The sequence below is a fragment of the Pedobacter indicus genome (assembly GCF_003449035.1).
Lineage (GTDB): Bacteria > Bacteroidota > Bacteroidia > Sphingobacteriales > Sphingobacteriaceae > Albibacterium > Albibacterium indicum.
In genome coordinates this window covers 1,325,600-1,440,942 of record NZ_QRGB01000001.1, presented here as the reverse complement: position 1 = coordinate 1,440,942, position 115,343 = coordinate 1,325,600, and the positions used below count along the sequence as shown (strand labels likewise).

Annotated in this window: 107 protein-coding genes and 1 tRNA gene (2 of these 108 running past the window's edge); 57 read left to right on the top strand and 51 right to left on the bottom strand. The window is 40.7% G+C overall.

Annotation, left to right across the window (positions count from 1 at the left end):
• From bcp to D3P12_RS06480, 11 genes are all read left to right on the top strand, one after another.
• On the top strand, positions 1–108 hold the final stretch of the coding sequence (bcp, locus tag D3P12_RS06530) for a thioredoxin-dependent thiol peroxidase (RefSeq protein ID WP_118194225.1). It extends 357 nt beyond the left edge of the window; 108 of the gene's 465 nt are visible here — the last part of the coding sequence; its start codon lies off the left edge, out of view; its stop codon occupies positions 106–108.
• Between the two features lie 62 nt (positions 109–170).
• The gene (locus D3P12_RS06525; RefSeq protein ID WP_118194224.1) at positions 171–1,016 is read left to right on the top strand and encodes a transketolase; all 846 of its coding nucleotides are present in this window, start codon (positions 171–173) and stop codon (positions 1,014–1,016) included.
• A gap of 15 nt (positions 1,017–1,031) precedes the next feature.
• Positions 1,032–1,985, top strand: coding sequence for a transketolase family protein (locus D3P12_RS06520; RefSeq protein WP_118194223.1), 954 nt, complete (start codon positions 1,032–1,034; stop codon positions 1,983–1,985).
• 50 nt (positions 1,986–2,035) lie between these two features.
• Complete coding sequence (locus tag D3P12_RS06515) at positions 2,036–2,581, top strand: RNA polymerase sigma factor (protein ID WP_118194222.1); 546 nt, start codon at positions 2,036–2,038, stop codon at positions 2,579–2,581.
• A gap of 34 nt (positions 2,582–2,615) precedes the next feature.
• Positions 2,616–3,254 carry a hypothetical protein gene (locus D3P12_RS06510; protein WP_118194221.1) on the top strand — a complete coding sequence of 213 codons (639 nt, stop codon included), beginning with the start codon at positions 2,616–2,618 and terminating at the stop codon, positions 3,252–3,254.
• A 9-nt stretch (positions 3,255–3,263) separates the two neighbouring features.
• A complete protein-coding gene (locus D3P12_RS06505; RefSeq protein WP_118194220.1) occupies positions 3,264–3,668 on the top strand; it encodes a hypothetical protein in 405 nt (134 codons plus the stop codon).
• 5 nt (positions 3,669–3,673) lie between these two features.
• The gene (locus D3P12_RS06500; protein ID WP_118194219.1) at positions 3,674–4,861 is read left to right on the top strand and encodes an aspartate aminotransferase family protein; all 1,188 of its coding nucleotides are present in this window, start codon (positions 3,674–3,676) and stop codon (positions 4,859–4,861) included.
• Positions 4,862–4,977: 116 nt separating this feature from the next.
• The gene (locus D3P12_RS06495) at positions 4,978–6,351 is read left to right on the top strand and encodes an APC family permease (RefSeq protein WP_118194218.1); all 1,374 of its coding nucleotides are present in this window, start codon (positions 4,978–4,980) and stop codon (positions 6,349–6,351) included.
• Positions 6,352–6,370: 19 nt separating this feature from the next.
• The gene (locus tag D3P12_RS06490; protein WP_118194217.1) at positions 6,371–6,898 is read left to right on the top strand and encodes an SAM-dependent methyltransferase; all 528 of its coding nucleotides are present in this window, start codon (positions 6,371–6,373) and stop codon (positions 6,896–6,898) included.
• A 154-nt stretch (positions 6,899–7,052) separates the two neighbouring features.
• Positions 7,053–8,057: an LLM class flavin-dependent oxidoreductase gene (locus tag D3P12_RS06485; protein WP_118194216.1), complete on the top strand. Its 1,005-nt coding sequence runs from the start codon at positions 7,053–7,055 to the stop codon at positions 8,055–8,057.
• A 62-nt stretch (positions 8,058–8,119) separates the two neighbouring features.
• The gene (locus D3P12_RS06480) at positions 8,120–8,533 is read left to right on the top strand and encodes a Dabb family protein (protein ID WP_118194215.1); all 414 of its coding nucleotides are present in this window, start codon (positions 8,120–8,122) and stop codon (positions 8,531–8,533) included.
• Here the strand turns inward: D3P12_RS06480 and D3P12_RS06475 are convergent.
• Positions 8,496–9,311, bottom strand: a complete 816-nt coding sequence (locus tag D3P12_RS06475) for an MBL fold metallo-hydrolase (RefSeq protein ID WP_118194214.1) — start codon at positions 9,309–9,311, stop codon at positions 8,496–8,498. The genes D3P12_RS06480 and D3P12_RS06475 overlap by 38 nt on opposite strands.
• Before the next feature lie 177 nt (positions 9,312–9,488).
• On the opposite strand from D3P12_RS06475, the gene D3P12_RS06470 reads away from it, so the two are divergent.
• On the top strand, positions 9,489–10,064 hold the full coding sequence (locus D3P12_RS06470) for a hypothetical protein (RefSeq protein ID WP_118194213.1): 576 nt from the start codon (positions 9,489–9,491) through the stop codon (positions 10,062–10,064).
• A 21-nt stretch (positions 10,065–10,085) separates the two neighbouring features.
• Positions 10,086–10,766 (top strand): DUF2490 domain-containing protein, encoded by a 681-nt coding sequence (locus tag D3P12_RS06465; protein WP_118194212.1) that lies wholly within the window; start codon positions 10,086–10,088, stop codon positions 10,764–10,766.
• On the opposite strand, the gene D3P12_RS06460 is transcribed toward D3P12_RS06465, so the two are convergent.
• Positions 10,763–11,845 (bottom strand): agmatinase family protein, encoded by a 1,083-nt coding sequence (locus D3P12_RS06460; protein ID WP_118194211.1) that lies wholly within the window; start codon positions 11,843–11,845, stop codon positions 10,763–10,765. The two genes, D3P12_RS06465 and D3P12_RS06460, sit on opposite strands and share 4 nt — an antisense overlap.
• A 148-nt stretch (positions 11,846–11,993) precedes the next feature.
• Here D3P12_RS06460 and D3P12_RS06455 point away from each other — a divergent pair, with 148 nt between their 5' ends.
• From D3P12_RS06455 to D3P12_RS06430, 6 genes are all read left to right on the top strand, one after another.
• The gene (locus D3P12_RS06455; RefSeq protein WP_118197004.1) at positions 11,994–13,019 is read left to right on the top strand and encodes a LacI family DNA-binding transcriptional regulator; all 1,026 of its coding nucleotides are present in this window, start codon (positions 11,994–11,996) and stop codon (positions 13,017–13,019) included.
• A 114-nt stretch (positions 13,020–13,133) separates the two neighbouring features.
• Complete coding sequence (locus tag D3P12_RS06450) at positions 13,134–13,955, top strand: SDR family oxidoreductase (RefSeq protein ID WP_118194210.1); 822 nt, start codon at positions 13,134–13,136, stop codon at positions 13,953–13,955.
• Positions 13,956–14,147: 192 nt separating this feature from the next.
• Positions 14,148–17,327 (top strand): SusC/RagA family TonB-linked outer membrane protein, encoded by a 3,180-nt coding sequence (locus D3P12_RS06445; protein WP_245977404.1) that lies wholly within the window; start codon positions 14,148–14,150, stop codon positions 17,325–17,327.
• Between the two features lie 11 nt (positions 17,328–17,338).
• The gene (locus D3P12_RS06440; RefSeq protein WP_118197002.1) at positions 17,339–19,231 is read left to right on the top strand and encodes a RagB/SusD family nutrient uptake outer membrane protein; all 1,893 of its coding nucleotides are present in this window, start codon (positions 17,339–17,341) and stop codon (positions 19,229–19,231) included.
• A gap of 20 nt (positions 19,232–19,251) precedes the next feature.
• Positions 19,252–20,442 (top strand): DUF5000 domain-containing lipoprotein, encoded by a 1,191-nt coding sequence (locus tag D3P12_RS06435; RefSeq protein WP_118194209.1) that lies wholly within the window; start codon positions 19,252–19,254, stop codon positions 20,440–20,442.
• A gap of 22 nt (positions 20,443–20,464) precedes the next feature.
• Positions 20,465–21,598, top strand: coding sequence for a DUF4998 domain-containing protein (locus tag D3P12_RS06430; protein WP_165438722.1), 1,134 nt, complete (start codon positions 20,465–20,467; stop codon positions 21,596–21,598).
• 127 nt (positions 21,599–21,725) lie between these two features.
• On the opposite strand, the gene D3P12_RS06425 is transcribed toward D3P12_RS06430, so the two are convergent.
• The gene (locus D3P12_RS06425) at positions 21,726–22,523 is read right to left on the bottom strand and encodes a response regulator transcription factor (protein ID WP_118194207.1); all 798 of its coding nucleotides are present in this window, start codon (positions 22,521–22,523) and stop codon (positions 21,726–21,728) included.
• Between the two features lie 202 nt (positions 22,524–22,725).
• Between D3P12_RS06425 and uxuA the strand changes: the two genes are divergently transcribed.
• Positions 22,726–23,889, top strand: coding sequence for a mannonate dehydratase (gene uxuA, locus D3P12_RS06420; RefSeq protein ID WP_118194206.1), 1,164 nt, complete (start codon positions 22,726–22,728; stop codon positions 23,887–23,889).
• Positions 23,890–24,086: 197 nt separating this feature from the next.
• On the opposite strand, the gene floA is transcribed toward uxuA, so the two are convergent.
• The 3 genes from floA to D3P12_RS06405 all read right to left on the bottom strand — a co-directional run bounded on the left by floA (position 24,087) and on the right by D3P12_RS06405 (position 27,467).
• A complete protein-coding gene (gene floA / locus D3P12_RS06415; protein ID WP_118194205.1) occupies positions 24,087–25,067 on the bottom strand; it encodes a flotillin-like protein FloA in 981 nt (326 codons plus the stop codon).
• Between the two features lie 110 nt (positions 25,068–25,177).
• Positions 25,178–26,509, bottom strand: coding sequence for a dicarboxylate/amino acid:cation symporter (locus tag D3P12_RS06410; RefSeq protein ID WP_118194204.1), 1,332 nt, complete (start codon positions 26,507–26,509; stop codon positions 25,178–25,180).
• A 55-nt stretch (positions 26,510–26,564) separates the two neighbouring features.
• Positions 26,565–27,467: an SDR family oxidoreductase gene (locus D3P12_RS06405; protein ID WP_157970266.1), complete on the bottom strand. Its 903-nt coding sequence runs from the start codon at positions 27,465–27,467 to the stop codon at positions 26,565–26,567.
• A gap of 210 nt (positions 27,468–27,677) precedes the next feature.
• Between D3P12_RS06405 and atpD the strand changes: the two genes are divergently transcribed.
• From atpD to ilvA, 11 genes are all read left to right on the top strand, one after another.
• Positions 27,678–29,180 carry a F0F1 ATP synthase subunit beta gene (atpD, locus tag D3P12_RS06400; RefSeq protein ID WP_118194202.1) on the top strand — a complete coding sequence of 501 codons (1,503 nt, stop codon included), beginning with the start codon at positions 27,678–27,680 and terminating at the stop codon, positions 29,178–29,180.
• Between the two features lie 11 nt (positions 29,181–29,191).
• Complete coding sequence (gene atpC / locus D3P12_RS06395) at positions 29,192–29,437, top strand: ATP synthase F1 subunit epsilon (protein ID WP_118194201.1); 246 nt, start codon at positions 29,192–29,194, stop codon at positions 29,435–29,437.
• Between the two features lie 333 nt (positions 29,438–29,770).
• Positions 29,771–31,450, top strand: a complete 1,680-nt coding sequence (ilvD, locus tag D3P12_RS06390) for a dihydroxy-acid dehydratase (protein WP_118194200.1) — start codon at positions 29,771–29,773, stop codon at positions 31,448–31,450.
• A gap of 26 nt (positions 31,451–31,476) precedes the next feature.
• On the top strand, positions 31,477–33,225 hold the full coding sequence (gene ilvB / locus D3P12_RS06385) for a biosynthetic-type acetolactate synthase large subunit (RefSeq protein ID WP_118194199.1): 1,749 nt from the start codon (positions 31,477–31,479) through the stop codon (positions 33,223–33,225).
• A gap of 12 nt (positions 33,226–33,237) precedes the next feature.
• Positions 33,238–33,828, top strand: a complete 591-nt coding sequence (gene ilvN, locus D3P12_RS06380) for an acetolactate synthase small subunit (protein WP_118194198.1) — start codon at positions 33,238–33,240, stop codon at positions 33,826–33,828.
• 56 nt (positions 33,829–33,884) lie between these two features.
• Entirely contained in the window at positions 33,885–34,943 is a 1,059-nt protein-coding gene (ilvC, locus tag D3P12_RS06375) for a ketol-acid reductoisomerase (protein ID WP_118194197.1), read from the top strand.
• A 133-nt stretch (positions 34,944–35,076) separates the two neighbouring features.
• Complete coding sequence (gene leuC, locus D3P12_RS06370) at positions 35,077–36,474, top strand: 3-isopropylmalate dehydratase large subunit (RefSeq protein WP_118194196.1); 1,398 nt, start codon at positions 35,077–35,079, stop codon at positions 36,472–36,474.
• Positions 36,475–36,476: 2 nt separating this feature from the next.
• On the top strand, positions 36,477–37,076 hold the full coding sequence (gene leuD / locus D3P12_RS06365) for a 3-isopropylmalate dehydratase small subunit (protein WP_118194195.1): 600 nt from the start codon (positions 36,477–36,479) through the stop codon (positions 37,074–37,076).
• A gap of 21 nt (positions 37,077–37,097) precedes the next feature.
• Positions 37,098–38,192 (top strand): 3-isopropylmalate dehydrogenase, encoded by a 1,095-nt coding sequence (gene leuB, locus D3P12_RS06360; protein WP_118194194.1) that lies wholly within the window; start codon positions 37,098–37,100, stop codon positions 38,190–38,192.
• Positions 38,193–38,221: 29 nt separating this feature from the next.
• Complete coding sequence (locus D3P12_RS06355) at positions 38,222–39,394, top strand: 2-isopropylmalate synthase (protein ID WP_118194193.1); 1,173 nt, start codon at positions 38,222–38,224, stop codon at positions 39,392–39,394.
• A gap of 7 nt (positions 39,395–39,401) precedes the next feature.
• On the top strand, positions 39,402–40,652 hold the full coding sequence (gene ilvA, locus D3P12_RS06350; protein WP_118194192.1) for a threonine ammonia-lyase IlvA: 1,251 nt from the start codon (positions 39,402–39,404) through the stop codon (positions 40,650–40,652).
• A gap of 76 nt (positions 40,653–40,728) precedes the next feature.
• Here ilvA and D3P12_RS06345 read toward each other — a convergent pair whose 3' ends face one another.
• On the bottom strand, positions 40,729–41,265 hold the full coding sequence (locus D3P12_RS06345; RefSeq protein ID WP_118194191.1) for a hypothetical protein: 537 nt from the start codon (positions 41,263–41,265) through the stop codon (positions 40,729–40,731).
• Between the two features lie 88 nt (positions 41,266–41,353).
• A complete protein-coding gene (locus tag D3P12_RS06340; RefSeq protein WP_118194190.1) occupies positions 41,354–42,310 on the bottom strand; it encodes a TIGR01212 family radical SAM protein in 957 nt (318 codons plus the stop codon).
• A 76-nt stretch (positions 42,311–42,386) separates the two neighbouring features.
• Here D3P12_RS06340 and D3P12_RS06335 point away from each other — a divergent pair, with 76 nt between their 5' ends.
• The gene (locus D3P12_RS06335; RefSeq protein ID WP_118194189.1) at positions 42,387–42,605 is read left to right on the top strand and encodes a hypothetical protein; all 219 of its coding nucleotides are present in this window, start codon (positions 42,387–42,389) and stop codon (positions 42,603–42,605) included.
• Here the strand turns inward: D3P12_RS06335 and D3P12_RS06330 are convergent.
• The 4 genes from D3P12_RS06330 to D3P12_RS06315 form a co-directional block, all read right to left on the bottom strand.
• Complete coding sequence (locus tag D3P12_RS06330; protein WP_118194188.1) at positions 42,602–43,549, bottom strand: helix-turn-helix domain-containing protein; 948 nt, start codon at positions 43,547–43,549, stop codon at positions 42,602–42,604. The two genes, D3P12_RS06335 and D3P12_RS06330, sit on opposite strands and share 4 nt — an antisense overlap.
• Before the next feature lie 257 nt (positions 43,550–43,806).
• Positions 43,807–44,799: an acyl-ACP desaturase gene (locus tag D3P12_RS06325; RefSeq protein ID WP_118194187.1), complete on the bottom strand. Its 993-nt coding sequence runs from the start codon at positions 44,797–44,799 to the stop codon at positions 43,807–43,809.
• A gap of 47 nt (positions 44,800–44,846) precedes the next feature.
• On the bottom strand, positions 44,847–46,238 hold the full coding sequence (locus D3P12_RS06320; protein ID WP_118194186.1) for an efflux RND transporter periplasmic adaptor subunit: 1,392 nt from the start codon (positions 46,236–46,238) through the stop codon (positions 44,847–44,849).
• Positions 46,239–46,258: 20 nt separating this feature from the next.
• Positions 46,259–47,620, bottom strand: coding sequence for a TolC family protein (locus D3P12_RS06315; protein ID WP_118194185.1), 1,362 nt, complete (start codon positions 47,618–47,620; stop codon positions 46,259–46,261).
• Positions 47,621–47,685: 65 nt separating this feature from the next.
• Between D3P12_RS06315 and D3P12_RS06310 the strand changes: the two genes are divergently transcribed.
• The gene (locus tag D3P12_RS06310; RefSeq protein WP_118194184.1) at positions 47,686–48,297 is read left to right on the top strand and encodes a polysaccharide deacetylase family protein; all 612 of its coding nucleotides are present in this window, start codon (positions 47,686–47,688) and stop codon (positions 48,295–48,297) included.
• A 44-nt stretch (positions 48,298–48,341) separates the two neighbouring features.
• Here the strand turns inward: D3P12_RS06310 and D3P12_RS06305 are convergent, their stop codons facing one another.
• From D3P12_RS06305 to radC, 10 genes are all read right to left on the bottom strand, one after another.
• Positions 48,342–49,118, bottom strand: a complete 777-nt coding sequence (locus tag D3P12_RS06305; protein ID WP_118194183.1) for a DUF4249 domain-containing protein — start codon at positions 49,116–49,118, stop codon at positions 48,342–48,344.
• Between the two features lie 3 nt (positions 49,119–49,121).
• Positions 49,122–51,434, bottom strand: coding sequence for a TonB-dependent receptor (locus D3P12_RS06300; RefSeq protein WP_118194182.1), 2,313 nt, complete (start codon positions 51,432–51,434; stop codon positions 49,122–49,124).
• A 3-nt stretch (positions 51,435–51,437) separates the two neighbouring features.
• Entirely contained in the window at positions 51,438–51,953 is a 516-nt protein-coding gene (locus tag D3P12_RS06295; RefSeq protein ID WP_118194181.1) for a hypothetical protein, read from the bottom strand.
• Between the two features lie 29 nt (positions 51,954–51,982).
• Positions 51,983–52,984: a glycosyltransferase family protein gene (locus D3P12_RS06290; RefSeq protein ID WP_118194180.1), complete on the bottom strand. Its 1,002-nt coding sequence runs from the start codon at positions 52,982–52,984 to the stop codon at positions 51,983–51,985.
• 28 nt (positions 52,985–53,012) lie between these two features.
• On the bottom strand, positions 53,013–53,531 hold the full coding sequence (locus tag D3P12_RS06285) for an Mpo1 family 2-hydroxy fatty acid dioxygenase (protein WP_118194179.1): 519 nt from the start codon (positions 53,529–53,531) through the stop codon (positions 53,013–53,015).
• A 2-nt stretch (positions 53,532–53,533) separates the two neighbouring features.
• Entirely contained in the window at positions 53,534–55,087 is a 1,554-nt protein-coding gene (gene rny, locus D3P12_RS06280; RefSeq protein WP_118194178.1) for a ribonuclease Y, read from the bottom strand.
• Positions 55,088–55,313: 226 nt separating this feature from the next.
• A complete protein-coding gene (locus D3P12_RS06275) occupies positions 55,314–55,604 on the bottom strand; it encodes a cell division protein ZapA (protein WP_118194177.1) in 291 nt (96 codons plus the stop codon).
• Between the two features lie 33 nt (positions 55,605–55,637).
• On the bottom strand, positions 55,638–55,946 hold the full coding sequence (locus D3P12_RS06270) for a hypothetical protein (protein WP_118194176.1): 309 nt from the start codon (positions 55,944–55,946) through the stop codon (positions 55,638–55,640).
• Positions 55,947–55,957: 11 nt separating this feature from the next.
• Entirely contained in the window at positions 55,958–58,348 is a 2,391-nt protein-coding gene (gene pheT, locus D3P12_RS06265; RefSeq protein WP_118194175.1) for a phenylalanine--tRNA ligase subunit beta, read from the bottom strand.
• A 67-nt stretch (positions 58,349–58,415) separates the two neighbouring features.
• Positions 58,416–59,120 carry a RadC family protein gene (gene radC, locus D3P12_RS06260; RefSeq protein ID WP_118194174.1) on the bottom strand — a complete coding sequence of 235 codons (705 nt, stop codon included), beginning with the start codon at positions 59,118–59,120 and terminating at the stop codon, positions 58,416–58,418.
• 101 nt (positions 59,121–59,221) lie between these two features.
• On the opposite strand from radC, the gene D3P12_RS06255 reads away from it, so the two are divergent.
• Entirely contained in the window at positions 59,222–60,070 is an 849-nt protein-coding gene (locus tag D3P12_RS06255; RefSeq protein ID WP_118194173.1) for a 3-keto-disaccharide hydrolase, read from the top strand.
• A 103-nt stretch (positions 60,071–60,173) separates the two neighbouring features.
• On the opposite strand, the gene rpsT is transcribed toward D3P12_RS06255, so the two are convergent.
• Entirely contained in the window at positions 60,174–60,428 is a 255-nt protein-coding gene (gene rpsT, locus D3P12_RS06250) for a 30S ribosomal protein S20 (RefSeq protein ID WP_118194172.1), read from the bottom strand.
• 139 nt (positions 60,429–60,567) lie between these two features.
• On the opposite strand from rpsT, the gene D3P12_RS06245 reads away from it, so the two are divergent.
• Together D3P12_RS06245 and D3P12_RS06240 are read left to right on the top strand one after the other, a co-directional pair.
• Complete coding sequence (locus D3P12_RS06245) at positions 60,568–61,428, top strand: zinc dependent phospholipase C family protein (RefSeq protein ID WP_118194171.1); 861 nt, start codon at positions 60,568–60,570, stop codon at positions 61,426–61,428.
• A gap of 50 nt (positions 61,429–61,478) precedes the next feature.
• Positions 61,479–63,344: a TonB-dependent receptor plug domain-containing protein gene (locus D3P12_RS06240; RefSeq protein WP_118194170.1), complete on the top strand. Its 1,866-nt coding sequence runs from the start codon at positions 61,479–61,481 to the stop codon at positions 63,342–63,344.
• Here the strand turns inward: D3P12_RS06240 and aroB are convergent.
• Positions 63,339–64,397: a 3-dehydroquinate synthase gene (gene aroB, locus D3P12_RS06235; protein WP_118194169.1), complete on the bottom strand. Its 1,059-nt coding sequence runs from the start codon at positions 64,395–64,397 to the stop codon at positions 63,339–63,341. The genes D3P12_RS06240 and aroB overlap by 6 nt on opposite strands.
• A 25-nt stretch (positions 64,398–64,422) precedes the next feature.
• Positions 64,423–64,629, bottom strand: coding sequence for an RNA-binding S4 domain-containing protein (locus D3P12_RS06230; protein WP_118194168.1), 207 nt, complete (start codon positions 64,627–64,629; stop codon positions 64,423–64,425).
• 70 nt (positions 64,630–64,699) lie between these two features.
• Between D3P12_RS06230 and D3P12_RS06225 the strand changes: the two genes are divergently transcribed.
• On the top strand, positions 64,700–65,908 hold the full coding sequence (locus D3P12_RS06225) for a proline dehydrogenase family protein (protein ID WP_118194167.1): 1,209 nt from the start codon (positions 64,700–64,702) through the stop codon (positions 65,906–65,908).
• 3 nt (positions 65,909–65,911) lie between these two features.
• On the opposite strand, the gene D3P12_RS06220 is transcribed toward D3P12_RS06225, so the two are convergent.
• On the bottom strand, positions 65,912–66,541 hold the full coding sequence (locus D3P12_RS06220; protein ID WP_118197001.1) for an HAD family hydrolase: 630 nt from the start codon (positions 66,539–66,541) through the stop codon (positions 65,912–65,914).
• Positions 66,542–66,605: 64 nt separating this feature from the next.
• Here D3P12_RS06220 and D3P12_RS06215 point away from each other — a divergent pair.
• Positions 66,606–66,679: transfer RNA gene (locus D3P12_RS06215), tRNA-Ile, on the top strand.
• 116 nt (positions 66,680–66,795) lie between these two features.
• Here the strand turns inward: D3P12_RS06215 and D3P12_RS06210 are convergent.
• Positions 66,796–67,317: a DinB family protein gene (locus D3P12_RS06210; RefSeq protein WP_118197000.1), complete on the bottom strand. Its 522-nt coding sequence runs from the start codon at positions 67,315–67,317 to the stop codon at positions 66,796–66,798.
• A 234-nt stretch (positions 67,318–67,551) separates the two neighbouring features.
• Between D3P12_RS06210 and D3P12_RS06205 the strand changes: the two genes are divergently transcribed.
• The 4 genes from D3P12_RS06205 to D3P12_RS06190 all read left to right on the top strand — a co-directional run bounded on the left by D3P12_RS06205 (position 67,552) and on the right by D3P12_RS06190 (position 69,577).
• Complete coding sequence (locus tag D3P12_RS06205) at positions 67,552–67,851, top strand: GNAT family N-acetyltransferase (RefSeq protein ID WP_118194166.1); 300 nt, start codon at positions 67,552–67,554, stop codon at positions 67,849–67,851.
• A gap of 15 nt (positions 67,852–67,866) precedes the next feature.
• Entirely contained in the window at positions 67,867–68,292 is a 426-nt protein-coding gene (locus tag D3P12_RS06200) for an OsmC family protein (protein ID WP_118194165.1), read from the top strand.
• Positions 68,293–68,406: 114 nt separating this feature from the next.
• Positions 68,407–69,141, top strand: a complete 735-nt coding sequence (locus tag D3P12_RS06195) for a DUF3784 domain-containing protein (protein ID WP_118194164.1) — start codon at positions 68,407–68,409, stop codon at positions 69,139–69,141.
• Positions 69,142–69,175: 34 nt separating this feature from the next.
• Entirely contained in the window at positions 69,176–69,577 is a 402-nt protein-coding gene (locus tag D3P12_RS06190; RefSeq protein ID WP_118194163.1) for a lipocalin family protein, read from the top strand.
• Positions 69,578–69,632: 55 nt separating this feature from the next.
• Here the strand turns inward: D3P12_RS06190 and D3P12_RS06185 are convergent, their stop codons facing one another.
• Positions 69,633–70,787 (bottom strand): glycoside hydrolase family 172 protein, encoded by a 1,155-nt coding sequence (locus tag D3P12_RS06185; protein ID WP_118194162.1) that lies wholly within the window; start codon positions 70,785–70,787, stop codon positions 69,633–69,635.
• 212 nt (positions 70,788–70,999) lie between these two features.
• Between D3P12_RS06185 and D3P12_RS06180 the strand changes: the two genes are divergently transcribed.
• Complete coding sequence (locus D3P12_RS06180) at positions 71,000–71,659, top strand: DsbA family oxidoreductase (protein ID WP_118194161.1); 660 nt, start codon at positions 71,000–71,002, stop codon at positions 71,657–71,659.
• Between the two features lie 31 nt (positions 71,660–71,690).
• Here D3P12_RS06180 and D3P12_RS06175 read toward each other — a convergent pair whose 3' ends face one another.
• Complete coding sequence (locus D3P12_RS06175; protein WP_118194160.1) at positions 71,691–72,533, bottom strand: helix-turn-helix domain-containing protein; 843 nt, start codon at positions 72,531–72,533, stop codon at positions 71,691–71,693.
• 122 nt (positions 72,534–72,655) lie between these two features.
• Here D3P12_RS06175 and nhaA point away from each other — a divergent pair, with 122 nt between their 5' ends.
• Positions 72,656–73,816 carry a Na+/H+ antiporter NhaA gene (gene nhaA, locus D3P12_RS06170; RefSeq protein WP_118194159.1) on the top strand — a complete coding sequence of 387 codons (1,161 nt, stop codon included), beginning with the start codon at positions 72,656–72,658 and terminating at the stop codon, positions 73,814–73,816.
• A 304-nt stretch (positions 73,817–74,120) separates the two neighbouring features.
• Here the strand turns inward: nhaA and D3P12_RS06165 are convergent, their stop codons facing one another.
• The gene (locus tag D3P12_RS06165; RefSeq protein ID WP_118194158.1) at positions 74,121–75,536 is read right to left on the bottom strand and encodes a sulfatase-like hydrolase/transferase; all 1,416 of its coding nucleotides are present in this window, start codon (positions 75,534–75,536) and stop codon (positions 74,121–74,123) included.
• A gap of 117 nt (positions 75,537–75,653) precedes the next feature.
• Here D3P12_RS06165 and D3P12_RS06160 point away from each other — a divergent pair, with 117 nt between their 5' ends.
• The 3 genes from D3P12_RS06160 to D3P12_RS06150 all read left to right on the top strand — a co-directional run bounded on the left by D3P12_RS06160 (position 75,654) and on the right by D3P12_RS06150 (position 81,378).
• Positions 75,654–75,953 carry a cupin domain-containing protein gene (locus tag D3P12_RS06160; RefSeq protein ID WP_118194157.1) on the top strand — a complete coding sequence of 100 codons (300 nt, stop codon included), beginning with the start codon at positions 75,654–75,656 and terminating at the stop codon, positions 75,951–75,953.
• Positions 75,954–76,375: 422 nt separating this feature from the next.
• On the top strand, positions 76,376–79,651 hold the full coding sequence (locus tag D3P12_RS06155; RefSeq protein WP_118194156.1) for a SusC/RagA family TonB-linked outer membrane protein: 3,276 nt from the start codon (positions 76,376–76,378) through the stop codon (positions 79,649–79,651).
• 29 nt (positions 79,652–79,680) lie between these two features.
• The gene (locus tag D3P12_RS06150; RefSeq protein ID WP_245977403.1) at positions 79,681–81,378 is read left to right on the top strand and encodes a RagB/SusD family nutrient uptake outer membrane protein; all 1,698 of its coding nucleotides are present in this window, start codon (positions 79,681–79,683) and stop codon (positions 81,376–81,378) included.
• Between the two features lie 127 nt (positions 81,379–81,505).
• On the opposite strand, the gene D3P12_RS06145 is transcribed toward D3P12_RS06150, so the two are convergent.
• Entirely contained in the window at positions 81,506–81,871 is a 366-nt protein-coding gene (locus D3P12_RS06145) for a DUF4180 domain-containing protein (protein ID WP_118194154.1), read from the bottom strand.
• 137 nt (positions 81,872–82,008) lie between these two features.
• On the opposite strand from D3P12_RS06145, the gene D3P12_RS06140 reads away from it, so the two are divergent.
• Positions 82,009–82,695, top strand: coding sequence for a phosphoribosylaminoimidazolesuccinocarboxamide synthase (locus D3P12_RS06140; protein ID WP_118194153.1), 687 nt, complete (start codon positions 82,009–82,011; stop codon positions 82,693–82,695).
• Between the two features lie 10 nt (positions 82,696–82,705).
• Here D3P12_RS06140 and D3P12_RS06135 read toward each other — a convergent pair whose 3' ends face one another.
• Positions 82,706–83,272, bottom strand: coding sequence for a thioredoxin family protein (locus D3P12_RS06135; RefSeq protein ID WP_118194152.1), 567 nt, complete (start codon positions 83,270–83,272; stop codon positions 82,706–82,708).
• Between the two features lie 122 nt (positions 83,273–83,394).
• Here D3P12_RS06135 and D3P12_RS06130 point away from each other — a divergent pair, with 122 nt between their 5' ends.
• A complete protein-coding gene (locus tag D3P12_RS06130; protein WP_118194151.1) occupies positions 83,395–83,886 on the top strand; it encodes a hypothetical protein in 492 nt (163 codons plus the stop codon).
• On the opposite strand, the gene D3P12_RS06125 is transcribed toward D3P12_RS06130, so the two are convergent.
• Entirely contained in the window at positions 83,881–84,789 is a 909-nt protein-coding gene (locus D3P12_RS06125) for an AEC family transporter (RefSeq protein ID WP_118194150.1), read from the bottom strand. The genes D3P12_RS06130 and D3P12_RS06125 overlap by 6 nt on opposite strands.
• A gap of 94 nt (positions 84,790–84,883) precedes the next feature.
• Here D3P12_RS06125 and D3P12_RS15320 point away from each other — a divergent pair, with 94 nt between their 5' ends.
• Complete coding sequence (locus D3P12_RS15320; protein WP_317124664.1) at positions 84,884–85,192, top strand: DUF6528 family protein; 309 nt, start codon at positions 84,884–84,886, stop codon at positions 85,190–85,192.
• A gap of 190 nt (positions 85,193–85,382) precedes the next feature.
• Here the strand turns inward: D3P12_RS15320 and D3P12_RS06120 are convergent, their stop codons facing one another.
• Entirely contained in the window at positions 85,383–86,138 is a 756-nt protein-coding gene (locus D3P12_RS06120; protein ID WP_118194149.1) for an SDR family NAD(P)-dependent oxidoreductase, read from the bottom strand.
• A gap of 238 nt (positions 86,139–86,376) precedes the next feature.
• Here D3P12_RS06120 and D3P12_RS06115 point away from each other — a divergent pair, with 238 nt between their 5' ends.
• Positions 86,377–87,738, top strand: a complete 1,362-nt coding sequence (locus D3P12_RS06115; RefSeq protein WP_118194148.1) for a Gfo/Idh/MocA family protein — start codon at positions 86,377–86,379, stop codon at positions 87,736–87,738.
• Positions 87,739–87,812: 74 nt separating this feature from the next.
• Here the strand turns inward: D3P12_RS06115 and D3P12_RS06110 are convergent, their stop codons facing one another.
• From D3P12_RS06110 to D3P12_RS06100, 3 genes are all read right to left on the bottom strand, one after another.
• Positions 87,813–89,321, bottom strand: coding sequence for an acyl-CoA dehydrogenase family protein (locus D3P12_RS06110; RefSeq protein WP_118194147.1), 1,509 nt, complete (start codon positions 89,319–89,321; stop codon positions 87,813–87,815).
• Positions 89,322–89,453: 132 nt separating this feature from the next.
• The gene (locus D3P12_RS06105) at positions 89,454–91,292 is read right to left on the bottom strand and encodes a glycoside hydrolase family 2 protein (protein ID WP_118194146.1); all 1,839 of its coding nucleotides are present in this window, start codon (positions 91,290–91,292) and stop codon (positions 89,454–89,456) included.
• A 71-nt stretch (positions 91,293–91,363) separates the two neighbouring features.
• Positions 91,364–92,446: an AI-2E family transporter gene (locus D3P12_RS06100; RefSeq protein ID WP_118194145.1), complete on the bottom strand. Its 1,083-nt coding sequence runs from the start codon at positions 92,444–92,446 to the stop codon at positions 91,364–91,366.
• A gap of 111 nt (positions 92,447–92,557) precedes the next feature.
• On the opposite strand from D3P12_RS06100, the gene D3P12_RS06095 reads away from it, so the two are divergent.
• On the top strand, positions 92,558–93,799 hold the full coding sequence (locus tag D3P12_RS06095; protein WP_165438721.1) for an FG-GAP repeat domain-containing protein: 1,242 nt from the start codon (positions 92,558–92,560) through the stop codon (positions 93,797–93,799).
• A gap of 22 nt (positions 93,800–93,821) precedes the next feature.
• On the opposite strand, the gene holA is transcribed toward D3P12_RS06095, so the two are convergent.
• A complete protein-coding gene (holA, locus tag D3P12_RS06090; RefSeq protein ID WP_118194143.1) occupies positions 93,822–94,835 on the bottom strand; it encodes a DNA polymerase III subunit delta in 1,014 nt (337 codons plus the stop codon).
• A gap of 63 nt (positions 94,836–94,898) precedes the next feature.
• Between holA and D3P12_RS06085 the strand changes: the two genes are divergently transcribed.
• Positions 94,899–95,354 (top strand): type I restriction enzyme HsdR N-terminal domain-containing protein, encoded by a 456-nt coding sequence (locus D3P12_RS06085; RefSeq protein ID WP_118194142.1) that lies wholly within the window; start codon positions 94,899–94,901, stop codon positions 95,352–95,354.
• On the opposite strand, the gene D3P12_RS06080 is transcribed toward D3P12_RS06085, so the two are convergent.
• The 6 genes from D3P12_RS06080 to truA all read right to left on the bottom strand — a co-directional run bounded on the left by D3P12_RS06080 (position 95,344) and on the right by truA (position 102,371).
• The gene (locus D3P12_RS06080; RefSeq protein ID WP_118194141.1) at positions 95,344–95,718 is read right to left on the bottom strand and encodes a septal ring lytic transglycosylase RlpA family protein; all 375 of its coding nucleotides are present in this window, start codon (positions 95,716–95,718) and stop codon (positions 95,344–95,346) included. The genes D3P12_RS06085 and D3P12_RS06080 overlap by 11 nt on opposite strands.
• A gap of 1 nt (position 95,719) precedes the next feature.
• On the bottom strand, positions 95,720–98,089 hold the full coding sequence (locus tag D3P12_RS06075) for a GH92 family glycosyl hydrolase (RefSeq protein WP_118196999.1): 2,370 nt from the start codon (positions 98,087–98,089) through the stop codon (positions 95,720–95,722).
• 120 nt (positions 98,090–98,209) lie between these two features.
• Positions 98,210–98,614 (bottom strand): methionine-R-sulfoxide reductase, encoded by a 405-nt coding sequence (locus D3P12_RS06070; protein ID WP_118196998.1) that lies wholly within the window; start codon positions 98,612–98,614, stop codon positions 98,210–98,212.
• Positions 98,615–98,890: 276 nt separating this feature from the next.
• Positions 98,891–99,772 carry a succinate--CoA ligase subunit alpha gene (gene sucD, locus D3P12_RS06065; RefSeq protein ID WP_118194140.1) on the bottom strand — a complete coding sequence of 294 codons (882 nt, stop codon included), beginning with the start codon at positions 99,770–99,772 and terminating at the stop codon, positions 98,891–98,893.
• Between the two features lie 38 nt (positions 99,773–99,810).
• On the bottom strand, positions 99,811–101,571 hold the full coding sequence (locus tag D3P12_RS06060; protein WP_118194139.1) for an ABC transporter ATP-binding protein: 1,761 nt from the start codon (positions 101,569–101,571) through the stop codon (positions 99,811–99,813).
• Positions 101,572–101,576: 5 nt separating this feature from the next.
• Positions 101,577–102,371, bottom strand: coding sequence for a tRNA pseudouridine(38-40) synthase TruA (truA, locus tag D3P12_RS06055; RefSeq protein ID WP_118194138.1), 795 nt, complete (start codon positions 102,369–102,371; stop codon positions 101,577–101,579).
• Positions 102,372–102,465: 94 nt separating this feature from the next.
• Here truA and D3P12_RS06050 point away from each other — a divergent pair, with 94 nt between their 5' ends.
• Positions 102,466–102,942: a DUF4293 domain-containing protein gene (locus tag D3P12_RS06050; RefSeq protein WP_118194137.1), complete on the top strand. Its 477-nt coding sequence runs from the start codon at positions 102,466–102,468 to the stop codon at positions 102,940–102,942.
• Positions 102,943–103,033: 91 nt separating this feature from the next.
• The gene (locus tag D3P12_RS06045) at positions 103,034–104,842 is read left to right on the top strand and encodes a DEAD/DEAH box helicase (protein WP_118194136.1); all 1,809 of its coding nucleotides are present in this window, start codon (positions 103,034–103,036) and stop codon (positions 104,840–104,842) included.
• 81 nt (positions 104,843–104,923) lie between these two features.
• On the opposite strand, the gene ggt is transcribed toward D3P12_RS06045, so the two are convergent.
• From ggt to rpsL, 7 genes are all read right to left on the bottom strand, one after another.
• Positions 104,924–106,702, bottom strand: a complete 1,779-nt coding sequence (gene ggt / locus D3P12_RS06040) for a gamma-glutamyltransferase (protein WP_245977402.1) — start codon at positions 106,700–106,702, stop codon at positions 104,924–104,926.
• Positions 106,703–106,736: 34 nt separating this feature from the next.
• Positions 106,737–107,744 carry an NAD(P)H-dependent glycerol-3-phosphate dehydrogenase gene (locus tag D3P12_RS06035; protein ID WP_118194135.1) on the bottom strand — a complete coding sequence of 336 codons (1,008 nt, stop codon included), beginning with the start codon at positions 107,742–107,744 and terminating at the stop codon, positions 106,737–106,739.
• Positions 107,745–107,846: 102 nt separating this feature from the next.
• Positions 107,847–109,226: a magnesium transporter gene (gene mgtE, locus D3P12_RS06030; protein WP_118194134.1), complete on the bottom strand. Its 1,380-nt coding sequence runs from the start codon at positions 109,224–109,226 to the stop codon at positions 107,847–107,849.
• Between the two features lie 165 nt (positions 109,227–109,391).
• Positions 109,392–109,697, bottom strand: a complete 306-nt coding sequence (gene rpsJ, locus D3P12_RS06025) for a 30S ribosomal protein S10 (protein WP_002993539.1) — start codon at positions 109,695–109,697, stop codon at positions 109,392–109,394.
• Between the two features lie 63 nt (positions 109,698–109,760).
• Positions 109,761–111,869, bottom strand: a complete 2,109-nt coding sequence (fusA, locus tag D3P12_RS06020; protein ID WP_118194133.1) for an elongation factor G — start codon at positions 111,867–111,869, stop codon at positions 109,761–109,763.
• A 104-nt stretch (positions 111,870–111,973) separates the two neighbouring features.
• Entirely contained in the window at positions 111,974–112,441 is a 468-nt protein-coding gene (rpsG, locus tag D3P12_RS06015) for a 30S ribosomal protein S7 (protein WP_118194132.1), read from the bottom strand.
• A gap of 22 nt (positions 112,442–112,463) precedes the next feature.
• Complete coding sequence (rpsL, locus tag D3P12_RS06010) at positions 112,464–112,859, bottom strand: 30S ribosomal protein S12 (protein WP_118194131.1); 396 nt, start codon at positions 112,857–112,859, stop codon at positions 112,464–112,466.
• A 169-nt stretch (positions 112,860–113,028) separates the two neighbouring features.
• Between rpsL and D3P12_RS15315 the strand changes: the two genes are divergently transcribed.
• Together D3P12_RS15315 and D3P12_RS06000 are read left to right on the top strand one after the other, a co-directional pair.
• Positions 113,029–113,190, top strand: coding sequence for a hypothetical protein (locus tag D3P12_RS15315; protein ID WP_157970264.1), 162 nt, complete (start codon positions 113,029–113,031; stop codon positions 113,188–113,190).
• Between the two features lie 445 nt (positions 113,191–113,635).
• On the top strand, positions 113,636–115,343 hold the 5' portion of the coding sequence (locus D3P12_RS06000) for a sodium-translocating pyrophosphatase (RefSeq protein WP_118194129.1). 506 nt of this gene lie beyond the right edge of the window; 1,708 of the gene's 2,214 nt are visible here — the first part of the coding sequence; its start codon is at positions 113,636–113,638; its stop codon lies beyond the right edge, outside the window.

The window sequence follows — 115,343 nt, the reverse complement described above, 5'->3', positions numbered from 1 at the left end:
GCGAGAACAACTTTTATTATTAGCGAAGAAGGGATTATCGAACACATTATTAAAAAAGTAAAAAACAAAGAGGCGAGCCAGCAAGTCCTTGATTTATACGATCAGTAATTGGCTTCGTTAATAACGTCGCAAATCACTAACTTTGACCCTTAATCAGAATAATCAATTCAATGAGCGCAGAAATAGACAAATTAGAGAGCATCGCATCTCAAATCCGAAGAGATGTTGTGCGCATGGTACATGCATGCAACTCGGGTCACCCAGGAGGATCCCTAGGTTGTACCGATTACTTTACAGCCTTGTATTTCCATGTTTTAGATCATGACATGAATTTTAACATGGACGGGAAAAATGAAGACCTATTCTTTCTTTCACAAGGACACATATCACCGGTTTTTTATAGTACACTAGCACGGGCTGGCTATTTTGATATCTCAGAATTGCGTACATTTAGAAAGATCAATTCACGCTTACAAGGCCATCCAACTACACACGAAGACCTGCCAGGCATCCGTGTTGCTTCCGGCTCATTGGGCCAGGGCTTATCGGTTGCTGTTGGTGCTGCCCAAACGAAAAAGCTAAACGGTGACAAACACCATGTTTATGTCTTAATGGGAGATGGAGAACTACAAGAAGGTCAGGTTTGGGAAGCTGCCATGTATGCTGCTCACCATAAAGTTGATAACTTAATTGCTACGATTGACTTTAACGGTCAACAGATAGATGGCCCAACCGAAACAGTTATGTCTTTAGGAGATTTGAAGGCTAAATGGGAGGCTTTCGGTTGGGACGTAATTGAAATGAACGGAAATCAAATGATTGACGTTATTCGTGGATTTGAATTAGCCAAAATAAAAACAAACAAGAGCAAACCTGTTATGATCCTGATGCATACAGACATGGGATATGGTGTGGATTATATGATGGGCACACATAAATGGCATGGAGTAGCTCCCAATGACGAACAATTACAATTAGCATTGGATCAGCTCGAAGAAACATTAGGTGATTATTAACAGCGCATTAGACAAATGAAAAAATATACATTCACAGAAAAAAAAGACACTCGTTCAGGATTTGGCGCCGGACTAGCCGAAGTTGGACGAAAGAACGAAAATGTTGTTGCTCTTTGTGCAGATTTAATCGGCTCGTTGAAAATGGACGCCTTCATTAAGGAATTTCCAGAACGTTTTTACCAAGTTGGAATTGCCGAAGCAAATATGATGGGGCTAGCTGCAGGGATGACAATCGGCGGAAAGATCCCGTATACGGGCACATTCGCAAATTTCTCTACAGGTCGCGTATACGATCAAATTCGCCAGTCAATTGCATATTCAGGAAAGAACGTTAAAATATGTGCTTCCCATGCGGGATTAACACTTGGTGAAGACGGGGCGACTCACCAGATTCTTGAAGATTTGGGACTGATGAAAATGCTTCCCGGAATGACTGTAATCAACCCGTGTGATTATAATCAAACCAAAGCGGCCACTATCGCCATAGCAGAACATGACGGCCCTGTTTATCTTCGTTTTGGACGTCCTGTTGTTCCAGTTTTTACCGATCCCGATCAGAAATTCGAAATCGGAAAGGCATGGATGGTAAATGAAGGTAAAGATGTTAGTATTATCGCTACAGGGCATTTAGTATGGGAAGCAATTCAAGCTGGAGAGCAATTAGCTGAATTAGGCATCGATGCAGAGATCATTAACATACATACAATCAAACCACTCGATGAAGAGGCTATTATCAACTCTATAAAGAAGACAGGCTGCGTTGTCACTGCCGAAGAACACAATCGTCTAGGCGGGTTGGGAGATAGTGTTGCACAAGTTCTTGTTAAAAACCATCCAGTTCCTCAAGAATACGTGGCAGTAGATGATAGCTTCGGTGAAAGTGGCAAGCCAGCAGAGCTAATGGAAAAATACGGATTGTCTTCAAACGACATTGTAAAGGCAGCACAAAAAGTAATAAAGCGTAAGTAGCGAATCACATTTAGAATGGGTATTATTAACAGATACCCATTCTCACTACTATGGACGATAAGTTAATTCTTGATAAATTCGCCGATGAAAAGACTCGTGATGAAGCCTTTAGATTACTTCTGGATAAATATCAACAGAAAATCTACTGGCATATTCGTCGCTTTGTTCTCGATCATGACGATGCGAATGATCTCGTTCAAGATGTATTTATCAAAGTGTGGAAAAATCTGGCAAAATTTCGTGAAGATGCTCAGTTATATACTTGGATTTATCGTATTGCTTCGAACGAAAGCATTACTTTTTTAAACAAGAAAAAGCAAAATCTTAATATATCGATTGACGACGAGAGCTCAGGATTCTTAGCTGAAACTTTAACAGAGTCATCTTATTTCAACGGCGATAAAGCTCAAATCAAACTGCAACAAGCTCTACTCACCTTACCGGACAAGCAAAGGTTAGTTTTCAACATGAAATATTTCGAGGATCTGAAATATGAAGAAATTTCTGAAATCGTCGGCACGAGTGTAGGCGCTTTAAAAGCATCTTATCATTTAGCTGTTAAGAAGATTGAGAATTATTTTTCACAAACCGATTAAACCTTTTAAGAAAAACCTTATCTAAGGAGATACAATGAAAGAGCTAAGAAATAGTGAATATAACAATCAAGATTTTTTGAACGACTTGAAGTTGCAAGAAAACCCTTTTTCTGTACCAAAAAACTATTTCACTAACTTAAGCAAAGATATTCTTCAACGGAAGGACATTATAGACAGTACGCAAAAAACATTACTAACTCCCGAAAACTATCAAGTGGAGTTAACCAACGATATCCTCTTAAAAGTCTCCGAAGAAAAGTTAAAGTCTAAAGTTCCAAGAGATGGATTCACCGTTCCACCTTCATATTTCGATAATTTTCGAGCATCGATACTAGATGAAATCTCTAAAGAGGGACAAATACGCTCACTGCCTAAACCCGAAAAATTGCCTTGGGCAAGATACGCAGCTGCAGCTAGCATCGCTTTGGTAGTTTCTGTTGTTGCATTCTTTCAATTAAGTGAAAAGGAAGTCGAACCGGCTGCTGCCCAAGTAGAAAACATCATTGATGAGATTCCCGCTGATGAAATAATCAGCTACTTGGCCTTTTACTCCGAAACCAGCGATTATATCAAATTAAGCGAAGAGCTAGAGCAGCTTGAAGAAGAATCAGACGATTTTAAAGATTCATTTTCTTCGGAAGAAATAGAGTCGTATCTTGAGAACAGTATTTGATAGGAAGTCATGAAGCGATTATTAATTACATGTTGTTTTATATTATTTTCGTGCCTGCCGATTTTCGCACAGAAAGACTCAAATCGTTTTCAAAAAATAGAAGTTGCCAAAATAGCTTATATAACCAAAAAGCTCGACTTATCGCCACAAGAGGCTGAAAAATTTTTCCCGCTTTATAATCAATATCGAAACGAGATTCGACAAATTATGCATAAAAAAAGGTCTGAAGATGGCCTAAAAAGATCTTATCGTAACGAACTGGATTTTGACGCAGAGGTATTGGCATGTAAAAAGAAATACAGAGAAAAGTTTAAAACTGCTATTCCTGCATCCAAATCATCCAGATTTTTTGAAGTCGAAAGAGAATTTCGGGAGCAGCTTTTCAAGGAGCTACAAAGCAGGAATCGAAGATAATCACGATGCTCACTAACAGAGAAATATTCTTATTAAACACTGCACAAACCTCAAACAGCCCGCGTCTAACCGAAATAGTATCCGCAGAAGGCGTCTATCTATATGGACCCAAGGGTGAAAAATACCTTGACCTTGTTTCGGGATTTGCAGTTAATAATATCGGACACAGACATCCAAAGGTTATCCAAGCGGTGAAAAATCAGGTCGATCAACACATGCATGTCACCGTATATGGCGAATTTGTTCAAACACCTCAAGTAAAACTTGCAGAAAAGCTAGTTTCCATCTTCCCTCAAAACTTAAACTCAGTTTATTTTGTCAATTCCGGAACGGAAGCAACGGAAGGTGCGATGAAGGTAGCAAAAAAATATACGGGACGGACAGAAATCATTGCAGCAAAAAAAGCCTATCATGGGAGCACTCAAGGGGCTCTTAGTTTAATCGGCAATGATGAATACCGTAGTGCATACGGACCTCTTTTGCCAAATATTAACTACATTAGTTTTAATAGCTCTGATGAGCTGTCCTTGATTACCGACAAGACAGCTGCGGTAATATTAGAAACTGTTCAAGGCGAAGCGGGCATGCGTGTTCCAGACAAACGATGGTTGCAAGCTGTTCGTGAACGCTGCAATGAGACTGGAGCTCTTTTGATTCTAGATGAAATACAAACTGGATTCGGACGCACCGGGAAAATGTTTGCTTTTGAACATTTTGATATCGTACCAGATATCCTCTTAGTTGCCAAAGCTCTTGGAGGAGGCATGCCAATCGGTGCTTTTATTGCTGACCGAGAAATCATGCAAGTCATCACCAACAATCCGATGCTTGGACACATTACGACTTTTGGTGGTCATCCCGTATGTTGTGCCGCCGCCCTGGCATCGATCAATGTGATACTAGAAGAAAAGCTTTTCGACTCCGTAGAAAAAAAAGCCCAACTCTTTCGAAGAAAATTACAACACCCGTCAATTAAAGAAGTACGCGGACTGGGCTTTATGATGTGTATACAACTCGATTCATTTCAACAAGTAGAAGCTGTCAGTAAATATTGTGCAGACAATGGAATTATGATTGACTGGTTTCTTCACTGCGAGACCGCTCTTCGAATTGCACCGCCACTAATTATCAAAGAGGACGAAATTAATGACGCTTGTGACATCATCTTAAAGGGTATCGAACTTTTTACATAAAAATCTTATAATCAGGCTTTAGTAAAAACAATTCATCAAACAAAACCACACGTATTCTGTTGAATATTTTAAGCAACGACTGCGACGCTTAAGAATAAAAGACATTATACACTTAGATGGAGAAAATTGCCTCTTCGAATGTCCAAGATGACACGGCACATTCGAAAATAAAAAACAGTTTAAGCTTAAATGATGCAGTTGTCCTTATCGTGGGCCTGGTAATCGGCGCCGGCATATTCAGAACCCCTTCGGTAGTAGCAGCGAACTCAAGTAGTCCAGAATTGTTTTTTCTCGCGTGGATTGGTGGCGGAGCCGTCTCCTTAATTGGCGCACTCTGTTATGCCGAATTAACAACAGCCTTTCCCAATGCCGGTGGCGACTACTATTTCATAAGAAAAGCTTTCGGTAAAAAAGTAAGTTTTCTATTTGTTTGGTCCAGACTTAGTGTAATTCAAACTGGATCAATTGCTATTCTCGCCTATGTTTTCGGAGATTACCTAGCAGTCATATTTAATGTCGGCGCTCTGTCATCCATCCTTTATGCTGCCACAATTGTCATCATTTTGACGGCAATCAACCTCGCAAATATTCGTTTTGGAACGCTGACACAAAAGGTGTTTACAACGGTAGAAGTCGGAGGAATCCTCCTCGTCGTTGTTGCCGGTCTCTTTTTTACACCTGATGATGCGAAACCCTTACAAGAAGCAAGCTCTGGACTAAGCTCCGGGTCTTTTGGACTGGCTATGGTCTTTGTACTATTAACCTTTGGTGGTTGGAATGAAGCGGCTTATATTTCAGCGGAAACCCATTCGGGAAGCAGAACAATGGCCAAAGCGCTAATTGTAAGCATATTAATCATAACATCAGTATACTTATTAATTAATTACACGTTTGTTCAGGTGCTCGGTCTTGAAAACATGGGACAATCAGACGCCATCGCCAGTGACTTAATGTATACAGCCTTTGGCAATACCGGAAGCAAACTTATTGGAGCTTTAGTTGCTGTTTCAGCCGTCACATCAATCAATGCAACAATTTTTACAGGTGCAAGAAGCACCTATGCTTTGGGAAGAGATTATTCTATATTCGCGCCTTTAGGTAAATGGAACAGCCAAACATCTGTCCCTACTACGGCATTTATTGTACAAGCTATCGTGTCACTTCTCCTTATTAGTCTCGGACTATTGACACGGGACGGATTTGAAACGGTCATTGAATACACCGCACCTGTATTTTGGTTCTTTTTCTTGCTTGTAGGCATATCTATTTTTGTACTTCGAAAGAAAGAACCCTCGGCCAAGCGACCCTTTAAAGTTCCCCTCTATCCGGTTACGCCGATTTTATTCTGCTTGACCTGCGCTTATCTCCTTTATTCAAGCATTATGCATACTGGGATTGGTGCGTTAGTCGGGATTGCGGTTTTACTAGTTGGGTTCATCCCACTTTATTTCCAAAATATAAAAAATAAAAAGTCAATCCATATTCATTAACTAATTAAAATAACAAACGATGAAAACACTCAAAAACATGATGGCGATTGCCATTCTATTTATCGCAGTCGCGACAGTCAAGGCTCAAGACAGACCACAACTAGATGTTCCCTATGTTCCAACTAACCAGGCGGTAGTTGACGCTATGCTCGAGTTGGGGCAGGTAAAGGGAGATGACATCCTTTATGATTTAGGATGTGGGGATGGTCGAATCGTAGTTACCGCTGCGAAAAAATATGGCACCAAGGGAACCGGAGTTGATATCGACCCCCAAAGAATCAGTGAAGCTAATGCCAATGCTGAAAAAGCAAATGTTACTGATAAAGTAAAGTTTATCGAGGGGAACCTGTTCGATGTTGACCTTAGCGATGCAACGGTAGTAACACTATATCTACTTCCCGACGTAAATATTAAACTGAAACCCAAATTATTAAAGTTAAAATCGGGAACAAGGATTGTATCACACGCATTCGATATGGGTGACTGGAAACCAGAAAAGACCATCCAGGTAAATGGTTCAACTATCCACTATTGGGTGGTACCCTAGATCATAATAAAACTGCGAAAGTCACTATACTTTTGTATGGTAACTTCCATGGGAAGAGAAAGTCTTCAGGAAGTAAATTTTCCATCTGCTTTCTCTTCCTCATTTTCTATTTGATAACTTTGAGTTACCCATCAATATTATCCAGATAGAAGACATGAAGAAAGAATCCATAAAAGACATTCAACTTTCCGTACTCGACTTAGCACCAGTTTTAGAGGGTTTTACCCCTGCCGACACCTTCAAGAGTAGTTTAAAAGTAGCCCAATATGTTGAAGAGCTTGGCTATCATCGGTACTGGTTTGCCGAACATCACAATATGGAAGGTGTGGCCAGCTCAGCAACTGCGATTTTAATCGCTCATATTGCTCAGGGAACCTCCACAATTAGAGTAGGTTCTGGCGGAATCATGCTGCCAAACCATGCACCTCTTATCGTTGCCGAACAATTCGGCACCTTGGCGACCCTATTCCCTAACCGAATCGACTTAGGATTAGGGCGTGCTCCTGGTACCGATCAGTTGACTGCAATGGCCCTGCGACGAGAGCAGAGAGCTGCAATGGAATTTCCTAAGAATGTCCAAGAACTTCAAACCTATTTATCGGCTGAGAACCGTCATGGAAGAGTACGGGCAATTCCAGGAGAAGGACTGGATATTCCAATCTGGATATTAGGATCTAGTACCGACAGCGCACATTTAGCTGCCGCCCTAGGGCTACCTTACGCATTTGCCAGTCACTTCGCCCCAGCACAATTGCACCATGCCCTATCAATTTATCACCAGAACTTCCGGCCATCCTCACAGCTAAAAGAACCCTATACGATGGCTTGCGTAAACGTAATCGCAGCGGACTCGGATAAAGAGGCTCAAAAACTAGCTACTTCTTTTAAGAACATGTTCTTAGGCGTTATCACCGGCAAAAGAGAAAAGCTACAAGCACCCGTCGACCCCGACGATTTTTTAATAGATCCAATGGAAGAAGCTGCTTTACAACAAATGATTTCCTATACCTTCACCGGGACCCCTGATAAAATAAAAGGGGAAATCGATTCATTCATAGGCAAAACTCAGATCGACGAGCTCATGACGGTCTCTTATATCTATGATCTTCAAGCTAGGCTCCATTCTTTTAAGTTACTCAGCGAATTAAAAGCAGTTTAATCTCCACTATATTACTAGGAATTCTTATCTTTATTTCAAGTTGATTAATTATTAAACAAAGAATGGAGAGAAGAAAATTTATTAAAAACCTAGCTGCTACAGCTGTAACTGGCAGCATACTCACTGGAACAATCACAGAAACCATGGCATCCAAAAAAGAAAAAGAGGTAATTGCACACTATGTGCTTTTCTGGCTCAAAGATGATCTTACAAAACAAGAAGTAAACGACTTTACCGGATTTTTTGAAGAGTTAAAATCCATACCAAATATCAAGTCATTACACTATGGCCCTCCGGCTAACACTCATCAAAGAGATGTTGTAGACAATAGTTTTTCCTATAATCTTCTCGTATATTTCGACACCATGGAGGACGTCGATACTTATGAAAATCACCCAATTCATTTAGCGGCTATTGATAAGTACAGTAAAAATTGGACTAAAGTTGTCGTGCACGACTCGGTGATAAAAATGTAGATTCGACACTTGTAGCCTCTATACAATACACAGATGTTTCTTGACTTCTTGGAGCCAAAATAATTTCAACGTTATCTGCATATTCAGCAAATAAATTTTGAACAGTAAGAGGACAGTTATTATTGGCCGATAGATGTGATAAAAATACATGACTTAAATAAGAAGGACGATGACTTACAAACAAGTCCAGTGCCTTCTTATTTGACAAGTGCCCCTTCCCCCCTCTGATCCTGTGCTTTAGGTAAAAAGGATAGTTACCGCTATCAAGCATTTCGTCATCATAGTTTGTTTCCAGGAAAACAGCATGACAACGTTTAAAGTTTGTAACCAACTGATTGCAAACCTCACCGATATCCGTGAATACGCCGATGTTCACACCTTCACCCGAAACTAGGAAGCTATGCGGATCAATTGCATCATGCGCCTTCGGAAAAGCATAAACTTCTAGGTCACCTATTCTAATTATGTCAAAAGCCTTAAAAGACCTAATCAAATGCTCTTCGAGAGCAAGACGACTATAAATAAGTGTTTTGGGTGTAATGTAAATCAAAATTTGATATTTCTTAGCCAATACACGCAATCCACGAATATGATCAGAGTGCTCGTGACTAATAAAGATTGCTCTTACTTTCGTCATAGAAAGTTCCAATCGCTTCATTCGCTTCTCGATTTCACGGCAAGAAATTCCCACATCTATCAAAATTGCTTCGTTATCGTTTGCTATGTAATAACAATTGCCGTTGCTTCCCGAATTGAGCGATGAAATAAATAAGGGCATATCACAAAGTTAAGAACATATTCAGAAACTGCCTAGGCAGATACAGAAAAACTAATTATATCGTATATATTTGCAGCTAGATTATTAACATACAGTTAACTATTTGATAACAATAGTCTATAAAAGGAAAATGAAACCTATTAATATCTTGCGAGATATTTAAAATGGGTAAATATTATGAAGCATACATGGTTATTGGTTGTTCTATTTTTAATGGTTAATTCGCTTTATTCACAAGATAAATTCGAAAAAGAATCGCGAATCAAAAGTTCAGAGGTATCTATGAAAGCAACAGACTACGTAGAAAGCATCTTCTCGGGGTCTCAAAAAATAAAGTGGTATTTAGAAGAGAATCTGGAAGGCATGGCTGTAGAAGCGAAAATAAAAGAAAACAGAACAATTTATAGTATCAAATTTGACACCTTAGGTAATCTTCAGGATATAGAATTTATACAACGTTTTGATCAACTTCCCATACGAGCACAACAAAAAATAACAGATTATTTTCAAGGAAATTACGATCGTTATAAAATCCGCAAAATTCAAATTCAGTGGATTGGAGATGCAAACTTGTTGCGGTCAGTTCTCTTAAAAGAAACGCAGAGTCAACAGTATGAAGTTAATTACGAAATCGTATTCTCGGGAAGAAAAGATGGCGATAGACAATCCTATGAAGCTATATTTTCAGACACGGGTGAACACATTAAAACAAAAAAAATAATATCAAGAAACCTCAATCATTTAATTTATTAAAAACCTTCGTTAAATACGTCCATGAGACCAATCTTAATTCTTTTCTTTCTGTTTATCTGTGTTTTTCAAGCAAGCTTTGCTCAGAACAGATTTGGAATTATGCCCCAAATCAATGTCGACTTCAAATTAACTGATGGTTGGAAAGTAAACTCTAAATTAGAGAACCGTCAAATTCTTTACCAAAACCCTTACGATGGCACTGGTGGTCGTGTAGAATTTGAAAGAACTGACCTGGACGTCATTATTACTCGAGATAAAGGAGTGTTAAAAGGTTTGGGAGCAGGTTACATGATACGAAGGCAAGATATTGACGGATCTTTTGTTCATCGGTTTATTCAGCAATACAGTTTTAGCCGAGAACTCACTGGTATCAATTTAGCCCATCGGTTTAGAACCGACCAAACTCTAGAGGAAAACGAAGCTACCCAATATCGGCTAAGGTATCGGATTAGTCTGGAAAAGCCATTAAACGGGCTGGAAGTTGATCCGAAAGAATTTTATCTTAAATTCAGCAATGAATACGTCGGAATTTTGAAAGATCAGGTCGGTAATTTAGAGATAAGAGCAGGCTCATCAGTTGGATACAATCTCACCGATAATACACAACTTGAGACAGGATTCGATTACCGTGCAGAAGAGCTTATTGGCTCTAATACTGAACACCTCCTTTGGTTAACTATCGGCTTTTATCACAGTTTCTAAAAAACAAGTGGTTCCCCTACCTTCAGTCCCTGTGACTTAGCAAACGCGCCACAAAGATTAAAAAGCAAACGCGCTCCGACATTCCCGTCCCAACTATCTTCGCCCGGTGACACCTCTACTAAATCGAAGCCAATGATTATCTTTTTACTCTTTGCCAACTCATGAATCAAATAGCTGACCTGTTCAAAAGATAATCCACCTGGTACGGGTGTTCCTGTATTCGGACAATACCATTGGTACAAACTATCGATATCACAGCTAATAGCCACATTTTCGGGAAGCATTTCAATAATCTCCCTGCATTGTTCTTTCCAACTCCAGCCATCAAAAGCATTTTCTTTTAGGTAATTATCTGTAAAGACCTTAACCTTACCCGCAGATGACTTCACAACAGATACTTCCTGTTCGCAAAAGTCGCGTATTCCTACTTGCACAAGTTTTTCAATGGCTGGTAACTGCAAGGCATTGTACATAATTGAGGCATGAGAATATGTAAAACCTTCGTAAGCAATCCGTAGGTCCATATGTGCATCTAGATGCAATATACCAAAGCTTTCATAACTCTCAGCAAGAGCCTGATAGTACCCCAAAGGCGTGCTGTGGTCGCCACCCAATAAGGCTACTTTTTTTCCCTGTTTCTTCCAATATAAAACACGCTCTTTCACATCGCTATTCAAATGCTCACACGCTTTATTAATTTCGAGCAGATTAGCTCTTAAACCTGGATGTGAATCAATACTACCTCCCGCTTCAAGTACTTCAATGACGGACTGAGCCTTTTCTTTTAAAGTCGAATTTTTGAGCATCCAATCGGAAGCAAGACCCTCATCCACAAAGATTCCCAGCTTCCACAACTCTGGATATGCTTGATTATATAAATCCATCTGATAAGAGGCATCCAAAATAGCATTAGGTCCCAAAGAAGCCCCATCGCCATAACTCACTGTAACCTCGCAAGGTACTGCGATAACGATGATCTCACTTTCGTCAGCGTTAAACGGCAGTCCAAATATGGATGCATCTGCTGCGCCGGGTTGGTTCGGATCAAACTCAGCGATTTTTTGTTGTTTATTCGTCATCAGTGGAATTTATTTGAAATAATCGTTCAAAAATAAGACATTTCGTATAATTTATGCCAACGGATTGTTATTCTTCACGTGCAATCGATTGAATTTACAAAAAGCTTTTTTAAATTTAGAGATTATTAACCGATCAAAATACCGAGGAATGAATAAAAAAGAAATCACAATCTATGATATAGCTGAAAAATTAAAGCTTTCACCCTCGACGGTCAGCAGAGGACTTCAGGATCACCCGGCAATTAACAAAAACACGAAGCAGAAAATCAATGACTTGGCCTTCGAACTCGGTTATAGATCTAATAAATTTGCAAGTAACCTCCGAAAGCAACGAACCAATACGATTGGCGTCATTATACCTAAATTAGATAGTCTTTTTATGTCCTCTGTAATCTCGGGGATCGAAAAAGTTGCTAACAATGCTGGTTACAATCTGATTATCAGTCAGTCTTTCGAATCACAGGAAAAAGAACAAACCAATGCGAGCACCATGTATAACAGTCGTGTCGACGGATTAATCATATCTCTTTCTAATGAAACCAAAGATTTCAAACACTTGGATATGTTTGTCGACAAGGGCATTCCTTTAATCTTTTTTGATCGTGTCACGGATAACCCTCTAACAACTAAAGTTGTAATTGACAATTTCAAAGCTGGACATACAGCGACAACTCATTTAATAGAACAAGGTTGTAGAAATATCCTACACATCACGGGCAATTTGACGAGGAACGTATATAATGACAGGCTCTCAGGGTTCAAAAAGGCAATCGAAGACAATGGACTAGCTCTCACCTCCGATTCGGTGATTTCCAACACATTACGCGAAGAAGATATTCGCGATTGTTTAGAAAATGATATTTTAAAAAGAAAACCCCTGCCAGACGGTATCTTCATAGCAAATGACTTCGCGGCTGCATTTACGATCGTGAAACTTAAAGAAGCCGGACTCCGAGTTCCAGAAGACGTCGCTGTCATTGGCTTTAACAATGACCTAATCTCAAAAGTAACGGAACCGCCTATCAGTACGATTAACTATCCGGGTAAAGAAATGGGAGAAAGTGTTGCGAGAATTCTGGTTAATCAATTAGAACAAAAAGAAAATACAAGTATCACGAGTACAATTATATTAGACACAGAACTAATTGTCCGGAAATCCTCACAGAAAAGATAACAGAGTTCTTGAGACAAATTCAATTATCATTGACACAAATTAGCTTTCTTATCTCTTTAATTACTTTTTTATTTGTAATAGGGTAAATTATCATACTAAATCAGACATCCATACATGCAAGGACTACAACAGTTTTCATTGGAGAACAAAGTGATCGTTATTAGCGGGGCGACCGGTGTTTTGGGAGCTTCCTTTTCTTTAGAAGTAGCACGGGCTGGTGCAAAGGTGGTTGTTCTAGGTCGTAACAAGGAGCGTGCGCAAAAACGAGTTTCTGAAATAGAAGCCATCGGCGGGCAAGCTTTCTACATTTTAGCCGATGTGCTCTCTGAAGACGAGATCCGTCGGGCCAAAGAAGATATTATAGACAAATGGGGAACCATTGACGGCCTGGTAAATGCTGCGGGAGGCAACATCGCTGGCGCAACAATACAGCCAGATCAAAATTTATTCAGTGCCAAAATAGAAGACACCAAAAAAGCCGTAGATCTTAACCTTTTTGGCACAGTCATACCTACCCATATTTTCGGTCAGGTTATCGCGGAAAAAGGCAAGGGATCCATCGTTAATATCTCATCTCTAGCAGCGCAGCAGGCGATCACCAGAGGGCTGGGGTATACAATGGCCAAGTCGGCAATCGAAGGTTACACGAGATGGATGGCGTCTGAATTAGCATTACGTTATGGAGATGGCGTCCGCGTTAACGGAATCGCACCAGGTGTATTTTTAACCGAACAAAATAGAGACCTACTGATCGATTCCGCCGGCAATTACACACAAAGAACAAAACAATTTATAGATAATACACCCTATAGGCGATTAGGTAAACCAGAAGAACTAACGGGAACGTTGATTTTTCTCCTGAGCGACGCATCAGGCTTTGTTACGGGAGAAACGATTCTAGTGGATGGCGGTTTCAATGCTTTTAGTGGTGTTTAACATCAATAAGCATTATTTGTAAATATTAAAATAGGAGGCACATCGAAACACTGATACACAGCTATCAATAAAATACCAATTGCTTTAAGTAACCAATTTACATACTATTCAACCAATTAATACTTAGCGCTATAGCTTTAACCTAAACCATTAGGACAAACCAATTCATACGTTAACCTAAATTAAAGTGATATGATGAACAATTCATTACTCTTTGGATGTATTGCTTTTCTGATTCTCATGTCCACCGTTCTTTCCTTTGAAGCCCAAGGAAATGAGATCGATCAGGACAAAGAGCAAATCTTACAGACGAAAGAAGTATATGGCACTGTCAGAGACTCCGTCGGGCCGATCCCCGGTGTTTCCGTCACCATAAAAAATACGACAAAGGGCACGACCACCGATCTGAACGGAAAATATATTCTGGAAGTTCCAGACAATCCCAATACAACCTTGGTATTTAGCATGGTTGGTTTCGATCCACACGAGATAGTCATCGGCAATCAAACCTCAATTGATGTAACACTTCAAGTTTCTTCTACTCAGTTAGGCGAGGCTGTGGTCGTCGCATTTGGCACACAAAAACGTACTGACCTAATTGGTTCTGTTACATCAATCAATCCTAGCGAGCTTAAAGTTCCTTCGAGTAACCTAACCACCGCTCTTGCAGGGCGCCTGGCCGGAGTCATTGCTTATCAACGAAGCGGCGAACCAGGTGCTGACAATGCAGAGTTCTTTATTCGTGGCGTTACCACATTCGGATATAAAAAAGACCCGTTAATCCTAATAGATAACATCGAACTCACTTCTACCGATCTCGCTCGACTAAATCCCGACGATATTGCCAGTTTTTCGATAATGAAAGATGCAACAGCAACGGCATTGTACGGAGCACGAGGTGCTAATGGGGTAATATTAGTAACCACAAAAGAAGGAAAGGAAGGTCAAGCCCGCGTTTCTTTCAGGCTCGAAAATTCAGTTTCGAGCCCAACACAAGACGTCGAACTTGCTGATCCGATAACCTATATGCGATTGAACAATGAGGCGATCCTCACTAGGGACCCCTTAGGGCGTCTGCTCTATTCCGATGAAAAAATAAACAATACAGTCCTAGGATCCAACTCGCTAATTTTCCCTTCTACAGACTGGAGGGAAGAACTATTTAAAGATCATGCTATCAACCAACGGGCAAATTTAAGTGTAAGCGGAGGTGGAAAAGTCGCTCGATACTATGTTGCAGGCTCGTTTAATCAGGATAACGGCGTTTTAAAGGTAGACAATCGCAATAACTTCAATAATAATATCAATCTCAAAACCTCGTCTTTACGTGCCAATGTAAATATCAACCTTACCCCTACAACCGAATTAATTACCCGACTTTCAGGAACCTTCGATGATTATACTGGTCCAATTTACTCTGGTGGAGGTTTTTATACGAGAGTTATGAGAGCAAATCCTGTCCTTTTCCCAGCCTATTATCCGGTCGATGCTGATCATAGTTTTGTGAAACACATCATGTTTGGAAACTTTGAGGATGGAAATTACCTGAATCCATATGCAGATATGGTGCGAGGCTATAAAGATTATGCACGCTCTAACATGAATGCTCAATTTCAATTACAACAAGATTTCGGTTTCATAACCGAAGGCTTGAGTGCCAGAGGACTGGTCAATACCGCCCGCATATCATTTTTCGACGTAATTAGGCAATACGAGCCATTCTACTATCAGTTAGGAGCCTACAACTTACGCGACAATACCTATCAAGTCAACATCATTAACCCCGACGATGGTGAAGATTATTTGAGTTATCAACCGGGTGAAAAAACAATTAGCTCGACAGTCTACCTTGAGACAGCTGTCAATTACAATCGAACATTCGCTGAAAAACATAATGTAAGTGGTATGCTGGTCTATATTCTTCGGGAAGCACTAGACGCAAACTCTGCTACCCTACAAGAATCGTTACCATTTAGGAATGTCGGTCTATCAGGAAGGGCTACCTACTCCTATGATAACCGTTATTATGCGGAATTTAATTTTGGATACAACGGATCTGAACGCTTTTATAAAGCACAACGCTTTGGCTTTTTCCCTTCGGCCGGTTTAGCATGGACGATTTCAAATGAAAAATTCTGGGAGCCACTCAAGGAAACCATCACGAATCTCAGATTACGGGGAACCTACGGCCTTGTTGGCAACGACGCAATTGGCGCAGGCAGATTTCTGTATTTATCGGAAGTGAATCCAAACGACGAAAATCGTCGTGCCGTTTTCGGAACTAACAATGGATACCCTAGAAATGGTGTTTCTATTTCTAGATACTCAGACCTGAATATTACCTGGGAAACTGCAAAAAAGACAAATATCGCATTAGAGCTGGGTATATCGAAACGCTGGAACATTATTGCTGAATATTTCCGGGAACATCGTACCAATATCCTCCAGAGTCGCGCTTCAACACCTGCGTCAATGGGTTTATGGGCTACACCGGCAGCTAACATCGGTGAAGCAAAAGGAGAAGGCATCGATTTCTCATTGGATTATAATCAGTCTTTTCTTAATGGATCCTGGATACAAGCCCGGGCAAACTTTACTTACGCCACCAGTGCATACGAAATCTTCGAAGAATACGACTATACCAATGAATGGTGGAAATCGAGAGTTGGATACCCTATTAATCAACGCTGGGGATACATTGCAGAAAGTCTTTTTGTTGACGAAGCAGAGGTAACGAACTCACCGAGACAAAATTTCGGTGAGTATTTAGCAGGTGACATCAAATATCGGGATATCAATAAAGATGGGCAAATTACCGAACTGGACATGGTGCCTATCGGCTATCCAACAATGCCAGAAATTGTGTACGGCTTCGGTGTTTCTTATGGTTTTAAGAATTTTGACATTTCTACCTTCTTTCAGGGTCTGGCTCGTGAATCATTTTGGATCGACCCTGAAGCTACCGCCCCTTTCGTTCCCTATCACTATAGCGATCAAGAACGTGATTCAGGAATACTCTATCGCAATCAACTACTGCAAGCTTACGCAGACAGCTACTGGTCGGAAGATAACCGAGATTTGTATGCGCTATTTCCTCGTTTAAGCACCTACCCTATTGAAAACAATATTCAATCGAGTACTTGGTTTCTGCGTAATGGCGCATTTCTGCGACTTAAACAGGTTGAATTGGGATATACTGTTCCGACGCATATGACCGAAAAGATCAGAATTAGCAACCTAAGAATATATGCTAACGGCACCAATCTTCTTACTTGGAGCAAGTTTGACCTATGGGACATAGAAATGGCCGGCAACGGTCTCCGATATCCAGTACAAAAAGTCTATAATATTGGAATACAAGCATCTTTTTAAGAATCATGATCATGAAAAAACTATATATATACGTCAGCCTGATCACCGGTCTCACTTTCGGATCCTGTCAAAACTATCTGGATATCGTACCCGATAATGTAGCTACAATTGATAATTCTTTCAATATGAGGGTATCCGCAGAACGCTTTCTGTTCAGTTGTTATAGCTATTTACCTAAACTAAGCAACATAGAAAAGAATCCAGCATTTACTGCAGGAGATGAAATATGGCTACATGACAACTATATTACTCCCGGATGGCAGATTGCTCAAGGCAATCAGAATTTAGTCGATCCCTTTCTTAATTATTGGCAAGGAACCCGTTCTGGAGACGACCTCTATCAAGCCATACGCGACTGCAATATTTTTCTCGAGAATATAGGTGTCGTGCCCGATATGGAGGAAAGCGAACGACTAAGATGGATCGCTGAAGTTAAATTTTTAAAGGCTTACTATCACTTCTATCTCATTAGAATGTATGGCCCGATCCCGTTAAAGAAGGAGAATCTCCCGATTGATGCAAACCCTGAAACAGTAAAAGTTCCTCGCAATACGTTGGATGAGTGCTTCGAATATGTGGTTGAGTTACTCGATGAATCCACCGCCGACCTTCCTCCCAAAATTCTAAATGAATCGACAGAACTAGGTAGAATTACCCAGCCAATCGCATTGGCGGTAAAAGCCTATATACTTACAACGGCTGCCAGTCCTCTCTTTAATGGGAATCCCGACTATGCCAATTTTAAAGACAAGCAGGGGAACCTAATCTTCAGCACCACCTATTCAGCCGAAAAATGGGAACGTGCCAAAGAAGCCTGCCGGTTAGCCATCGAAGCAGCCGAAACAGCAGGCGCCCGACTTTATTATTATAGCCAAAGTGGACAGCAATACAATGTTTCGCCAGATATGGAGATTCAGATGAATATTCGCAATGCAGTCACCGAAAAGTGGAACGATGAAATTATTTGGGGCCACTCCAATAGTATGACTGATAATATGCAAGTTCAGGCCACTCCTCGCGGTCTTGATCCAGCAAATCGTGCTAGTGCTGGAGCCAGAGGCAATGCAGGGGTTCCCATTAAAATAGCATCCATGTTTTATTCAAAAAATGGTGTGCCAATTGAAGAAGACAAAGCGTGGGATTATGCAGGCCGATTTAACTTAAGGCAAGCCTCAGCTGAGGAAGACCATTTAATTAAATTAGGATACACAACCGCGAATCTCAATTTTGACCGTGAACAGCGATTTTACGCAAGCTTAGGTTTCGACGGCGGTATCTGGTTCGGTCAAGGAAAGTTTAACGAAGAAGAGGCATTCTTTGTATCCGCCAAAAAAGGCGATCCCGCATCAAATGTTACTAACAGCACATTTAATGCAACAGGTTATTGGGCAAAAAAACTCGTTAACTACACCAATGTAATTACTGCGACCGGCTATAATCGAGAACAATACCCCTGGCCAACTATTCGTCTGGCAAATATATACTTACTTTATGCTGAAACATTAAATGAATCCAACGGCCCATCATCTGAGGTTTATCAATGGCTTGACCTAGTACGCGAACGAGCCGGTTTAGCAGGGGTTGTTGATTCCTGGAACCAACATTCTGTAAATCCAACAAAACCGCTCAATCAAGATGGTCTGCGTGAAATAATCCATCGTGAGCGACTCATAGAACTTGCTTTGGAAGGTCAACGTTATTGGGATTTACGGAGGTGGAAAAAAGCAACAGAAGAATTAAACAAACCAATTACAGGTTGGGATATCGAACAACGCACACCTGAAGGGTATTACAGAGAAAAGGTGCTTTTTCAACAAAGCTTCACAACGCGTGACTACCTTTGGCCTATTCGTGAAAACGAATTATTAGCAAATAAGAATACGGTTCAAAACCCCGGGTGGTAAAATCATTAAAGTTATAAACCATGAAGAATTTTGCATTACTCTACTTTTTTATAGCATTTGTTTTTATCAATGCCTGTTCAGAAGAAAAATATACTGAACCTATTGATGATGATGCAGCACCCGGACCTATCAGCAATGTGCAAGTAGAAAGCCTCCCGGGCGGAGCGCGAATTACATATGATCTACCAAACGACAAAAGTCTACGCTATGTAAAAGCGGTCTACAATATCCGACCCGATTATACTAGAGAAACGAAGTCATCTTTGTACACCGATGAGGTAATCGTGGATGGGTTCCCGTCTACGGACGAATACGAAGTAACTCTCTACGCGGTAAGTAAAGGGGAAAAACAATCTAGTCCAGTCACCGTCAAGATTCGGCCCTTAGAGTCTCCCTTACAAGAAGCATTTTCTTCGCTGGACTTCGCTGAGACTTTTGGAGGAATAACCATATCCTTTACGAATAGTGGAGAAGCTAGCTTGGCCGTAACACTGTTAGTCGATTCGTCTGGTCGAATGCGCGAAATCGAAACCTATTATACAAAAGCTTTAGAGGGCATCCATTCCGTTCGGGGCTTTGAGGCAAAGCCAACAATCTTCGGCGCGGTCATCCGCGACCGCTGGGGTAACCTATCGGACACGCTTACCGCTACGCGAACACCCGTTTTCGAGCAGCTCATTCCAAAGAATGACTTTAACGGTGTTTTTCTTCAGAACGATACTTATGAACCGCACCCACAGAACAACCATACTGTTGATAAAATGTGGGACGATCGAATTGGTCCTAATGGCGGGGTACCTGTTTTCCATACAAAACCAGGTTCTAACATGCCGCAATCGTTCACATTTGACATGGGACAGACGGCTGTGTTGAGTCGTTTTAAATTGTTTCATCGAGGACCAGGAACACAATGGGCTTATCAGCTAGGTTCTCCTAAAAAATTAGAAGTTTATGGCTCGCTCACCCCACCGGCTCCTGATGGCAGTTGGGATGGCTGGACCAAACTAATGGATTGCGATTCATATAAACCGTCGGGTGATGGCCCAGTCACTTCTGAAGATGCTATGTATGCCACAACAACTGGCGAGGATTTTATCTTCCCAACGGGCACACCACCAGTTAGGTATCTTCGATTTAAGACAGTAGAAACCTGGGGCTATGTGGACTATATCTATATCACAGAACTTACGTTTTGGGGTCAATTACAATAGGATAATTTTAAACGATAAAAATATGAAATTGATCAATAGCTATAGAAACAACTTACTGCTTGCCATCTTAGTAATCATTTCGGCAGCTAGTTGTTCTAAGATGAACGACACCTATAAAGAGTTCCTCGAGGAAGGACAGCTCATCTATACTGGCCGGCCAGATACAATTCACATTCACCCTGGACACAATCGACTTTTGTTAGCATGGAAAACTCCATCGGATCCAAAAGCGATTAAAGCGAGAATATTCTGGAACAATCGTTTGGATTCGATCGATGTGCCGATCGACCGGTCCGGTAGCGAACGAGACAGTGTAAAGGTATATTTTGATGATTTCGAAGAAGGTAATTATCTTTTCGAAATTTTCACATTCGACGACGAAGGCAATCGATCGATCAAAATTGAAGTAATAGCTAAAGTCTATGGGGGAAATTATATCAGCTCTCTATTGACTAGGCCGATCGACAGAACAGAAATGGATGAAGGAGCATTGCATATAGCCTGGGGAGCACTTCCTGATACGACAGCCATTGGCTCGGAAGTTTTCTATAGCGATAGTGAAGGAAAAGAAGAAAAAATCTTTGTCAACGGAATGGAGGCTACTACGATCATTCCCAATTTCACTCCACAAACATTCCGTCACCGTACACTTTATCTGCCGAGCAGACTAGCTATTGATACCTTTTATACAGAATATTCTTCGCTACGAATAAAAGGTTCACCTGTGCCTATCAGTACAGAAGGATGGTCTATCACAGCTTCCAGCGAAGATGTAAAAGGTGGTCGACTAGCCATTAATCTCATTGACGGAAACCTCACAAACCTTTTCGTCAATGAGATTGCCAGTGAAAATACATATCCACATTGGGTAATTATTAATATGGGCAATATGACAGAAAATATTGAAGGTTTCTATTTCTATCAGCGAAGCCTAAATCCAACGCGAACCCTTGATATAGAAATAAGTAACGATGGGAATATATGGACTTCTTTGGGAACGCATGTATTGGAAAGGAACGGAGGCGGTGCGGGCGTTCCAGTCTATCTCCAACTAGAGGAATCATCTGAATTTCAATATTTTAAATTTACCTTTATTGATGATTACGGCAATTCTAAGAATGTAAATATGCATGAAGCAGGAGTTTATACTCGTTAAATAGAAAACTAGAACCAAGCTCAAGTAGCGTAATGGAACCAATGAGAGGAAATCAACTGCATGTCCTGTTTATTTTATGCCTCCAATTTGAGCCCCGAATTGGAGGTATAAAGCAGAAAATACTGGACTATACAACCATCGATAGTTTTTTATTGGCAATATACTCACGCGGATTCATCCCATAATATTTTTGAAAATTTCTACTAAAATGACTATGAGAGCTATATCCCACCCTATCAGACACCTCATAAACCCGATAACCAGCAGAGAGAAGACCCAAAGCTTCGTCCAGTCGCGCCATATTAATTAGGTCATTCGGACTGAAGTTAGTTACACACTTGATTTTCCTATAGAGCGTCGGTCTGCTCACATGAAGTTTTTCTGCTAAAAATTCAACATCAAATCCCGGATCATCCAAATATTGCTGAATGACCGAATCGACTTCATGTATAAAGCTTTCCTCACAATCATCTATTCTCCTCGTAAAAAAGGAATTCGTACTAGTCGTCTCGAAATGCTCTTTAACCCGATTTCTATTTTTTAAAAGAGAATTAACCTGTGCTTCTAAATAAGGAGCGAAAACCGGTGTCTCTACATAAGCATCTGCGCCATATTCGAATCCTCTGATCTTAACAGATAATGAGTCTTTTCCGACCAGTAAGATAATCGGGATATGACAATGGTGACGAGAATATTTAACTTTCTTACATAAATCAAAACCTTTGTTAATCGAATCCGACGCGTTACCGATAATGAGGGTCACAATCTTTCTATCCAGATAATGCATTGCTTCATCCTCGTCGAAAGCGAATAAAACTTCATAACGGGGCATGAAACGATCGATTATAAGTCCTACCCTTTCCTGCTCTACACTTACCATGAGTATGGTTGTTTTCGAAGGCGTAATTCCAAGATTTTTCATCATAATTGGTTTTTTGAAATGATTGATCAGGCTTCCAACAAAGAACTATTGGTTCGACTTTAAAAAATTACAAAAACTAAAGTACATATTTACCCGGACAATTGCAACCGATTGCATTCAAATTAATTTTTTTATGTTATAAAGCTTTTTATGTCTATTTTCGTTACCTTACGTTTATAATCAATAAATATTAAACTTATCATAGATGAAAATGATTCAATCGATGAGGTGGTACGGTCCTAATGACCCAGTAAGCCTCCTTGACATTAAGCAAGCAGGTTGCGAAGAGGTCGTTACAGCCCTGCATCATATCGAACCAGGAGAAATATGGTCCGCAGAAGAAATTGAAAAACACAAAAACCTGATCGAAGCCGAAGGGTTAAAATGGACCGTCGTTGAAAGCCTTCCCGTCCATGAAGACATCAAAAAGAGAAATGGCAACTACCAAGACTATATTGAGAACTATAAAACAAGTCTTGTTAACCTTGCCAAGAACGGAGTTGAGGTCGTGACCTATAACTTCATGCCGATATTGGATTGGCTACGTACCGATCTTATTTTTGAGACTCCAACACGGGCACGTACACTACGATTCGAAAAGCTAGCTTTTATTGCCTTTGACCTCTTCATATTAAAGAGGCCTACCGCAGAAAAAGATTATTCTACCGATGAAATCGATCAGGCAAAGGCCTATTTTGACAAACTGTCAATCGATGAACAGGAAAGTCTTAGCAATGCCTGTTTACAAGGTTTACCGGGAAGCATGGGCGTTTTCGCAGTCTCTGATGTATTAGGCTTGCTAGACCAATACAAAGATATCAACGAAGAGAAGTTAAGGAATAATCTCATTCAATTTATTTCAGACATCATCGGTACCGCTGAAAAAAACAATATAAAAATGGCTATCCACCCCGATGACCCGCCCTTTTCGGTACTCGGTTTACCCCGTATTATGAGTACTGAGAAAGATGCAACGTTCTTGGTAGAATCAGTGCCAAGTGTTTCCAATGGACTATGCTTCTGCAGCGGATCTTATGGAGTGCGTCCAGAGAATGACCTACCCGGTATGATTCAGCGCTTAGGGTCTAGAATCTACTTCTTACATTTACGTAGCGTTCAACGCGAAGGCAACGGAAATTTCCATGAAGCGAATCACTTAGAGGGCAATGCAAACATGGTGAAACTGGTGAAAGAAGCCATCCTCCTAATGCGCAAAGAAAACCGACGGATTCCGATGCGCCCAGACCACGGGCATCAGATGTTAGATGATCTACACAAAAAAGTCTACCATGGCTATACAGCAATCGGCAGGTTAAAGGCACTCGCCGAACTTCGAGGACTTGAAGCAGGCCTTAACGAGCTGATGTAACTCGGAAAAGACTTTTTCTGAACTGGTTAAGACCTTCTTTAGGATCCAAGTGAAATGAATTCCGAAATTAACCGCATTGGGTCCGCATTTTTCGTCAAGAAATGCGGACCTAATACGGCATCAATGCAGTTTGAATCCACTATGATGTAAACCAAGGTTTCTCCATGATATCCGCAAAATATCAGGAAAATTACTCGTTATTTTTTATCGCCTCTTCGCTTATCTCCAGGTTTCGAAATAGAGTCTCGCATATCTGTATCAGCCTGTATGTTTTGAATTTTATAATAATCCATCACACCCAAATTGCCACTCCGGAAAGCTTCTGCCATTGCTAGAGGTAATTCAGCTTCAGCTTCAATCACTTTGGCACGCGCTTCTTGCGCCTTAGCACGCATCTCCTGCTCAGAAGCAACCGCCATGGCACGCCGTTCTTCAGCTCGCGCATTTGCTACTTTCAGGTCAGCTTCTGCTTGATCGGTTTGTAATTTTGCTCCAATATTCTCGCCGATATCGATATCTGCTATATCGATGGAGAGAATTTCAAAAGCTGTTCCGCTATCCAAGCCTTTCTCGAGAACAGTTTTAGAAATACGATCGGGATTTTCCAATACGAGTTTATGAGTCTCGGAAGAACCGATTGTTGTCACAATGCCTTCTCCGACGCGAGCTAGAATAGTTTCTTCTCCGGCACCACCCACAAGCTGGTTAATATTTGCCCGTACCGTTACCCTGGCTTTTGCAATTAGCTGAATACCATCCTTTGCAACCGCAGCAACAGGGGGAGTATTGATGACGCGCGGATTTACGGATATTTGAACTGCATCAAACACATCCCGCCCGGCTAAATCGATCGCAGTAGCCGATTTAAAAGATAGAGGAATGTTGGCTTTGTCAGCAGAGATTAGGGCCTTAATCACCCGATTCACATTCCCGCCGGCCAAATAGTGGGTCTCAATTTCGTTGGATGTGATATTCAAGCCGGCCTTTGTTGAGATAATCATCGAATTTACGACCAATGAAGGTGATACTTTCCGCAACCTCATCAGCAATAAGTTCAACAGATTTACACGCACGCCTGATAATTGGGCAGTAAACCAAAGATTGACCGGTAAAAAATAGAGCAGTATGAATATGGCAACGACAATGCCAATTACCATAAAAATAATTGAAGGATCCATGTGAAAAAGTAAGGTTAATTTTAAAGTTAATTTGTTTTAAATTTCTTAAAGATACTTTCCTGACATGGAATTTCCTAACAATAGGATGTGAAAATTAAAAACAAACGACTTTATGGATTTTCCTCCAGGCCGATGCTTTTAAACTCAGACTTATCTTCGATATTCTGAATATAAGCAGCTGCAGTAACATCGCCAGTCACATTCAATACGGTCCTTGACATATCCAAGATGCGGTCAACACCGTAAATAAGTCCGATTGCCTCGCCCGGAACGCCGATGGACACCAATATTGTCACAATCACCGGAAGAGAACCTCCCGGCACACCAGCCGTGCCGATACCAGCCAAAATACACAGAAAAACAACCGTTACCTGCGACATAAGACTTAGTTCGACATTAAAGCACTGAGCCAAGAACAGCACGGTAATCCCCTCGAATAATGCGGTACCATTCTGGTTGGCGGTACTACCAATGGTAAGAACGAAGTTCGCGATCGGCTTAGGTATTTTCAGCTTATTGATACTGACTGAAATTGCGGTAGGTAACGTTGCATTACTGGAGCTTGTTGAAAAAGCTGTAATGATAATTTCAGATGATTTACGAAAAAATTCAGCAGGATTTCTATTAGCGAAAAACTTAAGGATAATAGAATAGGTAACAAATTGATGGATGGCTAAACCTGCCAGAACAATCAACACGTATTTAAGTAGCACAAGTAGAAACGAGGCTCCTACGCTGACAGTTAAATTAAAAAGCAATGCGGCTACACCATAAGGAGCAAGCTGCATGGCATAACCGATAATCTTGATGACGACTTCATACAATCCCTCAAAAAAGGCCTTCAGTGTTACGGTTTTTTCCTCATCTACCGAAGCCATGGCAATTCCAAAGATTAATGCGAAAAACATCACGGCCAGAAGTCCGCCACCGGTATAGTTCGCATCAAAAGCTCTTACCATGTCTGCTAAGGGGTTTTTAGGCACGATGTTCGTTACAATATCGCCGACAGTCCGTTCCTTGGCAAACTCTGCATTTTGAGAAGCCGCGTCAGATTGATCTTTAAACTCGGTTGTTAAGTAATCACGTGTTTCGGGCGACAAGCTGTGTCCGGGCTCAAACACATTAACGAGGGTTATCCCAATAAACACAGAAACAGAACTCACAATTAAACTGTAGAACAAGAGCCTCACCCCTATTCGTCCCACGCGCTTCAGATCTCCGATTTCAGCAATACCCATAACCAAAGCAGCAAACACCAAAGGTATTACGGTCATGAAGACCATCCTTAAGAATATTTGCCCTACCGGTTCTACCCAAGCAATTATGGTTTGTAATGTTTCTGGATCTAAACCCAGTTGCTTGATTATGACACCTGCTACAATGCCGACAATCATGCCGATCAAAATCTTGGTATGTAAAGCTATTTTCTTAGTCTTCGCCATAAAGGTTTTATTGTGGTTCAGTGTTATTTTCGGTAAAAATAGAAAAAATTATAGCTTAGCGAAAAAAGGCATGGTCTATCTTTTCAAGACCCTCTTTTAAACTGGATGGAGAAAAAGCTAAATCCTCCTTGGCTTTATCGATATTAAACCCAGTATATGAGGGTCTTTCTACCTTGGATGCAAGCTCAGTTGATTTGGCAGGTCTTAGTAACGATTTATCCAGATTCCAGAAATCAGCCACCTCTTGCGCGATTTCATATACACTGAAAAGTTCTTCACTACTGATATGATAAATTCCCGTTACCCTTTTAGCAGCAATAGTTAGGCAGGCTTCAGCAAGGTCATCTACAAGGGTCGGCATGCGAAAATGATCTGTCACTACTTGTATTTCCTGTTTATTCTCTAACGACTTTTTCACCCATAATACGAAGTTGGAACGATTACGATCGCGAGGCGCACCATATACTAAGATCGTTCGTACAATCGACCAAAGACTATTGGATTGCTGTATGATTCGTTCAGCTTCATACTTACTGGCACCATAATGATTAAGGGGACGTGCTTCATCCTCTTCTTTATAAGGTCCGTTCAAACCATCAAATATAAAATCAGTTGAAAGGTAAATTAAGTGAAAACCAAATTGTTCGGCCATTCGGGTCAGATGCTGTACAGGAGTAACATTGATACGGTTACATTCAGCAGGATCCGCTTCACATTGATCCACATTGGCCAAGGCCACCGTATGAATGACCGTATCGGGTTTGTATTCCTCTATGACCGACTTCAAAGCCTCTTCATCACAAACATCGGCAGATTGATAAATGAATTCTTTTTCATGCTGAATCCTATTATCCCCCCGAGACAACGCGATTGGGTTCATGTCTTGTCTAAGTAGTATCTGATTCACCAGCTCTTGGCCAATAAAACCATTACTTCCGGTTACAAGAATTTTCTTCATAACGGTCATGTTTCGTTCATTGCGAAAGTAATATAAATATCTCTTTCCCTATGATTTATCAACCATCTTTTGTCCAATTAGCGTAAAATAAAATTCTTTTGAAGAATCTGTTTGAAATCCGAGTATAAACCTTATTTTTGCAGTCCGAAATTAGGTCTGATGAATAAGACGTAAATCGTTAACTATTTATATTAAAAAAATAGCTTCTTTATGCCCAACATTGGTAAAATAGCACAAATCATTGGTCCGGTAGTGGATGTTAGCTTTGCTAATGGAGCCAACCTTCCGAAAATTTACGACGCTTTAGAAATCGAAAAAGCAGATGGACAACGTATTGTTTTAGAAGTTCAACAACACTTAGGTGAAGAAACTGTACGTACGATCGCCATGGATTCAACCGAGGGTCTGTTCCGTGGAATGGACGTAACGGATACCGAGGGACCGATCAAAATGCCTATCGGCGAAGAAATCAAAGGCCGGGTATTTAACGTTGTAGGTGACCCGATTGATGGATTTTCAAAAATTGAAAAATCATCAGGTCGTTCTATTCACAATACCCCTCCTAAATTCGAGGATCTTTCTACCGAATCTGATGTTTTATTTACGGGTATCAAAGTAATCGATTTGCTAGAACCCTATGCTAAAGGTGGTAAAATTGGTTTATTTGGTGGTGCGGGTGTTGGTAAAACCGTATTAATTCAGGAGCTTATTAATAACATAGCGAAAGCCTATTCGGGTCTTTCTGTATTTGCGGGCGTGGGTGAGCGAACTCGTGAAGGAAACGATCTTATCCGCGAAATGCTTGAATCTGGAATTATCAATTACGGAGATAAATTCATGGAAGGCATGGAGAAAGGCGAATGGAACTTGGAAGACATTGATGCTAATGCACTAAAAGATTCGAAAGTAACCTTCGTTTTTGGTCAGATGAACGAGCCTCCTGGTGCACGTGCGCGTGTGGCCTTATCAGGTCTTACGATCGCCGAGTACTTCCGCGACGGAGACGGAGAAGGTACCGGAAGAGATATTCTTTTCTTTATCGATAACATTTTCCGCTTTACGCAAGCCGGATCAGAAGTATCAGCACTTTTAGGTCGTATGCCTTCTGCTGTAGGTTACCAGCCTACCTTAGCAACTGAGATGGGTATGATGCAAGAGCGAATCACTTCAACGAAGCGTGGATCCATTACATCTGTACAAGCAGTATATGTTCCGGCGGATGACTTAACAGACCCTGCACCGGCGACAACTTTCGCTCACTTAGACGCTACTACCGTATTGTCTCGTAAGATTGCAGAATTAGGTATTTATCCGGCAGTTGACCCTCTTGACTCTACTTCAAGAATTTTGAGCGCTGCTATTCTAGGTGATGAGCACTATAATACAGCACAACGAGTTAAAGAGATTCTACAACGCTATAAAGAACTTCAAGACATCATCGCTATCTTGGGTATGGATGAATTATCTGAGGAAGACAAGTTAGTGGTATTACGTGCACGTCGTGTACAGCGCTTCTTATCGCAACCGTTCCACGTAGCAGAGCAGTTTACCGGATTAAAGGGTGTTCTTGTTGATATCAAAGATACCATTAAAGGTTTCAATATGATTTTAGATGGAGAGGTTGACCAATATCCAGAAGCAGCGTTCAACTTAGTTGGTACCATTGAAGAAGCTATTGAAAAAGGTAAAAAATTATTAGCCGAAGCGGGATAATCCAATCTATTATGACTTTAAATATTCTTACCCCCGACAAACTGGTATTTGAAGGAACGGTCACCTCCGTTACCGTTCCGGGCACAAACGGTTCCTTCCAGATTTTAAAGAACCACGCTCCCATCATTTCAACCCTATCGGACGGTGATGTCATTATCAATGAAAACAATAAAGAACAAATTATTGGTATTAAGGGAGGAGTTGTTGAAGTATTAGATAACAAAATAATCGTCTTAGCTGAAGCGGTAGTTGACTAGTCAATATTTTAAAAAAAAATCTAAAAGCCTACAAAATCAAATTTTGTAGGCTTTTTTTATGGTTTTGCCGTCGCGGGAGTGCTTTTACGCAGAAAAACAGTTAAAATCGCTATGCAAGCATATTATTGAACCAAATACCGATTTCGTCTATGGTATTTTTATTTCTTTTTATCACAATAAAAAAACAAGTACAAAATATATAATATCACAACATTCCTGTTTTACGAAATAAAATTCTAAATAAATTTATTTTGATTTTTCCTTGCCGATTCTAACCGAAGCCATTAACTTGAATTCGCAAACAAAAAACAATTAGAATATCATATCAACAAGATGTCAGAATTAAATAAGTATAGTAAAACATTAACTCAGGACCCAACCCAACCGGCAGCACAGGCCATGCTTTATGGAATTGGATTTAAAACAGAAGACATGAATAAGGCCCAGGTAGGTATTGCAAGCATGGGTTATGACGGTAACCCATGTAATATGCACCTGAATGGATTGGCAGACCTAGTTAAGAAATCGGTATGGGAGGCAGACTTAGTTGGTTTAATATTTAACACGATTGGTGTCAGCGACGGCATGTCAAACGGCACGCCGGGAATGCGTTATTCGTTAACTACCCGTGATATCATTGCCGATTCTATAGAAGCTGTTGTAGGTTGCCAGTATTACGATGGACTAATCACCATACCGGGTTGCGATAAAAATATGCCGGGATCACTTATAGCTATGGCGAGACTAAATAGACCTTCTATTATGCTATACGGTGGCACAATCCATTCCGGACAATACAAAGGAGAGGCCCTTAATATTGTGTCGGCATTTGAAGCGTTAGGACAAAAAATAGCAGGCAACCTGAATGAAGAAGACTTTCAAGGCATTATTAGAAATACCTGTCCGGGCGCTGGAGCCTGCGGAGGGATGTACACTGCGAATACAATGGCTTCCGCTATCGAGGCGCTAGGCATGAGCCTTCCTTATAGTTCTTCTAATCCGGCTTTAAGCAGTGATAAAGAAAAAGAATGTGAAGAAGCGGGCAAAGCTATCCGCACGCTATTGGAAAAAAACATTCTACCTTCTGATATTATGACTGCCGACGCATTTCACAATGCGATTGTAACTTTAATGGTTTTAGGGGGATCTACAAATGCAGTATTACATTTCATTGCTATCGCGAAAGCCATCGGAGTTGAAGTCACACAAGATACTTTTCAAAAAATAAGTGATGTAACGCCTGTAATCGCTGATTTTAAACCGAGTGGTAAATACCTCATGGAGGACCTGCATGAAATAGGCGGTATTCCGGCTGTCATGAAGTATCTTCTGAAAAAAGGCATGTTACATGGTCATTGTATGACTGTAACAGGAAAAACAGTCGCTGAAAATCTGGAAGAGGCTCAAGACTTGGATTTCGAAAATCAAAAGATTATTTATCCGATTGAGGCACCGATCAAGAAAACGGGACATTTGCAAATCTTATATGGCAACATCGCACAAAAAGGCTCGGTGGCAAAGATCAGTGGCAAAGAAGGCGAATATTTTGAAGGACCTGCACGTGTCTTTGAGGGCGAATATGAGTTGATTGAGGGAATTGAATCTGGGAAAGTACATGCTGGCGATGTGATAATTATCCGGCAGGTGGGTCCTAAGGGCGCTCCCGGAATGCCTGAGATGCTAAAGCCAACTTCTGCTATTATTGGTGCCGGTTTAGGAAAATCAGTCGCAATGGTTACAGATGGAAGGTTTTCGGGAGGAACACATGGGTTTGTAGTTGGACACGTGACGCCCGAAGCATGGGAAGGTGGCAACATCGGGCTGATCCAAGAAAACGACCTCATCCGAATTGATGCTGTAAAAAATGAAATCAACGTTTTGATAAGTGATGAGGAATTAGAAAAACGTCGTCTAAACTGGAAGCAACCACCCCCACCAGTCAGCAAGGGTGCTTTGTACAAATATCACAAAAGTGTTAAAGACGCAAGTGAAGGCTGCGTAACAGATGAATAATATGTTTTATTAATAGCTTAAATTATATGAACACGGTAGAAACAAAAAACGAGGATAGCAAGACCGCTACCGAGACTGTTGCCAAGACACAAATTTCAGGATCTCAAGCAGTCCTGGAAGCTTTGTTAGCCGAAGGTATCGAAACTGTTTTCGGCTATCCGGGGGGCGCCATTATGCCTATATATGATGCGTTATATGATTATAACGATAAACTTAAGCATATTCTGGTGAGGCATGAGCAGGGAGGCATTCATGCTGCCCAGGGCTTTGCCAGAACATCCGGCAAAGTCGGCGTTGTTTTTGCCACGAGTGGACCGGGAGCAACTAACCTGATAACAGGATTAGCAGATGCGATGATTGACAGCAACCCAATAGTCTGTATTACGGGTCAGGTTTTTGCTCATTTACTGGGCACGGATGCTTTTCAAGAAACGGATGTGATCAATATTACAACACCGGTCACTAAATGGAACTATCAGGTAACTGAAGCTAGTGAAATCCCTGAAGCGCTCGCCAAGGCATTCTATATTGCTCGTTCGGGAAGGCCGGGACCGGTGTTGATCGACATAACAAAGAATGCGCAGGTTCAACTCTTCGACTACCTTGGCTACAAACCATGTAGTCATATCCGAAGCTACCGACCAAAACCGATTGTTCGGAACAAACACATACAAGAGGCAGCTGACCTTATCAATCAGGCAAAAAAACCACTTGTTCTTTTTGGTCAAGGGGTTATTTTAGGAAAAGCAGAGAAAGAATTCAAAGAGTTTATCGAAAAAAGCGGTATTCCTGCTGCATGGACAGTAATGGGTCTGAGTGCATTAGAAACCGATCATCCACAAAACGTGGGCATGCTGGGTATGCACGGCAACTATGCACCGAATGTTTTAACCAATGAATGCGATGTTTTAATCGCGATCGGAATGAGGTTTGATGATCGTGTTACAGGCCGTCTTGACAAATATGCAAAACAGGCAAAAATTATTCATCTGGATATTGACCCCGCAGAAATAGATAAAAATGTAAAGACCACCGTCGCGGTATGGGGTGACTGTAAAGAAACACTCCCTATTTTAACTAAATTAGTCGACAAGAAATCGCACACTGATTGGCTTGCTCATTTCCGTGAACTGGAAAAGGAAGAGGTTAAAGAAGTGATCCAAGAGGAGTTAAATCCAAGCAGCGATATCATGACAATGGGTGAAGTTGTCAAAGTATTAAACGAGTTAACTGGCGGCGATGCAGTTATTGTAACGGACGTTGGCCAGCATCAGATGGTAGCTTGCCGTTATGCTAAGTTCAACCAGTCGAAGAGTAATGTTACTTCCGGCGGGTTAGGGACTATGGGTTTTGGACTCCCGGCCGCAATCGGAGCTTGGTACGGTGCCCCCGAACGACCGATCGTCGCTATTATTGGCGATGGTGGTTTTCAAATGACTCTTCAAGAACTGGGTACCATCATGCAGTTTGGTGCGAAAGTAAAGATTTTGATTCTCAACAACGAGTTTTTAGGAATGGTGAGACAATGGCAACAACTGTTCAATGACAAGCGCTATTCATTTGTTGATATAACCAGTCCGGATTTTGTAACTGTAGCAAAGGGTTACCATATTGACGGTCAACGAATAAGTGAACGTGAACAATTGAAAGATGCATTGAAAACCATGTTGGATCATCCGGATTCCTATTTACTTGAAGTAATGGTAGGAAAAGAAAACAATGTTTTCCCGATGGTAGCACAAGGAAGCAGCGTTGCAGAAATCAGGTTAAAATAAAAATCGAAGAAGATGACAAAGCAAGAATATACATTAACCATCTATACCGAAAATAAGGTTGGAATTATCGGCAGAATCGTTATCTTATTCTCCCGAAAAAAGATCAATATAGAAAGTATCAGCGGTTCACCGTCGGAAGTCGCTGGAATTTTTCGCTTTACTATTTTAATCAATGAAAGTGAAGAGGTGGTTAGAAAAGTGTGTCGACAACTCGAAAAACAAGTTGATATCTTGAAAGCGTATTTCAACACCAACAGTGAAATTGTCTGGCAAGAGCAAGCTCTTTTTAAAGTTGCTACCGAAAAAGTAACTGAAGGAGCTGATGTTGAACGCCTAGCTAGGATATACGGAGCACGCGCAGTAGTGATTAGAAATGATTACACGGTATTTGAAACTTCAGGACATACTGAAGATATTGACAAGCTGACAGAAGCATTGGCCAACTTCGGTTTAATTGAATTTGTACGAAGTGGACGAATTGCGATCATTAAAAATAGTGAAGGCTTCCATAAGAAACTCAAGGAGTTTGAGCGTGAAGAACCAGCTCCAGAAGTGAAAGAGAATGAGTTTCTGGATAAGCAGGACAAAGTTTTCACGATGTAATTCTATATAAACATTATTATATTTAAATTTATACTAACAAAAAAAAGTAGAAAACAATGGCAAAAATTAATTTTGGTGGAACGATAGAAGAAGTTGTAACCCGGGAAGAATTCCCTTTGAGCAAGGCCCAAGAGACATTGAAAGACGAAACTATTGCAGTTATCGGATACGGTGTACAGGGACCGGGGCAAGCGTTGAATTTAAAAGACAATGGTATCAATGTTATTATTGGTCAACGTAAAGACTCAAAAACATGGGATAAAGCGGTTGCTGACGGCTGGGTACCAGGTGAAACTCTATTTGAAATTGAAGAGGCGGCTGAAAAAGGAACCATCATTCAGTATCTACTATCTGACGCAGGACAAATTACACTTTGGCCAACTATAAAAAAACATTTAACAGCTGGAAAAGCACTCTATTTTTCACATGGTTTTGGTATTACATACAAAGACCAAACAGGTATTGTAGCCCCCGAAGACGTTGATGTAATTTTGGTTGCTCCGAAAGGTTCTGGAACATCTTTACGTCGCTTATTCTTAGAAGGAAAAGGACTAAACTCTTCTTTTGCAATTCATCAAGATGCAACGGGCAAGGCGAGAGACCGCGCCATCGCCTTGGGTATTGGTGTTGGATCGGGTTATTTATTTGAAACTGACTTCCGGAAAGAAGTATTTTCTGATCTAACCGGTGAAAGAGGAACATTAATGGGTGCTATCCAAGGTATCTTTGCTGCTCAATATGAGGTGCTTCGTAATAACGGACACTCCCCTTCTGAGGCATTCAACGAGACTGTTGAGGAACTAACACAATCATTGATGCCTCTTGTGGCAGAAAATGGAATGGACTGGATGTACGCAAATTGCTCGACAACAGCTCAACGCGGTGCTCTAGACTGGTGGAAAAAATTCCGCGATGCTACCCTTCCGGTATTTAACGAGCTTTATGATAGCGTTTCGACTGGAAAAGAATCTCAAAGGTCAATTGACAGTAACAGCAAATCCGATTATCGCGTTAAACTTGATGCTGAACTAAAAGAACTTCAGGATAGCGAAATGTGGCAGGCTGGAAAGGCTGTACGTAGCCTTCGTCCTGAAAATCAGACAGAAGAGATCTAATAAACACACAGCAAACTTACTCGTTAAAAGAGTAAGTTTTTATTACTTCCACTTAGCTTGATTCTTGTGAAAACAGGAAAAGTCAGGCTAAGTGGATAGATTATTTAAAAAACAAAAGACAAGAAAACATACTATGGGGAAAACATTGTTCGATAAGATTTGGGATAATCATGTGGTGAGTAATCGGGAAGGTTTTCCGGATATTTTATATATCGACACTCATTTTATCCATGAGGTAACTAGCCCGCAAGCCTTCAATGGCCTGCGAGAAAGAAATATTCCAGTTTTTAGGCCAAAGCAGACAGTAGCGACGGCTGATCATAATGTTCCAACTATAAACCAACACCTACCTATCCAGGAAGAGCTCTCGAGAGTACAGGTGGATATGTTAACGAAAAATTGTGATGAATTTGGAATCGAGCTCTACGGTTTAGGACATCCTTTTCAAGGGATTGTGCATGTTATCGGACCCGAGTTAGGCATAACCCGTCCGGGTGGAACTTACGTATGCGGAGACAGCCATACTTCAACACACGGTGCTTTCGGATCGATTGCTTTTGGTATCGGTACATCGCAGGTTGAGCAGGTTCTAGCTACTCAATGCCTGCTACAGCAGAAACCAAAAAGAATGAAAATTGAAGTGAATGGAGAACTGCAGAAAGGGGTAGGTGCCAAAGACATTATTTTATATATTATTTCACAAATTTCCGCAGCTGGTGGTACTGGGTATTTTGTTGAATATGCCGGTGACACTATTCGTTCATTAAGCATGGAAGGTCGGATGACGATCTGCAATATGAGTATTGAAATGGGTGCGCGCGGAGGTCTTATTGCCCCAGACCAGACAACATTTGACTATATAAAGGGTAGAAAGTTTGCTCCGCAAGGCGAAGAGTGGGACAAAGCATTGGCGTATTGGGAAACGCTTTATTCTGATGATGATGCCGAGTTTGACAAGATCTTAAATTTTAAAGCCGAAGATATTGAGCCCATGATCACATACGGAACCAATCCAGGAATGGGAATCGGTATCTCTCAAAATATTCCAGATCGGAATGAGTTCGATAAGCAAGAACAACAATCCTATCTAAAATCCTTGGACTACATGGGGTTGAAGGATAATGAAGCGATGCTCGGTCACCATGTTGATTATGTATTTATCGGAAGTTGTACGAATTCACGAATAGAAGATTTAAGGCAGGTCGCTAACTTTGTTAAAGGGAAGCGTAAAGCTGATAATGTAACTGCTTGGATTGTTCCTGGTTCGAAACAGGTTGAACAACAGGCTAAAGAGGAAGGTCTTGATAAGATCTTTGTTGAAGCTGGCTTCGCTTTGCGAGAACCGGGTTGTAGTGCTTGCTTAGGCATGAATGAAGACAAAATTCCAGCGGGGAAATACTGTATTTCTACTTCCAATAGAAATTTTGAAGGAAGACAAGGGCCGAATTCACGAACATTCTTAGCTAGTCCGTTGATGGCGGCGGCTGCAGCGGTTACTGGAAAAGTTACAGATATTAGAGAGATGATATAGAAATGGCAACAAAAATATTTAAAAACATAGAATCCTCGGCAGTACCATTGCCGACAGAAAATATAGACACCGATCAAATTATCCCAGCGCGTTTTCTAAAAGCGACAACGCGCGAAGGTTTTGGAGAAAACCTGTTTCGCGACTGGCGTTACGATTCAGAGAATAATCCAAGAGCCGAATTTGTATTAAATGATGACACTTACTCGGGAAACATTTTGGTTGCTGGTAAAAACTTTGGATGCGGGAGTAGTCGTGAACATGCAGCATGGGCATTAGGCGATTATGGGTTCGATGTGATAATCAGCAGCTTCTTTGCTGATATCTTTAAGGGGAACGCGCTAAATAACGGTATCCTGCCCATCCAAGTATCTGAGGAGTTTTTGCAAAGCATCTTTACAGAAATCTATAAAGACTCCGATGCTTCAATTAAAGTGGATCTGGAAGCACAGGAAATAACTTTGATTCCTACGGGAGAAACTGCTAAATTTGAGATTAATCCCTACAAAAAAGCCTGTCTTTTAAATGGCTACGATGATATTGACTTTATTTTAAGTAACAAAGATAAAATTGAAGAATACGAGCTTAGACGCCAATATGTTTAAGCTTTCGTAATAAGATAATCTATGGAAAAAAACATTCTAGTAATTCCCGGAGATGGCATTGGACAGGAGGTAACAAAATGGGGCAAAGCTTCGCTTGAGAAAATTGCGGATTTATACGGTCACCAATTTTCGTTCGATGAGGCTATCATGGGACATGTAGCAATAGAAGCAACCGGTTCTCCCCTACCTGAAGACACTCTGAACAAAGCTAAAAACAGTGACGCTATTCTTTTCGGTGCAATTGGTCATGCAAAATATGATAACGATCCGTCAGCTAAAATACGCCCAGAGCAGGGCTTATTGAAAATAAGAAAGGAATTAGGATTGTATGCTAATTTACGCCCGATTCTACTCTTTGATGAATTACTGGATGCTTCAAGTCTTAAGCCTGAAATTTTAAGAGGTACGGATATTCTCTTTTTCCGTGAATTGACGGGTGATGTATATTTCGGTGAAAAACATAAAGCCGAAGACGGAAGTTTTGCATCTGACTTGATGAATTACCATCGTTATGAAATAGAACGGATAGCGGTAAAAGCATTTGAAGCGGCGCGTTTGAGAAGTAAACGCCTATGTTCGGTGGATAAAGCGAATGTCTTAGAAACTTCGCGTTTGTGGAGAGATGTAGTTCAAGAAGTAAGCAAGCAGTATCCGGATGTCGAAACTGAACACATGTTTATCGATAATGCAGCGATGCAGCTGGTTAAGAATCCTCGAAAATTTGATGTGGTTCTGACCGCTAATTTATTCGGCGATATCCTGACGGATGAAGCTTCGCAGATTGCCGGTTCTATGGGTATGTTAGCTTCCGCATCCGTTGGTGATGGTACAGGTTTCTTTGAGCCTATACACGGTTCAGCTCATGATATCGCTGGCCGAAACATTGCAAACCCACTCGCTTCCATCCTATCTGCAGCTCTGATGTTAGAGATCAGTTTTGGGTTGAAAGAAGAAGCTAAAGCGATTACAAATGCGGTTTCTGATACGCTAAAGGCAGGCTACCGAACAACCGATATCACCAATATTTCTACATCAAAAGATTATATTTTGGGTACGGCGGATATGGGTGCAAAGGTCCTTGAAGCAATCGAAGCTCAAAAGCAAGTCGTCCAATAGAATTTATTAAACAGTAAAAAGATCTTATTATGTTACATGATCCAAATCACCTCTATATTTTTGACACAACGCTTCGCGATGGCGAACAAGTACCGGGATGTCAATTAAGCACCCCTGAGAAAGTTGAAATTGGAATAGAACTACAGCGATTAGGTGTCGATATTGTAGAAGCAGGTTTTCCTGTATCGAGTCCGGGCGATTATCAAAGCGTCGTTGAACTATCTAAAAACTTAAAAGATGTAATTATTTGTGCGTTGACCCGTGCTAATGAGAACGACATCAAAGTTGCAGCAGAATCACTGCAATATGCAAAAAGAGGCAGGATTCATACAGGTATTGGTTCATCTGACATGCATATCCAGTACAAATTTAACAGTACGCGTGAAAAGATCTTGGAACGCGCCGTAGCTGCAGTCAAATATGCAAAATCATTGGTTGAAGATGTAGAATTCTACGCAGAAGACGCTGGGCGTGCCGATAACGAATATTTGGCAAAGATGATTGAAGCTGTAATTGCTGCGGGCGCAACCGTGGTAAATATCCCAGATACAAATGGTTACTGCTTACCGCATCAATATGCTGCCAAGATCCAATACTTGAAAGAAAATGTAAAAAACATTGATAATGCGATTATTTCCGTTCATTGCCATAATGATTTGGGATTAGCAACTGCCAATTCAATCAGCGGTGTATTGGCAGGCGCCCGACAGGTCGAGTGTACGATCAACGGTATTGGTGAGCGGGCAGGGAATACCTCTTTAGAGGAGGTCGCTATGATCGTCCAGGTTCATCAGAATGCTTTTGATGGTCTAAAAACAAACATCAATAGCAAACAATTTACCGCTATCAGCCGTAAGGTTGCGAGCATGATGCATATGCCTGTTCAACCTAATAAAGCGATTGTGGGACGAAACGCTTTTGCTCATAGTTCTGGAATTCATCAAGACGGGTTCTTGAAGCATCGCGAAAATTATGAGATTATCAAACCAGAGGACGTCGGGTTGGACGAAGCGGACATCATCTTAACTGCACGAAGTGGCCGACATGCGTTAAAACATCATTTGGAGCGCATTGGTTTCCAACTAGAAAAAGGAGAATTGGATATTGTATACCATAAGTTCCTAGACTTAGCGGACGGAAAAAAGAACATCACTGACGATGATTTAACTGACTTGGTAAATAAGACGACTTTAAACGCATAGATATTAAATGAACGAACGTTCAGATTTAAAGATAGATTCAGTGAGTGCGTTGAAACGTATTCAATCTGTCATCAATAGAACCCCTCTGCAAAAAAACGCAAGATTATCGAAGAAATACGAAGCATCAATCTATTTGAAGCGCGAAGACATGCAGGTGGTCCGCTCTTATAAATTAAGGGGTGCTTTTAATAAGATTTCTAGATTAACAAACGACGAACGTAAGAAGGGAGTCGTTTGTGCTAGTGCAGGCAACCATGCCCAAGGATTTGCTTTTTCCTGTAAAAACCAACAAATCAAAGGCGTAATTTTCATGCCTAGTCATACACCTAAGCAAAAGATAGATCAAACAGCCATGTTCGGCGGTGACTTCATCGAGATTATTCTTGTCGGAGATACTTTTGATGATTGCTTACGTGAAGCATTAATTTACACGGATCAGCATGAGATGACTTTTATCCCGCCATTTGATGACTCAGCCGTCATAGAAGGACAAGGGACTGTTGGTGTTGAGATATTAGAAGACTTACCAGATGTTGATATAGTTTTGCTTCCCATTGGCGGTGGCGGACTAGCCTCCGGCGTTGGACACTATTTTCATGAAGCTAAGTCGGATACGGTTTGCTATGGAGTAGAACCGCTTGGTGCAGCATGCATGCAGTCGGCATTCTCCGCTAAAGAACCAATTACTTTAGATCATATTAATACGTTCGTAGACGGTGCCGCGGTAAAAAGAGCGGGCACGCTGACCTTTGCATATTGTCAAAAATATATTTCGCGGATCGAACTTGTACCAGAAGGAAAAGTCTGCTCTACTATTCTAGAATTATATAACCACGAAGCAATCGTCGCGGAACCCGCCGGGGCGCTTACTGTCGCAGCATTAGATGCTTATAAAGATGTCATTAAGGGCAAAAAGGTAGCTTGCATCGTGAGTGGAGGAAATAACGACTTTGATCGGATGGCTGAAATCAAAGAACTATCTCTTCAATATGAAGGGAAAAAACACTATTTCTTGGTTAATTTCCCACAGCGTCCAGGCGCTTTGCGTTTATTTGTTACTGAAGTATTGGGTGAACACGATGATATTACTCGATTTGAGTTTATCAAAAAAACAGAGAGGGAGCGTGGACCGGCCTTAGTAGGAATCGAATTACGGTCACCTGAAGATTACGATTCCTTAGTAGAACGAATGAAAGAAAAGCGATTTGATTTTAAAGAAATCAATCGTGATCAGACTCTCTTCGAATATCTAATTTAGATATCCCCTGTTGAATATTTTATAAGAACGGCCTTAAGAATCTTAATCTCAAGGCCGTTCTTATAAAAATTATTTACTAAAGGTTAATGTTTATATGTATCCTGGAATCACGAGGATATCTTTTCGCATAACGATCGTAATACTGTTCCGGTCGCCTATTCAAAGGTAGGTCAGTGAGTAATTGAATACGAGCTCGTCCTAAATCTATCCCAACCATAAACGATGGAACATTTCTTGAAAATCTCCAACCATTATTCGTGCGGTATACATAACCCTCTCTATACGGATCATAAAATGTATAGTAATCGCGGAAATAAACATGATGTTTGGCGCGATAACCATGAGCAGGTGCCCATGATGGTGGGCCATTACGTTTAACATACCTTACCTTCCTACCGTGTTCTTTTCGATACCTTTCATCATGATGACGACGTTCATTAACCCATTTTCGTTCGTTCTTTTTATACGATTTGTACGCTTTCTCTCTTTTCTTTGCATATTCTTTCCGCGCCTTCTCATACTTCTTATGACGCGGTTGAGCAGAAACATCTGTAATTGCAAAAAGGAATGCTACTATTAAAAGTGCCTGATAGATTTTTTTCAAACTTTTCATAATATCCAGAGTTGATCCTACTTAATAGACCCTTAAATTTCACAAAAGTTTAACGAAGCGAATTGGAAATATAAACAAAAAAGCAATCTTATATTGCAACGAGCTGATACTTTGACCCTTGTACAGCTCCCCGTTTTTCTAATTCTTTATCAATATAAGTTTGGATTGCTGACTTTCCCTTACCCCAATTTGGAGCAATCAATAATTCCTGATCTGCTAATCCGAACAGCCGCTGGATGACGATATCCGGTCTTAAAAGAGGAATAAACTCACACAAGAAATCAGTATACTCTTCGAGACTAAATACTTTGAATGGTTCCCTTTTGTACTGAACGCCCATAATAGACCCCTCAACGATATGTAGATGATGTAATTTCACAAATTTAATCTGCGGGAAGCGGTTTATTTCATCCGCATAGCGGAGCATCATCTCTTTTGTTTCCCAAGGGAACCCGAAGATCGTATGTACGCAAATATCAAGAGGGCTGTTCTTTACTAAGTTAAGGGCAGACTCCAATTCTTCGTGCGAGCAACCGCGATTAATCCGATTAAGAGTATCATTGTAGATCGACTCCATTCCCATTTCCAGATCCACATCATAACGGTCAGTATAACTCTCTAGCAGCGCAATTTTTTCAAAATCAATACAATCAGGTCGCGTACCGACAGAGAGTCCGACTACATTTTCCGGCGCTATGCTCAAAGCTTCGTCATATAATGATTTTAGATAATGGGCGGGCGCATAGGTATTGGTGTTAGGTTGGAAGTAGATAATAAACTTCTCTGCGCGATAGCCTTTAACTGCCCGTTCGATACCCTCTTCTACTTGCTGACGGATACTGGGTAATTTACGTGCTGTATCGGGTGTGAATGAGTCGACATTACAATAAGAGCATCCACCATACCCCTTACTGCCATCCCGGTTAGGACAAGTAAAGTGTCCATCTACGATAATCTTGAAAACGCGCTTTCCGTCGTATTTATCACGAAGATATGACCCATAGTAATTATACGGCTTATGACCCGAATCTAATAATGTACCCATTCCGCAAAGTTATAGATATTTAAACAAAAACAACTCCCCAACGTTGGTTTTATATACAAGGTTAAATAAAGAAGATATGAAAGATCAAGAAAAAAATATAGTTGATCCGGCAAAGCGGGACGCTAAGCACCAACCTGACTCAATCGCTAACCGCGAACATACGGACGTAAAAAAATTAAAAAAGAATCAGGGCATTCCAAATAGCGGTGGACAAACTGCTAATGAAACGGACAATAAACAGTCTAATGTTAATCGTGGAAATCAGAGTTCTGAAAAACGGGGAAAAGAGAATTAGCTCTGCTTAATCTGGGTTGGTAAATAACCAAAGTACTTTTTAAAGGCGGCACTAAAATGTGTTGGATATTTATAACCAGAGCATTGAGCAATCACACTAATTTTCATATCGGTATCGAGTAAGTACCGCTTTGCCTGCTCCATACGAAATGCATGCAGGTAGCCGAAAACAGTCATTCCGAATACAGCTTTAAAATGCTTTTTTAAAGTGGAATCGTTGGTACCTACAGTATGGGCAAGCCCAATCAGACTAAACTTTTTCTGCGGGTTCTTTTCAATAATCTCTTTTATTCGATACACTCGTTTTAACTCCTCTTCTTTAAGTAACTTATGAGGAGGAGGGCTAGCGTGATTGCTCGCTAGCTCTAGCTGTTCCAACTGAAGGCTCAGCAGCTCGACAACTTTTGCATGAAAGAAGAGGCAGCGGCAGTCATCCTTTCGCATACAATTTAAAATCTGGTGGATGACTTCTTTCATAGCAATTGTTAAAGGCTGAAAACCTAGAGATAAATTGACAGCTTCATTGTCCTTGATTTTTTTCTCTAGAGAGACGAGAATCTTATTATCTTTTGGTAAAAGATCAAAAAACAGTGGCATTTCAATATTAACTCCCATAACCTCCGCGCCCGAAGAAAATTTGGTATGTAAACGATTTGCTGTATTCTTCGGAACATAAAAAAGACAGTGCGACTCGGAGTTTAATCCACCGACATGCCCTTTTAACGAGCGTTGATCATCTATGCAAAACAACATTTGTAAGAAAGGCATATCGAAACGGGTGGATACCTTATGGTATATTTCTGTTCTTATTTTTGAATGCCAGATATAAATCCCCTTGAAAACCAAATGAACACCACTGTCTTTATTTTCCCGCCTGCAGGACTCGTCCCTAGTCGATAATCTTCGATCTACCTGATATTGAGATATGCTGTTTCCCTGATCCATATTTATACCGAATTCTCACAGTCGGAACTACAGTTTATGTTACAACTATCCATCAAATAAATTCGTCTATTTGTATTATATTTTATTTAGACTGAATTTAAATTATAAACAAATATAGTTTTTTATCAATAAATAGGATCGACTATAGATTTATTTTTGAAATAATGCCATACCCTGCTAGTAACGGCAAATCAAGGTATAAATGGAAGGGACTAGGTTTGTGGTTTCTTAACGTATCTAATGACTAAAGACTCGACTTAACCGTGAATCCATTTAAATTTGTATTCGATATTGGGTAAACGAACCCTTTCAGCAACACGCATTAATCTATCAGGCAAAGTCATTACATAATCACGTGCCTTTTCACCAGCTTCATTTAAGTTGCGCATAGATTCAACGTTCCATTCCGTAATAAGGGTCTTCATAATATCAACATAATCTACGGAGGTGTAGACACCCAAACGTTGTGCAGCATCTGTAAAATGTCCAAAGGTCTGACCTATATTTACCCCCATTTCCCGTAAGAAATGAGCAGGCATTACAATCTTATGGCGCATCATATCAGCAAATGCTATCAATACCTCATTCGGGTCGACTTCAGACGCCTTCTTTATAAAAGACATGTAGGCTTTTGCGTGTCGTGCTTCATCAGAAGCAATAACGCCACACATCTTCGCTAGTAATTTATCGCCTGACTGTTTTGCCAGACCAGCCACACGACGATGAGATACATTCGTGGCTAGTTCTTGAAATGAAGTGTAAATAAAATTCCTATAAGGATCGTGGCCAGTACCAATCTCAAATCCATCTTGAATCAAATACTGAGTAGATATCTCCATTTGACGCATATCCACCCGACCCGAAAGGTAAAGATATTTGTTCAACAAATCGCCATGGCGGTTCTCTTCAGCTGTCCAGGCTCTGACCCATTTCATCCAACCACCCTGACCATTCTTTGAAACATCTTCAACCATGGTTAGCCAGGATTCATAGGTGGGAAGTGCTTCCTCTGTAATCGTATCGCCAATCAAAACCGCTACCGTGTCATACGAAAGCTCTTTCGCTGATTCTTGGAGGTCTTTAACCTCTTGGAAGAATGTATCTCTTGAAGCATCCGGCAGAAAATCGGCCGGTTGCCACATTTGTTCTACCGGTTTTAAATATTCACTCATCTCATTGAGCATAAACGGCTCAAGATATGCCATGACTTCTTTTCGGGACCCTTCGTGTATTGGTTCTTGTTCTTGCATAGATACAACAAAGATACAGAAAGCACTTTTAATTATTGAAAAATACCTTAGAAAAGCTCCTCTTGCTTCACTTTCTCAACGGTTTCCTGATCTTTTAATGTCTTGGATATTGCAGTAAATGGACTAACAACGACTTCATCATTCTCATTCAATCCCGTTAAAATCCGAATATATTTATCATCTTGTATACCGGTCGTTACTTCAACTTGATGAACCTTCCCCTCGCGATAGACAAATACTACCTCTTGGAGGTTTCCTGCAGGTTGGTTGGTTGTGGTGCCATTTCTCCCTGCAACGTTCGCTGTATCATCAGGCGCATTGGCATTATCCGTTGCTGTACTATCTTTATCCGTTGTCTGGTTTTCGTTAGCAGATCCACGCTCTCTAGTAGTCACAGCCTGTATAGGAACAGACAAGCCGTTGTCTTTCTGTGTATGGATATCAACCGTTGCTGACAATCCTGGCTTAAACGGAGAAGTCAAAAGATTTCCATCCTTGCCTAAATCCTCATAAGACTCTCTCAATATGCGTACTTTAACGCTAAAGTTGGTTACCTGCTCAGTCGTGGCAGTAGCCAGATCATTAGCAGAACTTGCAATTTCAGTAACAATACCCTTAAACTTGCGATCTCTAAATGCGTCGACTTCGATCGTTGCCTCATTATTTACAGCGACGCGATTGATATCATTTTCATTTACGTCAACATTTACCTCCATAGACACCATATTTGCTATCCGCATAATTTCAGTACCTGCCATCTGCGCGGTACCCACTACACGCTCACCTAGCTCAACGCTCAACATGGAAACAACACCATCAACCGGAGCGTAAATTGTAGTCCGCGCCAAATTATCTGCCGCTTCTTTAACCATCGCCTGCGACTGGTCAATACCATAACGAGTGCCCACAACATTTTGTCTCTGTGCTTCCAAATTAGCCTTTGCACCTAAATATTCCGATCGTGCTGTTTCAAATTCAGCCACTGAGATCACTTTTTTATTAAATAGTTCCTCGTTACGTTTAAAGTTTGCCTCAATATTTTCAAAAGACGCTTCGGTTTGCTTTAACTGTTCTTGCGCGGCTGCCAAAGTAGCTTTCTGTGAGTTCAAAGACGCGACCGCACGATCATAACCTGATTGTAAAATATCCGGTTTTACACGACAGAGCACTTGCCCTTGTTTTACAATATCTCCTTCTTTCACATTTAACTCCACAATCTCACCAGAAACTTCTGAACTCAACTTCACTTCAATCTCTGGTTGGATTTTACCACTAGCGGAAACTGTTTCATTAACCGTTCGTTTTTCTACTTTTTCGGTTGCTACCTTTGTTATATTCCCTTGACCAATCCAGCCCATTTTATTTGCAATAATCACAAACACCAATAGCACTACCAAGCCGATGATAACATATTTTAGTTTATTTTTCTTCTTTGCCATAGTATTATTTCGTATAGGTTTTAGTTGAACGTGATCGGTTTACCAAGGTAAAAATCAATCACCTTACCTCTAAAGATCAGATTATATTTTGCTTGAATCAAATCGAACTCAGCTTTATTCATATTCGTCTGCGATGTATTTAGCTCAATTGAATTAGCTAGTCCCACCTCATAACGCTGCTTGATAACTTCAAATGCTTGTTTAGAGGCGTCATATGCCTGTTCGTTTGAATAGTAGCTTTTCTCAGCTGCCCGAAGATCCACTACTGCTTGATGAATCACCTTAGCCAGATTGTTTTCCGCTTGTCGTTCCCCCAATAATGCATTCTCATAGGAAATCTTCGCTTTTTTAACAGCAATACGGGTTTGGAAATTATTAAAGATAGGAATCGACAGCGACAACCCAACAAATGTACTGAAGTTATCATCTATCTGCTGGTGAAACGGCCGCTCTTCCCCTGTTGTATAATCCTTATCAGCAGACGAATACCCACTCCCTAATCCGCCGCTCAAACTTAACGTGGGATAATAACCGCCTCGCACGATATCAATATTTTTCTCAGCTGCCAACGTATTATAGCCAGCTTGTTTGATCTCTGGGTAAATCGACTTCGCTTCAAGATAAACCTCATCCGCTGCATAAGCTGTTGTTATGTTTTCGAACTCCGGCAACGGTGGTTGTTCCAAAACAATTTCCGTCGATGGGTCTAATTCCATTAACTGCTTTAAGTCAAGGATAGAAACATCATAAGCATTTTGAGCTGAAGTCACATTCAATTCGTCGGTGGCTACCTGACTTTTTGCTTGAGACAAATCAGCTAGCGTCCTGTTACCAACCTCGAAGTTTATCTCTTCAGCCTTAAGTTGTTCTTGAGAGAGAGCTAATTGCTGCTTACCTGCTGTTAGCAAATCCTGATTCGTCAGTGCCTCCAAATAAGTTGTTACAACAGCTAATACCAGATCATTCTTTATCCTCTCTGTATTACTCTGGTCTGCCAGCAAAAGATATTTATTGGCAGCCACCTCATTAACACGTTGAAACCCCTGAAAAATAGGTACTGACGCATTTACACTTCCATTCAAAGACTTGATTGACTCCGTCAGTCCACCGGTCAGCTGGTCAAAACTTTTTCCCCATCTTAAGCTCCCGTCAACTCCGGCGTTTAACCTTGGGTAGAAATTCATTTTCGATTGATAAACATCTTGCTCCGTCAAAGCTGCCTGAAACAACGCCTGTTTCACTTGTAAATTGTTTTTTTGTGCCAGCTCAATCGACTCCCTAAGCGTAATGACCTGTTGCGCATTTGCCGGAAACCAGAAAGCACCCAAACAAAGAAAAGCCAAAACAGCTATGTATTTTATGTAATAATTACGATCCTTCATTTGGCATATTTATCTAATTCAAAACTAAAGTCTTCCATTCCTATTCTTATATTTGCCTAACAAACATGTGGTATCCTATAAAATCACCTATTTGGCTTCGTTGGTTATATCCTCGGCTCATCTGGCATCATAGCCGTGATCTACCTTATTTATTTTTAACGTTTGACGATGGACCCATACCAGATGTTACACCTGCAATCTTAAATATTTTGAAAGAGTACCAGATTCAGGCTACTTTTTTTTGCGTAGGTGATAATATTAAAAAACATCCTGATATTTTCCAACGTATCCTAGACGAGGGTCACCGAGTGGGCAATCATACGCATAATCATCTCAAAGGCTGGAATACCCCCTATAATGACTACATAGAAAACGTCGAACATTGCAATCAACTTGCTCAAACAGACCTTTTCCGTCCTCCATACGGTCGAGGTACCAGAAAGCAATATCGGAAGTTGGAGAAACAGTATAAAATCATCATGTGGGATGTTATGAGTGGTGATTTTGATCGTACTATCACCCCTAAACAGTGTTTAAAAAACGTTTTGTCAACCGCAGAAAACGGTTCAATCATCGTTTTTCATGATAATATCAAGTCACGGGAACGTGTATTATATGCATTACCGAGAGCAATCGAATACTGGAAGAAAAAAGGGTATCGCTTCAAAACCTTGTAGGTACTGACCGCGTTAGCGCCAGACACATTTGTTCTATTATTACGTTATTCCATTATAAAGTAGACACTGTTACCAGCATACGCAGAAAAGTAGCCTAAGGCACCATTCGATATATTGGATGGAGGGTTGCCGGGCGAAGCAGATGTCGCCGTTTGAGATTGTACGCCTTTCCAAAAATTATAGCTCCCTTCATCGATGTTCCTTAATTCAACGACCACGCTATCTAGCGGATTCAGGTTTAATTCAAAATCATCTAGGTTAATTGTTACGTATTTCCCATTATTAAATTTATCATTATACAAAAACAGCGAGGGCACAACATCACCATTCACTTCCACCTCAAAATAGTAATAGTTTTTTTCCGCTGGCGGATCTTGAAATAAAACAAGGGGAGTTCGCCTTGTTTCATCGAAGGTCATAACGCTCACGCCGGTTGAATCGATTCGTACGACTTCCGGCATTCTCGACGTGGACTCATAGGTTTCGTTATCATACTCTACACGCAATGAATATTCCACACCTGGCCGACCCCGAAAATCACGAATGATATACTGTCCGTCTTGAAACTCAGAAAGTGCTTTCCAGGCATTATTGCCCTCTCTTAGAAAAACCCTTGCTCCCGTCACAGGCATTCTTCTTAGTTCCGAGTCGAAGGGTACTGTATGAGAAAGATTAACCTCCTGCCATTCCTGTAAGTTGCTAATCGTTCCTTCAATCATCAAAACAGGTTCGGCATCGCGCAGCTGTAAATCGATTACTTTCTCACATGAAGAGAGCAAAGCTGCGGAAAAAATAATTATAAAAAACGACAAGTTTTTCATCGCCTAAAAGTTAAAATTCCAAGTCACGGAAGGTATAATACCAAATAACGCGATTTTATAAGCCTCTGTTTGATTCGCCTCATTTTCCCTAAAATCAATAATATATGCGTTTTTGCGGCTATAAACGTTGTAGATACCAAAATCCCAAGTCGATTTAAGTTTACCTTTCGATTTTGGTTCATATGTAAAACCAATATCTAATCGATGATAATCAGGCATACGATAACCATTTCTCTCGGAATAATACCATATCGGTTTTCCGTCAGCAAGATATTTACCACTCGGAAAGGTAACTGCATTTCCTGTACTATAAACGAAGGTACTGGAAAGACTCCAACGATCATTAATTTCATACATCGCCACCAATGAAAGATCATGAGTTCGGTCCTGACGAGCATTAAACCAAGCCCCATTATCGATTTCCTGAAAGCTTCTCTCACTTTTTGACAAGGTATAACTTAGCCATCCGTTTAACCGACCCGTATGCTTTCGCAGATAGAATTCCAAACCGTAAGCCCTGCCATCACCATACAATAGATCAGCTTCAACGTTCGGATTTGCCTGGATATCAGCATTTGTCTTAAAATCAATCTGATTAGACATTTCTTTATAATACAGCTCTGCTGAAAACTCGTACTGATTATTCCGGAAATTTCTAAAATAACCTATTGCCCCCTGATCTGCTAACTGAGGTTTAATATTCTGACTCGTCATAGCCCATACGTCCGTCGGCAGCGAAGCAGTAGAATTACTCAACAAATGTAAATTCTGGCTATTCCTGTTATAAGAACCTTTTATACTAGATTGGTCATTCAATTTAAAGTTCAGCGATACCCGAGGTTCGAGCATGAAGTACTGTTCGACAATTGATGCATCGTCGTAATACACTGATTCAACTATATCTCCATCTTTATCATAGGTATTAAAAGTTCCCGGGCCAAGAGCAAGGAAACCAGAAACACGTAATCCATAAAGTGCATTTAACCGTTCGGTTATTTTCCAGTCATGGGAAATATAGGCATTCAGCTCCATCCCTTTTCTTGGTTCCGACGCAATCGACGATAAGGTAGTCGTATCTCGCGAAACAAAGTCGGCCGGACTAACCTTCTGGTTCAGTACATTAAATCCGAAGAAAAGAGAATGATTGTTTTTTGCGTAATATTGAAAATCCTGCTTCAGGTTAAAATTATCGACTATTGATGCAATATTAAAGTTTGCATCCTCATCAAATACATCGACATTATAATCAAAGCGTCCATAAATCAGTGACGTATTCGAGAATAACTGATTATTGAATACATGATTCCAGCGTAGGGTTGTTGTCGCATTGCCCCAATCAAACCCAAAAGTATTGGCATAACCTAAAACATCTTTCCCAAAATAACCCGACAAATAAAGCGTATTTCGCTCATTAAACTGATAATTTGCTTTTAGGTTCAGGTCATAAAAATAGAGTTTGCTTCCGTTTATCGTCGAATCAGGCGAAAGCTTTAAAAATAAATCAGCGTAAGTCCGTCTACCGCTAATGATAAAAGAACCCTTATCTTTTTTCAATGGACCTTCTACCGCTAGTCTCGAAGCAATAAGACCAAGTCCCCCTTTTGCCCTAAACTCCTTTTTATTCCCATCCAACATATGAATATCCAAAACAGATGCAAGCCGTCCGCCATACTGAGCTGGCATCCCCCCTTTATGTAAAGTTACTTCCTTTATAACATCTGAGTTAAATGTAGAGAAGAAACCGAAAAGATGTGACGCATTGTATACAGTAGCCTCGTCGAGAATAATAAGATTTTGGTCCGCAGCTCCACCTCTCACAAAAAACCCGCTACTACCTTCTCCACCAGATATAACCCCTGGCAACAACTGTACGGTCTTCAAGATATCCTTTTCACCGAACAAAACCGGTACTTTCTCGATATCCTGAACCTGAAAGTTATTCGCACCCATTATCGGCGAATTAATATTCTTTGCAGCAGAATTTGCATTAACTTCAACTGCGTCTAACGTTGTCGCCGACTCCAATAGGATTGTAAATGTAGTATCCTTGTCGAGGATGAGCGACTGGGTGGTCGATTGGTAACCTATAAAGCTGGCTACTAACTCATACTCACCCGCCGCCATCGTCAGTGAAAAAAATCCGTAGCCGTTGGCTACTGCTGTATTTTCACCAGCACGGATTGACGCACCAATGAGTGTCTCGCCCGTCGCAGCATCACGAACCGTTCCGCTTACTGAATATTGCTGAGCAAAACACAACTGAGCAAAGCAGAATAACGCAAATGATAAAAGGCCACGTATTGGAGAGATACTCATTATTTAGATAATGTCACAATCGATCCTTTTCAAAACACGCGTATTTTCAAAACTCACCTCGCTACGGTCCGGATAAATATAAATTCCATTTACTTCTTCTGTAGCTCCCTTTCCTAAAAAATACTGATCGTTTTTCTTAAGAAATAACCTCTGCACTTTATTATCCATACCTTCTGCTTGAAATTCATGAACAAGAACTAGAGTATCGCCAATCACTTCTCCTGTTACTTCACCAAAACTGCTATCCATCTGATAATTCACAAACTCAAGTCGTCCTGTCACTTTTGATTGCTCATCAATCTCGATATTCAACTTTAACGAATCCTTACCGGCAACCTCGAGATAACACTCTTTCGTCAACACACCATTATTAACTTCACCGTCAATACCATGAAAAACGGTATCTCCTGATGCCTTTGTGAGAGAGTCAGTCTCTACAGACTCACTCTCTTGTCGATTGGATTGACAAGCGACCAACAAGATGATAGCTAAAAATGAAACTAGATTTAACTTATTCATAATCTATATCTTAAATATTCAAATTCTATCTACGAATATATATTATTTGCATGCCTTTCAAGAATCGCATATATAATATCATCCACTTCATCCTTATAATCAACATCTACAATGCGATTACTCTCTAACCAATCTCTAATTTGAACGTCGTTTTCTGGTTTAATATTGCGAACAACCGGTACACCCAGATCTTTCAAAGCAGCAGCGTTCAGGTGCTGCTCATATTGGTTTTTCATTGGAATTACCAATAACTTCTTTTTCAGAAACAAGGCTTCCGCAGGCGTTTCGAAACCAGCACCGCATAATATACCTTCGGAACTGGCCATGCTTTCGATGAACAATGTATTATCGATTGGCTGAAAACTGATGTTATTCGATGTAAATTTTCGCTTATTATGTTTTGAAAACACATCCCACTTTACATCCGGGAATCGAGATAGATACCTCAATAAAGCCTCGTCATCGTAGGAAGGCAAATACACAGTATAATGGCCCTTATTAGTTCGCTTTTTCTCCCGAACCTGCTGACGAATAATTGGGGTAAAGATATTATTAGCGTAAGACTGAAAATGAAAACCATAAGCCTCATCATGTGGGGCATAATGCTTTAAAATAAACTTCCCTAATCGATCTATTTCTTCTGTGTTGGGAGCAGAGTGATCAACTGCTGCTGCTTGGTGGCTCAAAGCTATACAAAACTTTTCCTTTAAATTACAAGCCCATGAGCTTACCGGTTCAAAATCATTGATCACTAAATCATAGTCTTGTACCGGGCACGCATTTACCTCTTTAATAAACAACCTAAATTTAGAATGCACGAAGGTTTTCCATAGGTCTACTCCGCCGTGTTTGCCAAAAATAAAACTTAAACCGTTGAGTCGGTACTTTATATCGAACGGAAGATTAATATCAGCTTGCGTTCCGCTCAGCAATATATCAACATTGGCATGTTTCCGCAAAGAGGGGACAATATCCATGGCTCGACACAGATGACCGTTCCCCGTTCCCTGAATAGCGTACAAAACATTCATCTCCCCTATTTTATATTAAACGAAATGCTTAATAAGGTATCTTCAATTTCCGATAAAGTTTTGACAATAACCATATCGGTCCGATCAGAAGAAACTTCAAATCTGTTAAAAATGAAGGCTTCTTACCTTCAATTTTATGTCCTATAAACTGTCCGATCCACGACAACACAAATATAATAGCGCAGACCATCCATACAGGTAAACCACCAGCAGCCTCCCAATACTCTAATTGCACAATAAAAAAGCTGAATATCCCAATAACAAACAGCATTCCGTAAGATAAAGTAGGTGAAAGTTGTAGATAGTAATAAATCACAAAAGCAATCAGAAATGAAGCCCAATTAACGAAACCATTCATCGATCCCAACCATGATATATGCGGAAATGGAATCATCCAAACCAAGCCAAGAAGGCTAAACGTAATTAATGGCACACAAATCCAATGGATCAGGACGTTTGTTGTGTTTTGGTGGCTTTGAGCATATTCAATAAACAGTCCCTCAATCTTACCAGGAACCTTGCCTTTCTGCTTATTTGTTGTACCCATTTTTATTTAGCAAATGACACCGAGCGCGTTTCCCGGATAACAGTAACCTTAATCTGTCCAGGGTACGTCATTTCCGTCTGAATTCTATTAGAAATATCAGCTGCTAGAATCTCTGATTGAGCATCCGATATTTTTTCACTCTCCACTACTACCCTTAGCTCTCTACCCGCCTGAATCGCAAACGTTTTTTCTACTCCCGGATATGACAAAGCCAGTGATTCCAAATCTTTCAATCGCTTAATATAACTTTCAACCACTTCTCTCCGCGCACCCGGTCTAGCGCCCGATATCGAGTCACATGCCTGAATAATTGGCGAAATCAATGAAGTCATTTCAATCTCGTCGTGGTGTGCTCCAATTGCATTACAAACTTCCGGATGCTCTTTATACTTTTCAGCCAGTTGCATACCAAGTAATGCGTGCGGTAGATCAGGATTATCATCTGGCACCTTACCTATATCATGTAACAACCCAGCTCGTTTGGCAAGCTTTACATTCAGACCTAACTCTGCAGCCATGGTCGCACAGAAATTAGCCACTTCACGAGAGTGCTGCAAAAGATTTTGACCATAAGAAGAACGATAACGCATCCTTCCCACCATACGGATCAGTTCAGGGTGTAAACCGTGAATTCCCAAATCAATTACGGTTCTTTCCCCTATCTCTACAATTTCCTCTTCAATCTGCTTTTTAGTCTTCGCTACAACTTCTTCTATACGAGCCGGATGTATACGTCCATCGGTAACCAATCTATGCAGAGCCAATCTGGCAATTTCTCTACGAACCGGGTCAAAGCCTGACAAGATAATGGCTTCAGGCGTATCATCTACGATAATCTCAATACCGGTAGCAGCCTCCAAAGCACGAATATTCCGACCTTCACGACCAATAATCCGACCTTTAATTTCATCGCTTTCAATATGGAAAATAGAAACCGTATTTTCAATTGCACTTTCGCTCGCCTGTCTTTGAATCGTCTGGATGACAATTTTCTTTGCTTCTTTACTTGCTGTCAACTTTGCCTCGGCAACAATGTCTTTAATTTGGCTCAAAGCCTTTGTCCTTGCCTCTTCCCTTAAATTATCAACTAATTGATTTCTGGCATCTTCCGCAGACAATCCAGCGATAGATTCCAATTGTTTTATTTGTTGATTTTTCAATGTTTCAACCTCTTCCTGCCGCTTCTCATTAAGTTCAGTCAAGCGCTCTAAATTTTTTCGCTTATTTTCTAGTTCCTGGCTTTCCCGGTTTATTTTCTCCAATCTTTGGTTAGCATTTTGCTCTTTCTGCCTCAAATTGTTTTCACGCTGATTTAGCGTATTATTACGCTGGCTGATTTCCTTTTCATGCTCTGATTTTAGTTGCAGATACTTTTCCTTCGCCTCCAATAATCTATTCTTCTTCAAATGCTCAGCGTCCTGCTCAGCTTCCTTCAAAATCTTTTTAGCTTTATTCTGAACAGCTATTTCCTGCTTTCTAAACACCTTTCTCAGCAGGTAACGACCTATCACGAGCCCTATTATCAATCCTAAAATTATGTATAGTATTATTTCCATGTTGATTATTATATTAAGTTCCTAACAAAAAAAGCCACAGTAAATTTAAGGTCTTATGTATTAAAAACTTCTCATTTACAGGATTTGCGTTTTGATCATTTCTAGATGAACGAGTCAAATTGAATACATCTCATTTTCACGCATGTAATATTGAAGCGTTAAGTTTTTAATAGTAAAACCTACATTTAACTGCGGCTAAACTTTTATGGCTCTATTTTAAAGAACGTTATTCGCTAAAGAAATCTGCCAGGATTTCGTCCAGTTGCTGAACCTTTTTCGCAACATCTTTATCCTCGTGTTTAGAGGCCTCCTCAGCCTTCAATGACGCAGTTGCATAATGCAACACGCACATCGAAAGCAAATCCTGTTTGTCACGCACCGCGTAGTTCTCCTGAAACTCCTTGATGCGATCGTTTATTAGCTTAGCAGCTCTTCTTATAATCTCTTCTTCTTCTGTTGTAATACGAAGAGGATATATCCGATCTGCTATATTTATTTTTATGGAAATCTCTCCCATTTTCGAGCCTTGTTCGCCGGCAATCTGCCGTCTTTATTTTAATAACAAAATACACTTGTCAATTTCACGCACAAAATCGTCAATTTTTTGCTTTATGCCAAGATTTTTTTCATTTAATAATTCAGCCGTCTCATTTAGTCCATCCAATGTGCGTGCAACACCGAGTGCTTTTACCTTTTCTTCTAGGCTCTTAATCTTTTCTGTACTAGTTTCTACCGCTACCTGTAAGGATTGATTTTCCAATTTTAATAAATCATTCTCTTCTTGTAATGTAACACACAGGTCAATCATCTTAGCAGAACGATCAACAATTCGATCTAGTTGTGCAGAAACAGTTGGCATATCTCTATCAATTATTTTCTTATTTCAGCATTGAGTTCTTTCTCAAAGTTACGTATAAATTTCTGAATGATGGAATCAATCTGCTTATCCGTTAGCGTTTTTTCCTCGTCCTGAAACACAAAACTCAAGGCATATGATTTTTTGCCTTCCGGAAGTTTATCTCCCTTGTATACGTCAAAGACGTTAACTTCCTTCAGTAATTTACGTTCAGTTTTCTCCGCGAGCTCCTTCAACGATGCGAAACTCACACCTTCATCAATCAAAACTGCTAAATCTCTCCTCATTGATGGGAATTTTGAAATCTCTTTGTATACAATCTTATTTTTTCGAATCGCTTTCAGAATTGTATCCCAATGAAACTCAGCATAAAACACTTCTCCTTGCACATCAGTCAGTTTTAATGCCTCTTTACTTACCGCACCAAAGTTCACAAATTCCTTATCGCCCCTGTGATAGGTCAGTCCGTAAGACAAACCTGGAGCTGTTAAGTCTCTAACCTGAAGTACATCCAGTTTTAAACGCGCCAGGAGACCGTCAACAACACCCTTCATATCGTAGAATGAAATTTTATCTGACGTGGCGTTCCATTGTTCACTTTCCTGGTTACCCGTCATAAACAAGCTCAAATGTTTATTTTCAACATATCCTTCAGTTTCTTTAAAGTAAACATTCCCAAATTCAAATAGCCTAAGATTAGGGTACTTTCTTTTCTGGTTATAGGCAATCACACCTAGCCCTGAATACAACAAACTTTGGCGCATCGTATCCAGATCGCTGCTCAACGAATTTAGAATCTTGACAGCCCGGTCAGAATCAGTCGCATAGGCAGATTTCGTCAATGAGTTGTTCAATATCTCATGAAATCCATTACCAATTAAAAGATCTGAAATTTGATCCTGTACCGCATCCTTGTCAGGTTTTGGAGATGTATTCAGAGACGCTTTTATCTGCTGTTTAATTTCAATATTATTATAACCATAGATCCTTAAGACCTCCTCAATAATATCAACTTCACGGTTTACATCAACCCGGTATGGAGGCACCTCTAACTCTAGCCCATCCTCACTTTCTGAAACTACTTTAATATCTAGCGCCTCGATAATCGATTTAATCTCCGCACTCGGAATATCCTTTCCTATTAAACTACGCACGCGTGCATAACTTACAGAGATTTTAAACGGCTCTATCGGTTTCGGGTAAACATCTGAAAGACCACCAACAAGCTTTCCTCCGGCAATTTCCAGAATCAACTTCACAGCCCTCTTCAATGCATATACCGTAATATCAGGGTCCGTACCTCTTTCAAAACGAAACGAAGCGTCGGTTTTCAAACCGTGATGTTTTGACGTTTTTCGTACCGATACCGAATTAAAATAGGCGCTCTCCAAAAAGACACTCGTCGTGTCTGCTGTCACTCCTGAGGAAAGCCCACCAAACACACCCGCAATACACAGTGGTTTCTCTTCGTCACAAATCATTAAATCCTCATCCGTCAGCTCCCTTTCTACTTCATCCAGCGTGACGAATTTCGTTCCCTGTGGGAGCGTTTTTACGACAATATGCCTGTTTTTTATTTTTTCGGCATCAAAAGCATGTAAAGGTTGACCCAGCTCATGCAATACATAGTTTGTAATATCTACAATATTATTGATAGCACGAATCCCAATACTCGCTAATCGGTCTTTCAACCACTGTGGAGACTCCTTTACCGTAACTCCTTCAATCGTTGTAGAGCTGTATCTTGGACAATCAGTACTATCCTCTACTGTCACTTTAATATTTGGCGTACCTTCCTCAATATCAACAACCTTTGACAACAACACCTTTCTTCTTAAATAGGCTGCAATATCGCGGGCAACCCCAATATGTGATGCTGCGTCCGCACGGTTGGGAGTCAAGCCTATCTCAAATACATAATCATCTTGCAATCCGAAATAATCCTTCGCCCGGGTGCCCACCACTGCCTCATCCGGTAATACCATAATTCCATCATGTGACTGACCTAAGCCAATTTCATCCTCCGCACAGATCATTCCTTCTGAAGCCTCTCCTCTGATTTTAGCTTTTTTGATTTTGAATGGCTCTCCCTCCACCGGATAAACTGTTGTGCCAACACCCGCCAAAACAACTTTTTGCCCTTTCGCAACATTGGGCGCACCGCATACCACGTTCAATATTTCTGAACCGTTGTTAACAGTCGTCAGGTTCAGTTTGTCTGCGTTCGGATGTCGTTCGCACGTCAAAACCTCGGCAACCACTAGACCTTCCAGTCCGCCAGGAATGCTTTGAACGGTTTCGAGACTTTCAACTTCCAAACCGATATTGGTTAATATTTCAGATAGTTCTTCAGGCGATTGATCAAATTTTATAAAATCTTTGAGCCAATTATATGATATTCTCATTCGAGTATGGTGCTATTGTTATATTGATGATGTGCAAAGATATAAATTCGCGCTAAGTTTGCAGAATCTATAGTTCGCCTTCATCAGAAAAACTGTAGTAGGAATGATTTGCAAAGATCAAATGATCTAACACCCTAATATCCAACAATCGACCACCTTCTACTATTTTTCTTGTCAGTACCCTGTCCTGTTCACTCGGCTTTAGATTACCCGACGGATGGTTATGACTTAAAATAATAGAAGTCGCTTTATATTGAAGCGCCGCCTCAAACACCAATTTCGCATCCACCACGGTCCCTGCCCTACCGCCTTTACTAATCAGATGGACTCGTTGAACTCGATTTGCCTGATTTAACAATAAAATCCAAAACTCCTCATTATTCAAATCAGAATATTTCGGCTTTAAGACATCAAACACGTCCCTACTGCTTGTTATCTGCTTACGCTCATGAAGCGGTGTTTCTTGTCTCCTACGCCCTAATTCCAAAGCAGCTACAATAGTTATAGCCTTCGCTTCACCAATGCCTTTAAATCTACACAAATCCTGAACAGTAAACTTCGATAACTCATTCAAGTCATGGTTCGCTTCTGACAGTATCCTTCTGCTCAGTTCCACTGCAGACTCATTTCTGGAACCGCTCCCAATCAAAATCGCTATCAATTCCGCATCAGTCAGCGCACGCCGACCCTGTGTCAACAGCTTTTCCCTTGGCCTGTCCTCTTCGGCCCAGCTATGGATAGCCAAATGTTGGTGTTTATCATAAATTTCCATTATGCTGACGAATATAGCCAAGTAAAGCATCAAAAGGAAATTCTGACAATTAGCCGGAATTAAGTATCAAAATCTATATATTCACGCCAAAATTATTCTGTGTGAAAAAAGCAATACTCTTACTTGCGGTTACCGTTACCTTAGCAGCTTGCGCTAGTATAAGCAATACAAAAAAATCAGACGACCCTCAATGGATCAGCCTATTTAATGGGAAAGACCTGAATGACTGGGTCATAAAAATCAACAAACACGAAGTGAATGACAATTTTGGTAATACGTTTCGCGTAGAAGACGGTCTTTTACGGATTTCCTATGACGGTTACGAAAATTTTGATGAGAAATATGGTCATATTGCCTATAAAGAACCATTCTCCTATTATTTACTGAGGGTGGAATACCGGTTTCACGGAGAACAGGTTGCAGGCGGACCTGGTTGGGCGTTTCGCAACAGTGGCGCTATGCTACACGGCCAGGATCCCTATACCATGCTAAAGAATCAAGATTTTCCAATCTCCATTGAAGGCCAATTTTTAGGAGGCGACGGCACGAACAAGCGCAGTACAGGTAATCTATGCACTCCGGGCACCAATGTTATACTCGACGGTGAACTTTACACACCTCATTGTGTCAACTCGAGCAGCAAAACCTATCACGGCGACCAATGGGTACAAGCCGAATTTCTGGTTTTAGGCGATTCCGTTGTGCATCACATAATCGAAGGCGATACCGTCCTGACTTATGAGAAGCCTCAAATCGGCGGTGGAGGTGTTGACTTTTTCGATGAAAAAGTAAAGGAAGATGGAAAACCCCTATCGTCAGGCTACATCTATTTACAAAGTGAAAGCCACCCTGTTGATTACCGCAAAGTAGAAATAGTTAATCTTGAACCCTACAAAGCAGATAAAAGAAAACTGGATGAAGTCTTGTCCAAACTAAGAAATAAGAAATAGGACTAAGAAATAAAAGAATCAACGAACAACAAAAAGGGCTACCGTTTCGGTAGCCCTTTTTGTTGTTTTGTATTTAATCTCTTAAATATCCAATCAAATTGATTTATGATAAGGTATTAACAAATTTGGTTAAGCGCGATTTGTTATTACTAGCTTTCTTTTTATGAATAACATTTTTCTTTGCCAAACGATCTAGCATAGAAACAACAACTGGTAATTGTGCTACTGCCTCTTCTTTAGAAGTAGTTGAACGCAACTTCTTAATAGCATTACGAGTTGTTTTAGCTTGGTAACGATTTCTTAAGCGCTTCGCAGCGTTTGCTCTGATTCTCTTTATCGCTGATTTATGATTTGCCATTTTTTAGCTTAGTTTATCCAATTATGTTTTTCGGACTGCAAATATAGCGTGAACATTTTAAATTATCAAACTTTTTAAAAATTTATTCTTTTGAAAATTGCTGCCGGCTTGCTATGTTAGTGTCTTTTAAATTTGGAAGATGCGATACTTGTTTATTTATGGCTTTGCAGCTTTTCTAATCACAACATTAAGTTCATGGGGGTTTCACGCTCACCGAATTATTAACCGTGCTGCCGTATACACCTTACCCAGCTCATTATCAAAATTTTACAAAAACAACATCGAGTATATAAGCGAAAATTCCGTAAATCCCGATAAAAGGCGCTATGTCAGTCCGGGCGAGGCAGAACGTCATTTTATTGATATTGATACCTACGGGCCCGACCCCTTCGAAAGCATTCCCAAACGGTGGGATGAGGCGGTGGCAAAATTCTCTGAAGACAGCTTGCGCAAGCGTGGCATCGTGCCCTGGCAAATTCACCTCAGCTATTATCAATTGGTCGAAGCTTTCAAAGAAAAAAATATCAATCAGATTTTAAGAATTTCGGCAGATATCGGTCATTACATCGCTGATGCACATTCACCGCTTCACACTACTGAAAACTACAATGGACAACTTAGTGGGCAAGAAGGCATTCATGGCTTTTGGGAAAGCAGACTACCCGAACTCTTTGCTCATGAATACAATTACTTCGTCGGTCGCGCTTCTTATATCGAACAACCCCTATCTCACGCATGGGATATCGTCAAAAGCAGCTCATTATTAACTGATACGCTCTTGCACATCGAAAAACAGTTGGACAGTCTCACAGCTCCCGATCAGAAGTTTATCTATGAAACCAGAAACAATATTTTGATCCGAACCTACTCAAAAAATTACTCCCGTAGCTATCACGAAGCACTTGGCGGAATGGTCGAAAGACAGATGCAGGCCTCTATCCTCTCCATCGGCAGTTATTGGTATACCGCCTGGGTCGACGCCGGTCAACCTGATCTATAGAGTTCCATTTGTGGAAAATATTCTTACTTTTGGCGCTCAATTTTTTGTTTATGATAAGAAAACTACTCCTTACCGTTGCAGCCTCTGCTCCTATTTTTGCAGCACAGGCACAGATTAGCTCAGACACGAACGATCAGACACTTAATGAAGTTGTCATCACCGAAAACAGGTTACAGCTACCCGTTACAGGCCAAAACAGAAATGTGTACATTCTTGACAAAGAACAAATTAAGACACTCCCTGTCCAATCCGTAAACGAGCTCCTAAGCTATGTTTCCGGAGTCGACGTCAGACAACGAGGTCCATGGGGCGCACAAACTGACATCAGCATCGATGGCGGAACCTTCGAGCAAACGATCATCTTATTAAACGGCGTAAAGATGGTCGACCCCCAAACGGGGCACAACACCATGAACCTTCCTGTATCAATCGGCATCATCGAAAGAATTGAAGTACTCAAAGGCTCAGCCGCCAGAATCTACGGAATCAACAGCCTTACCGGTGCTATCAACATCGTGACTGTCAAACCCAACCGAACCGGAATCGAAGCTCAGGCCAACACCGGAACCAATTTTAAAGACAACGAAGAAAACCCTGATAAAATTTATTCATCAAAAGGCATCCAAATAGCCGGAAGCTATGCCGATGAAAACCAAAATCATCTCCTTTCCGGCGATCTTCAAAGTGGTTCTGGACACCGCTATAATACAGCCTTTAAAAATCACAAACTGTTTTACCAAGGCAACGTGCAGTTAAGCCCGCGTGAGCGTCTATCTATCATGGCCGGCTATATTTACAATAATTTTGGAGCTAATGGTTATTACGCTGCGCCCATTGACAAAGAAGCACTTGAAATTGTTCAGACAGGCATCGGATCTGTCACCTATTCCAATCAAGTAAATGATCGGCTAAGCATATCCCCAAGAATCAACTATCGTTACAATTATGACGACTATCGTTTTTATCGAAACGACCTTGCCACCGCCAGGAACCAACATTACACCCATGTACTCAGTCCGGAGCTAAATGCAAACTACCGGACCGACTTTGGTGATTTTGGTTTTGGAGCAGAAGCACGCTTTGAAAAGATCAACAGCTCCAACATCGGCGACCATACCCGTAAAAATGTTGGGATCTATGCTGAATTCGGAACCGAACAGATCAAAGACTTTCAGATCAATGCCGGCGCTTATGTCAACTACAATAGCGCATTCGGCTGGCAGGTATACCCCGGTTTAGATTTAGGCTACAGCATCAACTCTTACTGGAATCTATATGTTAATACCGGTACCGGTCAGAGAATTCCTTCGTTAACCGACTTATACTACGATACCCCCAGCAATGTCGGCAATGAAAACCTCGAGGCAGAAAAATCATGGTATGCTGAAGGAGGGATCAAATATAACAACGATAAAGTCCGTATGAACGCAAGCTACTTCCATCGCTCGGTAGATGACTTTATCGATTGGGTACGCTTAAACGAGGAACAACCTTGGCGCTCCGAAAACTTTCTCAAGAATACGGTGAATGGTCTAAACATGAGCATCGATTATCGCAGTCAGCTAAATCGCATTAATTTAATGACCGGTCTTTCCTACACCTATCTTGATCCGGTTCTAGAAAGTAAAGATCCTGAATCTAATCTATCCAAATACGCTATCGAAAGCCTGCGTCATCAATTAGTAGCAAAAGCAACACTTGGCTATGAAGGATTTAACGTAACCCTAACCGAGCGTTTTCAAGAACGCATCAATTACAAAAGCTATTTCATTACCGATGCCAGAGTCAGCTATCACTGGCGCTCCTACGCTATCTTCGCGAATGCGAGCAACCTCTTCGATACCGAATACATCGAAGTAGCTGCTACGCCTATGCCTGGAAGATGGTATAACCTCGGTATAAAAGTCAGTTTATAAAGACTGGTAATAGGTAAATGCGTCTTTAATTTTATCCTCTTCAAGATATAAGTTAAAGCTGCATTTACCTATTTCTTGCAACAGAGCAAAACCAATTCTCCCCCCCACATTCTTTTTATCATTCTTCATGATTTCCAACAGACTCTCAAAGCTCGCAGATTTTAATTCATAACTTGGAAATACAGAGCGGATATATTGAACCAATTCTTCCAACTGCTCTGCCCTTAATCCATTATGCTTATGCGAAAGAAAAGCCTCACAGATCATCCCCACAGCAATTGCTTCCCCGTGCAATAAAGGCTCCGCATCATTCTCAATCGAATAAGTTTCCACCGCATGGCCAATGGTATGTCCAAAATTCAAAATCTTTCTCAAACCCTTCTCTTTTGGGTCCTCTGTCACCACCTCATTCTTAATCTCCACAGAGCGGTAAATCAACCCAGCATCCGGATTCTCAAAATCGAAAGCTTTCAATGCCTGGAAATAGTCAGCATCAAAAATAAACCCATGCTTAATCATCTCAGCAAAGCCAGAAACAAGCTGCCTCTGATCCAGCGTTTTCAAAAATTCAGTATGAATATACACCGCCTGAGGCTGAGTAAACGTGCCTATAATATTCTTAACCGAATCCAGGTCGATGCCAGTCTTTCCCCCAACTGAAGCATCCACCTGGGACAACAAGCTAGTCGGAACCTGAATAAAGTCTATCCCTCTCTTATAAGTCGAAGCCGCAAAGCCACCCAGGTCGGTCACTACTCCACCGCCTAAATTAATCATCAGAGAATTTCTCTCTGCACCAAAATCAAGCAACATCTTCCAAACCCCAATGCAGAAATCAATATTCTTATTTTCCTCCCCAGGATCAACCTCAATAATATCATATTTAAAATCAGCCGGCATCAATTTAGTCAATACCGGCAAACAAAACTCACCAGTATTCCGGTCTGTCAACACAAATACCTTATCATATTTCCTTTCGGCCAACAAATCGCCCAGATGCTTAAAATCATCGTCAAAAACAACCGAATAACCTATGCTTTGTATATTTTCCATATTTATCGTCAAAACCTTAATTCGCTTATATCACTTTGATTGTGTGTCCTGCAAACTCTACTTTCATCCCAGGTCTCACTTTAAAGCGCTTCCGCAGTTCTACTTCACCATCGCGTTTCACCAAACCCTCCGTCACTACAGCCTGTGCCTCGCCGCCATTTTCCACCAAGCCTGTAGCCTTTAATAAAGAAATCAAGGGAATAAATTCAGAATCAATTTTAAATTCAGTCATAGCGCCGAAGTTACAAAAAACGCTTAAAATCGCTCACTATTTTAAACCAATTTATTTTTAACTTTGTCCAATGAAAACACACCTTTCAGCGGTTCCAGAAAGCAAGCAAGCCTTGTCATTCGACAATACCGAAATTGCATTCAAGAGCAAGACAGACGCTGATCTTAAACAAGCCTACTGGCTATTCAAGTTAATCTCAAGCAACACGCTTGTTAGAGTAGGCAGTCCTCTAGCTAATCTAGCTTTACGGATCGGGTTACCCATCAAAGGGATTATCAAGAAAACCATTTTCCACCAGTTTTGTGGCGGACAAACCATCGAAGACTGTGAACAAGCCATCAATTCGCTTGCAGAATACCATGTGCACACCATCCTTGACTATTCCGTTGAAGGCGAAGACATAGAAGCCGATTTTGACGAAACCTGTCAAGAGATTCTAAGAACTATCGAACGGGCAAAACATGACCCCAATATCCCGTTCTCCGTATTCAAGCCAACCGGATTGGGAAGAACCGAACTATTCGAAAAGGTTAATAATAAAGAAGAGCTAAGCCCTTCCGAAGAACAAGAGTTCGAACGCATCAAACAACGCATCGACCGGATTTGCAGAAGCTGCTATGAAACTAATCTATTAGTTCTAATCGATGCAGAGTTTTCGTGGACTCAAGATGTTTTCGACGACATTGCCAGAGAGATGATGCAAAAATACAATCGTGAAAGAGCCATCGTCTACAATACCTACCAGCTCTATCGTCACGATAAGCTAGCCTCTCTCAAAGCAGACTACTATTTTGCTGAAACTGCAGGTTTTTATCTCGGGGCAAAACTCGTTCGCGGTGCTTATATGGAGATCGAACGCGAACGCGCAGAAGAAAAAGGCTACCCATCGCCTATCCAACCAAACAAAGCCGCATCAGACAGAGACTTCAATGCAGCCATCATCTTCTGCCTAGATCATCTAGACCGGATTGCCTTTATGGCTGGCACCCACAACGAAGAAAGCTCTAATCTTCTAGCAGAAGAAATGAACAAGCGTGCTATCCAGCACAGTCATTCAAATATCTATTTCGCCCAATTATTAGGGATGAGTGATCATTTGAGTTTTAACCTCTCTGAAGCCGGCTACAACGTCGCTAAGTACATGCCTTACGGTCCCATTGTCTCCGTTATGCCCTATTTGATACGTCGTGCGCAAGAGAACACCTCTGTAGCCGGACAAACCAGTCGTGAGCTTAGTCTAATCACCAAAGAAATCAAAAGACGTAAACAAAACCGTTAGCTGTTACAAGCCCAAGCGGTCAACAATATTTCTCAACGGCTCTGGTCTCTCCACCAGAGCCGTTTTTATTCCCAGCTTACTTGCCGCCTCCAAGTGTTGCGGACTATCATCGATAAACAAGGTCTCTTCAGGCACCAAACCGTGCGTATTCAACACAAATTCAAAAATCTCCGCATTCGGTTTCCTCATCCCCATCAGATGTGAGTAATAATCCTTTTCAAAGAATGAAGAATTATCATCCAGATCGAAATTATCTTTCAGGTATCGCATAATATAATCATAATGCATTTCATTGTTATTGCTCAACAAAAAAGTCCGGTACTTATCCTTCATTTCCAATAGCACGTCATGATTGCCTTCTGCGATACCCACCAAAAGCGCGTTCCATGCATTGTTAATATCATCATCCAGCAGATCCGGTTTTCCAGCTATCCGTCGCACCTCATTTCTAAACTCTGCCGGACTGATAGAACCCAGGTCCAATTGATCAAACAGCTCATTCTGCACTTTATGCGTAAAAAACGAAGCCGTATCCGGAATCCCGATATCCTTAAACGCCTGTTCCAATTTCTGAAAATCCAGTTCAAAAATTACATTACCATAATCGAAGATGATATTCTTTATATTTTGCATATTTTTTTCAATATCTACATACAAATATGTACATTTGCAATCGCAAAACCCAAAAAGAATTGCCGCGCCTATAGCTCAGTTGGTTAGAGTAGAAGACTCATAATCTTTTGGTCCCTGGTTCGAGCCCAGGTGGGCGCACTGAAAAACCCTGTAAGCAATTAACTTACAGGGTTTTTATATGGGCTAAAAGGCGGATGGTACGGAACATGAAAGCTATTTTTGCGATAAGCGACCTAAATATGTTATCTATATTTTCAATCCGCTAGCGGAGAATACCTCTCTTGAATAATGTTGAAATGATGGAGTTGATGCCCGATAATATTGTAACCCATCGCAAAAACAGACATTTGAGTGTCTTTGAATCTGCAATTTGCTGAAAGTGTTTCATGATTATAAGTGTCAAACATCGCTTTGGTCGCCACACGAACTGCACGGAGTTCTGCAAGCAGCTGTTCCATTGTTAAATCATTCGCATTTGAATTGTCGGCCATAGCAATATGGTCATTTCCACTTGGGAGCGAGCCCTCTTGACGAGCACCAAGCATTGTCCGATAGCACCAAATACGTTCCCAATCGGTCAGATGTTGTATTATTTGATTGACTGTCCACTTCCCTTTCGCATACACTTTTAATCCAATACGTTTTAATTCTTCAATGTCGACATCATCAATTTGCCTCAAGCTTTGATCGAAAGCCTCTGTAAGCTCTATATCCTCATTCAAATTGATATAATAATCGAAATAGTCTGGAAGTTCTGTAATGTCTGATCTTTTCATTGATTTTGAGGTTTTACTTGTTCGTCTATCGTTCTCGCTTGTTTTAGTATCCTGCGTTACTGTTATGATAACCGTTATATCAGCTTCTATCAAACTAATATAAAAAAAAGTTCATGGACTCTTCAACTTTTTAGATAAGAAGCACCCGAACATTCTTTCTTAACTTAAGTGCATCGTATCGAAACTTCATCCCCATAGATTTGTTCAATAACAAACATCATTACCCTCACTGATATGGAAACAACAAAAGTAATATTAGAAGAAAAAGGCCGCGGAGAAATTCAACTATCCTCAGATGGTAACAAAGCGGGAAAAATGGATATTTCAGTACATGCACCTCGACTAACCGTATACCATACTGAAGTCGATCCACAATACGAAGGTCGCGGATTTGCAAAATTACTATTAACGGAACTGGTATCCTATGCACGTGAGAACAACTTAAAAATAGTCCCCCTCTGCCCTTTCGTGCATGCACAGTTCAAGCGTCAACCTGAGGAATATGAAGATATATGGTTTAAAAAAGAAGATTAAAACGAGCGCTAAGAAATGAAATACATCATGGAAAAGCCGGTAAAGGCTATAATCGGAGAACAAAAATACAAGACCTCCATTCACTGGCGAAACGGTGAATTCATTACCGATGAGCCCGAAAAAATTGAAGGGAAAGATCTAGGTCCAGATCCTCACACTTTACTCTTATCTTCACTAGTGGCTTGTACTGCAGCAACATTGAGAATGTATATCGACCACAAAAAACTTAATATCCCTGAAATTACAGTAGAAGCAAATCTCGGTCAACGGATTAACAGTAGAACCGGCGAAATCACAACCCGTATCGATAAATCTATTTCCTTCGGTGATACGGAAGTAGACGATAAGCTTAAACAACGGCGAATAGAAATTTCTGGAAGCTGCCCGATCTCTAAAATTCTGAAAGGGAATGTTACGATCGAAACACCGGACGACCAATAATTCCTCACAAATCAAAATTTCAATATCTTTACGTAGTTATAAATCGAAATGCATTTAAACGTTGAATTGGTGAAACAGTTTCACTAATGCTAATGTCACGCAAAATTTAAAAATATGATTTACGTAATTATCGGAACGAGTTTGCTTTTTGTTGCAATTGGATTTATTCTCACCGAAAATAACGCCAAATACCTTCTTTCGGGCTACAACACAATGAACGAACAAGATAGAAAGAAGGTGGACATTCATGCATATATCCCCTATTTCCGAAATTTCCATATATTCTTAGGAATATCCTTTGCGGTGCTTGGGTCTATCTTAGTATATTTTGTCGACGACAATGCCGGCGGAATATTTTTAGGGATTTATCCCATTGTCGCCTATATCTATTTTATCTCAACAAGTTCAAAATATTCGAAAGGACTTAGTGAAAAATGGAATAAAATAGGAATTGTTGTACTCATATTCACACTACTCATTGTTGTCTGGCTTTTAGGGTATGCATTTAAAGAAAACAAAATAAGCATTGATTCTGAGAGCATATCTTTTAGAGGAAGTTATGGAGAGAGGTTAACTGAAGCTGAAATCCAAAGCGTTGAGCTAATCAAACAATTGCCTGAAATCACTTTAAAGACAAATGGATTTGCACTTGGAACAATAAATAAAGGTTATTTCAAAACAAGAAATGGAGAAATAGTAAAACTGATTTTGAATTCGGACAACAAACCTATTATTCTATTTACTAAGACTGACGGTAAGAAAATTTATTATTCCGCAAAAGATAAATCAAATGAACAAATACTAGATGAAATAAGAAAAATTTTACCCAACATCGTTTATAAGAAATAACGGTATCAGTGCAAAACCAAAAGTACAAGACATTATGAAAAAAATTATTTTAACATTGGCGATCATCGGAGTTTTGGCTTCCTGTGACAAGAATGACAAAACTGTTCACAACACAGAACTGATCGGCGACTGGAAGTTGATCGAAGTTTTAGCTGATCCAGGCGACGGAAGCGGGACATTTACTGCTGTGGAGAGTGATAAAATTATAAGTTTTAAGAATAACGGAATAATCACATCAAATGGTAGATTGTGTGATATGTCAATGAATTCAGACAGTCCGAGTTCAGGAACTTATTCGATTGCTGATTCGACATTTACCTCTCCTGACTGTCTAGACCCAGAATACAGCAACTATTCATTTGAACACGACCGAGATATATTAATTATTAATTACCCTTGCATCGAACCTTGTAGAGCTAAATACAAAAAACAATAGTGTACTACAAACCAATTATAGTCGCTCGGACAGTGGGTATAAGACAGACTGTTCCCTATGGAATAGACTGGTGATCTGTATCCCGAATCCGGTACCAGTCCACAAGCTTATCTTTTGGTGGCAATTGAAATGCTAACCGCGCCGCCGTGTTTTGGTACCAATACGCAGTTGAAGAAAACTTAAAGGGTCGGGATGGTCTATGATTGATAAATGCCATTTCTATACTTTCCTCAAAACAGACTGCATCCTCGTTGTGAAACCGGTACATACTTATCATCGAACGGAGCGGATCTTTTAAAGGTACTCCATGGTATGGAGCGTTAAACTCCCCATCTCTGAAATACCATCCCCCATTAAAATAATCTTCTAAGCCCGTCCCTACGATGGTGGCTTTCGTCCTATCTTCCGTATCAATATAAAAGTATTCAGGCGCCTCTAAGTAACCCATATAATTTGGCAACCAACTTTGCATCGACAAACAACAACCTACAAAATGACCTTTCCCCTTCGTTTTTACAATGGTCAATGGATCCGGACCCTCATTCGTTCCGGCATTATATAAACAATGAAACCTACCGGCATCAGCGGGTAAAGATTGCATTTCCTGATAGTTTGCATTCAAGAAAACATGTGGTTCTACTTTGTCATGAAAATTTTCGACTTCGATCTTTATCTTTTCAAAGGGCATCGGGAAATAAGAGTAAAAACCCCCGCTTGACATTCCCAGGTAGTCAGACACATAATGTTTAAATTCGCAATGACCGATACCAAAAAAATCCCCCATCGGTGCTTCTACCGAGGGGTATTCATTCCCATCCCAATAGATCCGTAATACCAACTTCTTTAAAATAGTTGGATCAGGCCATTTTTCTTCACTCAGATCCCAGTTTTCCCAAAACCATCCCGAAAAGGTAATCCACATCCGACTGATAATACCAGGCTTGTCATGCTCAACTAAAACAACTTTCCCTCCAGGCTTAATCGGAATCGCTTTCTGTTTCGTTTTTTCATTAAAAGTCGTAAACTGCCTGGAAACCTGGCTACGTAAAGTATAAAGTCGCGAATCTGCCGCTTCAGTTTTTTTGCGATAAACTGCCTGTGCATTCTCTGTCTCTTGCGCGAATGAAGGTACTACCGACAATCCAGCTAGGGAAGCAGCAGCAGTAAGCGCTTTACGTCGACTAATGTTGTTGTTGATTTTGTCATTCATTTAAGTTTACCTTGGTAGATTTCTGACATCCAAGATACGCTTAACCGTTTAAACAGAAAAATATTTATGTTACATTTTTTCAAATACCCATTCTTTATATTCGCGGAGAAATACAACACTTATTATCGGCTCACAAACCGGATTGGGGACTTGGATAATTTAGAAATAGTGATATCTTTAACTTTAGGCAATAGTAAATAATAATAGAATATATGAAAATAGAAATCTGGAGTGATGTAATGTGTCCATTTTGCTACATCGGAAAGCGGAATCTGGAGAAGGCAATGGAACAGTTCACTGATAAAAATCAAATAGAGATAATTTGGAAAAGCTTTCAATTAGATCCTTCTGCGCCAGAAGTGAGCAGCGAGAGCATGAAAGACTATCTGGTGAAAACAAAAGGGATGAGTCATTATCAGGTAGATGAAATGCTAGAAAGTGTGACACAAACAGCGAGCGCCGCCGGATTGGATTATCATTTCGAAAAGGCGGTAATGGCTAACTCGCAGAACGCTCATCGATTAATACAGTTTGCCAAAACGAAGAACCTGGGTAATGAAATCGAAGAACGTTTGTTCTATGCTTATTTTACCGAAGGAAAAAATATTGCTGACACTGAAACGCTAACCGAGTTAGGTAAAGACATCGGACTTGATGAAACAGAAGTACAAACAGCATTGACGAATGAAGAATACCATCAATTAATGCAAGAGGACATCAGGGAAGCTCGAATTCTGGGTGTAACGGGAGTGCCGTTTTTTGTATTCGACCGAAAATATGCAATTTCTGGAGCACAGCCGGTGCAGACTTTTCTAAGCACACTGACTAAATCATTCTCCGAATGGCAAGAAAAACCTGGATCAACTCGTTAATCGCTTCCACAGACGCCAATGTCGTTCATAACTAATCCCATGCATACTGGGAAGGGGTTATTCCGATATATTGTTTGAAATCTTTATAGAAGTGACTATGATCATAATAACCTGAATGAAGAGCCGTATCGAGTAAATCCGGGTTCTTGTTTTCACCATACCTTCCATACGCGTATATAAAACGTTGAAGGGAGATGTACTTTTTTGGTGAGATGCCCAGGTATTTGACAAAGTTACGTTGCAACCATTTATGATTTACCTTTTCACCCAGCGCTTTTAATACATCTGATACTGTCGTATTCCCCCTACGCAGTTCGATATGATCAATTGCAGCCTGTAAAAAATAAGGCAAATAGTCATCTGTGTCCTGTTCGGATAGCACACTTTCTAAGAAGCTGATCTTTTCTGAAACACCCTCTTTCTGATACATCTCATTTATCATCGATGACCATTCTGCACTTACCAAATCTTGAAAACTGCAAACAGGTGCCGACCGGAAAACCATCGGATCAATTTTAAACAGGGAGTAAAAAGACGAGGGATTGAAGCGTAAAACAAGAATATATTCAAGGCCCTCCGGAATCTCCCAATGCGTATCTTGAATAACACCGCAGCAAGCCCAAGCCGATTTTAAATGGGCAATCTCTTTTTTTCTTCTTAAGCGAACATGATCGGTAGATCGGGGCATAAAGATCAGCGAAGGAAAACCATCGTTAAAAAGCGGTTGATTAGATTTTAAATCCTTACACGGAAAGACGTACGCTCCAAGAACATGTTTACCGGAGAATTGCTGACCGAGCACACCTTTTTCCTCCTGACTTTTCGAGAAGGTAAAACGATTTAATTTTATATTTCTCAATAACTTGATAGGCATTACCTACAAATATACGGTAAAAAGCTCATAACAGGCTTCCCAAGAGCCGATATGTCCATTTTTTACTTTTGCCACCCTTCTTCTGGCTATACCTTTGTAAAAACAAACTTCGATATTCTATAATGAGAAAAATATTTCAGCAGTTCTTCAACTCAGCATCAAGCGGGGGGATTATCCTCTTTCTTTGTGTCATTATTTCACTCCTTATTGCCAATTCTCCATGGGGGGCCTCATTTGAAAAGCTCCTTAATTTGCCGTTAGGATTTGAAAGCCCGGCGATACACCTCAAATATTCGGTAGCGCTTTGGATTAATGACGGACTTATGGCTATCTTTTTTCTCCTGGTCGGTCTGGAAATCAAAAGAGAGGTAGTCAATGGCGGACTGTCTACGCCTCGTCAGGCGGCTTTATCTATCCTTAGTGCGTTTGGTGGGGCGCTCATTCCAGCAGGCATTTACCTCCTTACCAATGCCGGTACAGAAACTGCCTCTGGTTGGGGAATTCCAATGGCCACGGATATTGCCTTTGCTCTTGCCATCCTTGCTATGCTAGGCAAAAGAGTCCCTTCCTCGCTGAAAGTGTTCCTCGCTGCCTTGGCTATTGTCGATGACTTGATCGCCATTCTCGTTATCGCAATCTTTTATTCTGCGGAACTGCAAATTAGCTATTTAGGCTATGCTGGTGCAATATTGCTCTTGCTCATCCTCTTCAATCGAATGGGAATACGTTCGTTAGTTTTCTACCTGATACCCGGACTTTTCATTTGGTACTTTATTCATCATTCAGGAATACATGCTACTGTCGCTGGTGTCCTTACAGCGATGACCATTCCACTGGGTGATAAAAATAAGGAGACATCTCCTTTGCTCAAACTAGAACATGCCCTCATTACCCCGGTAAACTTCTTAATCGTCCCGTTATTTGCTTTGGCCAACACCAATATCCGCTTTGAAAGCACAATGCTAGATGGCCTTCTATCACCTTTAGGCTTGGGTATCCTTGCGGGTCTCTGTATCGGCAAGCCGGTGGGTATTTTGCTAATGTCTAAACTAGCAACAAAACTCAATATCGCTCAGCTCCCTGCCCACGCTAACTGGAAACACATTATCGGCATAGGATCCCTGGCAGGCGTCGGTTTTACGATGGCAATTTTTATAGCTCTTCTATCTTTTAATGACCAGTCGCTGATTGCCGAAGCTAAGTTCTCAATTCTGATAGCTTCGCTCCTTTCGGGAATTATTGGTTATACAATATTAAACAACGCAAAAACTAAAAAAACCTAAGCGCGACACTTTGTATAAGACAAAACGAGTTAATTTCGTAATGACCTTGTTTAGGGTGAACCCGTTGTCAACCCGTAGTGCTCCCGTTGCCAACCCGTTAAAACCGATGGTTTGTACGAGTTGATACTGGGAGCACTACGGGTTAAATAAGAGACAAGCCTAAACAAGTCCTAACCCAGATTCTTTCTGGGTTTTCAAGAAAAGCTTATTTAAATTTGATTGTGTACTCGTTTCTTTCGTCGGTTTTCCAAGCGTGCTCCTGCGTAGTAGGTGAAATACCGTCTCCACCATTACCACTACGTCACTAAGTCACTTCCCGATACCAGTTCATGACCTTCTTGGTCATCTCTTTTACTTTATCGAGATGTTTAGCTGCAAGGTTATTCTTTTCCTCGGGGTCTTTCGTTAGATCGAACAGTTCTGGTCTTCCCCCATCAAAGTCACAGAGTAGTTTATAGTTTCCTTCTCGAATTGCGAGATCGGGTAAAGGCTGATCAAAGTCTTTGAAGTGTTTCCGATCGGGTGGGCGCGACCAGAACGCAGGTGATTGTCGGGAGGTTTGTTTTTTACCAAGCAAGGTCGGTAACACACTTTCACCATCTGCTAATTCACCCTGCTGCGCATCAACACCCGTCAGCTCTAAAATGGACGGTTTGAGGTCGACCGCCGTGAAGTAATTTTGCTTATTATGCTGTCCCCGTACTTTTTTAGAAACAAAAGTCGGCCCCCAAACAATGAGAGAAGAACGAATTCCGCCTTCATACAAATGCCCTTTAAACCCTCGGAGATCACCAGCACTTCCGGCCCCTGGTTCAGGTCCATTGTCAGAACAAAAAATAATGATTGTGTTGTCCCGAAGCTCCTGGTCACTTTTTACATATTCAAACAGTTTACCGAATTGTTTATCCATCGACTCAAGAACCGCCAGATAGAGTGCGCGCTTTTTATCTTCTTTGGTTAGGTTATAATCTTCGAAAGGTGGCCAAAAAGGGCTGTGGACATCATCAGGCCAAATATTGATGTAAAAAGGCTTATTCGACTTTTTCGAGTCCTCGATAAAGTCCATCGCGGCATCGATAAATCCAGTCGTTATTTCAGAGCGCTGCATCCAGGTAAACGATCCACCGAGCCGTTCTGCATCTTCCCAGATCCGGCCCACTTCACCTTTGGCATTCTTAGTGAGTGGTAACAATTTAGGCCCCATCCCTTCAAAGTTTGTCAGTGACTTATCAAATCCATATTCGGCAATTGCTGGTGCCTCGGCAACGTCTCGTTGTCCGCCCATATGCCATTTTCCGAAATGACCGGTAGCATATCCAGCTCGCTTTAAGTCTTTGGCTAAAGTCGGCGCAGAAAGATCCAACCAGTTTGCTAATCCGCGTTCCGCATTTTCCTTGCGGTTGGATAAATATGATGTGATATCCCAACGTTGTGGATAAGTGCCTGTTAAGATTGCGGTACGCGAAGGGGAACATATGGGTGCATTGACGTAGAATTGGTCGAAGCTTATTCCCTCTGAAGCCAATCGATCAATATTGGGGGTCTGAGCATCAGGATTTCCGAAGCTGGAAAGATCTGCCCACCCCATATCATCTATTAAAATAAAAATAATGTTTGGTTTTTTGGGGTCTTCTGATCCTCTAACCTCTTGTTTGCCACCAAATAAGATCAAAAAGATAGCGACCCAAATGGAGATATTCATATTGTAATATGTACTCATAACGTAAATGTAAAAAAATAAAATTGGAGCAAGCTTGACCAATTATATCAAGACTCCATCTTTTATTGCTATTTTTATGCTATTTGGAATTTCAATCACTAAATAAAAACTCTGCATATGACAATCAAGGAAGTAAAAGAAAAGTTGAAAACATCGAGAGGCCCGGTTGCTCAATCATTACATCAAGGTTCAGGGTTTAAGGTCCTGATCATGGCTTTTAACAATGGGATGATTTTGAAAGAGCACAAGGCACACATCAAATCCAAACTAACGGTTATGGAAGGATCTGTCGTTTATAAGGAAGAAAACAGAACGATTGAACTTGACCAGTATGACGAAGTCGATATACCTGTTGGAGTGATGCATTCTGTCGAAGCTAGGGCAGATAGCCTATGTATCTTGTCACAAGGGGAATGATCGGGGCGAAATAATAATTTCCGGAATTCAGTTTTCTAAAAAATAATTCATAGCTTAGTGTACCTAAAACAAACTAACTACTAGGCCTATTTTATTCTGTGATCGTGTCCCTCCTTTTGTGATTTTATCGCTGGGTTGATTAGATGCCGTCGGAGGACTTTGTGTGTGTTTATTGGTTGATCAGGATTTATGGGTTTTATTAAAATCAAAAAATTATATAAACATAAATTATCAACTGAATGAAACACAGCTACTTAACCCCAACCTAAACACCAGTATCAATTAGTAAAAAGAAGTAACTCTTCTTCGCATAAACCTATTTGTTTGTGCACAAGATCAACTGAACTACAGTTGGTTAACGGATATGTTATGTCCAAAATTATGATAATCACCTAATCATCAACCAAAAAACAAAATCTATTATGGGAAAAACTATGAAATTCCATAGCCGTTCTTTCGTTTCCAAAAGATCGTTAAAGAATGGGCTACTGATTTCCATGGGTATGCTCGTTATGGGCAGTGCAACCGCATCGGAAGGTTCAGTATGGAACAAAATCTCTACGCATTCATTATTGAATGTCGTGCAAACTCCGGTAAAAGGAACGGTCATCAACCAAGCAGACCAATTACCAATTCCAGGAGCAACTATTAAAATCGTCGGGAAAACAACGGGTACCACAACGGATGCTTCTGGAAATTTCGTTATCGATGCTGAACCAAACGATATACTCGAAGTCAGCTTTTTAGGATTTGTTACAGCGCGATATACCGTTACATCATCAGATCAGGCGATCAAAATTGAACTTTCAGAAGACAGCAGTGACCTGAATGAAGTAGTAGTTACGGGCTATAGCTCTCAACGAAAAAAGGATTTGACCGGATCTGTGGCGGTAGTTAACGTAACGGAGCTAAAATCACAACCTGCAGGTAGCGCCGTGGAAGCATTACAGGGCCGGGCTACTGGTGTACAGATTGTAAACGATGGGGCTCCTGGCTCAACACCACAAATCCGTATTCGCGGGTACAGTACAATCAACAACAACGAACCTCTTTATATTATCGACGGTGTGCCTTATGAAGGAAAACTCAGCTGGCTAAACCAAAATGATATTGAAAGTATGCAGGTGCTAAAGGACGCATCAGCTGCATCTATTTATGGAGCCCGCGCAAATAATGGGGTGGTCATTGTTACCACAAAAAGTGGTTTGGAAGGAAAAACGCGTATAAACCTGGATCTATACGCCGGCGCGGGGATACCGAATAAGGGTTCGTTCCCCGATATGCTAACTCCGCAGCAGATTTTAGATATTGACAACAAATTTGCAGGCACAAACCTTGAACTTCCGGATTATTTACTTGCCGGTGAAGCCACGAATTGGGATGTGACGCCAGAGGACGCAGATATGAGTAAATACAATTATTTTGCTAAAGACAGGGCTTCTTTCTATCAAATCACAAAGGCAAATAAACAAGGTACGAACTGGATTGAGGAGCTGTCCCAAACCGCACCAATTCAGTCTTACCAACTGAGCGTAACCGGGGGTACCGAATCTGCAAAATATGCCGTTTCTGGCGGCTATCTGGATCAAGTCGGCAGTCTGATCCATACAGGATTTAAGCGTTATAACATTCGGACCAATACACAATTTAATGCCTTCGACAAGAAGTTGCGGTTTGGAGAAAACATGTCGTACAACTTTACGCAAGGTTTCGGGATGGGTGTTAATCCGAACACTGCCGGCGGGTATCAAGGTGAAGGCTCTGTACTTGGGTTCGCATACCGCATCCAAAATATTATCCCGGTTTATGATGAAGGAGGAAACTTTGCTGGTTCTTTTGGAAGTGGATTGGGTAACGGACAGAACCCTGTTGCGATGGCCTACCGTGCAAAGGATAATCTGAACCGATCGAACTTCTTTTTTGGGAATGCTTTTGCCGAATATGATTTCATTGAAGGCTTGACATTGAGATCCAGCTTCGGTCTTCGTTATGAAAATTATAATGGCGTCAGCTATAACTATCCTAACCCTGAATTTTCAGAAGGTAGTTTTAACAATGGCATGAGCGAATACCACGGCTATACGACCGAGTGGACCTGGACAAATACATTAAACTACCGTCCTGAATTGGGTGATGACCATAGCTTAAATGTGATGGTCGGCACCGAGGCTTTTCAGACTCAAAATAGAGGTATAGATGGAAGTCGGAACGGATATTTCATTATGAATAGCCTAGATTACCTATACTTAAGTTCGGGAAGTACCAATTTCAACAACAACGGGAGCGGCTCATTGGGGAGTATGTTCTCTATTATGGGTAAAGCAGATTATGCTTATAAAGACAGGTATCTATTAAGCGTGATTGGCCGTCGTGACGGTTCTTCAAACTTTGGAGAGAATAACCTATATGGTGTTTTTCCGGGAATTAGTGGGGCATGGCGGATTTCACAAGAGGAGTTTGCCCAAGGCGCTGAATGGCTAACTGATCTGAAACTCCGTGCCGGTTACGGTGTTACGGGTAACCAACGTATACCGGGTTTCCAATACCTGAACAGGTATTTGGCGTCACTTACACAATCATCCTATCCGATTTCTGATGGTGTGGTTAACGGTATCTGGCAAAACTCTTATGCTAATCCGGATATCAAATGGGAGCAGGTAAAATCGTTGAACGTGGGTATTGACTTTACTGTACTTAATGGAGATTTTGACGGGTCATTTGACTGGTTCAATAAGCAGACGACCGATATGCTATTCTTGGTTCCTCTGCCAGCCGCTGCGGCTGGACGAGCCGCATCGCCTTATCAAAACATCGGTGATATGAGTAATAAAGGTTTTGAATTCTCATTGGGCTATCACTATGGCTACCGTCAGGAAAAACCTTTTACGTTTGATTTATCCGCCAACTTCTCACGTTATGTAAACAAAGTTGAAGAACTAGCACCGTCTGTATCACAGGTAAACTACGGTGTGTTTAGAAGTATGGAGACTTCTATTATGCAAAAAGGTCAGCCTTTTGGATCTTTCTATGGGTATCAGGTTGTAGGTATCTATCAAAACGAACAAGATGTACAGAATTCTCCGTCTTATGATGATGCAAGACCAGGAGGATTGAAATATGCTGATGTTAATAATAATGGTGAAATTGACCCTGGCGACCGAACGATTATCGGTAACCCACATCCCGATTTTGTCTATTCGTTCAACATAAACGCAAATTATAAGAACTTCGATCTTCTTGTGTATCTATATGGTTCACAAGGAAATGACCTGTACGAAGCGACTCGGTATTTCACTGATTTTGGTGTATTCAAAGGTCAGAAAAGTACCCGAATATTGAATGCATGGAGCGAATCAAATCCCGGTAGCAGCGTTCCTTCCTTACCGGATCCAAATGACAAAACCAGCGCGTTGGAATATGCCACATCGACTTACTACATACAAGACGGCAGCTTCCTGAAAGTTAAAAATCTTCAGTTAGGTTACAACGTTCCTACTGATAAACTATTTGGAAAAAGTACTTCTTTCACCAATTTAAGGGTCTATTTTGGGGTTACGAACTTGTTTACGTTTACGAAATACGAAGGTTTAGATCCGGAAGTATCAGCTACTCCATCGGCCTATCCGGCTCTGGGGGTTGATTTTGGTGTATATCCACAAGCTCGTCAATATACATTCGGACTGAATTTAGGATTTTAATTGTCAGACAAACATTAACTAGAATAATTATGAAACGAAATAAATTAATAATTCTTTTGAGTGCAGGAATGTTGTTCATTAGCTCCTGTGGTAAAGAATTCTTACAGAAACTACCTCAAGGACAGCTTTCTGAACCGCAAGTCGGCAATAAAGAAGGTGTAGAGGCGGCGCTGATTGGCGCATACAGTATACTAAATGGGAATGTCAGTGGCACTTGGGGAAACTATGCGTCTGCGCCTAGCCAATGGATATTCGGCGAACTGGCGTCTGACAATGCCCACAAAGGATCAGAGCTTACGGACCAGACGCCTATGAATATGATCGAGTCTTACAACACGATCAGTACCAATGATAATTTGAGTACAATGTGGCAAGTGTATTATGAGGGGGTACTCAGATGTAACAATACGTTAAAACTCTTGGCAGCAGACCAAGAAGGGCCACAAGAGATCACGCCAGAACGTGCTACCGAAATACAGGGCGAAGCAAGAATGTTGCGCGCACATTACTACTTTTTCTTATGGAGGGTTTTTAGAAACCTACCTGTCATTACCGAAGCCATGACAACGGAAGAGGCAAAAACAACGCCGAATGATCAGGACATAACGCCACTAATTGAGGAAGATTTAAAATTTGCTATCGATGCTCTACCTGAGAGCAAGATCAACGGCGAAGCTGGTCGTATGGATAAAAATGCCGCTCGCGCTTATTTGGGCAAACTTTACCTTTATCAAAATAAACATGCCGAGGCGCTACCGCTGTTTAAGCAGGTAATGGCCGGCAAAGATTTGGTTTCCATGCCGTTCTGGAATAATTTTGATGTGACAACGGAAAATGGAGATGAAGTGGTAATGGTTTCTAAACATGCAATCAACTCCAACGGATCTGCAGACAATGCCAATGTCGGAGATATGTTATCCGGATTATATGGCAGCTCTCCGGTGGGTTGCTGTGGCTTTTACCAACCTACTATTGATTTAGTCAATGCTTACCAAGTTGACGCAAATGGTTTGCCTTATTTGGACAAGAGCTATCGGGACGATCCCTATTTATCTGATCTAGAAAACCCAACGGGCTCTTATAGCTTAGATGTTTCTATCCGGTTTGATCCACGTTTGGATTATACCGTTGGACGCAGGGGTGTTTCTTATTTGGATTACGGCATTATGCCAGGTAATGCGTGGATACGTGACGCTAATTATGCAGGGCCGTTTGTGGGAATAAAAACAATGATTCCTCAATCACAGTTCGCAACCAACGCTGCTCCGGGTGAAAATTATATCACTGGCTTGGATGTGAATATCATACGATTGGCAGATGTTTGGTTAATGGCTGCGGAATGTGAAGTTGAATTAGGGAACTTGGCAGGCGCATTAAAACTGGTCAATGATGTCCGTAATCGTGCGGCTAAATTAGCACCAAAAAAGACAGCTTCAGGAGCGAATGCAGCGGCATACTCGGTTAAACCTTATCCTTCTTTTGCGAATCAGGAGCAAGCGAGAACTGCAGTTCGGTTTGAACGCCGGTTGGAGCTGGCTCTGGAAGGTCATCGATTCTTTGATCTGGTACGTTGGGGAATAGCGAAGGAAACCATTGAAAGCTATTCGGCTTTTGAAGGTGAGTATCTTTCTTCTTATAAAGGTTTAACCTTCAGTGCTGGTGCCGAATATTGGCCAATACCACAGGTGGAAATTGACCGTAGTGATGGTGCTTTAACTCAGAAATAATGCTTTGTTTTTAGTTTTATAATGTGAGGCCGGTCAACATGATCGGCCTTCGCATTTTATTGTTAGTGAGTTAGTTTGGATATTATGCATTATTGGCATCGCTAAAACAACACTAAACAGAACGGTATTAAGCGGAGAAACGTTCGATTGCTTCCTCTACTGAGTTCAAAAAATTAACTTGTCTCCCTTGATTACTTTCGTAGATAAAATCTTTTAAACTTTTGCTTTCGCTCATTAAGTTAGAAAAGTCTCCAATTATCGCCAATTGAATACGATAAGTAGAAAACTTCTGGAGAATTTCACCGGCCATTCTATTCTTTAAATCAAAAAAATCAGGGGTAATGTTTTGTTTATGTAGAATGACTTTCTCACAGCCTTGAAAATAGGTTGTACCTACGATGTCCACTCCATCATCAATGGTTTTGATTATAACGTCATCTGAGGTAATTTCAGCGATATCAATATTATTTCTGGTGTGAATTTCAACTTCCATGATCCTGGCTTTTTTGATTGCTCTTAAGTATTGTTAATGTCTTTAGGCCATCAATTTAACTTTAGTGAAAAGCGAAACTACAAGATATTACTGTATTACACAGATATTTTTTTAATTTGCCGAAAATTACAAATCGTATGCAGCTTATATATAAAGGAAAAACCAAGGATGTTTATAGTTTAGGCAACAGCCAAATTCTATTGAAGTTTAAAGATGACGTAACGGGAGAAAATGGAGTTTTTGACCCAGGTGCTAATACTGTAGGGTTGAGCATCGAAGGTGCCGGGAAATCGGGACTGAAAATGACGCAGTATTTCTACGAGTTGATTAACAGTAGTAATATCCCTACACACTTTATTTCTGCAGATCTGGACGATGTGTCGATGACAGTGAAGGACGCGCAGGTGATAGGCAAGGGTTTAGAAGTTATTTGCAGATATCGTGCAGTGGGTAGTTTTCTTAGACGTTATGCTGCATATTGTGAAGAAGGCCAGGAACTTGACCGTTTCGTGGAAGTAACGATTAAAGACGACGAACGCGGTGACCCGACGATATCGGATGACGCGCTAGAGATGTTAGGTATTCTATCTAAATCAGATTATCAAGAGCTCAAAAAGCTAACACAGCAAATCTGCGATATCGTAAAAGAGGAGTTAGCAAAAAAAGGCTTGGATCTGTACGATATTAAGCTTGAATTTGGACACGACAAGAGTAACGGTCAACTGCTATTGATCGATGAAATTTCAGGTGGTAATATGCGCGTGTACAAGGACGGCGAATATATACCACCGTTGGAATTAGAGAAACTATTTCTTGGTCAATAAAAACAAATGACTAGGAGATGGCTTTGAAGAGGGCAAGTAATTCTTCTTGAATATCGTGCCCTTTATTACTATTGTACCAGTGCTGAATTTCAGTTTTCGTTTTCTCAAAGTCTGCATTTTCTGCTATCAGCTTTTCGTAAACATCCTGACAAGCTTTAGGTCGCGGTCCCCATGTTGCTAAATCATTTCCTTCGGCATCTCGTATAACGAGCTTAGGAATGGACTTAGACCCGTTGGTTAAGTATTCATTGATTCGAAAAGGTTCACTATCACGTAGTTCATATGAAACATTTATTAAAGGGTTTTCGCGACTTGCCAACTCAATAAACGGAACACTATGTGCCGCATCACCACACCAAGGCTCAGTGATAACAATCCACCGCTGTGGTGCATTGATCTGGTGAATTATACTTTTTAGGCCTTCAGAAAGTTTACCTTTTTTCAGCCAGCGGTTCATCCGTGACCAATTCAATTTCGTATAATCAATATAATCGGAATTATCATAAGGGGCTGCCTGTTCTGCCGACGGCGTGTTCACTATTTTCTCAAAACCAGTAGAGTATTCTTGGAATGTCATAATACTATTTTTATTTTTTTATTTTTCTATCAAAGATAGAAGTATATTAGTCCACAAATGTCATAGTCTTGCTTTAAAATAAAAGATCTACACGTTATTTACTAAGAAACAACGACCAAACCATGAAAGACAAAGTGTGGAATGCACTGCATGACGCCAAACTTGGCGTGGAATATACATCTCTGTATTCTTTGAAGATAAAAAAGAGACGTAATAACTATAAGAAAATGATCATTCTTATCGCCCTTTTAGGCGCAGCGCTGTTTTTCTTTTGGCAACCTGCTGCAATGATTGCCTGCGTGCTCCTTTTTGTCAGCGAAGTTACTGTCAATTTTAATAATCAGATCGTGATGAGCGACAGGGATCTTCTGAAATTAGGAGACTTGAAAGTACGTTACGTTCAGCTGTTTAATAAACTTGAAAGATTGATGATTGACATTAATGACGACTGCCTGCCGCAAGAGGAGGTTAACAGGTTATACTCAGAAATACTAGACAATAGAATCGAAATCGAAAATTTGCAAGAAGAAATTTCTATACCAAAAAATGAGGCTTTCCAACATCTTGCAAAACAAAGAACCGGCGATTACCTAGCAGAACATTTTGGATCATAAATAAGATTTCAGGATGAACTGCCAAACAGCAGTAGTAAATAGACCTAAAATGATTCCTACGCCAATGATCAGGTTGAGCAACTTGGTGTTTAAGCCATACTGCTCGGCAATGATGCTGCTGCTGACCAAAGTAGGCATGGCGGCTTCCAGTACGCTCACCCGACCGATATCGTCACGAACCCCTAAACTAAGTGCCAAAACAAAAATAATTAGTGGCGCTAAGAGGAGTTTGTAGAATAGCGACAAAGAAATCTGGGGTAACTGTTTCTTCCATCCCGAGAACCTTAGTTGCAGACCAATGGAAAAAAGAGCCATGGGCGCTAAAGTCGCGACTAATATATCTAAAAAAGAATCTGCAAAACTGAAATCAATAAACGGCCCGAGCATAAGTGACAGCAAGCATGCAATAAGTGGTGGAAAGGTAATCAGCCTTCTGTATACAAGCTTGGAGTTTATGTTCTCCCCTCTCCCTTTTGCTCTTAATGCACTGATAATTCCCGCGGTTGAAAGTATGATAAAAGATGTCTGATCACAAATCATCGCAATGCCCAGATTTTCTTCACCAAAATAAGCTGCTACTAAAGGGAAACCGATGAAAGATGTATTGCTATAGCCAGTAGCTAATTCAAGCGTACTTCTAGAGCGTTGTCTGTAGCTTTTTTTTCGGCTGATCAATTCGGAAAATAGCCATCCGCCAACCCATACAACAAACATCGCCAGTACTGGAAAAAACATCGTGGGCGTCCATTCTACCTTTGGAAGATACCTGAATGAGACTGCTGGCAAAGCAATATATATCAGCCATGAATTAATGCCTTTATACGAATCTTGGGGCACCAATTTATATTTGCTGAAGAGCATTCCGATAAGAATGCAAAAAGCTATCAAAACGAAGTTAACCATTACACAATTTCTACGGCTAATATCGTTTAAAATTGTCTATATGCCATATGCAGATGGATACAAAAAAATATTCTTAACACGAAGTTGACACACGATTGATAACTTAGATAAAACTTATATTCAATCTGAAATAGTATGGACATGGTCTACTACAGAGGCTTCTGATATTCCGTCAGAATACCAAAGATTGCTTGTTCCCCTTGATGAATGTAAGCCGATCTTTGACAATAAGAAATTATTACTTACATCATCTGGCGGAGCGACCATCGTCCTTGATATTGCTAGCCGTAAGGTTGAATTTTACGCTAAGACACCCATGGCTCACTCGGCTGACTTGCTTCCAAACAACCGCATAGCAGTAGCCAATTCGACGCATAAGCACCCAAACCTTTACTGTATTTGAACCTCTTAAGGACAAGCACAATACCAAATCAGGAAATTACAATCCGAGAACAAACAAACTCGTCTATACAATTGCTGAAGAAAGCTGGTGGACTCATAATATTTACCTGACAAACCCTTCAAAGCGAATTCATATACCTGACATCAAACTCTATAAGGTGCGGGTAGTTAAATAAATGAACTAAAAAATTTTAAAATGCTAAATAACCTCCGTCAACAGGATAATACGCGCCGGTGACAAAAGATGATGCATCTGATGCTAAGAAAAGACAAGTGGCGGCGACCTCTTCAGGTTCACCCAAACGATGCATAGCATGTTTTTGCTCTAGGTCCTTGATAGCTTCTTTTCCCATAGTATCTTCATTTACCAGACCCGAATATACGAACCCTGGGCCGATGGCATTAACACGGACTTGATCTGAAGCATGATCGATAGCACCAGTTTTAGTTAAACCAACAACCCCGTGCTTAGCAGCTACGTATGCAGATGAACCGCCGAAAGCAGTTTGCCCCAAGATAGAGGCTATATTAATCACACTTCCTCCTCCAGACTTGATCATGGCGGGAATCTGATACTTCATTCCATAAAACACGCCTGACAAGTTAATGTCGATCACACGTTTCCAATCTTCCAACTTTACGTCAGCTACCTTGGAAAATTCACTTCCAACCCCTGCATTGTTTACAGAAATATGCAAACCTCCAAAGGCTTTTACGGTCTCTTTTACCAAATGCTCATTATCTTCCACACTCGCGGTATTTGCTTTCACAAAAATGGCATTGCCACCAGCGGCTTTAATCTCTTCAACAGTTTTATTTCCGTCTTCTTCGTTAATATCGCTAACAACCACTTTAGCTTTTTCTTTGGCAAAAAGTAAGGCGGTCGCCTTTCCGATGCCCGATGCAGCTCCTGTAATTACCGCGACTTTGTTTTCTAGCTGTCCCATTTTAATTTTGTTTTTTTATAGATGATTTTTTGTTGCTTATAAAGACAACAGCTTTCATTTGGTAAACAAATAAGTCACAAAAAGTTTTGGAAAATATTTGATTGCAAATGTGTTGTGACTTGTCGTTGATTTTACTGTCGATGGGATTCAAAATACGCAGTTAAACATTATCTTTATTTCGTTGTTTTCGAAAGAAAAACTAAAACCGATTTGTATACGTCCCTAAAATTAATTGACCATGAACAGATACAACCTGAACCGAAAGAAATTTATTCAAGGTATGGGTGCGGTGTTAACACTTTCCGCACTGCAAAGTAGCGGGCTGGTTTCTGCCGGTGAATTGAACGGATTAAGAGTGGGGTTAATCGGAGCGGGATGGTATGGCAAAAGCGATCTGTTCAGACTGATACAGGTTAGTGATGTCAATGTTGTTGCGGTGTGCGATGTAGACGAAAGACACTTAAAGGAGGCAGGACAGCTGATCAGTGGACGACAGGCTTCTGGAAAAGTTCCACACCTTTATGAGGATTACCGGAAGATGCTGGCTGATCATCGTTTCGACATAGTCATTATCGGCACGCCGGATCATTGGCACGCGCGCCAGGCCGTCGACGCCATGAAAGCTGGTGCGCATCTTTATTTACAGAAGCCCGTTAGTGTGGATGTACTGGAGGGTGAGGCTATTTTGGCGACAGCTCGAAGACTTAATCGCAAAGTACAAGTCGGCACACAGCGACGAAGCACTCCGCACCTAATAGACGCCAAGGAAAATATTATTGACAAGGGTTTATTGGGTAAAATAGCTCATGTGGATATGTGCTGTTATTATCATATGAGAAAAAACGGTAATCCGCCAATAGAGCCTGTACCCGATTTCCTGAATTATGAGTTGTGGACGGGGCCTGCGCCATTACGACCGTATGATGGATTACCTCATGGTAGCTGGTGGCGTACCTTTATGGAGTATGGGAACGGGATCACTGGCGATATGTGTGTTCATATGTTTGATGCCGTACGCTGGCTTCTTAATCTGGGTTGGCCAAAACGAATCAGCGCAACTGGTGGTATTTATGTACAGAAGGATGGAAAATCAAATATAGCGGATACACAAACGGCAATTTTTGAATATGATGAACTGGAGTGTGTTTGGCAGCACCGAACTTGGGGTACACCGGCTGACCCGGAATACCCTTGGGCTTTTGTGATTCATGGAGAAAAAGGAACGCTCAAAGGAAGTACGATGAAATATGAATTTGTTCCACAAGGCAAAGGTGAACGGATTGTAAAAGACGTCGTTTATGAGAAAGAAGAGTTTCCTGAGGATCTAAAAGAACCGAGAATAGAACTCAATGCCGCACCAGCAACAAGAAGGCATATGCAAAACTTGATAGCAGCTATCGAAGGCGACCATCTCCCGGTTGCTGATATAGAGGAGGGCCATATTTCCACAGCAAGCTGCATTTTAGCGAATATAGCAATGGAACTTAAACGACCAGTGAGTTATGATCCGAAAATGAGAATATGCATAAATGATCCTGAAGCTACACAGCGCTTGAGACGCCCGTATAGAAGTCCTTGGGAACATCCTTTTATCAAATAAGCTGTATAAAACCGATGCGGCATTAAGCCGACTTAGTTTCATGAGCTTACTTCACTTAAGGTTACTTCATAACATCAAACGAAGGAATACCAGCCGCTATTATCCTTATAATCGACGATTACTTGTGTATCGCTGCTGTGATGGTACGCACTAATGAGGGCGGCAACTTCTTGCTGAACGTTTTTAATCGTATTTTCTACTAAATCTTTACGGAATCCGGCAGCTTCCATTTCAAGGACATAACCAATACAGATAATGCGCGCAATTGCACGCCCTAAATCCACCAGCTTGCGCTGAGGGATGGTTCCGTTAATAGAAAAATCAACATGTTTTTTGAAGTGGGAAACCGACTCTTTTGTAGGTGCGTAAGTCAACAAGTATTCCATAAGGTTGGCTTGTTTTTGCTTCCTCATTTGACGGGTCACCATCTCGGCAATCTGTGAGTAGAGCATTTCATTAGACCCTTCAAAGATTTGGAAAGGACGGCTATCCATAATTCCGCGACCGCCAACATGTTCCATTCGATAACCATTGGCTCCGGAAAGTTGAGTATAAGTTTGAGCCGACTCATGCATCAGATCGGTCACTACTGCTTTCATGGTGTTCGCCTCCAACCCTTCGGCAGCAAGATTATGATCGATACCGCTTACGGAGCTACTTTTGAAGCACATCGCGGAACAAATAGTATAAGCTGTTTGGATTCGCGACAATTGGTACTGAACCTGATCCATACACAACAAATTGCCTGCACCAACGATACGATTTTCACAATGTTTGGTGGCTTCATCAAGCATCCTTGTAATAAAACCCATTCCCATGCCTGGAAACTGGAAACGGCTACGGTGTAGAATATCCAACATCATTTTAATACCCGTCGATTCTGGGTTTAATTTGAACTTGGAAGGAACTTCGATATCTATTTTATTAAGCCCATAAGGGATAATATAAAGTCCGGGATTATTGTATAACTCCTCTACAACTATCTTTTGCTTGTCTATGCGACCGTCTGCAATAAAAAAATCAATATCTCGAGCTAGATCAGAATCATTTAATTTTCGTCGGGAGGCGATTAACCAATAGTCAGCCATCCCTGTAAGCCCTTGCCAATGTTTGGTTCCTTTTATCCGGTAAATGCCGTCAACCTCCTCATTATAAGTTTTCATATTGAGGGCATCACTTCCGTAATCGGGCTCAGTAATCATCAGTCCGCCCATGTTTTCTTCTTGAAGAAAACGATTGAAAATGTCCTGCTTTACTTCATCGTTGGCATACTTAGCAACCGGCTCAAGAAATAGCGCGATATTGATTCCAAAAGTTAGGGAAAGTGATAAAGACTCATACGAGGCCGCAGAAAGTATGCTTAAACATTCCTTTACAATAGCTCCCCGCCCCCCATATTCAGAAGGGATAGCCACGGAAAGAGGCGTCTTAGACATGATACCATGCCAAACTTCTGCCGGAAGTCCTCTTTCAAGACTAAGCTTGTTTATATTTTCTTTCTCGTGAAATAAGTAATGTAATGTTTGTTTAAAGTCACTGATAAATCCTTCAAACTCCTCTTTATCATTCGTATGTGATGACATATATGTATGTTTATTCCCCAAAACTAATAAATTAGCATTATATCCACTACTTTTTGGGAACGTGTTTTTTTATTTGACATTAAAAGAATAAAAATTTAGCCACATAAACGTGAAATTTATGTGGCCAAGAAATCAATCCACCAAAGATGGATCATAGAGTTTCTGATGTACTTGCTTCAGTTTCTCTACCGGGATCTTGATTACTTTACGATCATATGTCATCAGACCATTTACTTCGACCTCAACATCAGTTGTTTGTGTGTAAACTGCGCCAGAAAGTCCGGCACGGATTAAATTGGGAATTCGATCCATTAAAGCTGAGTAGCGATCAAACAACTCATCGGGTGTCTTAAAGCTTTGGTATCCCCAGTTATCCTTCTGCTGCCAAACATGATCATCTACCGGCAAACCTAAGCCACCAAATTCGCCGAGAATCAAGATATAGTCTTCTCCAAATAAATCCGGACTTGGCATTGCAGGTTCGGGGTAGTTATGTAAATCGACAATATGTCCTGTGGGATGAAAATTACCCCCACTTGCGCTATTTACTATTCTGGAAGGGTCTTTCTCCATTGTCCATTCAGTAATTTCTTTTGTTTTGAACTGCCCCCAAGCCTCGTTAAATGGAACCCACATGACGATTGAAGGGAAGTTATGAAGTGCATCCATAATCAAATTCCATTCTTTCTTGTAGTAGGCTTCTGATTCAGCTGAACGGTCTTGTTCTGTCGCTAAACCAAATACACCAGGTCTTGAGTCCCAACGATTGCCCAAATCACCGCTTGGCATATCTTGCCATACGAGCATGCCCAGTTGATCACAGTGATAGTACCAACGAGCTGGTTCAACTTTGATATGTTTACGAATCATATTGAAGCCCATTTCTTTGGTTTTAATAACATCAAACTTCAATGCCTCATCAGACGGTGCTGTATACAGTCCATCTGGCCACCAACCCTGATCTAACGGTCCATACTGAAACACAAATTCATTGTTCAACAGCATACGTTGTATACCTTTCGAGTCTTTCTCCATCGATATTTTACGCATTGCAAAATAGCTGTCTACTTGATCGATAACCTTGCCATTTCTTAGCAATTCAATATTTAAATCATATAAATGTGGGTTTTCAGGCGACCAGAGCTTCTGGTTGGTTATTGCTAATTTTATCTCTTCATTTACTCCAAACTCTTGTGAGCTTACTTCCTGTTGCCCATCAAGAACTGTCACCCGCAGTTGATCGCCAGCCTTCGCATTGGCAACTTTAGCAGTGAAGCTCAGCTCTTCATTATCAATATCTGGAGTATGTTTGGTCGATACGATATGTGTTTCTGGCACAGCTTCTATCCATACTGTCTGCCAGATACCGGTTACAGGCGTATACCAAATGCCATGAGGATTACGGATTTGTTTACCACGTGGTTGTGGTCCTTCATCTGTCGGATCCCAAACCTTGACAGTCAGCTCTTGTGTTCTCCCTTTCACATAATCTGTAATATCTACTGTGAAAGGATCAAAACCGCCTTCGTGGGTAGCAACTGATTGTCCATTGATAAATATCTCGGACTTCCAATCGACCGCCCCAAAGTGAAGCAGCAGTCTTTTATTTCGCGAGGACGGCGCTTTAAAATTGGTATTATACCATAATATGCTATCCTTGCCTACGGTTCGCCCTACTCCGGAAAGCGCAGACTCAACCGCAAAAGGCACGAGTATATTTCCTTCGAAATTAGCAGGTTTGTTTGCCTCCTTTGGTGTAATTGCATAATCCCACAAGCCATTCAAATTGACCCAATCTTCCCTAACCATCTGTGGACGTGGATATTCTTGATGAACATTTGTTACATCGATATTTTCAGCCCAAGTACTTACGATTTTGTCAGTTTTTAATTGCCAGCCATTTTGCTGTGCATAAGAGATTGCCGGGATGAAGAAGCATACGGCGATTAGTAGAAGTAGATACCTTTTCATATAATCACATAAATTCAATTTAGTAAATTCTAAAAATAGGACATTTTATTACACAATAACAAAAATTGGAACTATTTCTTATCAAAAAGATTTTTTACCTTGTCGATTAGGCTCGTTTTACGTTTTCTGTCTGAGCCTATCAGATAGCCGTAGGGTTGCAATTGAGGGACGCTATCGCAAATGATTTTAACAATACCCAAGAGCGGGATAGCGAGTATCATGCCTGGTATTCCCCAGATAAGCTCACCGGCCACTAGAATAATGATCGTGAATAAAGGGTTGATATTTACTTCATCTCCAACTACTAAGGGTTCGATAAGGTAAGTTTGAATAAACTGAACAAAGAGATAAATAGCCACTACACCGATAATTTGATTACTGCCTCCACCTTGGGCTACTACAGCCAACACCGTAATGGAAGTTCCGGTAATATTGCCAATAAAAGGAACTATTTCTAGTATACCACATAGAACAGCAAAGAAGATGGCATTCTCAACACCAACGATGGAAAAACCAATACCATACATAATCCACAGGAGTAAGATCATTTTTGATAGTCCGCTTAAATATTGCTGTGAGACTTTTGCTGACTTTTCAATTACCCGCTCTGCTTTTCCGTCTTGACTTTTTGGAACCATCATCAAGATAAACTTTTTAATTCGGGATCGGAAATAAAGGAATAAATACATATATACGATAACCAATATCGTTTTGATTAGTACGTTAACTGTCCCGCTGGCAAAGTTAAAGAGCATATTACCGTTTTCTCCATTAGCACTTTCTGTCTGCTTGATCATTTCGTCCTGCTTCTGTGCAGAGACACCTATCTTCTCGTTGATCCACGACTTCATACTATCAAACAGCCCCACAATCTGCTCCTCCATCCCCTCTATGTTTTCTGCAAGATCATTTAACTTCCAGGTGAGCAAGAAAACAATTATCGCAACTGCTCCAAGGAACAATAAAATTGCGCAGAGACTTGACATTCCTCTGTTCATCCCTCTGTTTTCAAGCTTCGTGCAGAAACCAATAAATAAGGTCGCCAGAACACCCGAAAGAGCTAAGGGAATAAGAAACTCCCTGGCAAAATATAAAACACAGACAGCCAGACTAATAAAAAACAAGAAGTAGGTAAATCGTTGTAGTTTCTGCATAAGTTGGGTTTACATATTTTGGTAAACAAAAAGTAAGCCTAAATGTTATCTATGTCAACCAAAGCATTTACCTTTATGAAAACTCTTCTCCTAAACCTGGCAGTCTGCACTATGATATGTATACTGTTTGCTTGTAATACGTCCTCTAGTTCCACACGAAGCAATATAGATGGCCAACAGACAGATGATAGTTTACTTTTCACGGATGTTACTGACACTCATTTTCCCATAGCTCCTGAATTACATATTTTGAACCCGCTCCTAGTCGACGTTGATGGAGATGGAGATCTGGATGCGGTATGTGGGGTTGAGCTTGATGTAAATCGCCTTTATTTAAATGACGGAACCGGAAAGTTTACTTGGAAAAGGGGCGTATTCAGCGATGTGAAATACGATACGGAGCACGTACGTAGTGCTGATTTTAATCAGGATGGGCATATCGATCTGATTTTTGTTGCTGAAGATGATCAAAACCATGAATTCTATTTAGGAAATGGAGATGGAACATTTACGGCAGCGCATGAGCGTCTGCTGGCGAAAAGCGAGGGAAATGGACTTGATATAGGCGATGTTAATGGCGATGGACTGGTGGATATCGTCATAGGAAATTCAGGAGAGGCAGGACAAAACTTTCTGTGGCTGAATGTTCCTGACAATCCAGGAACTTTTATCGACGCTACGAAGTCCCATCTACCACAAATAAACGACAAAACTCAATCGATCGCGTTGGCTGATCTTGATGGGGACGGAGATCTTGATATGATGGTCGGAAATGAGGTGCCGCCAAATCGATTATTGATTAATGATGGCAAGGGTGTTTTTACTGAAAAAACGGAGGGATTTGAGTTATTAGTGCCACTTGAGACAAGAATGATCTTACTCGCCGATGTGGACGGAGATCAGGACTTGGATGCTGTATTCTCTAACTTGACTAGCAATGGTGGAGAATGGGTGAAAGATCCGCAAATGCGTATTCTTATCAATGATGGAAACGCAAATTTTGCGGATGAAACTGAGAGTCGTATGCCCAAAAACAAATTTTCTTCATACGCGAGCCACTTTATCGACTTTGACGGGGATGGTGATCTGGATCTTTTGGTTGGCACAGTCGAGATACCGGGCTTCAACCCTGATCAACTTCGGGCTTACGAGAACGATGGATCTGGTAATTTTACAGATGTAACTCAAAAGGCAATCCCTGCATCTGTTGTATCGCGAGGTTGGGATATGACTGTTGGAGATGTTAACGCTGATGGTATTGATGATGTGATTGTTGGAGGCTGGAAAAGTCAAGCACGATTGCTTTTTGGCAATCGTAACGCGGAAACCAAGTCACAGAATAAAAATTATTAGTTATAATAGCTAGCTTTGACTTTTAATGAAGAATTTTATAGACAAGTTCACGCAGGAGCGGTCCTGTCAGATTGCTTGGATTATCAACACCTTTTGACTTCATATCATATTCCCGAAGAAGATGGATAATTTGAAACACCTTCCATTTGCTATAATTTCGGCCAGCCGCAACGTATTCGTCTACAAAGTTTAGGCTGACTCCTATTACTTTTGCTAGGGAGTTTCGATTCTTATCTGGTGAGTAATGATAACGCAGCACTTTAACAAAATAAGTTGTCAAAGAGCCAAAAACAAGGGGTGGTGGGTTTGATTTGGGATTGGCAATGAAATAATCGACTATTTGATTGGCTTTGAAGATATTTTTATAACCTAGAGCCTTATTAAGCTCGAAAACGTTGAAGTCTTTTGAAATTCCAATATTCTTCTGAATATCGTCCGTGCTTATTTCTTTATCTGACTTGGTATTAAGAAAGATCTTCTCTATTTCGTTCACAATCTTTGACAGATCGGAACCCAAATATTCAGCCATCAAAGCAGCCGCTTCCGGCTGAATTCGATAGCTAGCTTTCTTACAATAATCGGTGATCCAGCCAGCGACTTGGTTATCATAGAGCTTATTAGCCTCAAGCGCAACGCCTTTACTCTGAAAAAGCTTATAGGTCTTTTTTCTTTTATCGAATTTCCCGTGCTTATAGTCAAACACCAGGATCGTACTATTAAGAGGATTCTCTAAATAGCTATTTAAAACCGAAACCGATGCATCCCTGTTCCAATCGAGCGATTGAGCTTCTTTGATTATTATGACTTGATACTCAGCCATCATGGGGTACCTTTTGGCAGAGTTGACGATGGTTATAAAATCGGTTTCTTTTCCGTATAAAATAGTTTGGTTGAATCCCTTTTCAGCTTCACTCAAGACATGATCTTCGATATAGTCGGTAATCTGATCAATAAAGAAAGACTCCTCTCCATGTAGTAAGTAGAGCGGTGCATATTTCTTTGCTTTTAGATCTGCTAATATATTTTGAAAGGTCATTCTTCGTTCTATTATCGTCCGGAAGTGGTTTTGTAAGCAACCAAAAATAAGTATTTTTGGGAGATGTTTAAAGGAATCCCCCTAAATCTTCCCCCTTATCCTTTTCGATTGAAACAAGAAGATGGTAAGGTTTTTATCTTCGATGAACTAAGAAAACGGTATCTTCTGGTAACACCAGAAGAATGGGTTAGACAACATTGGATACAATACCTCATTAATCAAAAGCGATACCCAAAAACCCTGATTCAATGTGAAGGGGGGTTAAAACTTAACGAACTTCAAAAGAGAACTGATTTATTGATATTCAACCGCACTGGAGAAAAGATTTTGATCGCAGAGTTTAAAGCACCATCCGTAAAGATTACACAAGAGGCTTTTGATCAAATTGCACGATATAACCTCATTCATCGCGTACCACTATTGGTTGTAAGTAACGGACTCCAACATTATTATTGTCATATCGATTTTGAACGGAAAAGCTACCAGTATATAGAAGACCTACCTGATTTCACCGTTTAGATTTAGGTCGTTTGTACTTAATCTGCACGTCCACAACACCCGACCGGATCATATTCAATCGCTTCGCAGCTTTTCTGGAAACGTCGATAATACGACCTGAAACAAAGGGTCCCCGATCGTTTATTACTACCTTGACGCGCTGGCCATTCTGCCTATTAATCACAGTTACTTTTGTTCCGAAGGGAAGTGTTTTGTGTGCGGCTGTCAACCGCCCCGGCTTATAACGCTCGCCACTGGCCGTTGGTCGGTTTTTGAACTTATCCGCATAGTAGGATGCTTTACCTCTTTGTGTGATTTTTGGAGCACATGAAGTTACCGAAGCAGCAATGAACAAGATCAATAACACCCTCAATGCGAACTTCATCTTATTTGAAGATATTTTTAAAGAATTCACCGATCGACTTAAAGAATCCTCCTTCTTTCTTTTCTTCCTCATTATTTTCAATTGTTTCTTGCAATTGATGATTATTTACAAAAGATGCAGGCCACCAAGACTCATCGGTTCCCCAATTTTTATTTGGTTCAGGACCCATGGTAAAGATGATTTCCCCACCCTGAATGAGATCCTTGTGCATAAAGTAGCTTTTGCTATGTGTTTTGCCGTTGAACTGCACAGATTGGACATATTTATTTGAAGGGCTATTGTTCAATACTCTTATTTCCAATTCTTTATCACCCGCTAAGTTAATGGTGACACCATCGACCATCGGACTACCGATTACATACTCGCCGCCCACAGGGTTTGCCGGATAGAGACCGGCGATATTCCAAACGGCCCATGCACTCATCTGTCCTGCATCTTCATTACCAGCATAACCATCTGGTCGATCATGGTACATTGAATCTACTATCTGCCGAACTAATGACTGTGTTTTCCATGGTTTCCCAAAAAAGGTGTACATATAAGCGATATGATGGCTTGGTTCGTTACCATGGGCATATTGTCCGATGAACCCGCTGATATCCGGTGACGCATTTTCCCCCGTGATTTTGGAGCTGATACTAAACAGTGAATCGAGCTTCTTTTCCAATCCGTCGTCACCATAGAGCTGTTTTAAACCTAACACGTCATGTGGAACAAAAAAAGAATGTTGCCACGCATTTCCTTCCATATAATGAGCTTTATCGACGTCGTGTTCCGAATAAAAAGGATCAAAAGGAATCGCCCAAGAACTGTCACTATTTTTGGCGCGCATAAAGCCTGTATTCTTATCAAAAATATGTTTGTATGCTAGTGCCCTTTTTGAGAACTGTTGGTAATCTTGAGTTTTTCCAAGCTTCTTGGCAACGGCTGCAATAGCCCAATCATCGTATCCATATTCAAGTGTCATCGTCGCACTATGACCACTTTTATCTTGTGGAACATAGCCATATTGGATATAGTCAGGAACTTTTCGTGTATCTTGATTAGCGCTATTCTTCATCGCTTGATAGGCACGTTCTTTATCTAATCCCGGCCAGTTCTTTAAAATTGCGTCAGCCAGAACAGGGACAGCATGATATCCGGTCATCGTGTTTGTTTCAGCTGTGCTTAGATCCCATACTGGCAATAGTCCGTTTTCGTTATGAAAAGCGAGCATGCTATTGAGCATATCACCATATCGGTCTGGCTGCGTAAGTGTAAACAGAGGATTTAGCGCACGGAATGTATCCCACAATGAAAACAGCGTATAACGAGTTCCTCCGTTTGGCATTTGGAGGACTTCGTCATTGGCATTCTTATATTCACCATCGATATCAGAGTAAGTCGTCGGCGCAATGGCGGTATGATAAAGTGCTGTATAGAAGATTCGCTTTAGACGCTCACTCGGCGTGCGAATTTCTATTTTGCTTAATTCTTTCTCCCATTTAGCATCAGCGGAAGCTCTTGCTTCATTAAAGTTCCAATGCCCTAGTTCATCCAGAGCAAGTAGTGCCTTGTCCGTACTGGTCATAGACAATGCCACTTTCATCTCGATAGTTTGCGGAGTTCCCGCTGGCTGAAAAACAAGTTGTGAAGACACTCCTTTACCTTTCTCTTCTGTCTTCAATCCGACAGGAATTTCCCCTACCTCGATATCAACTTCTCCTTTCAAATAAAAGGCTTGAACCGGTTTAGACGTTTTTGCTGCAAAATAAACACGCTGCTTATTTGCCCACCCAGTAGAATAACGATATCCGATAAAAGTTGTATCAGTCAGTTTTTTAATAAAAGTTTCAGTTGGCGCATCCCAGTTTTGAGTAAAGGATAGGTCGAATCGTATTGTTGGTTCAGAATTTACCGGGAAGGTATACCGATGGTAACCCACGCGCTCAGATGTTGTTAGCTCGGCTACAATTCCATTGTCTAAGCGAACCGAATAATATCCCGGAGATGCTTGTTCATTGCTATGTGAAAAGGTGGCTGGTGTTACGATAGAGTCTCTGCTATCTAATGGTTTAAGTAGTGGCATTACAGAGATATCTAACCAATCCCCAATTCCAGTTCCACTAAGATGCATATGACTGAAACCCGCGATATGATTGTCGCTATAATGATACCCACTCACCCAGTCCCAACCGCCCTTTCCGTTATCGGGGCTTAGCTGAACCATCCCAAATGGGACGACCGCTCCGGGAAAAGTATGTCCGTGTCCGCCGGTCCCGATAAAAGGATCTACATAAGAAGTTAATTTGCTCTGAGCAAATGAATTAACTGATAGGAAGCAAATGCTTAGTAGTATATTTAGTAGTATATAAAGAGCTGTTTTTTTCAAACTTAATTCCTTGTTAAGATAGTTCAAGAACGGTTAAAACTAAAAATCCGTATTTTCAAATCGTTAAAAATACGGATTTTAGATTTTAATACCAGAAATTTCAGTTACGTAGCAAGTCTTTTACTTTTCACCCGGAACAAACTTCATTGAAATCGAATTTACACAGTGACGTGTGTTTTTTTCAGTAAAACGTTCGCCGAGAAATACATGACCGAGATGCCCCCCGCAGTTTGCACATATAATTTCAGTTCGCATACCGTCAGGGTCAGGCACACGTTTTACAGCTCCTTCAATCTCGTCATCGAAACTGGGCCATCCACAATGACTCTCAAATTTATCCTCTGACTTGTATAGCGGCGCGTTGCATTGCTTGCACACATAGGTACCCTTCTCCTTATTGTCCAATAATTCACCTGTAAAAGGGCGCTCAGTACCTTTCCGTAAAATAACATACTCTTCTTCTGGTGTAAGCTTGTTGTATTGTGTTGTATCCATTTTTTGTACCTCCTCGTGGTTAGTTATCATTGCCTCTTCTTCCTTTGCTGACTGCTTATGTTGACTCAATTTATCTTTTGCGCTCGTACTATTGCAAGCTACATTAAACAGTAGAATTATAGCTATCATATCAAACAGAAGAAAGCTAGCCTTTTTCATTTCAGCTAAATTAAATTTTTATTATAAAAGAGAGTCAAAATCCTCAGACCCTTATACAAGTTACAAAAAAAGCCTGACATCACGAATGTCAGGCTTTTAATTAACATCTTTTAACGTTACAAATAAGTTAAAAGTAACAAATGTATTTTATGTTGTCACTGAATTTAATTCTTCTGCCATTGCTTTTCCGATTTCAGCTGGTGATTCTACCACGCGGATTCCACATTCTTGCATGATTGCCATTTTTGCAGCTGCTGTATCTTCAGCACCACCAACGATAGCTCCCGCGTGTCCCATCCTACGTCCCGGAGGCGCAGTTTGGCCTGCAATAAATCCAACTACTGGCTTCGTTCCATGTTCTTTAATCCAACGAGCAGCTTCAGCTTCCATTCCTCCTCCAATCTCACCAATCATGATGATACCTTCTGTTTCAGGATCGTTCATTAATAATTCAACCGCCTCTTTGGTTGTTGTTCCGATAATTGGGTCGCCCCCGATACCAATGGCTGTACTAATGCCCAGTCCTGCTTTTACTGTCTGATCTACGGCCTCATACGTAAGTGTACCAGATTTTGAAACTACACCCACCGTACCCTTTTTAAAGATAAAACCAGGCATGATACCAATTTTAGACTCATCTGCAGTAATTACCCCTGGACAGTTTGGCCCGATTAAACGAGAGTTCTTATCGCTTAAATAAGATTTAACTTGGATCATATCCTTTGTAGGAATTCCTTCTGTAATACAAACGATAACTTCTATTCCGGCAGCAGCGGCTTCCATAATCGCATCGGCAGCAAATGCTGGTGGAACGAATATGATAGAAACATTAGCACCAGTAGCTTGAACAGCCTCTGCAACAGTATTGAATACAGGACGGTCTAGGTGTTCCTGTCCTCCTTTACCTGGAGTTACACCTCCAACTACTTGAGTACCATACTCTATCATTTGAGATGCATGATAGGTACCTTCGTTCCCTGTGAATCCTTGAACGATAACTTTAGAATCTTTATTTACGAGTACACTCATGGGTATAATTTTTGTTAAGCAAAAGTAACTATTTTAAATCAAATTCCTAAAGAATTAAACTGTAAATCATATAAGCGCTTATAATAACCGTTTAACCTTAATAGCTCTTGATGATTACCGATTTCCTTTATTTCCCCCTGATCGAGGACAATAATTTTGTCAGCTTTTTGAATTGTCGACAGCCGATGCGCAATAACAATCGCACTTCGATTTTCCATTAGCTTTTCAATAGCCTGTTGAATTAACTCTTCCGTTTCGGTGTCTACAGAAGATGTTGCCTCATCTAGCACCAAAATATTTGGTTTATGAACCAAAGCTCGAATAAATGATACCATCTGCGACTGACCAGAGGACAACGTGGCCCCTCTTTCCTGAACTTGGTAGTCAAAGCCATTCGGTAATCTATCAATAAACTTATCTGCACCGATTGACCGTGCTGCTTCAATAATTTGCTCTCGACTAATGGAAGGATCCAATAAATTAATATTGTTTTCAACAGTATCTGAAAAAAGAAAAACATCTTGATGTACAGTCGCGATACGTTTTCGTAAATAGTTTAGTTCGTATTCCCGAATATCGACTCCGTCCACTTTAATGCTTCCCTTATTAATTTCATAAAAACGGCTTAGAATATTAATAATGGATGATTTCCCGGCACCGGTTGCTCCGACTAATGCCAAGGTTTGACCAGGTTCAAGCGTAAAAGAGATATCCTTCAACACCCATTTCTCTTCATTATAAGCAAACCAGACATTGGAAAACTCTATTTTTCCTTTTAGTACATCTGGCTGTAATATCCCCTTATTATCCGTCTTTTCGTCTGTATCCAATACGGAGAATACTCGCTCTGCCCCAACCATACCCATTTGTAAGGTATTAAACTTGTCAATCAACTCCCGAACTGGCCGAAAGATCATATTAATATACATAATGAAGGCTACGACCACACCGGGTGAGGTGGTTTCGTTTAAGATAGATTTACTCCCATACCAGACCAGTAAACCTAGTGCTATTGCCATGATAATCTCAATTACAGGAAAGAAAATAGAAAAATACCAGTTAGCTCTGATATGCGCATTCCTATGTTCGGCATTAATCGGAAGGAACTTTTCATACTCTTGTTTTTCTCTTCCGAAATATTGAATGATAGCAACGCCTGAAATATGCTCCTGTAGAAAAGTGTTTAAACGCGACACCCAGGTACGAACGTCCTGGAAGGAGGCTTTCATAGCTTCCTTAAAATAGTAGGTTGCGACCAACATAACAGGCATCGGAATCAGAACAATAAGAGTTAGGCGCCAGTCTGTGTAAAACATAACCCCGAGAATTACAGCTAGCTGAAGAATATCTCCAATAATTTGAATTAAACCCTGTGAGAAGATATCAGATATTGTTTCCAAATCAGATACAGTACGTGTGATCAGTCGCCCCAATGGTGTTTTATCAAAATATTTCAACCTTAGCTGCAAAATGTGCTGAAAGACGTTGCTCCGGAGATCACGAATAACGGATTGCCCAAGTGTGTTGGTCAATAGAGTATGAAAATAACGGACAAGTGTTTGAAATAACAATAACGCCAGCATCAACAAGGCCATCTTAGACAGGCCATTATAATCTGCTTCTAAAATATAATTGTCAAGCGTATGCTCCACCATAACAGGAAGTAGGGGAGCTATTGCGGCCATGATCAATGTGAGAACGACAGACCAAATGAAAACACCCCGGTAGGGCTTCATATAAACCAAGATTCGACGCAACAGCTGAACATCGTATGTTTTACCGGTTACCTTTTCACTCATGCTTCTTATATTTCGATATCCTTATAACGTACTTTTGTGAGATATAAGCCACAAGCTGGCACAGACGTCCCGGCGAGGGAACGGTTTTTACTCTCTATAATTTGGCGAATGGACTCCGCTGGCTTTTTCGAATCGTTTCCTATAGAAATCAAAGTCCCCACAATAGCGCGTACCATATTACGTAAAAAGCGGTTGGCGCTTATAAAGAAAACCAACCGATCGTCTGCAATCCATTTCCATTCTGCAATGTAAATATCACAATTATTTGTATGAACTTGCGTATGCGACTTACTGAAACAACTAAAGTCTCTATATTCTTTCATAATCTGAGCTGCTTCATTCATTTTATCGACGTCCGGAAGCTCTCTCAATTGCCATGAAAAGCCATTTAAGAATGGGTTTTTACCAAAATGAACGTGATACTCATAACTTCGCGAAACCGCATCGAAACGAGCATGAAAATCAGGCTCAACAGGAAATAAATCCTTAACTGTGATATCAATAGGAAGTATAGAGTTTAGACTGTTTTTAATTTGAAAAACATCAAGCGTACTGTTAGATTCTTCCAGATCAAAATGTGCAAATAACTGCCTTGCGTGAACCCCTGTATCTGTGCGGCCACAGCCAGTAGTCTTAACTTCCTGCCGTAAAATAGTGGTCAGTGCTTTATCAATTAGCTCCTGTACAGTTACTGCATTATCTTGAATCTGCCATCCGTGGTAATTGGATCCTTTATAAGCAATTTCTATACAGTATCTATGCTGGTCTTTTCTCACTGTAGCAAAGATAAGGATTCTCATACTAGAAATAACGACAACAATTTATTTGTTCACGTAAAACAATTTTGCGACAAGCGCCTTAATCTTATATTTGTATTTTTAAAATAAAATAGCGATGATTCAACGTATTCAAACTGTATGGTTACTTTTAGCAAGCTTAACTGTCTTGCTTCTTTTCTTATTCCCATATTTACAGTATTTCGATAACTTCGGTACGGCAATGGCCGTAAAAATAACTGGGATCTATCAAGGCGTGTCAGACGGAGTTATACAAACGGAATCATTTATATTGCAGACAATTGCAACTGTACTTGTGTCGCTCTTGCCGTTAGTGATTATCTTTTACTTCAGAGATCGAAAAAAACAATTGCAATTATCTTATCTCAATTTTGCCCTCATCATCTTATTAGGAATATGGCTGTATTTTTCGGCTAGTCAAGCAACTGAAGTGGTCAATAAAAAGCTGCACTTGGAAAATATTGGCATAGGGGCCCTTTTAATACCCATCGCGGCAGTCTTCATTTTACTCGCAATTAAAGGTATTCGTAAAGACGAAAAACTGATTAAGTCTGTAGATCGCTTAAGAGGCTAAAAAAAATAGAAAAATTTAACTAAGATTTTAAAAATTATTTTCCTACCTTTGCACCGCCTTAGGCAATTAGGCCTATCGTGTTATTTACATCATGAACCCATTTATTGAACTGGGGATCCGTCATGATATTGTTAATGCCTTAACAGAATTAGGTTTTGAAAAACCTACTCCTATTCAGGAACAGTCCGTTCCCGTTTTACTTGAAGGCAGCAACGACTTTGTCGGATTAGCCCAAACAGGAACCGGAAAGACAGCAGCCTTTGGCCTGCCTCTATTAGAACTACTCGACTTTTCACAAAAACACCCTCAGGCATTGATCCTATGCCCTACTAGGGAACTTTGTTTGCAAATTTCTAACGACTTAAAGAAATATGCGAAAAATCTGAGCAACGTGCACATCGTATCCGTCTATGGCGGTGCCAGCATTAGTGATCAACTTCGTCAAATACGTCGCGGCGTACAGATTGTTGTGGCAACACCAGGAAGAATGTTAGATATTCTTGGAAGAAACGCAATTGATTTCTCAAATGTAAAATACGTTGTCTTAGATGAAGCCGATGAAATGTTAAACATGGGCTTCCAAGAGGACATTAACAATATTTTGTCTACCACTCCGGAAGAGAAAAAAACATGGTTATTTTCTGCGACCATGCCACGTGAAGTGCGTAAAATAGCGAAACAGTATATGACTGATCCGGTTGAATTGACAATGGGGACAGAAAATACAGGAAATGAAAACATCGAGCATGAGTACTATGTCGTACGAGCAGCCGATAAGTTTTCAACCTTTAAACGTATTATAGACTACAACCCGGGAATATTTGGGATTGTATTCTGTCGCACAAAAATTGAAACGCAAGATATTGCCGAAGCTTTGATCAAAGACGGCTACAATGCCAATGCTTTGCACGGAGATTTATCCCAACAACAAAGGGACAAGGTAATGAAGCAATACCGAGACCGTAGCATTCAGCTGTTAATAGCTACCGATGTGGCATCTCGAGGAATCGACGTTAACAATGTAACCCACGTTATTAACTATTCGCTTCCTGACGAGGTAGAAAACTATACACACAGAAGTGGTCGTACTGCCCGTGCTGGAAAATCGGGCGTGTCTATCTCAATCATCAATGTAAAGGAACTAGGAAAAATCAGACAGATAGAGCGAATTATCGGCAAGAAATTTATAAAAGCTGAAGTTCCTAGTGGATTTGAGGTTTGCGAGAAACAATTGTTCGGTATGATTCATAACGTTCAAAACGTAACTGTAAACGAGGAGCAGATAGCTCCTTATGTTCCTCGTATCATGGAAGAGTTTGGAGACCTAAGCAAAGAAGATTTAATAAAGCGCTTTGCATCGGTTGAATTTAACCGCTTCCTAGAATACTACAAGGATGCTAAGGACTTAAATGTTGATACAGATAATGTTCGCATCAATGACAAAAATGACCGATCCGGTCGTTCTAGAAGAAATGGAACTGAATCTGGATATACTCGCCTATTTATTAACCTTGGATCTGTAGATGAATTCAACAGAGGCAGTTTGTTAGGCTTTATTTGCAATAATGGTAAAGTAAGCGGGAAGTCAGTTGGTAAAATTGACCTTAAGGGTGTATATTCTTTCTTCGAGGTTGAGGACAAAATTGTTGACAGCTTATATTCTGGCTTTAAGAATATTGAGTTTAACGGACGCGAAGTACGTATAGAAAATGCCGGCGCCCGACCAAGTGAAGGACGTCGTCGAAACTCAAAGCCAAGAAACGGATTCTCATCAAAGGGATCTTCCCGAGGCGAGGCAAAATCGAGAAATGGCTATGACAGACGGGCGAAAGAGAAACAGGACTCTGGTTTTCGTGACTTCTCAGGAAGAACGAAAAGCGAAATGAAGAAACGTTGGTAAAACGGATAATTATTAAAACAAGAAGCGGGAGTTCAAATAGAATTCCCGCTTCTTGTTTTATAGTAGATAGACCTCAAGGCTCTAATATCCGACAGCTTTATCATCCCCCCGTTGGTCTGCACCGCCTGTCAAGACCCCACTCTCAGAAACCAAAATAGCGTCTACTCGGCCGATAGCACCGCGTTCTTTTATATTATAACCTTTTTGACTCAATCTGCTTCTCAACTCAGGTGTGAACGAAGCTGCTTCGGCATCTACATGGTCTGGTAACCATTGATGATGAAAACGTGGCGCATCAACGGCTTGCTGCATACCCATATTCCAATCAATGACATTCAAGATTGTTTGAAATACTGAAGTCATAATAGTTGAACCTCCTGGAGTTCCGACAACCATAAATAATTTTCCATCTTTTTCTAGAATAGTCGGTGTCATAGAACTTAGCATTCTCTTCCCTGGTTCTATACTGTTGGCTTTTCCACCGATTAAACCAAACATATTAGGCGCACCTGGCTTAACTGAAAAATCATCCATTTCATTATTCAATAAGAATCCCGCACCTTTTACAACAACCTGTGACCCATAGGAACCATTTAGAGTTGTTGTCAACGAAACCGCATTCCCTTCTTTGTCAACAATTGAAAAATGAGTGGTTTCTTCACTTTCAGCTACAGCTCCGACACTACCCGCATGTATTGCGGCACTCGGAGTAGCTTGATCGAAGTTCATATCACTCATACGAATAGCATTGTATTTTAAATTTATCAATTGATTTTGAGGAACTTGATAGAAATCAGGATCGCCTAAATGCTCAGCACGATCTGCGTAAACCCGTCTTTCAGCTTCAATCATTACCTGTACGGTTGAATCACTCTGAAAACCCCAGCGACCAAGCGGAAATGCTTCTACACTGTGAAGCATCTGCAATAAAGCTATTCCACCGCTCGACGGCGGAGGCATTGAGATTACCTTATATCCTCGGTAGGAGCCTATTACGGGCTTACGCCACTGAGCTTCATAGTCTTTTAAGTCTTGTAAACTGATGATACCATTCCCACTTTTCATTTCAGCTACTATTTTATCAGCGGTCTCACCTTCATAAAAACCTTTTCTACCTTGATCTCTGATTAGCTCAAGCGTGTGAGCCAATTCAGGTTGGAGGAAGTTGTCGCCTTCTGACCAATTTTGCTTTGACGTAAATACGGTTCCTTCAGGATTGTATTTTAAAAAGCTTTCTCTCCTCGAATTAATTTCTCGAGCTTGCATAGCTGTGAGAGCAAACCCCTTTCTAGCCAAATCAACTGATGGTTGAAGCAGCTCTTTCCAAGAAAGTTTCCCATATTTTTGATGTGCCTTTACCATTCCATCAACGGAACCCGGCACTCCAGATGCCAACTGACTTCTTAATGATAAATCAACAATTGGCTCACCGTGCATGTCAAGATACATATCGCGGAATGCCTCGCCAGGTGCTTTCTCCCGAAAATCTAAACTAGCTACTTCTCCTCTTGCTGAACGATATACTAAAAAACCTCCACCTCCTAGGTTTCCGGCATTCGGATACACGACAGCCAAAGCAAACTGGACTGCAACAGCTGCATCGACCGCATTACCTCCTTTCTTTAATATAGCCACTCCCACCTCAGAAGCAACCGGATGAGCGGATACCACCATTCCATTTCGATAACCCTTTTCATCTTTAATTTCATCACGCAACTCGCCATTTTTTTCAACCTGCGTTTGCGGTGTTGTTGTATCAGTCGATGGTTTCTTCTGAAAGATTTTGCAACCGCTGCTGAATACCATAAAAGTAACGACAAGCAAGGTGACAGGAATGCGAATATTAAAGTGTTGTTTCATTGAGGTAATTTTTGAATATTTTATTTATTTCTACTTAGGTTAATAATCCCGCTAATAATCGGGCTTCCATTACTGAAGAATGTTTTTCATAAAGAATTGAGTAAACCATACGACAAATCGGCAAGTCCAAGTCATAGCGTTTACTAATTTGATGAACGCACTTGCTGGCGTAATATCCCTCTGCGACCATGTTCATCTCCAGTTGAGCAGAGCGGACCGTATATCCTTTACCTATCATATTCCCAAATGTACGATTTCTGCTAAATTGAGAGTAAGCCGTAACCAACAAATCGCCTAAATAAGCCGACTCTTCTATGTCCCGTTCTATCGGGTGAACAACTTTAAGGAAAGAGGCCATTTCCCGGATAGCATTTGATATCAAAACTGCTTGAAAATTATCTCCAAATCCAACTCCATGGCAGATCCCGCTGGCAATGGCATAAATATTTTTCAATACCGCGGCATATTCTACCCCGTAAACATCGTCTGAAAGTATTGTATTTATATAGTTCGTCGAAAGTAACGACGCGATCAAGCTCGCAGTCTCCGGCGCTTGCGAAGCTAGTGTCAAATAAGATAATTTCTTTTGAGACACCTCTTCTGCATGACAGGGTCCACTAATAACGGCTATGTTATTAACAGGAACATTATACTCAACTTGCAGAAACTCTCCAATGATTTGATTCGTTTCAGGAACAATCCCCTTTATCGCCGAAACAATAATCTTGTTTTCTAGTTCTTCAGCCTTCACGGAACTTAAGGTTTCATTGAGAAAAGCCGCGGGAACGCAGAGAATGACAATAGTTGCTTGTTGAATAATATAGTTAATATCCGTACTTATATTGTTAGGATCGACAGTCACTTCGACAGCGCTAAGGTAATTGGGGTTTCTCCCTTCTTCTATAATCGATTTAATAGTATCCTCATTTCGCATCCACCAGTATAGACTTTTCGACTTACGATTATCTATCAACATTTTCACAATAGCCGTTGCCCAGCTTCCGCCACCTATTACCGCTACTTTATTTTCATTTAACTCCATACAGAACAATAGAAACATTACTCTTAATCCACGAAGTTAATCTTTATCGAAGCAACAAGCAAAATGGGAGCAACAAACAAAGTATCCTTGTTAGCAATTTAATTAAAAAAGAAGCCCTTCCAAGATGTAAGATGCAATGGAGAAATACAAAATCAACCCTGTTACGTCAACTAAAGTAGCCACAAATGGGGTTGATGACGTAGCGGGGTCTGCACCAAAGCGCCTTAGGATAAAAGGCAACATAGAACCTATCAACGACCCCCATGTAACAACGCCAATAAGTGACAAGCTAACGACAATTGCTATAAGAAACCAATGTTCCCCCATATCTCCGAAAGCAGCATGTTGAACATAAATACGCAAAAAACCGAGTGACCCAAGTATTAGTCCTAGCATTAGCCCTGAAATAATTTCCCGTTTCATAACGTTCCACCAATCATTCAAGGTTACATCACTCATAGCCATTGATTGAATAATCAGCGTGGAGGCTTGAGAACCACTATTCCCACCGCTGGACATAATTAGCGGAATAAAAACAGCGAGTATTAGTGCTCCAGCCAACTGAGCCTCATAATGTCCCATCACCGACGCCGTAAAGAGCTGACCAAAAAAGAGTAACACCAGCCACCCGGCACGCTTCTTCACGAGATTGATGATAGACATATCCATATAAGGCTCGTCTAATGCCTGGGTACCCCCTATTCGCTGCATATCTTCCGTATATTCTTCATTCGCCACCCAAAGAATATCATCAACTGTAACAATACCTAACATAATCTGCTGATCATCTGTCACCGGTAACGCTACACGATTGTTCATTCTGAAAACATTGATAGCCTCTTCCTGTGGGTCATTAGCTCTGAGCGAAATTAAACGATTATCCATCAAATCACTGATCAGTACATCAGGTTTGACCAATAAGATTTCACGAATTCTGATATCATCCAATAAAACACCTTTATCATCTATAACGTAAATAACATCAATTGTTTCTGAATTTTTTCCGTATTTCCTGATATGTTCAAGGACCTTTGCAACACTCCACTCCTCTTTTACAGTTATGTAATCTGGTGTCATCAGACGGCCAACACTCTCTTCCGGATAGCCTAATAGTGACAACGCTTCTTTCCGATCCGCCGGAGGCAACAGGATGATTAGTTTCTTTACTGCGTCGCCATGCAACTCACTAAAAAATGAAGTTCTATCATCAGGTGGTAATTCATTTATTAGTTCAGCTATCTTCGGACCCGATAGCTTCTTTACGATTCTTTCCTGAGTCGGAAAGTCTAAGATCCTAAAAACATTAACTGCTCGATTTATACTTAAGGTTGAAATAAAGATATCAGCGTACTCAGGAAGTTCATCTATTAAACCCTCGACATCAGAAATGTTTAGATTATCTAAATATTCATTCAGTTTAACAGGATCTCCTTCAGCAAGTAGCAATTTGACTTGATCTGCTAACATTTCCATCTCATCCATAAGAAGTAATTTAGAGCGTTACATAATTATGAGAATTAAACTCGCACAAAAGTCGCGTTTTTAAAGCAGAACAACGAAAAACGCATTGATTTTTTAACAAATATTATGCATAAAAAAAGGCCAAAGTAGAATTACTCTGGCCTTTTTTTATAAAATCGTTTGTATTTAAACTTTGATCTCTACTTCCACTCCACTTGGTAACTCAAGTTTCATCAAAGCATCTACAGTTTTTGAATTTGAACTGTAAATATCTAACAGTCTTTTATAAGCACATAATTGAAATTGCTCGCGCGCTTTCTTATTTACGTGCGGTGAACGTAAAACCGTGTAAATCTTTTTCTCTGTTGGCAAAGGGATAGGTCCACTTACCACAGCGCCAGTAGGTTTAACAGTTTTGACAATTTTTTCAGCAGACTTATCAACCAAGTTGTAGTCGTACGATTTTAATTTAATTCTAATTCTTTGGCTCATTATTTTTGTTTTTTGTACCGACTGTTAGAGCAATTTGTAACAGTCAGCAGTTAGTATTCTATATTAATCTTCGGAAGATACTTTACCTTTCGACTTAGCGACAACTTCCTCTTGAACGTTTCGCGGTGCAGCTTCATAGTGATCAAATTCCATTGTTGACGTTGCGCGACCAGACGTGATCGTACGTAACTGAGTTACATACCCAAACATTTCTGAAAGCGGTACAAGAGCTTTAATCACTTGAACTCCATTACGACTGTCCATACCTTGCAATTGTCCACGACGACGATTTAAATCACCCATTACATCACCCATGTTCTCTTCTGGGGTTAGAACTTCAATTTTCATGATGGGTTCCATCAAAACAGGAGAACATTTTGGAAGAGCGGCACGGAAGGCTGCACGAGCAGCGATTTCAAAAGACAATGAGTCTGAATCCACAGGGTGGAACGACCCGTCTATTAAACGCACTTTCATATCGCTCACAGGGAAACCTGCTAGCACACCATTCACCATTGAAGACTCAAAACCTTTTTGTACTGAAGGAATGTATTCACGTGGAATAGCACCTCCGACGATTTCATTTTCAAACTGCAATCCGGTTTTACCCTCATCAATTGGAGACACTACAACCTGAATATCAGCAAATTTACCACGACCGCCAGTTTGTTTCTTATAAGTCTCCCGATGTTGAACTGTTCCCGTGATAGCCTCTTTGTAAGCTACCTGAGGAGCACCTTGATTAATTTCAACTTTAAACTCGCGTTTTAAGCGATCTATTAATACATCTAAGTGCAGTTCCCCCATTCCAGAAATAACTGTCTGACCAGTATCATCATCACTCTTCACTTGGAAAGTTGGGTCTTCTTCAGCTAATTTTGCAAGAGCCATACCTAACTTATCAACATCAGCTTGAGTTTTTGGTTCAATGGCCAAACCGATTACTGGATCAGGGAAGTCCATGGACTCTAATACAATCGGATGTTTTTCATCACAAAGAGTATCTCCAGTTTTAATATCTTTAAATCCTACAACTGCAGCGATATCTCCAGCTCCAACATTAGGAATAGCATTTTGCTTATTAGCGTGCATTTGGAAAATACGAGAAATACGCTCTTTATTATCCGAACGCGTATTATACACATATGAACCAGCATCTAGATTACCAGAATATACACGGATGAAGCAAAGACGACCAACAAATGGATCAGTTGCAATCTTAAATGCCAATGCAGAAAAAGGTTCTTTAACATCAGGTTTGCGAGATACTGGAGCTTCAGTTTTAGGGTTAATTCCTTCAATAGCCTCAACATCCAGGGGTGAAGGAAGCAACTCCATCACATAATCCAACATAGTCTGAACACCCTTATTTTTAAAAGAAGAACCGCATACCATCGGTACAATCTTTGCGTCAAGTGTCGCTGCACGAAGAGCATCTAAGATTTCCCGTTCAGTGATTGAATCAGGATCATCAAAGAATTTTTCCATTAAGGTTTCATCATAATCAGCAACAGCTTCTAAAAGTTTTTCTCTCCAAACTGCTGTTTCTTCCAATAACTCATCTGGAATCGGAACCTCAGTAAAGGTCATTCCTTTATCTTCTTCGTTCCAAATTATACCACGGTTATTGATCAGATCGACAACACCTTTGAACGTATCTTCCGACCCAATTGGTAATTGTAAAGGAACCGCATGGCTTCCCAGCATTTCGCGAACTTGACCAACAACTTTCAAAAAGTCAGCTCCGGAGCGATCCATTTTATTAACAAAACCAATCCGAGGAACATTGTAATTATTTGCTAAGCGCCAGTTAGTTTCCGATTGAGGTTCAACGCCATCAACAGCAGAAAATAAGAATACCAACCCATCTAAAACACGAAGAGATCGATTTACCTCTACGGTAAAGTCAACGTGCCCCGGCGTGTCTATAATATTAATATGATATTGATTGTTTCTGTATTTCCAGCCCACGGTTACAGCCGCTGAGGTAATCGTAATTCCACGCTCCTGCTCTTGCGCCATCCAGTCGGTAGTCGCTGAACCTTCGTGTGTCTCTCCTAGTTTATGGTTAACCCCAGAATAGAAAAGAATACGCTCAGTAGTTGTCGTTTTACCGGCATCAATGTGAGCAGCGATACCAATATTTCTAGTGAATTTTAAGTCTCTTGACATGATCTATTTTTTTCGTTTTTTGTATCAAAAATAACACACCGACAATTTCATTCCTTTGAAGAAAAAACTGTCGGTGTGATAATATCGAACATAAAGTGTTAAGATTAGAATCTGAAATGCGAGAATGCCTTATTGGCTTCAGCCATTTTATGTACGTCTTCTTTTTTCTTAACTGCTGCACCTTCACCTTTAGAAGCAGAGATAATTTCTCCCGCTAATTTTTCATGCATGGTTTTTTCACCTCTTTTACGTGCGTAGTTTATTAACCATTTCATACCCAAAGCAATTTTACGCTCAGGACGTACTTCTGTAGGAACTTGGAAGTTTGCCCCACCAACACGACGGGATTTCACTTCTACAGATGGCATAACATTATTTAAAGCTTTTCTCCAAGCTTCTAAACCGTTCTCACTAGTTTTTTCTTCTACTAATTGAACAGCATCATAAAATATTGAATAAGCGATAGATTTCTTTCCATCGTACATCATATTATTCACAAAACGAGTTACCTGAGCATCATTAAATTTTGGATCAGGCAAAATGATTCGTTTTTTTGGTTTTGACTTTCTCATCTCTAATTTCTCCTAAATTTAATTATTTTTTTGCTGCTGCTTGCCCTGGTTTAGGACGCTTTGTTCCGTACTTAGAACGACGTTGGTTACGACCAGCAACACCGGAAGTATCTAAAGCACCACGAACAATATGATAACGTACTCCAGGAAGGTCTTTCACACGACCACCGCGAATTAATACAATTGAGTGTTCTTGCAAATTGTGTCCTTCTCCTGGAATATAAGCGTTTACTTCTTTTCCATTTGTCAAACGTACACGTGCAACTTTACGCATAGCCGAGTTTGGCTTTTTAGGGGTAGTGGTGTACACACGAGTACATACACCTCTTCGCTGTGGACAGCTGTCCAATGCTGGCGACTTACTCTTGTCAACCAAAGCTACTCTACCTTTTCTTACTAGTTGTTGAATAGTAGGCATTTAGTGTTTTTTAATTTATTTATTCCTATTTACTTTTTAGGATTGCAAAGATATAGCAAATCCCTTTATATATCAAGTATTTATTATTAAAAAGTATTAAACTAATTCGTCGTGCATTTTAAATAGTACTTGATTTCAATTTTACGCAAAGAAAATTTAATCGTTCAATTTGTTTCAAACCAACCAGTTTGCCTTTATCAAAGATTTCTTCACCATGAGTCCGCTTATCAAAGTGCAGAACGATAGAACGGACGATGAGCATGTACAAGATCAACGCAAAAAAGATGAAAAACAAAAATCACCTTCGGGCACCTTGGTAAGACCCTTGTAAAGGGTATTTAGCAATTAATTATCTATTAATTCCCTATTGTTCCCGTATAAATCAACGAAAACAGGGATAAATCAGCAAATAATTCAGTAAAAGTTCACCTATGAATCCGAACAAGGTCTCGAGGGAATTTAAACAAAACACCATGTAAACGAGCATCGCTTCGGAGCATCCTTTGTCCAAGTTTCGTTCGATGTGCCACCCCTGTCTCTCTCCTATGAGTCCCCTATGCGCCCCCTGATTTTCGGTATTTATGGGGAGGACAGGAAAGGAACTGGGGTACTTTGCCGATTTCACCTTCATTATGACTAGGAATAGGATAAATAAAACTGACTTAAAGTCTATAAATAGTTTAAAATAAATTTGATTATTAGAATAACCATCTTATTTTTGGTTTTCTCGTTGACGAATAACGAGCTATATTTACCTAGATTTTAACTTACTAATAATGGAATTTTTACAGAACAATCTAATCTATGCCATACCACTAGTTGGCATAATTGGCCTTATTGTGATGATCACGAAAAGCGCATGGGTCTCAAAACAGGAAGCAGGCGACGAAAATATGCGCACCTTGGCAGGTTACATAGCGGATGGCGCGATGGCTTTTCTGAAAGCTGAATGGAAAGTCCTTTCCTATTTTGTTATTATTGCGGCAATTATTCTAGGTTACTCTGGAACACTCGTTGAGACTTCAAGTTGGGTCATCGCTATTTCATTTGTTATAGGTGCTTTTACTTCGGCTCTTGCGGGTTATATCGGCATGAATATAGCAACAAAAGCCAATGTTCGTACCACGCAAGCTGCACGCACGAGTCTCGCAAAAGCCTTAAAAGTTTCTTTTACTGCTGGAAGTGTCATGGGAATCGGGGTCGTAGGATTGGCCATTCTAGGATTAGGAAGTTTATTCATTGTTTTTTACCAGTTATACGTTATTAATACCGGAGGTTCAGTCAATGGATTAGAAATGGAAAAGGCTCTCGAGGTATTGGCTGGTTTTTCATTGGGTGCCGAATCGATCGCTCTTTTTGCACGTGTAGGTGGTGGTATTTACACAAAAGCCGCCGATGTAGGTGCAGACTTGGTAGGTAAAGTTGAAGCTGGGATTCCAGAAGATGACGTTCGTAACCCCGCAACAATCGCCGACAATGTCGGTGACAACGTTGGTGATGTTGCCGGCATGGGTGCTGACCTTTTTGGTTCGTTTGTCGCAACCTTGTTAGCAACCATGGTTTTGGGACGAGAAATTATTTCTAACGATAGCTTTGACGGCATAGCGCCTATCTTACTGCCAATGGTTATCGCTGGACTGGGGCTGCTTTTTTCCATTATTTCTACATCTCTTGTAAAAATCAAAAACGAAACCAGTAACGTTCAAAATGCCCTCAACCTCGGCAACTGGGCTTCCATTATCCTAACAGCAATCGCGTCTTTCTTTGCTGTCAAATGGATCATGCCAGAAACAATGGTATTAAGAGGCTATGAATTTAGCAATACAGATGTTTTCCTTTCCATTATGGTGGGGCTAATTGTAGGCGCTCTAATGAGTTATGTAACCGAATACTTTACTTCAATGGGTAAACGACCAGTTTTGTCAATTATTAAACAATCGTCAACCGGTCATGCCACCAATATTATAGGTGGTCTCGCTATAGGGATGGAATCTACGGTTATCCCTATTTTGGTTCTTGCTGGTGGGATTTATGGCTCATATCACTTTGCCGGTTTTTATGGTGTTGCGATAGCTGCAGCAGGAATGATGGCTACAACAGCGATGCAGCTAGCAATAGATGCATTTGGCCCTGTTGCAGATAACGCGGGAGGTATTGCAGAGATGAGCCAACTCCCCGATGAAGTGCGGGACCGCACGGACAATCTGGATGCAGTAGGCAACACAACCGCCGCCACAGGTAAAGGGTTCGCCATTGCATCTGCAGCGCTGACTTCGCTTGCATTATTTGCAGCATTTGTTGGGCTTGCTGGTATTGATCAAATTGATATTTACAAAGCAGAAGTCTTAGCTGGCCTCTTTGTCGGAGGTATGATTCCATTTATATTTTCATCATTATGTATTTCGGCCGTGGGCCGTGCCGCCATGGAGATGGTTAAAGAAGTTAGAAGACAGTTCAAAGAAATTCCAGGAATAATGGAATATA

What these genes read in the sequence shown, in the direction of transcription:
- D3P12_RS06525 (WP_118194224.1), top strand. Translation starts at nt 171, where the DNA reads ATGAGCGCAGAAATAGACAAATTAGAGAGCATCGCATCTCAAATCCGA.
- D3P12_RS06520 (WP_118194223.1), top strand. Translation starts at nt 1,032, where the DNA reads ATGAAAAAATATACATTCACAGAAAAAAAAGACACTCGTTCAGGATTT.
- D3P12_RS06515 (WP_118194222.1), top strand. Translation starts at nt 2,036, where the DNA reads ATGGACGATAAGTTAATTCTTGATAAATTCGCCGATGAAAAGACTCGT.
- D3P12_RS06510 (WP_118194221.1), top strand. Translation starts at nt 2,616, where the DNA reads ATGAAAGAGCTAAGAAATAGTGAATATAACAATCAAGATTTTTTGAAC.
- D3P12_RS06505 (WP_118194220.1), top strand. Translation starts at nt 3,264, where the DNA reads ATGAAGCGATTATTAATTACATGTTGTTTTATATTATTTTCGTGCCTG.
- D3P12_RS06500 (WP_118194219.1), top strand. Translation starts at nt 3,674, where the DNA reads ATGCTCACTAACAGAGAAATATTCTTATTAAACACTGCACAAACCTCA.
- D3P12_RS06495 (WP_118194218.1), top strand. Translation starts at nt 4,978, where the DNA reads ATGGAGAAAATTGCCTCTTCGAATGTCCAAGATGACACGGCACATTCG.
- D3P12_RS06490 (WP_118194217.1), top strand. Translation starts at nt 6,371, where the DNA reads ATGAAAACACTCAAAAACATGATGGCGATTGCCATTCTATTTATCGCA.
- D3P12_RS06485 (WP_118194216.1), top strand. Translation starts at nt 7,053, where the DNA reads ATGAAGAAAGAATCCATAAAAGACATTCAACTTTCCGTACTCGACTTA.
- D3P12_RS06480 (WP_118194215.1), top strand. Translation starts at nt 8,120, where the DNA reads ATGGAGAGAAGAAAATTTATTAAAAACCTAGCTGCTACAGCTGTAACT.
- D3P12_RS06475 (WP_118194214.1), bottom strand. Translation starts at nt 9,311, where the DNA reads ATGCCCTTATTTATTTCATCGCTCAATTCGGGAAGCAACGGCAATTGT.
- D3P12_RS06470 (WP_118194213.1), top strand. Translation starts at nt 9,489, where the DNA reads ATGAAGCATACATGGTTATTGGTTGTTCTATTTTTAATGGTTAATTCG.
- D3P12_RS06465 (WP_118194212.1), top strand. Translation starts at nt 10,086, where the DNA reads ATGAGACCAATCTTAATTCTTTTCTTTCTGTTTATCTGTGTTTTTCAA.
- D3P12_RS06460 (WP_118194211.1), bottom strand. Translation starts at nt 11,845, where the DNA reads ATGACGAATAAACAACAAAAAATCGCTGAGTTTGATCCGAACCAACCC.
- D3P12_RS06455 (WP_118197004.1), top strand. Translation starts at nt 11,994, where the DNA reads ATGAATAAAAAAGAAATCACAATCTATGATATAGCTGAAAAATTAAAG.
- D3P12_RS06450 (WP_118194210.1), top strand. Translation starts at nt 13,134, where the DNA reads ATGCAAGGACTACAACAGTTTTCATTGGAGAACAAAGTGATCGTTATT.
- D3P12_RS06445 (WP_245977404.1), top strand. Translation starts at nt 14,148, where the DNA reads ATGATGAACAATTCATTACTCTTTGGATGTATTGCTTTTCTGATTCTC.
- D3P12_RS06440 (WP_118197002.1), top strand. Translation starts at nt 17,339, where the DNA reads ATGAAAAAACTATATATATACGTCAGCCTGATCACCGGTCTCACTTTC.
- D3P12_RS06435 (WP_118194209.1), top strand. Translation starts at nt 19,252, where the DNA reads ATGAAGAATTTTGCATTACTCTACTTTTTTATAGCATTTGTTTTTATC.
- D3P12_RS06430 (WP_165438722.1), top strand. Translation starts at nt 20,465, where the DNA reads ATGAAATTGATCAATAGCTATAGAAACAACTTACTGCTTGCCATCTTA.
- D3P12_RS06425 (WP_118194207.1), bottom strand. Translation starts at nt 22,523, where the DNA reads ATGATGAAAAATCTTGGAATTACGCCTTCGAAAACAACCATACTCATG.
- uxuA (WP_118194206.1), top strand. Translation starts at nt 22,726, where the DNA reads ATGAAAATGATTCAATCGATGAGGTGGTACGGTCCTAATGACCCAGTA.
- floA (WP_118194205.1), bottom strand. Translation starts at nt 25,067, where the DNA reads ATGGATCCTTCAATTATTTTTATGGTAATTGGCATTGTCGTTGCCATA.
- D3P12_RS06410 (WP_118194204.1), bottom strand. Translation starts at nt 26,509, where the DNA reads ATGGCGAAGACTAAGAAAATAGCTTTACATACCAAGATTTTGATCGGC.
- D3P12_RS06405 (WP_157970266.1), bottom strand. Translation starts at nt 27,467, where the DNA reads ATGAAGAAAATTCTTGTAACCGGAAGTAATGGTTTTATTGGCCAAGAG.
- atpD (WP_118194202.1), top strand. Translation starts at nt 27,678, where the DNA reads ATGCCCAACATTGGTAAAATAGCACAAATCATTGGTCCGGTAGTGGAT.
- atpC (WP_118194201.1), top strand. Translation starts at nt 29,192, where the DNA reads ATGACTTTAAATATTCTTACCCCCGACAAACTGGTATTTGAAGGAACG.
- ilvD (WP_118194200.1), top strand. Translation starts at nt 29,771, where the DNA reads ATGTCAGAATTAAATAAGTATAGTAAAACATTAACTCAGGACCCAACC.
- ilvB (WP_118194199.1), top strand. Translation starts at nt 31,477, where the DNA reads ATGAACACGGTAGAAACAAAAAACGAGGATAGCAAGACCGCTACCGAG.
- ilvN (WP_118194198.1), top strand. Translation starts at nt 33,238, where the DNA reads ATGACAAAGCAAGAATATACATTAACCATCTATACCGAAAATAAGGTT.
- ilvC (WP_118194197.1), top strand. Translation starts at nt 33,885, where the DNA reads ATGGCAAAAATTAATTTTGGTGGAACGATAGAAGAAGTTGTAACCCGG.
- leuC (WP_118194196.1), top strand. Translation starts at nt 35,077, where the DNA reads ATGGGGAAAACATTGTTCGATAAGATTTGGGATAATCATGTGGTGAGT.
- leuD (WP_118194195.1), top strand. Translation starts at nt 36,477, where the DNA reads ATGGCAACAAAAATATTTAAAAACATAGAATCCTCGGCAGTACCATTG.
- leuB (WP_118194194.1), top strand. Translation starts at nt 37,098, where the DNA reads ATGGAAAAAAACATTCTAGTAATTCCCGGAGATGGCATTGGACAGGAG.
- D3P12_RS06355 (WP_118194193.1), top strand. Translation starts at nt 38,222, where the DNA reads ATGTTACATGATCCAAATCACCTCTATATTTTTGACACAACGCTTCGC.
- ilvA (WP_118194192.1), top strand. Translation starts at nt 39,402, where the DNA reads ATGAACGAACGTTCAGATTTAAAGATAGATTCAGTGAGTGCGTTGAAA.
- D3P12_RS06345 (WP_118194191.1), bottom strand. Translation starts at nt 41,265, where the DNA reads ATGAAAAGTTTGAAAAAAATCTATCAGGCACTTTTAATAGTAGCATTC.
- D3P12_RS06340 (WP_118194190.1), bottom strand. Translation starts at nt 42,310, where the DNA reads ATGGGTACATTATTAGATTCGGGTCATAAGCCGTATAATTACTATGGG.
- D3P12_RS06335 (WP_118194189.1), top strand. Translation starts at nt 42,387, where the DNA reads ATGAAAGATCAAGAAAAAAATATAGTTGATCCGGCAAAGCGGGACGCT.
- D3P12_RS06330 (WP_118194188.1), bottom strand. Translation starts at nt 43,549, where the DNA reads ATGGATCAGGGAAACAGCATATCTCAATATCAGGTAGATCGAAGATTA.
- D3P12_RS06325 (WP_118194187.1), bottom strand. Translation starts at nt 44,799, where the DNA reads ATGCAAGAACAAGAACCAATACACGAAGGGTCCCGAAAAGAAGTCATG.
- D3P12_RS06320 (WP_118194186.1), bottom strand. Translation starts at nt 46,238, where the DNA reads ATGGCAAAGAAGAAAAATAAACTAAAATATGTTATCATCGGCTTGGTA.
- D3P12_RS06315 (WP_118194185.1), bottom strand. Translation starts at nt 47,620, where the DNA reads ATGAAGGATCGTAATTATTACATAAAATACATAGCTGTTTTGGCTTTT.
- D3P12_RS06310 (WP_118194184.1), top strand. Translation starts at nt 47,686, where the DNA reads ATGTGGTATCCTATAAAATCACCTATTTGGCTTCGTTGGTTATATCCT.
- D3P12_RS06305 (WP_118194183.1), bottom strand. Translation starts at nt 49,118, where the DNA reads ATGAAAAACTTGTCGTTTTTTATAATTATTTTTTCCGCAGCTTTGCTC.
- D3P12_RS06300 (WP_118194182.1), bottom strand. Translation starts at nt 51,434, where the DNA reads ATGAGTATCTCTCCAATACGTGGCCTTTTATCATTTGCGTTATTCTGC.
- D3P12_RS06295 (WP_118194181.1), bottom strand. Translation starts at nt 51,953, where the DNA reads ATGAATAAGTTAAATCTAGTTTCATTTTTAGCTATCATCTTGTTGGTC.
- D3P12_RS06290 (WP_118194180.1), bottom strand. Translation starts at nt 52,984, where the DNA reads ATGAATGTTTTGTACGCTATTCAGGGAACGGGGAACGGTCATCTGTGT.
- D3P12_RS06285 (WP_118194179.1), bottom strand. Translation starts at nt 53,531, where the DNA reads ATGGGTACAACAAATAAGCAGAAAGGCAAGGTTCCTGGTAAGATTGAG.
- rny (WP_118194178.1), bottom strand. Translation starts at nt 55,087, where the DNA reads ATGGAAATAATACTATACATAATTTTAGGATTGATAATAGGGCTCGTG.
- D3P12_RS06275 (WP_118194177.1), bottom strand. Translation starts at nt 55,604, where the DNA reads ATGGGAGAGATTTCCATAAAAATAAATATAGCAGATCGGATATATCCT.
- D3P12_RS06270 (WP_118194176.1), bottom strand. Translation starts at nt 55,946, where the DNA reads ATGCCAACTGTTTCTGCACAACTAGATCGAATTGTTGATCGTTCTGCT.
- pheT (WP_118194175.1), bottom strand. Translation starts at nt 58,348, where the DNA reads ATGAGAATATCATATAATTGGCTCAAAGATTTTATAAAATTTGATCAA.
- radC (WP_118194174.1), bottom strand. Translation starts at nt 59,120, where the DNA reads ATGGAAATTTATGATAAACACCAACATTTGGCTATCCATAGCTGGGCC.
- rpsT (WP_118194172.1), bottom strand. Translation starts at nt 60,428, where the DNA reads ATGGCAAATCATAAATCAGCGATAAAGAGAATCAGAGCAAACGCTGCG.
- D3P12_RS06245 (WP_118194171.1), top strand. Translation starts at nt 60,568, where the DNA reads ATGCGATACTTGTTTATTTATGGCTTTGCAGCTTTTCTAATCACAACA.
- D3P12_RS06240 (WP_118194170.1), top strand. Translation starts at nt 61,479, where the DNA reads ATGATAAGAAAACTACTCCTTACCGTTGCAGCCTCTGCTCCTATTTTT.
- aroB (WP_118194169.1), bottom strand. Translation starts at nt 64,397, where the DNA reads ATGGAAAATATACAAAGCATAGGTTATTCGGTTGTTTTTGACGATGAT.
- D3P12_RS06230 (WP_118194168.1), bottom strand. Translation starts at nt 64,629, where the DNA reads ATGACTGAATTTAAAATTGATTCTGAATTTATTCCCTTGATTTCTTTA.
- D3P12_RS06225 (WP_118194167.1), top strand. Translation starts at nt 64,700, where the DNA reads ATGAAAACACACCTTTCAGCGGTTCCAGAAAGCAAGCAAGCCTTGTCA.
- D3P12_RS06220 (WP_118197001.1), bottom strand. Translation starts at nt 66,541, where the DNA reads ATGCAAAATATAAAGAATATCATCTTCGATTATGGTAATGTAATTTTT.
- D3P12_RS06210 (WP_118197000.1), bottom strand. Translation starts at nt 67,317, where the DNA reads ATGAAAAGATCAGACATTACAGAACTTCCAGACTATTTCGATTATTAT.
- D3P12_RS06205 (WP_118194166.1), top strand. Translation starts at nt 67,552, where the DNA reads ATGGAAACAACAAAAGTAATATTAGAAGAAAAAGGCCGCGGAGAAATT.
- D3P12_RS06200 (WP_118194165.1), top strand. Translation starts at nt 67,867, where the DNA reads ATGAAATACATCATGGAAAAGCCGGTAAAGGCTATAATCGGAGAACAA.
- D3P12_RS06195 (WP_118194164.1), top strand. Translation starts at nt 68,407, where the DNA reads ATGATTTACGTAATTATCGGAACGAGTTTGCTTTTTGTTGCAATTGGA.
- D3P12_RS06190 (WP_118194163.1), top strand. Translation starts at nt 69,176, where the DNA reads ATGAAAAAAATTATTTTAACATTGGCGATCATCGGAGTTTTGGCTTCC.
- D3P12_RS06185 (WP_118194162.1), bottom strand. Translation starts at nt 70,787, where the DNA reads ATGAATGACAAAATCAACAACAACATTAGTCGACGTAAAGCGCTTACT.
- D3P12_RS06180 (WP_118194161.1), top strand. Translation starts at nt 71,000, where the DNA reads ATGAAAATAGAAATCTGGAGTGATGTAATGTGTCCATTTTGCTACATC.
- D3P12_RS06175 (WP_118194160.1), bottom strand. Translation starts at nt 72,533, where the DNA reads ATGCCTATCAAGTTATTGAGAAATATAAAATTAAATCGTTTTACCTTC.
- nhaA (WP_118194159.1), top strand. Translation starts at nt 72,656, where the DNA reads ATGAGAAAAATATTTCAGCAGTTCTTCAACTCAGCATCAAGCGGGGGG.
- D3P12_RS06165 (WP_118194158.1), bottom strand. Translation starts at nt 75,536, where the DNA reads ATGAGTACATATTACAATATGAATATCTCCATTTGGGTCGCTATCTTT.
- D3P12_RS06160 (WP_118194157.1), top strand. Translation starts at nt 75,654, where the DNA reads ATGACAATCAAGGAAGTAAAAGAAAAGTTGAAAACATCGAGAGGCCCG.
- D3P12_RS06155 (WP_118194156.1), top strand. Translation starts at nt 76,376, where the DNA reads ATGGGAAAAACTATGAAATTCCATAGCCGTTCTTTCGTTTCCAAAAGA.
- D3P12_RS06150 (WP_245977403.1), top strand. Translation starts at nt 79,681, where the DNA reads ATGAAACGAAATAAATTAATAATTCTTTTGAGTGCAGGAATGTTGTTC.
- D3P12_RS06145 (WP_118194154.1), bottom strand. Translation starts at nt 81,871, where the DNA reads ATGGAAGTTGAAATTCACACCAGAAATAATATTGATATCGCTGAAATT.
- D3P12_RS06140 (WP_118194153.1), top strand. Translation starts at nt 82,009, where the DNA reads ATGCAGCTTATATATAAAGGAAAAACCAAGGATGTTTATAGTTTAGGC.
- D3P12_RS06135 (WP_118194152.1), bottom strand. Translation starts at nt 83,272, where the DNA reads ATGACATTCCAAGAATACTCTACTGGTTTTGAGAAAATAGTGAACACG.
- D3P12_RS06130 (WP_118194151.1), top strand. Translation starts at nt 83,395, where the DNA reads ATGAAAGACAAAGTGTGGAATGCACTGCATGACGCCAAACTTGGCGTG.
- D3P12_RS06125 (WP_118194150.1), bottom strand. Translation starts at nt 84,789, where the DNA reads ATGGTTAACTTCGTTTTGATAGCTTTTTGCATTCTTATCGGAATGCTC.
- D3P12_RS06120 (WP_118194149.1), bottom strand. Translation starts at nt 86,138, where the DNA reads ATGGGACAGCTAGAAAACAAAGTCGCGGTAATTACAGGAGCTGCATCG.
- D3P12_RS06115 (WP_118194148.1), top strand. Translation starts at nt 86,377, where the DNA reads ATGAACAGATACAACCTGAACCGAAAGAAATTTATTCAAGGTATGGGT.
- D3P12_RS06110 (WP_118194147.1), bottom strand. Translation starts at nt 89,321, where the DNA reads ATGTCATCACATACGAATGATAAAGAGGAGTTTGAAGGATTTATCAGT.
- D3P12_RS06105 (WP_118194146.1), bottom strand. Translation starts at nt 91,292, where the DNA reads ATGAAAAGGTATCTACTTCTACTAATCGCCGTATGCTTCTTCATCCCG.
- D3P12_RS06100 (WP_118194145.1), bottom strand. Translation starts at nt 92,446, where the DNA reads ATGCAGAAACTACAACGATTTACCTACTTCTTGTTTTTTATTAGTCTG.
- D3P12_RS06095 (WP_165438721.1), top strand. Translation starts at nt 92,558, where the DNA reads ATGATATGTATACTGTTTGCTTGTAATACGTCCTCTAGTTCCACACGA.
- holA (WP_118194143.1), bottom strand. Translation starts at nt 94,835, where the DNA reads ATGACCTTTCAAAATATATTAGCAGATCTAAAAGCAAAGAAATATGCA.
- D3P12_RS06085 (WP_118194142.1), top strand. Translation starts at nt 94,899, where the DNA reads ATGTTTAAAGGAATCCCCCTAAATCTTCCCCCTTATCCTTTTCGATTG.
- D3P12_RS06080 (WP_118194141.1), bottom strand. Translation starts at nt 95,718, where the DNA reads ATGAAGTTCGCATTGAGGGTGTTATTGATCTTGTTCATTGCTGCTTCG.
- D3P12_RS06070 (WP_118196998.1), bottom strand. Translation starts at nt 98,614, where the DNA reads ATGATAACTAACCACGAGGAGGTACAAAAAATGGATACAACACAATAC.
- sucD (WP_118194140.1), bottom strand. Translation starts at nt 99,772, where the DNA reads ATGAGTGTACTCGTAAATAAAGATTCTAAAGTTATCGTTCAAGGATTC.
- D3P12_RS06060 (WP_118194139.1), bottom strand. Translation starts at nt 101,571, where the DNA reads ATGAGTGAAAAGGTAACCGGTAAAACATACGATGTTCAGCTGTTGCGT.
- truA (WP_118194138.1), bottom strand. Translation starts at nt 102,371, where the DNA reads ATGAGAATCCTTATCTTTGCTACAGTGAGAAAAGACCAGCATAGATAC.
- D3P12_RS06050 (WP_118194137.1), top strand. Translation starts at nt 102,466, where the DNA reads ATGATTCAACGTATTCAAACTGTATGGTTACTTTTAGCAAGCTTAACT.
- D3P12_RS06045 (WP_118194136.1), top strand. Translation starts at nt 103,034, where the DNA reads ATGAACCCATTTATTGAACTGGGGATCCGTCATGATATTGTTAATGCC.
- ggt (WP_245977402.1), bottom strand. Translation starts at nt 106,702, where the DNA reads ATGAAACAACACTTTAATATTCGCATTCCTGTCACCTTGCTTGTCGTT.
- D3P12_RS06035 (WP_118194135.1), bottom strand. Translation starts at nt 107,744, where the DNA reads ATGGAGTTAAATGAAAATAAAGTAGCGGTAATAGGTGGCGGAAGCTGG.
- mgtE (WP_118194134.1), bottom strand. Translation starts at nt 109,226, where the DNA reads ATGGATGAGATGGAAATGTTAGCAGATCAAGTCAAATTGCTACTTGCT.
- rpsJ (WP_002993539.1), bottom strand. Translation starts at nt 109,697, where the DNA reads ATGAGCCAAAGAATTAGAATTAAATTAAAATCGTACGACTACAACTTG.
- fusA (WP_118194133.1), bottom strand. Translation starts at nt 111,869, where the DNA reads ATGTCAAGAGACTTAAAATTCACTAGAAATATTGGTATCGCTGCTCAC.
- rpsG (WP_118194132.1), bottom strand. Translation starts at nt 112,441, where the DNA reads ATGAGAAAGTCAAAACCAAAAAAACGAATCATTTTGCCTGATCCAAAA.
- rpsL (WP_118194131.1), bottom strand. Translation starts at nt 112,859, where the DNA reads ATGCCTACTATTCAACAACTAGTAAGAAAAGGTAGAGTAGCTTTGGTT.